Annotated in this window: 123 protein-coding genes, 1 tRNA gene and 1 pseudogene; 113 read left to right on the top strand and 12 right to left on the bottom strand. The window is 54.9% G+C overall.

The window, feature by feature from the left end; genetic code table 11:
• Nucleotides 1-52: 52 nt before the first annotated feature.
• Nucleotides 53-586 (bottom strand): transposase, encoded by a 534-nt coding sequence (locus EKM86_RS01825; protein ID WP_125754802.1) that lies wholly within the window; start codon nt 584-586, stop codon nt 53-55.
• A gap of 2,148 nt (nt 587-2,734) precedes the next feature.
• On the opposite strand from EKM86_RS01825, the gene EKM86_RS01820 reads away from it, so the two are divergent.
• Both EKM86_RS01820 and EKM86_RS01815 read left to right on the top strand, forming a co-directional pair.
• Nucleotides 2,735-3,592 carry a sortase domain-containing protein gene (locus tag EKM86_RS01820; RefSeq protein ID WP_125754801.1) on the top strand — a complete coding sequence of 286 codons (858 nt, stop codon included), beginning with the start codon at nt 2,735-2,737 and terminating at the stop codon, nt 3,590-3,592.
• A gap of 402 nt (nt 3,593-3,994) precedes the next feature.
• Entirely contained in the window at nt 3,995-4,288 is a 294-nt protein-coding gene (locus tag EKM86_RS01815) for a hypothetical protein (RefSeq protein WP_125754800.1), read from the top strand.
• A 192-nt stretch (nt 4,289-4,480) separates the two neighbouring features.
• On the opposite strand, the gene EKM86_RS01810 is transcribed toward EKM86_RS01815, so the two are convergent.
• On the bottom strand, nt 4,481-5,713 hold the full coding sequence (locus tag EKM86_RS01810) for an RNA-guided endonuclease InsQ/TnpB family protein (RefSeq protein WP_125754811.1): 1,233 nt from the start codon (nt 5,711-5,713) through the stop codon (nt 4,481-4,483).
• A gap of 104 nt (nt 5,714-5,817) precedes the next feature.
• Between EKM86_RS01810 and tnpA the strand changes: the two genes are divergently transcribed.
• The 4 genes from tnpA to EKM86_RS01790 all read left to right on the top strand — a co-directional run bounded on the left by tnpA (nt 5,818) and on the right by EKM86_RS01790 (nt 9,369).
• A complete protein-coding gene (tnpA, locus tag EKM86_RS01805; protein ID WP_125754799.1) occupies nt 5,818-6,264 on the top strand; it encodes an IS200/IS605 family transposase in 447 nt (148 codons plus the stop codon).
• A 63-nt stretch (nt 6,265-6,327) separates the two neighbouring features.
• Nucleotides 6,328-6,519 carry a hypothetical protein gene (locus EKM86_RS01800; RefSeq protein WP_125754798.1) on the top strand — a complete coding sequence of 64 codons (192 nt, stop codon included), beginning with the start codon at nt 6,328-6,330 and terminating at the stop codon, nt 6,517-6,519.
• A 405-nt stretch (nt 6,520-6,924) separates the two neighbouring features.
• Nucleotides 6,925-8,499, top strand: a complete 1,575-nt coding sequence (locus EKM86_RS01795) for an LPXTG cell wall anchor domain-containing protein (protein ID WP_164506126.1) — start codon at nt 6,925-6,927, stop codon at nt 8,497-8,499.
• Nucleotides 8,500-9,099: 600 nt separating this feature from the next.
• A complete protein-coding gene (locus tag EKM86_RS01790; RefSeq protein ID WP_125754796.1) occupies nt 9,100-9,369 on the top strand; it encodes a hypothetical protein in 270 nt (89 codons plus the stop codon).
• Between the two features lie 215 nt (nt 9,370-9,584).
• Here EKM86_RS01790 and rpmB read toward each other — a convergent pair whose 3' ends face one another.
• Nucleotides 9,585-9,770 carry a 50S ribosomal protein L28 gene (gene rpmB, locus EKM86_RS01785; protein WP_054665539.1) on the bottom strand — a complete coding sequence of 62 codons (186 nt, stop codon included), beginning with the start codon at nt 9,768-9,770 and terminating at the stop codon, nt 9,585-9,587.
• Nucleotides 9,771-9,953: 183 nt separating this feature from the next.
• Here rpmB and EKM86_RS01780 point away from each other — a divergent pair, with 183 nt between their 5' ends.
• The 10 genes from EKM86_RS01780 to ftsY all read left to right on the top strand — a co-directional run bounded on the left by EKM86_RS01780 (nt 9,954) and on the right by ftsY (nt 24,583).
• On the top strand, nt 9,954-10,319 hold the full coding sequence (locus EKM86_RS01780) for an Asp23/Gls24 family envelope stress response protein (protein ID WP_054665536.1): 366 nt from the start codon (nt 9,954-9,956) through the stop codon (nt 10,317-10,319).
• Between the two features lie 25 nt (nt 10,320-10,344).
• The gene (locus EKM86_RS01775; RefSeq protein WP_125754795.1) at nt 10,345-12,018 is read left to right on the top strand and encodes a DAK2 domain-containing protein; all 1,674 of its coding nucleotides are present in this window, start codon (nt 10,345-10,347) and stop codon (nt 12,016-12,018) included.
• A 216-nt stretch (nt 12,019-12,234) separates the two neighbouring features.
• Nucleotides 12,235-14,274: an ATP-dependent DNA helicase RecG gene (gene recG, locus EKM86_RS01770; RefSeq protein ID WP_125754794.1), complete on the top strand. Its 2,040-nt coding sequence runs from the start codon at nt 12,235-12,237 to the stop codon at nt 14,272-14,274.
• A gap of 27 nt (nt 14,275-14,301) precedes the next feature.
• A complete protein-coding gene (plsX, locus tag EKM86_RS01765) occupies nt 14,302-15,306 on the top strand; it encodes a phosphate acyltransferase PlsX (RefSeq protein ID WP_125754793.1) in 1,005 nt (334 codons plus the stop codon).
• 54 nt (nt 15,307-15,360) lie between these two features.
• The gene (gene acpP, locus EKM86_RS01760; RefSeq protein ID WP_125754792.1) at nt 15,361-15,606 is read left to right on the top strand and encodes an acyl carrier protein; all 246 of its coding nucleotides are present in this window, start codon (nt 15,361-15,363) and stop codon (nt 15,604-15,606) included.
• Between the two features lie 424 nt (nt 15,607-16,030).
• Nucleotides 16,031-18,319 (top strand): 5-methyltetrahydropteroyltriglutamate--homocysteine S-methyltransferase, encoded by a 2,289-nt coding sequence (metE, locus tag EKM86_RS01755; RefSeq protein WP_125754791.1) that lies wholly within the window; start codon nt 16,031-16,033, stop codon nt 18,317-18,319.
• Nucleotides 18,297-19,169, top strand: coding sequence for a methylenetetrahydrofolate reductase [NAD(P)H] (metF, locus tag EKM86_RS01750; RefSeq protein ID WP_125754790.1), 873 nt, complete (start codon nt 18,297-18,299; stop codon nt 19,167-19,169). The genes metE and metF overlap by 23 nt, the downstream gene beginning before the upstream one ends.
• A 136-nt stretch (nt 19,170-19,305) precedes the next feature.
• Nucleotides 19,306-20,004 carry a ribonuclease III gene (gene rnc, locus EKM86_RS01745; RefSeq protein ID WP_125754789.1) on the top strand — a complete coding sequence of 233 codons (699 nt, stop codon included), beginning with the start codon at nt 19,306-19,308 and terminating at the stop codon, nt 20,002-20,004.
• A gap of 10 nt (nt 20,005-20,014) precedes the next feature.
• The gene (gene smc, locus EKM86_RS01740) at nt 20,015-23,578 is read left to right on the top strand and encodes a chromosome segregation protein SMC (protein ID WP_125754788.1); all 3,564 of its coding nucleotides are present in this window, start codon (nt 20,015-20,017) and stop codon (nt 23,576-23,578) included.
• A 9-nt stretch (nt 23,579-23,587) separates the two neighbouring features.
• Nucleotides 23,588-24,583 (top strand): signal recognition particle-docking protein FtsY, encoded by a 996-nt coding sequence (ftsY, locus tag EKM86_RS01735; protein ID WP_125754787.1) that lies wholly within the window; start codon nt 23,588-23,590, stop codon nt 24,581-24,583.
• A 47-nt stretch (nt 24,584-24,630) separates the two neighbouring features.
• Here the strand turns inward: ftsY and EKM86_RS01730 are convergent, their stop codons facing one another.
• On the bottom strand, nt 24,631-24,948 hold the full coding sequence (locus EKM86_RS01730) for a hypothetical protein (protein WP_125754786.1): 318 nt from the start codon (nt 24,946-24,948) through the stop codon (nt 24,631-24,633).
• Between the two features lie 152 nt (nt 24,949-25,100).
• On the opposite strand from EKM86_RS01730, the gene EKM86_RS01725 reads away from it, so the two are divergent.
• Nucleotides 25,101-25,442: a putative DNA-binding protein gene (locus EKM86_RS01725; RefSeq protein WP_125754785.1), complete on the top strand. Its 342-nt coding sequence runs from the start codon at nt 25,101-25,103 to the stop codon at nt 25,440-25,442.
• An 11-nt stretch (nt 25,443-25,453) separates the two neighbouring features.
• Nucleotides 25,454-26,887 (top strand): signal recognition particle protein, encoded by a 1,434-nt coding sequence (ffh, locus tag EKM86_RS01720; protein ID WP_125754784.1) that lies wholly within the window; start codon nt 25,454-25,456, stop codon nt 26,885-26,887.
• Nucleotides 26,888-26,936: 49 nt separating this feature from the next.
• Here the strand turns inward: ffh and EKM86_RS01715 are convergent, their stop codons facing one another.
• Complete coding sequence (locus tag EKM86_RS01715; RefSeq protein WP_125754783.1) at nt 26,937-27,272, bottom strand: hypothetical protein; 336 nt, start codon at nt 27,270-27,272, stop codon at nt 26,937-26,939.
• A gap of 209 nt (nt 27,273-27,481) precedes the next feature.
• Here EKM86_RS01715 and rpsP point away from each other — a divergent pair, with 209 nt between their 5' ends.
• The 13 genes from rpsP (at nt 27,482) to EKM86_RS01655 (ending at nt 37,565) form a co-directional block, all read left to right on the top strand.
• A complete protein-coding gene (gene rpsP / locus EKM86_RS01710) occupies nt 27,482-27,757 on the top strand; it encodes a 30S ribosomal protein S16 (protein ID WP_125754782.1) in 276 nt (91 codons plus the stop codon).
• A 10-nt stretch (nt 27,758-27,767) separates the two neighbouring features.
• Complete coding sequence (locus EKM86_RS01705) at nt 27,768-28,022, top strand: KH domain-containing protein (RefSeq protein WP_125754781.1); 255 nt, start codon at nt 27,768-27,770, stop codon at nt 28,020-28,022.
• A 41-nt stretch (nt 28,023-28,063) separates the two neighbouring features.
• Nucleotides 28,064-28,582 carry a ribosome maturation factor RimM gene (gene rimM, locus EKM86_RS01700; protein WP_125754780.1) on the top strand — a complete coding sequence of 173 codons (519 nt, stop codon included), beginning with the start codon at nt 28,064-28,066 and terminating at the stop codon, nt 28,580-28,582.
• On the top strand, nt 28,572-29,327 hold the full coding sequence (trmD, locus tag EKM86_RS01695) for a tRNA (guanosine(37)-N1)-methyltransferase TrmD (protein WP_125754779.1): 756 nt from the start codon (nt 28,572-28,574) through the stop codon (nt 29,325-29,327). The genes rimM and trmD overlap by 11 nt, the downstream gene beginning before the upstream one ends.
• 322 nt (nt 29,328-29,649) lie before the next feature.
• The gene (gene rplS, locus EKM86_RS01690; protein WP_125754778.1) at nt 29,650-29,997 is read left to right on the top strand and encodes a 50S ribosomal protein L19; all 348 of its coding nucleotides are present in this window, start codon (nt 29,650-29,652) and stop codon (nt 29,995-29,997) included.
• 47 nt (nt 29,998-30,044) lie between these two features.
• A complete protein-coding gene (locus EKM86_RS12295; RefSeq protein WP_164506125.1) occupies nt 30,045-30,215 on the top strand; it encodes a hypothetical protein in 171 nt (56 codons plus the stop codon).
• A 12-nt stretch (nt 30,216-30,227) separates the two neighbouring features.
• Nucleotides 30,228-30,473 carry a DUF896 domain-containing protein gene (locus tag EKM86_RS01685; protein WP_125754777.1) on the top strand — a complete coding sequence of 82 codons (246 nt, stop codon included), beginning with the start codon at nt 30,228-30,230 and terminating at the stop codon, nt 30,471-30,473.
• Nucleotides 30,474-30,541: 68 nt separating this feature from the next.
• Nucleotides 30,542-30,766: a YneF family protein gene (locus EKM86_RS01680; RefSeq protein ID WP_125754776.1), complete on the top strand. Its 225-nt coding sequence runs from the start codon at nt 30,542-30,544 to the stop codon at nt 30,764-30,766.
• Nucleotides 30,767-30,921: 155 nt separating this feature from the next.
• Nucleotides 30,922-32,688, top strand: coding sequence for an ABC transporter ATP-binding protein (locus EKM86_RS01675; protein ID WP_125754775.1), 1,767 nt, complete (start codon nt 30,922-30,924; stop codon nt 32,686-32,688).
• Complete coding sequence (locus EKM86_RS01670) at nt 32,681-34,468, top strand: ABC transporter ATP-binding protein (RefSeq protein WP_225419333.1); 1,788 nt, start codon at nt 32,681-32,683, stop codon at nt 34,466-34,468. Before EKM86_RS01675 ends, EKM86_RS01670 begins: the two co-directional genes overlap by 8 nt.
• Nucleotides 34,469-34,644: 176 nt before the next feature.
• Nucleotides 34,645-36,309, top strand: coding sequence for an acetolactate synthase AlsS (gene alsS, locus EKM86_RS01665; RefSeq protein ID WP_125754774.1), 1,665 nt, complete (start codon nt 34,645-34,647; stop codon nt 36,307-36,309).
• 14 nt (nt 36,310-36,323) lie between these two features.
• Nucleotides 36,324-37,028, top strand: coding sequence for an acetolactate decarboxylase (budA, locus tag EKM86_RS01660; protein WP_125754773.1), 705 nt, complete (start codon nt 36,324-36,326; stop codon nt 37,026-37,028).
• A gap of 90 nt (nt 37,029-37,118) precedes the next feature.
• Nucleotides 37,119-37,565 carry a GNAT family N-acetyltransferase gene (locus EKM86_RS01655; protein WP_125754772.1) on the top strand — a complete coding sequence of 149 codons (447 nt, stop codon included), beginning with the start codon at nt 37,119-37,121 and terminating at the stop codon, nt 37,563-37,565.
• Between the two features lie 54 nt (nt 37,566-37,619).
• On the opposite strand, the gene EKM86_RS01650 is transcribed toward EKM86_RS01655, so the two are convergent.
• Both EKM86_RS01650 and EKM86_RS01645 read right to left on the bottom strand, forming a co-directional pair.
• Nucleotides 37,620-39,002 carry an APC family permease gene (locus EKM86_RS01650; protein ID WP_125754771.1) on the bottom strand — a complete coding sequence of 461 codons (1,383 nt, stop codon included), beginning with the start codon at nt 39,000-39,002 and terminating at the stop codon, nt 37,620-37,622.
• Nucleotides 38,999-39,652 (bottom strand): lysophospholipid acyltransferase family protein, encoded by a 654-nt coding sequence (locus EKM86_RS01645; RefSeq protein ID WP_125754770.1) that lies wholly within the window; start codon nt 39,650-39,652, stop codon nt 38,999-39,001. The genes EKM86_RS01650 and EKM86_RS01645 overlap by 4 nt, the downstream gene beginning before the upstream one ends.
• A 96-nt stretch (nt 39,653-39,748) precedes the next feature.
• Here EKM86_RS01645 and EKM86_RS01640 point away from each other — a divergent pair, with 96 nt between their 5' ends.
• The 27 genes and pseudogenes from EKM86_RS01640 to lepA all read left to right on the top strand — a co-directional run bounded on the left by EKM86_RS01640 (nt 39,749) and on the right by lepA (nt 70,769).
• Entirely contained in the window at nt 39,749-40,489 is a 741-nt protein-coding gene (locus EKM86_RS01640; RefSeq protein WP_125754769.1) for a tRNA1(Val) (adenine(37)-N6)-methyltransferase, read from the top strand.
• Entirely contained in the window at nt 40,482-40,766 is a 285-nt protein-coding gene (locus tag EKM86_RS01635) for a GIY-YIG nuclease family protein (RefSeq protein ID WP_125754768.1), read from the top strand. Before EKM86_RS01640 ends, EKM86_RS01635 begins: the two co-directional genes overlap by 8 nt.
• Complete coding sequence (locus EKM86_RS01630) at nt 40,753-41,211, top strand: GNAT family N-acetyltransferase (protein WP_164506124.1); 459 nt, start codon at nt 40,753-40,755, stop codon at nt 41,209-41,211. Before EKM86_RS01635 ends, EKM86_RS01630 begins: the two co-directional genes overlap by 14 nt.
• 184 nt (nt 41,212-41,395) lie before the next feature.
• Nucleotides 41,396-42,199 carry a 30S ribosomal protein S2 gene (gene rpsB / locus EKM86_RS01625; RefSeq protein ID WP_125754766.1) on the top strand — a complete coding sequence of 268 codons (804 nt, stop codon included), beginning with the start codon at nt 41,396-41,398 and terminating at the stop codon, nt 42,197-42,199.
• Nucleotides 42,200-42,292: 93 nt separating this feature from the next.
• Complete coding sequence (gene tsf, locus EKM86_RS01620; RefSeq protein WP_125754765.1) at nt 42,293-43,168, top strand: translation elongation factor Ts; 876 nt, start codon at nt 42,293-42,295, stop codon at nt 43,166-43,168.
• Between the two features lie 120 nt (nt 43,169-43,288).
• Nucleotides 43,289-44,008 carry a UMP kinase gene (gene pyrH / locus EKM86_RS01615; protein ID WP_125754764.1) on the top strand — a complete coding sequence of 240 codons (720 nt, stop codon included), beginning with the start codon at nt 43,289-43,291 and terminating at the stop codon, nt 44,006-44,008.
• A 2-nt stretch (nt 44,009-44,010) separates the two neighbouring features.
• Complete coding sequence (frr, locus tag EKM86_RS01610) at nt 44,011-44,568, top strand: ribosome recycling factor (protein WP_125754763.1); 558 nt, start codon at nt 44,011-44,013, stop codon at nt 44,566-44,568.
• A 162-nt stretch (nt 44,569-44,730) separates the two neighbouring features.
• Nucleotides 44,731-45,468, top strand: coding sequence for an isoprenyl transferase (locus EKM86_RS01605; protein ID WP_225419332.1), 738 nt, complete (start codon nt 44,731-44,733; stop codon nt 45,466-45,468).
• Between the two features lie 11 nt (nt 45,469-45,479).
• Complete coding sequence (locus EKM86_RS01600) at nt 45,480-46,274, top strand: phosphatidate cytidylyltransferase (RefSeq protein ID WP_125754762.1); 795 nt, start codon at nt 45,480-45,482, stop codon at nt 46,272-46,274.
• A 26-nt stretch (nt 46,275-46,300) separates the two neighbouring features.
• The gene (rseP, locus tag EKM86_RS01595; protein WP_125754761.1) at nt 46,301-47,542 is read left to right on the top strand and encodes an RIP metalloprotease RseP; all 1,242 of its coding nucleotides are present in this window, start codon (nt 46,301-46,303) and stop codon (nt 47,540-47,542) included.
• 18 nt (nt 47,543-47,560) lie between these two features.
• Nucleotides 47,561-49,270, top strand: coding sequence for a proline--tRNA ligase (locus tag EKM86_RS01590; RefSeq protein WP_125754760.1), 1,710 nt, complete (start codon nt 47,561-47,563; stop codon nt 49,268-49,270).
• A 142-nt stretch (nt 49,271-49,412) separates the two neighbouring features.
• Entirely contained in the window at nt 49,413-53,720 is a 4,308-nt protein-coding gene (locus EKM86_RS01585; RefSeq protein WP_379909024.1) for a PolC-type DNA polymerase III, read from the top strand.
• Nucleotides 53,721-53,894: 174 nt separating this feature from the next.
• Entirely contained in the window at nt 53,895-54,368 is a 474-nt protein-coding gene (rimP, locus tag EKM86_RS01580) for a ribosome maturation factor RimP (protein ID WP_164506123.1), read from the top strand.
• A 32-nt stretch (nt 54,369-54,400) separates the two neighbouring features.
• Nucleotides 54,401-55,466: pseudogene (nusA, locus tag EKM86_RS01575) on the top strand (transcription termination factor NusA); the annotation flags it as partial.
• A gap of 143 nt (nt 55,467-55,609) precedes the next feature.
• Nucleotides 55,610-55,909: an RNase P modulator RnpM gene (gene rnpM / locus EKM86_RS01570; protein ID WP_125754756.1), complete on the top strand. Its 300-nt coding sequence runs from the start codon at nt 55,610-55,612 to the stop codon at nt 55,907-55,909.
• The gene (locus EKM86_RS01565; protein ID WP_125754755.1) at nt 55,906-56,205 is read left to right on the top strand and encodes a L7Ae/L30e/S12e/Gadd45 family ribosomal protein; all 300 of its coding nucleotides are present in this window, start codon (nt 55,906-55,908) and stop codon (nt 56,203-56,205) included. Before rnpM ends, EKM86_RS01565 begins: the two co-directional genes overlap by 4 nt.
• Before the next feature lie 24 nt (nt 56,206-56,229).
• On the top strand, nt 56,230-59,097 hold the full coding sequence (gene infB, locus EKM86_RS01560; RefSeq protein ID WP_125754754.1) for a translation initiation factor IF-2: 2,868 nt from the start codon (nt 56,230-56,232) through the stop codon (nt 59,095-59,097).
• A 25-nt stretch (nt 59,098-59,122) separates the two neighbouring features.
• Complete coding sequence (gene rbfA, locus EKM86_RS01555) at nt 59,123-59,476, top strand: 30S ribosome-binding factor RbfA (RefSeq protein WP_125754753.1); 354 nt, start codon at nt 59,123-59,125, stop codon at nt 59,474-59,476.
• 468 nt (nt 59,477-59,944) lie between these two features.
• Nucleotides 59,945-60,700 carry a TerC family protein gene (locus EKM86_RS01550; RefSeq protein ID WP_225419331.1) on the top strand — a complete coding sequence of 252 codons (756 nt, stop codon included), beginning with the start codon at nt 59,945-59,947 and terminating at the stop codon, nt 60,698-60,700.
• Between the two features lies 1 nt (nt 60,701).
• Entirely contained in the window at nt 60,702-61,616 is a 915-nt protein-coding gene (gene truB, locus EKM86_RS01545) for a tRNA pseudouridine(55) synthase TruB (RefSeq protein ID WP_125754752.1), read from the top strand.
• Nucleotides 61,617-61,629: 13 nt separating this feature from the next.
• Complete coding sequence (gene ribF, locus EKM86_RS01540) at nt 61,630-62,577, top strand: riboflavin biosynthesis protein RibF (protein ID WP_125754751.1); 948 nt, start codon at nt 61,630-61,632, stop codon at nt 62,575-62,577.
• The gene (hemW, locus tag EKM86_RS01535) at nt 62,577-63,722 is read left to right on the top strand and encodes a radical SAM family heme chaperone HemW (RefSeq protein WP_125754750.1); all 1,146 of its coding nucleotides are present in this window, start codon (nt 62,577-62,579) and stop codon (nt 63,720-63,722) included. Before ribF ends, hemW begins: the two co-directional genes overlap by 1 nt.
• Nucleotides 63,723-63,898: 176 nt before the next feature.
• Complete coding sequence (gene hrcA, locus EKM86_RS01530; protein WP_125754749.1) at nt 63,899-64,954, top strand: heat-inducible transcriptional repressor HrcA; 1,056 nt, start codon at nt 63,899-63,901, stop codon at nt 64,952-64,954.
• A gap of 14 nt (nt 64,955-64,968) precedes the next feature.
• Nucleotides 64,969-65,583, top strand: a complete 615-nt coding sequence (gene grpE / locus EKM86_RS01525; protein WP_225419330.1) for a nucleotide exchange factor GrpE — start codon at nt 64,969-64,971, stop codon at nt 65,581-65,583.
• A 33-nt stretch (nt 65,584-65,616) separates the two neighbouring features.
• Nucleotides 65,617-67,485, top strand: a complete 1,869-nt coding sequence (gene dnaK / locus EKM86_RS01520; protein ID WP_125754747.1) for a molecular chaperone DnaK — start codon at nt 65,617-65,619, stop codon at nt 67,483-67,485.
• Between the two features lie 137 nt (nt 67,486-67,622).
• Complete coding sequence (gene dnaJ / locus EKM86_RS01515) at nt 67,623-68,801, top strand: molecular chaperone DnaJ (protein WP_125754746.1); 1,179 nt, start codon at nt 67,623-67,625, stop codon at nt 68,799-68,801.
• 120 nt (nt 68,802-68,921) lie between these two features.
• A complete protein-coding gene (gene lepA, locus EKM86_RS01510) occupies nt 68,922-70,769 on the top strand; it encodes a translation elongation factor 4 (RefSeq protein ID WP_379909021.1) in 1,848 nt (615 codons plus the stop codon).
• A gap of 88 nt (nt 70,770-70,857) precedes the next feature.
• Here the strand turns inward: lepA and EKM86_RS01505 are convergent, their stop codons facing one another.
• The 5 genes from EKM86_RS01505 to EKM86_RS01485 form a co-directional block, all read right to left on the bottom strand.
• On the bottom strand, nt 70,858-72,084 hold the full coding sequence (locus EKM86_RS01505; protein ID WP_125754745.1) for a tyrosine-type recombinase/integrase: 1,227 nt from the start codon (nt 72,082-72,084) through the stop codon (nt 70,858-70,860).
• A 142-nt stretch (nt 72,085-72,226) separates the two neighbouring features.
• Nucleotides 72,227-72,466, bottom strand: coding sequence for a cytochrome b5 domain-containing protein (locus EKM86_RS01500; RefSeq protein ID WP_125754744.1), 240 nt, complete (start codon nt 72,464-72,466; stop codon nt 72,227-72,229).
• Between the two features lie 192 nt (nt 72,467-72,658).
• Nucleotides 72,659-73,366, bottom strand: a complete 708-nt coding sequence (locus EKM86_RS01495) for a DUF3862 domain-containing protein (RefSeq protein ID WP_125754743.1) — start codon at nt 73,364-73,366, stop codon at nt 72,659-72,661.
• Nucleotides 73,367-73,419: 53 nt separating this feature from the next.
• On the bottom strand, nt 73,420-73,866 hold the full coding sequence (locus tag EKM86_RS01490) for an ImmA/IrrE family metallo-endopeptidase (protein ID WP_125754742.1): 447 nt from the start codon (nt 73,864-73,866) through the stop codon (nt 73,420-73,422).
• A gap of 9 nt (nt 73,867-73,875) precedes the next feature.
• Complete coding sequence (locus EKM86_RS01485) at nt 73,876-74,301, bottom strand: helix-turn-helix domain-containing protein (protein WP_125754741.1); 426 nt, start codon at nt 74,299-74,301, stop codon at nt 73,876-73,878.
• Between the two features lie 149 nt (nt 74,302-74,450).
• Here EKM86_RS01485 and EKM86_RS01480 point away from each other — a divergent pair, with 149 nt between their 5' ends.
• The 55 genes from EKM86_RS01480 to EKM86_RS01235 all read left to right on the top strand — a co-directional run bounded on the left by EKM86_RS01480 (nt 74,451) and on the right by EKM86_RS01235 (nt 107,857).
• Complete coding sequence (locus tag EKM86_RS01480) at nt 74,451-74,717, top strand: helix-turn-helix transcriptional regulator (RefSeq protein WP_125754740.1); 267 nt, start codon at nt 74,451-74,453, stop codon at nt 74,715-74,717.
• On the top strand, nt 74,714-74,974 hold the full coding sequence (locus EKM86_RS01475) for a hypothetical protein (RefSeq protein ID WP_125754739.1): 261 nt from the start codon (nt 74,714-74,716) through the stop codon (nt 74,972-74,974). The genes EKM86_RS01480 and EKM86_RS01475 overlap by 4 nt, the downstream gene beginning before the upstream one ends.
• Nucleotides 74,971-75,297 carry a hypothetical protein gene (locus tag EKM86_RS12290; RefSeq protein ID WP_164506122.1) on the top strand — a complete coding sequence of 109 codons (327 nt, stop codon included), beginning with the start codon at nt 74,971-74,973 and terminating at the stop codon, nt 75,295-75,297. Before EKM86_RS01475 ends, EKM86_RS12290 begins: the two co-directional genes overlap by 4 nt.
• A 176-nt stretch (nt 75,298-75,473) precedes the next feature.
• Nucleotides 75,474-75,644, top strand: coding sequence for a hypothetical protein (locus EKM86_RS12285; protein ID WP_164506121.1), 171 nt, complete (start codon nt 75,474-75,476; stop codon nt 75,642-75,644).
• A 185-nt stretch (nt 75,645-75,829) separates the two neighbouring features.
• Complete coding sequence (locus tag EKM86_RS01465) at nt 75,830-76,249, top strand: hypothetical protein (protein WP_125754738.1); 420 nt, start codon at nt 75,830-75,832, stop codon at nt 76,247-76,249.
• A gap of 1 nt (nt 76,250) precedes the next feature.
• On the top strand, nt 76,251-76,523 hold the full coding sequence (locus EKM86_RS01460) for a helix-turn-helix domain-containing protein (RefSeq protein ID WP_125754737.1): 273 nt from the start codon (nt 76,251-76,253) through the stop codon (nt 76,521-76,523).
• Nucleotides 76,520-76,780: a hypothetical protein gene (locus EKM86_RS01455; protein WP_125754736.1), complete on the top strand. Its 261-nt coding sequence runs from the start codon at nt 76,520-76,522 to the stop codon at nt 76,778-76,780. Before EKM86_RS01460 ends, EKM86_RS01455 begins: the two co-directional genes overlap by 4 nt.
• A complete protein-coding gene (locus EKM86_RS01450) occupies nt 76,764-77,711 on the top strand; it encodes a DUF1351 domain-containing protein (RefSeq protein WP_125754735.1) in 948 nt (315 codons plus the stop codon). Before EKM86_RS01455 ends, EKM86_RS01450 begins: the two co-directional genes overlap by 17 nt.
• A gap of 2 nt (nt 77,712-77,713) precedes the next feature.
• Complete coding sequence (locus EKM86_RS01445) at nt 77,714-78,472, top strand: ERF family protein (protein WP_125754734.1); 759 nt, start codon at nt 77,714-77,716, stop codon at nt 78,470-78,472.
• 48 nt (nt 78,473-78,520) lie between these two features.
• A complete protein-coding gene (locus EKM86_RS01440) occupies nt 78,521-79,435 on the top strand; it encodes a helix-turn-helix domain-containing protein (RefSeq protein ID WP_125754733.1) in 915 nt (304 codons plus the stop codon).
• On the top strand, nt 79,413-79,688 hold the full coding sequence (locus tag EKM86_RS01435; protein WP_125754732.1) for a LexA family protein: 276 nt from the start codon (nt 79,413-79,415) through the stop codon (nt 79,686-79,688). The genes EKM86_RS01440 and EKM86_RS01435 overlap by 23 nt, the downstream gene beginning before the upstream one ends.
• Nucleotides 79,685-80,335, top strand: a complete 651-nt coding sequence (locus EKM86_RS01430) for a hypothetical protein (protein ID WP_125754731.1) — start codon at nt 79,685-79,687, stop codon at nt 80,333-80,335. Before EKM86_RS01435 ends, EKM86_RS01430 begins: the two co-directional genes overlap by 4 nt.
• Nucleotides 80,328-80,495, top strand: a complete 168-nt coding sequence (locus EKM86_RS12280; protein ID WP_164506120.1) for a hypothetical protein — start codon at nt 80,328-80,330, stop codon at nt 80,493-80,495. Before EKM86_RS01430 ends, EKM86_RS12280 begins: the two co-directional genes overlap by 8 nt.
• Nucleotides 80,496-80,512: 17 nt before the next feature.
• The gene (locus tag EKM86_RS01425; protein ID WP_191988008.1) at nt 80,513-80,866 is read left to right on the top strand and encodes a RusA family crossover junction endodeoxyribonuclease; all 354 of its coding nucleotides are present in this window, start codon (nt 80,513-80,515) and stop codon (nt 80,864-80,866) included.
• The gene (locus EKM86_RS01420) at nt 80,859-81,071 is read left to right on the top strand and encodes a hypothetical protein (RefSeq protein WP_125754730.1); all 213 of its coding nucleotides are present in this window, start codon (nt 80,859-80,861) and stop codon (nt 81,069-81,071) included. The genes EKM86_RS01425 and EKM86_RS01420 overlap by 8 nt, the downstream gene beginning before the upstream one ends.
• 11 nt (nt 81,072-81,082) lie before the next feature.
• Entirely contained in the window at nt 81,083-81,574 is a 492-nt protein-coding gene (gene ssb / locus EKM86_RS01415; RefSeq protein WP_125754729.1) for a single-stranded DNA-binding protein, read from the top strand.
• A 13-nt stretch (nt 81,575-81,587) separates the two neighbouring features.
• A complete protein-coding gene (locus tag EKM86_RS01410; protein WP_164506118.1) occupies nt 81,588-81,806 on the top strand; it encodes a helix-turn-helix domain-containing protein in 219 nt (72 codons plus the stop codon).
• 91 nt (nt 81,807-81,897) lie between these two features.
• Nucleotides 81,898-82,473 (top strand): DUF1642 domain-containing protein, encoded by a 576-nt coding sequence (locus EKM86_RS01405; RefSeq protein WP_125754727.1) that lies wholly within the window; start codon nt 81,898-81,900, stop codon nt 82,471-82,473.
• On the top strand, nt 82,460-82,900 hold the full coding sequence (locus EKM86_RS01400; protein ID WP_225419329.1) for a DUF7448 domain-containing protein: 441 nt from the start codon (nt 82,460-82,462) through the stop codon (nt 82,898-82,900). The genes EKM86_RS01405 and EKM86_RS01400 overlap by 14 nt, the downstream gene beginning before the upstream one ends.
• Entirely contained in the window at nt 82,890-83,273 is a 384-nt protein-coding gene (locus EKM86_RS01395; RefSeq protein ID WP_125754726.1) for a DUF1642 domain-containing protein, read from the top strand. Before EKM86_RS01400 ends, EKM86_RS01395 begins: the two co-directional genes overlap by 11 nt.
• Complete coding sequence (locus tag EKM86_RS01390; protein WP_125754725.1) at nt 83,266-83,817, top strand: hypothetical protein; 552 nt, start codon at nt 83,266-83,268, stop codon at nt 83,815-83,817. Before EKM86_RS01395 ends, EKM86_RS01390 begins: the two co-directional genes overlap by 8 nt.
• Nucleotides 83,804-84,025, top strand: coding sequence for a hypothetical protein (locus tag EKM86_RS01385; protein WP_125754724.1), 222 nt, complete (start codon nt 83,804-83,806; stop codon nt 84,023-84,025). Before EKM86_RS01390 ends, EKM86_RS01385 begins: the two co-directional genes overlap by 14 nt.
• On the top strand, nt 84,012-84,404 hold the full coding sequence (locus tag EKM86_RS01380) for a hypothetical protein (RefSeq protein ID WP_125754723.1): 393 nt from the start codon (nt 84,012-84,014) through the stop codon (nt 84,402-84,404). Before EKM86_RS01385 ends, EKM86_RS01380 begins: the two co-directional genes overlap by 14 nt.
• Nucleotides 84,401-84,856, top strand: coding sequence for a hypothetical protein (locus EKM86_RS12480; RefSeq protein ID WP_225419328.1), 456 nt, complete (start codon nt 84,401-84,403; stop codon nt 84,854-84,856). Before EKM86_RS01380 ends, EKM86_RS12480 begins: the two co-directional genes overlap by 4 nt.
• Complete coding sequence (locus tag EKM86_RS12275; protein ID WP_164506117.1) at nt 84,853-85,026, top strand: hypothetical protein; 174 nt, start codon at nt 84,853-84,855, stop codon at nt 85,024-85,026. The genes EKM86_RS12480 and EKM86_RS12275 overlap by 4 nt, the downstream gene beginning before the upstream one ends.
• Before the next feature lie 72 nt (nt 85,027-85,098).
• Nucleotides 85,099-85,551 carry an ArpU family phage packaging/lysis transcriptional regulator gene (locus EKM86_RS01370; RefSeq protein ID WP_125754722.1) on the top strand — a complete coding sequence of 151 codons (453 nt, stop codon included), beginning with the start codon at nt 85,099-85,101 and terminating at the stop codon, nt 85,549-85,551.
• A gap of 94 nt (nt 85,552-85,645) precedes the next feature.
• A tRNA-OTHER gene (locus EKM86_RS12270) sits at nt 85,646-85,703 on the top strand.
• A 276-nt stretch (nt 85,704-85,979) separates the two neighbouring features.
• Entirely contained in the window at nt 85,980-86,528 is a 549-nt protein-coding gene (locus EKM86_RS01365) for a hypothetical protein (protein ID WP_164506116.1), read from the top strand.
• Nucleotides 86,529-86,588: 60 nt separating this feature from the next.
• Complete coding sequence (locus EKM86_RS01360) at nt 86,589-87,080, top strand: terminase small subunit (RefSeq protein WP_125754720.1); 492 nt, start codon at nt 86,589-86,591, stop codon at nt 87,078-87,080.
• Nucleotides 87,061-88,392: a PBSX family phage terminase large subunit gene (locus EKM86_RS01355; RefSeq protein WP_125754803.1), complete on the top strand. Its 1,332-nt coding sequence runs from the start codon at nt 87,061-87,063 to the stop codon at nt 88,390-88,392. Before EKM86_RS01360 ends, EKM86_RS01355 begins: the two co-directional genes overlap by 20 nt.
• Nucleotides 88,393-88,455: 63 nt before the next feature.
• Complete coding sequence (locus tag EKM86_RS01350) at nt 88,456-90,024, top strand: phage portal protein (protein WP_263853470.1); 1,569 nt, start codon at nt 88,456-88,458, stop codon at nt 90,022-90,024.
• The gene (locus EKM86_RS01345; protein ID WP_125754718.1) at nt 90,024-91,178 is read left to right on the top strand and encodes a phage minor capsid protein; all 1,155 of its coding nucleotides are present in this window, start codon (nt 90,024-90,026) and stop codon (nt 91,176-91,178) included. The genes EKM86_RS01350 and EKM86_RS01345 overlap by 1 nt, the downstream gene beginning before the upstream one ends.
• Before the next feature lie 93 nt (nt 91,179-91,271).
• Nucleotides 91,272-91,856, top strand: coding sequence for a phage scaffolding protein (locus tag EKM86_RS01340; RefSeq protein ID WP_125754717.1), 585 nt, complete (start codon nt 91,272-91,274; stop codon nt 91,854-91,856).
• An 18-nt stretch (nt 91,857-91,874) separates the two neighbouring features.
• Complete coding sequence (locus EKM86_RS01335; RefSeq protein WP_125754716.1) at nt 91,875-92,735, top strand: capsid protein; 861 nt, start codon at nt 91,875-91,877, stop codon at nt 92,733-92,735.
• A gap of 26 nt (nt 92,736-92,761) precedes the next feature.
• Nucleotides 92,762-93,010, top strand: a complete 249-nt coding sequence (locus tag EKM86_RS01330; RefSeq protein ID WP_125754715.1) for an Ig-like domain-containing protein — start codon at nt 92,762-92,764, stop codon at nt 93,008-93,010.
• 11 nt (nt 93,011-93,021) lie between these two features.
• On the top strand, nt 93,022-93,435 hold the full coding sequence (locus tag EKM86_RS01325; RefSeq protein ID WP_125754714.1) for a head-tail connector protein: 414 nt from the start codon (nt 93,022-93,024) through the stop codon (nt 93,433-93,435).
• Nucleotides 93,432-93,785 carry a putative minor capsid protein gene (locus EKM86_RS01320; RefSeq protein WP_125582611.1) on the top strand — a complete coding sequence of 118 codons (354 nt, stop codon included), beginning with the start codon at nt 93,432-93,434 and terminating at the stop codon, nt 93,783-93,785. The genes EKM86_RS01325 and EKM86_RS01320 overlap by 4 nt, the downstream gene beginning before the upstream one ends.
• Nucleotides 93,785-94,117, top strand: coding sequence for a minor capsid protein (locus EKM86_RS01315; protein ID WP_125754713.1), 333 nt, complete (start codon nt 93,785-93,787; stop codon nt 94,115-94,117). Before EKM86_RS01320 ends, EKM86_RS01315 begins: the two co-directional genes overlap by 1 nt.
• On the top strand, nt 94,117-94,503 hold the full coding sequence (locus tag EKM86_RS01310; protein ID WP_164506115.1) for a phage tail terminator protein: 387 nt from the start codon (nt 94,117-94,119) through the stop codon (nt 94,501-94,503). Before EKM86_RS01315 ends, EKM86_RS01310 begins: the two co-directional genes overlap by 1 nt.
• 11 nt (nt 94,504-94,514) lie before the next feature.
• Nucleotides 94,515-94,970 carry a phage tail tube protein gene (locus EKM86_RS01305; protein ID WP_125754712.1) on the top strand — a complete coding sequence of 152 codons (456 nt, stop codon included), beginning with the start codon at nt 94,515-94,517 and terminating at the stop codon, nt 94,968-94,970.
• 11 nt (nt 94,971-94,981) lie between these two features.
• Nucleotides 94,982-95,233 (top strand): Ig-like domain-containing protein, encoded by a 252-nt coding sequence (locus EKM86_RS01300; RefSeq protein WP_263853469.1) that lies wholly within the window; start codon nt 94,982-94,984, stop codon nt 95,231-95,233.
• Nucleotides 95,234-95,353: 120 nt separating this feature from the next.
• Nucleotides 95,354-95,812, top strand: a complete 459-nt coding sequence (locus tag EKM86_RS01295; protein WP_125754710.1) for a hypothetical protein — start codon at nt 95,354-95,356, stop codon at nt 95,810-95,812.
• Between the two features lie 14 nt (nt 95,813-95,826).
• Nucleotides 95,827-96,420, top strand: a complete 594-nt coding sequence (locus EKM86_RS01290; protein WP_125754709.1) for a Gp15 family bacteriophage protein — start codon at nt 95,827-95,829, stop codon at nt 96,418-96,420.
• On the top strand, nt 96,410-98,830 hold the full coding sequence (locus EKM86_RS01285; protein ID WP_225419326.1) for a tape measure protein: 2,421 nt from the start codon (nt 96,410-96,412) through the stop codon (nt 98,828-98,830). Before EKM86_RS01290 ends, EKM86_RS01285 begins: the two co-directional genes overlap by 11 nt.
• Nucleotides 98,831-100,342 carry a distal tail protein Dit gene (locus EKM86_RS01280; RefSeq protein ID WP_263853468.1) on the top strand — a complete coding sequence of 504 codons (1,512 nt, stop codon included), beginning with the start codon at nt 98,831-98,833 and terminating at the stop codon, nt 100,340-100,342.
• Entirely contained in the window at nt 100,339-101,829 is a 1,491-nt protein-coding gene (locus EKM86_RS01275) for a phage tail spike protein (protein ID WP_125754706.1), read from the top strand. Before EKM86_RS01280 ends, EKM86_RS01275 begins: the two co-directional genes overlap by 4 nt.
• 14 nt (nt 101,830-101,843) lie before the next feature.
• Nucleotides 101,844-102,887: a hypothetical protein gene (locus EKM86_RS01270; protein ID WP_125754705.1), complete on the top strand. Its 1,044-nt coding sequence runs from the start codon at nt 101,844-101,846 to the stop codon at nt 102,885-102,887.
• Nucleotides 102,888-102,889: 2 nt separating this feature from the next.
• Complete coding sequence (locus EKM86_RS01265) at nt 102,890-104,035, top strand: hypothetical protein (RefSeq protein ID WP_125754704.1); 1,146 nt, start codon at nt 102,890-102,892, stop codon at nt 104,033-104,035.
• 9 nt (nt 104,036-104,044) lie between these two features.
• Nucleotides 104,045-104,419 carry a hypothetical protein gene (locus EKM86_RS01260; protein ID WP_125754703.1) on the top strand — a complete coding sequence of 125 codons (375 nt, stop codon included), beginning with the start codon at nt 104,045-104,047 and terminating at the stop codon, nt 104,417-104,419.
• A 14-nt stretch (nt 104,420-104,433) separates the two neighbouring features.
• Nucleotides 104,434-104,628 (top strand): hypothetical protein, encoded by a 195-nt coding sequence (locus EKM86_RS01255; RefSeq protein WP_125754702.1) that lies wholly within the window; start codon nt 104,434-104,436, stop codon nt 104,626-104,628.
• Nucleotides 104,629-104,681: 53 nt separating this feature from the next.
• Entirely contained in the window at nt 104,682-105,074 is a 393-nt protein-coding gene (locus tag EKM86_RS01250) for a hypothetical protein (protein ID WP_125754701.1), read from the top strand.
• Nucleotides 105,061-105,216, top strand: coding sequence for a hypothetical protein (locus tag EKM86_RS12265; RefSeq protein ID WP_164506114.1), 156 nt, complete (start codon nt 105,061-105,063; stop codon nt 105,214-105,216). Before EKM86_RS01250 ends, EKM86_RS12265 begins: the two co-directional genes overlap by 14 nt.
• Nucleotides 105,206-105,475, top strand: coding sequence for a holin (locus EKM86_RS01245; RefSeq protein WP_125754700.1), 270 nt, complete (start codon nt 105,206-105,208; stop codon nt 105,473-105,475). The genes EKM86_RS12265 and EKM86_RS01245 overlap by 11 nt, the downstream gene beginning before the upstream one ends.
• Nucleotides 105,475-106,356 carry a CHAP domain-containing protein gene (locus tag EKM86_RS01240; RefSeq protein WP_125754699.1) on the top strand — a complete coding sequence of 294 codons (882 nt, stop codon included), beginning with the start codon at nt 105,475-105,477 and terminating at the stop codon, nt 106,354-106,356. The genes EKM86_RS01245 and EKM86_RS01240 overlap by 1 nt, the downstream gene beginning before the upstream one ends.
• Nucleotides 106,357-106,912: 556 nt before the next feature.
• On the top strand, nt 106,913-107,857 hold the full coding sequence (locus EKM86_RS01235) for a helix-turn-helix transcriptional regulator (protein WP_125754698.1): 945 nt from the start codon (nt 106,913-106,915) through the stop codon (nt 107,855-107,857).
• The last annotated feature ends 115 nt before the right edge of the window (nt 107,858-107,972 follow it).

Raw genomic sequence — 107,972 nt, 5'->3', positions numbered from 1 at the left:
TTCATGATATCAAAAAATGCAGGAAAACCGACAATTTCAAATCGCCATTTTCCTACATTTTATAGCCGCCATGCACAATTGTCTTTACCGCGTTCCGCTCTTTGAGGCTGTAGTGTGAAATGAAGAAGTCCTGGATGGTCTTATTCAAGCGATCACCCAACAGTGAAACCAGCGAATGGCTATCGCCATCGATGCAGATAAAGGACATCATGTTTTCAGTCGAACGAAACTCATCAAAGCAAAGATGCTCTGGAAGTTTTTTTGCAGGGCAATATTTGACGTTGGTATTCAGAATGCGTTGAACGGACGAGGCAGAGATCCCACTGATGGCGGCAATCGTCTTCAGAGGTAGGCTCTTCATTGAAAGCTTTAACACGGAGTCCTGGATTTCTCTGGCAATCGAGCGATTGAGCTGGACCAAGGGGGTCGTCGCAATCGTTGAGTGATGACAGTTAGTGCCCCACCAACGTTGCTTATTTAAATCCAGAATGGTTGGAATCTCAGTGGCCCCTTTGACATGAATGTGGGTCAGTTTGTGACCGTTAGGCCGCAAAGCTTCAAAACCACAGAGTGGACAGCGTTTCAACGTATAGGAAAGCGTCGCAAAGATTGTATGGTATTTGCGGCGTCGCGCATCCGTTCAACGATATTCATCGCGATCGTTTGAGACATGGATATTTGCATCTGGTATTCCTAAATTCGACAGTGTAGGATTGAACTGGGACATCGACAAATCGCCTCGCTAGCTTTTGGTTTGGACGCTTAGAGCATAGCATGGGGGACCTTATAGGTGCCCTTTTAATTTTGTCATTAAAAGAAGGACCTACACTCTCGGCGTTGGATTTCTCCAACACTAGAAAGTGTAGACCCGTTTTTGTGTTCAATGGTAATTGTGTTTCAGACGATGGTGGGCCACATCATCTTGTTGAGTCAGTGCGCGAATGGTTTTGGCTGCTGGTGATCATCAACAGGGAGTCACCAAATTTTTCGTGCTGAGTCGTATTTCTTGCGAGTGTGATTAACACCACTTAGAATTGGCAACTGGGTGGGGGAAGGGTTGTTAGTCCCTTCCCGCCGCTCCGCTCAAAGGGGGTGATGATCACCGAAAATACAGCGTCGGCTGCATCATCCAAGTGGCCGGCAATGAAACAAGCCAGTTGGCGTCCAGCTTGACTACTGTTGGATTTCACTCGTGGGTCTCACGGATCCGAGACCCACATCAAAATCTGTGTGCAGCCCATGAATGAGCAGTTCCCCCAAGAATCGCTATTCATGCAAGAAGGACGCCCACGGCTTGTTTCACCATTCTGATCGGAGATACGAAGACCTTGACCGGCATCGGTACAATGCCCGTCAGGGTCTTTTTGTTTGGGAAGGATGTCTGGCTTGTCTGATGGTCTGAAGGGGTTTTAAGCCGAAGCTCAGGAGTCAGAGCTTTCGGGGCTGCGCGGCTGGCACAGCAGGTGGTTGGCCGACCGAACACGTGGTGATTGCAATTAATTCCCCAAGCGATGGTGCCATGATCAACATCGATTGAAAGCTGATAACAGTCACAGTAGCGGGGGCGTCTGCAAAATTATTTAGTACCATTTTTGCGTTGACGGCGGAATCTCTTAGCGGCCGAGTTGATGAGGGCTAGGTGCCGGTTGAAGCCTGACTTCGGACAACAAGGGGGTGATTGTCAGTCGAATTAGCGGCCGAAAGCAGAATATTTGAGAAATGCGACGAAAAGATTGAAAAAGCCTATTGTTGGACAAAAATAACGATTTTGTCCAACTCACTCATGTGAGCGTAATCCGTTCATGGTCCCATGCTGAGCCGGATACTGATAGAGCCTGAAGCCACGCTGAGGGTGTGAAAACTAGCGGATTGTCCCTGATTCGCCCCCCAGAAGTGATTAAAGGGTGGTCCATTGTGGCACAGGATTAGACGCTGGTTGACTTGGACCTAAGCGAGGGATGGCGATTGTTTAGACACAGGGAGTGGATACCGGCTGTCGGTTGTGAAAGTAGCGCACCTGAATGTTTGGCTCGGCCCGGGTTCCCAATCCTGATAGATTCCCACGGCGTGTGATCGCGCAATTTTGCGTCCGCTGAAGCCGGCCGACTGAGCGGCAAGAACAGGCAACTATCCTTGACGTTCTTTGTTCGCCGGAATTGATTTGCGCCTTGGTGAGATCTGCCCAGACGGGGGTAAAAATAACAGCTGAGGGAAACGTTATTTACTGAAAACGGTCTCGCCTGTTTTAGCTTGCTGGTATTATTTTACCCTGAATGGTGTACCATCGCTTTCCTCCATTGTCTTTTAACCAGAAAAACGGTAATCTCCCCTTGATTAGGGCAATCCTTTATTTATCAGCGACTTAGCGCTTTCACACTGGCCTTTAAGAACGGTTTTGTGCGATGCTTATACCCCAATTTTTTCGCCCCAATCTTCGTCAATTCTGATATTTGCCGACGAAATATTTTCTGAAAATGCTCTTGCGCTTTTCTGCAAATCCCTGTATATTGGTCAGGTTGTCAAAAACACGGAAACAAATGGTTATCGGTTTTTCGAGTGAGTAGACAGGTTAATTGTTTCACGTGACCATTCGGGTCATATCGGAGTTGTAAGTCAGTAATAGCGGTGGGACGATCTCTGCTGGGAAAAGAAGAGAACGTCAGCATTTGGCCGCGCATTATGTAGGAGACCGGGGGGCTTCCTGCAGGTTAGGGGAATCTTTTTGAAAATCAATATGAAATTCTTGTCTCTTGGTGCCGCTGTCGTGATTGCGGGGGGCTTTGGTGCGGTGAACATCGTGACCAATGCAAGCAATGGCGATGTGGTTGACGCGTTAGAGCTGTCGACTACTGGCCACGGCAAAAGTGCCGCAGCGAGTACCAGTGCTCACCGGGCAATGCCTGCTTCCAGCAAGCAGGTCTCGGTCGCTGCAGCCAAGGACAAGAAGACGGCGCACCAGGCTGCGGCTAAGGCCGCCAGTGCTAAGGGTGCCAGTGCGAAGCCAGCGGCCGTAAAGCCGACCACGCCTAGCACCACTGCCGCTGCCAAGCCAGTTGCGGCTGCGCAGTCGCATCCGGCTGCACCAGTGCGTCACGTCGCAGCGCCCGTCCAGCACACTGCGGCACCAACTGCCGCTCAAAGCGCTGCGGCCAAGGCGGCCAGTATTCGTGCCACCACTGGGGAAACCTATGTGGGGACGATTTCTGGTTTGGGCCATTCGACGGTCGTCGTTCAAGGCAGCCGCAGCCGCACGAAGGCGCCTGCGCAGGCCGGCATGGCCATGACCTGGGGTGGGGCCACTCACATGACCACCACGGATGGCCTGACCTCTGAGATCGCGGGCCACGCGAAGAGCAACACCTTTTCCTGGATCATGGGCCTCGGCATTGGCAGCCGCGTCTCTGTGACTGATGCTAATGGTCAGTCGCGGACCTACACGGTGTACATGACTGATGACGTCAACGATGAGAGCTATTCCGTCAAGAACGGCGCAGACCGCTTGAACGCGATCCTCAGCCCCAACCAGGGCGAAGCGGTCGTCTTGCAGACCTGCATCTCGCAGACGGTCAACCGGCTAGTCTGGGCCCACTAAGGATTTGGTCGAGGCTGTCTCAAAACTCAAAATAGGATATGTGATCAGCCAACTTAAATCCCGTTAATGCTTACTCGCAAAAACTCTTCGAGAATAATTTCTCGAGGAGTTTTTTTGCTTTTATTAGATGTATGCGCCCGTGGAAAGGCGCTGGGCGGGCATCTGCAGATCGAGGCTGAGTTTGTGAAGAGCCTGAATTTGAAATATATTTGAGTCAGATATGCACATTACCTGACTTTTTCGGTGTTTGATTGTACAGTATACGTTGAGTGTATGACAATTAGCGTCAACGACGAACAGTTGAACTAGGTGTGAGCGGCAGATGTGGTAATTGTGGTCGCTGTGGGGGGACCGCTTGATGGAATCATCCTAGTCGGGATTTTAGATAAGAGGGGGAATGCGATGGGCAGAGCGATTGACATCACCGGTCAGGGGTTTGGCCGGCTGGTCGCCTTGCTAATGACGGGGCATTCGCAAAGCGGTAATGCGTTGTGGTTGTGTCAGTGTGACTGTGGCAATCAGATTGTGACGGATTCGAACCATCTGCGGCACGGGCTGGTGAGAAGCTGTGGGTGTCTGCGGCGAGAGCGGTCCCGGGAGAATATCTTGACCAATCCGAAGACCTTGGCGCGGATGAAGTGTGGCTCACCGACGCCCTACGACCCGGAGAAACCGATCCGCGTCAACCACCTCTGACTAAAGTCAGAGGCTTGTAAGCGCGTCGCCTAACGGCGGTGCGACCACAATTTGCTTAGATACAGCGATTGCCCGCAAGCGGGTCTTACGTGCTAATTACCAAAGCCTTTAGAGTCCGCAGGTTGCTAGACGGACTTGGCGCTTTAGCGCCTTAGTTCCGTCGGACACCGAAGGGCCAGACGGACTGTTTGGCTATTTGACGGCTAATCCTTTAGCCAAAATGTTTTTCGCGGCGTTATGGTCGCGAATGTGGAAGGCCCCACAATGCGGGCACGTCCATTTTCGGTCGGCCAACGTGAGCTTCTGGTCGCCAGTCATTACGAAACCGCAGGCGCTACACGTTTGCGTGGTGTTTCGCGGGTTGACCGTCACAAACGAGCGACCGTACAAGCCAGCTTTATATGCCAGCATACCCAAGAACGTTCGCCAGCCAGCATCGGCAATGCTCATTGCCAGTGCGTGATTGCGCAACATATTCTTGCTTCCCAACTCTTCCGCTACGACTAAATCGTGGTTCTTGATCAGTGCCGTAGACACAAGGTGGAGAAAAGCATTGCGGCGGTTAGCTACCTCACGTTGGAGATTGGCGACAAGCACCCGCTGCTTCTGGTAATTTTTGGCACTTCGCAGTGAACGATGTTCTTTCTTGGCCCGCAGTTGGCGGCGTGCTAACTTGCGTTGGGCTTTCGCCAACTGGCCTTGGATTGATCGATAGTAACGAGGATTAGCAACGACGTGGCCAGCCGAGTCAGTCAGGAAGTTGTCGGTATTCAAATCAATGCCTACCGCCGATTGAGCGGGCTTAGTGGCTTGCACGAACGGTGTGTCGGAGCCTAGCTGCATGGACAAGAAATACCGCCCAGTGGCGTCACGACGGATGGTGATGGTGCCAACACGGATAGCGTCAGCGTGATCGAACAGCCGCTTTTGCGAACCAGAGACACGAATTTTACCGAGGCCGCTGAGGGCAACATGTTTCTTGTCGAGAAAGCGGTTGGAGCCACCCGCAAGTCCTACTCCGTTTTTAGTGTAGCGGGTCGGCAGTTGGTAACTGCCATCATCACGCTTGCGGTGAAAGACTGGCACGCCTGAACGGTGCACCTGCCGAAACAGCCGCCATGCGCTCTGATAAGCTCGGCGGGCTTGGTCAACCACGTCGGTCCCGACGCCAGTGCCAGCTAACCAAGGGTGGATGGCAAACAGCATTTGAGTATTATTCTTGCGTCGTTGTAAGTAGGCAATCCGGTCTTGAACGATGGCGATTGGAATTTTGATCTGATGGAGCGAGTACAGTTCCTTGTCGATGGCGACCATTTCGTTGTAAGCAAAGCGGCTGGCATTAATGTTGTTGTCGATTACGCGCTTTTGTTCAGACGATGGGAAAAGACGCATTTTAAGCCCATAGTGATAATTCAAATCTGCCATTTTCTTAGCCACTTATTTTCACCTCCTCGCATCCATATTATACTACGCATGGTATAATACTGGCAACGAATCTTGAGCCAATAAAGGAGGTTACAATAATACTTATGGTAGAGAATCATGCAATTCATGAATGCGGCTATGTCTACAATTTTCACTATCATTTGGTTTGGGTAACTAAATATCGCTGTGCGGTCTTTACTACACCACAGCTTGTCGCAGAAATGCTTGAGATTTTGACCTCGGCCGCCAGCGACAACGACATTAACGTTGAGCAGGCAGAAGTGATGGCAGACCATGTGCACCTACTTTTAAGCTTTAAGCCAAGGTACGCCCCGGCTAATGTGGTCAAAATTCTGAAAGGTGCATCGGCACGTACTTGGTTTGTTGCTCACCCGGAAACTAAGAAGCTCCTCTGGGACGGGCACTTATGGTCGCCCAGCTACTACATGGGCACGCTAGGAGATATGTCAAAAGAAACCGTCGCTAACTATATTCAAAATCAGAGAACAGAAAGGGGAAAGGCGGGACGCCCAAGCAAAAAGGCTAACTAATTTTAGCCAGTGCGGGCTTACCTCCCCTGACTAAAGTCAGGGGTTTCTCGCCCAAAACATGTAATGAATTCTCGCAATGTCTCCGGGGTAACCGGCGTCAGTTGGGATGCGATCGCTAACCGCTGGTCCGCCCGGTTGACGGTGGGCGGAAAGCTGGTTTTGAACAAGGCCTTTGCGACCTTCAGCGACGCGGTTGCCGCGCGGCGGGCCGCGGAAGCCAGCTATCACGTTGCGCCGCGGAAGCCACGGCATTAGGCCGATTGGCTCAAAATTAGATTTGCGTGATTAGCTGATAAGAGAAAAATAATTTACTCTCCGAAACTCAAGCAGACGAAATAAACCTTGGGGGCTGGGGAGTTTTTGTTGGTATCAGTGAATTTATAGGCTGAGCGGGGAGTGCATGATTGATGGGGCGTGAGGACAACGTTATTCGCATAATTTATTGATTACCGTCCGTAATTTCTCATTCAGATGGAGAATTGATTATCCCAAGTGACCGGACACATTTTTATACTTACTTTTTCATGGTTTCAATCATTGTTTTCACCCGATATACTCATTGAGACAGGCGATACAAAATAAAGACTGTCGTATATGCCTGCCAACAGAAGTATGACGCAACTTGTACCGACGAGTTATCACTTTATAGGGGGAATTTTGATGAAGAATCGTTCCAACACGCTGAAAGCCGCTCGCTCCAATAAGGCCTGGTTCACTGCTGGGGTCGTTGCAGCTGGCTTGTTCAGCGTTTCTGCGATTGGGAGCACGACTGTTTCGGCTGCGACACTTGCGCAAGCCTCTGCGGCAAATACGCTTGCGGCGCCGAACCAGACAGGGAAGGTCCAGGCAGACCTTGACGCTTACGCCAAGGGTATGCAGATTGGGAGGACTGGTGCGATCTCGCTCCCGGCCCACTTTACCGATGGTCAGCGCGCCGACTACATTGAGGCGATCATGGCCGGGTTCAAGGCCGGCCAGCTAATGCACCAAAGCAAGCTGAACCACATCGACACCATCGCCGAGACCCCAAACAAGTCGACGCAGGCTTCTGATGACGCCGCAGCCAAGGCCAACAATGATGTCAATAATCAGAACCCAACCGATCCAACAGGCAAGGTCAGTGAAGATCTTGATGCTTACGCCAAGGGTATGCAGATCGGCAAGACTGGCGCGGCTTCGTTGCCGGCCCACTTTACCGATGGTCAGCGTGCCGACTACATTGAGGCGATCACTGCCGGGTTCAAGGCCGGTCAACTGATGCACCAAAGCAAGCTGAATCACATTGACACGATTGCCGAGACCCCGAACAAGTCGACTCAGACCTCAGATGACGCCGCAGCCAAGGCCAACAATGATGTCAATAACCAGAACCCAACCGATCCAACAGGCAAGGTCAGTGAAGATCTTGATGCTTACGCCAAGGGGCTGCAGATTGGCAAGACTGGCGCGGTTTCGCTGCCGGCCCACTTTACCGATGGTCAGCGTGCCGACTACATTGAGGCGATCACTGCCGGGTTCAAAGCCGGCCAGCTGATGCACCAAAGCAAGCTGAATCACATTGACACGATTGCCGAGACACCAAACATGTCGACTCAGGCGTCAAATGACGCCGCAGCCGAGGCCAACAATGATGTCAACAACCAGAACCCAACCAACCCGACCGGCAAAAGCGAGGAAGATCTTGATGCCTACAACAAGGGCCTGCAGATCGGCAAGACCGGCGCGGCTTCTCTGCCAGCTCATTTCACGGATGGGGAAAGCGCAGATTACATCGAAGCAATTAAAGCTGGGTTCAAAGCCGGCCAGCTGATGCACCAAAGTCAGCTGAATCACATTGACACCATTGCCGAGACGCCGAACATGTCGACGGAAGCCTCTAACGCGATGGAACAGGCGGTCAACAACAATCTGAACAAGATGGAAAACCTGCCGAACCTGTCGACCTTGGCCTCTGAGAAGGCCCGTGCAGAAGCCGAAAAGAACGGCGAGGACGGGGCAGAGGAGCCAGATTTTCCGGCCGCACTGATCATGCCAGCTGCGGACGTCACCACGCCGCGGCCAACTCCTGCACCCAACCCTGGTCATCCGGTCCATCAACTTGGCAAGAAGGCCGCAAACAAGCGTGTCTTGCCGCACACCGGCGAGAAGCCCAATGTGGCCGCTGCTGGGCTGGGCGTCTTTGCGACACTAGGGGCACTGTTTGGCCCGAGCGGGATTGGCCGCAAGCGCGCCTAACTGACAAGAATTTCATGGCCCTCAAGTGCTTTCAACTCTCTGACATGTCTGCTTCGGTGGGCATGGTTTTTGCTGTGAGACGGGCTCAAAAATATTTTTAAATACACCGAGAAAAATAGTTGACAGCGGTTTCATTGTGTGCAATACTAATTATGGATGACGAGTGGGTAGGGAAGGAACAACCCCATCAGCACTACTCGCCGACTACCGGGCGATCCGACCGTACCAGGGTTGACCCGGCATGCTGAGCCGCCAGCTGGTTGGCTATGAAGACCCTATTCGAATATAGGGGGTCCTTTCAGGACGCATGGCAGGATGCTGCTATCACTTTCCTAACTTAATAAAGAGACTCGAAGCGGCAACGCAACGGGGATAGCAGGCAGGGGCAACCCTGCAATAAAAAGCCACCGGGGCAACCACGGTGGCAGGGGACACCATTTCGAATGGAATGGTGTTCTTTGCGTGCCTTTTTTCGTCTGCGCCGCATTTGACCGCCAATCATTGGTCAATTAATTAGGTCAGTTATGCCCCTTTTGAACTATATTCGGCGTTTTAACTGTAAACTGATGATGATTAATGATCCAAGGCAGGGGTCCCACGATGAGTGCGCCATTAGACATTACTGGACAACGCTATGGCCGGCTAGTCGTGCTTGAGCGGGCCGGGCACAGTTCAAATGGTAATCTGCTCTGGCTGTGCCAGTGTGACTGCGGCAACCAGACGGTCGTCGATTCATATCGGCTACGGCACGGCGGCGTGCGGAGTTGTGGATGCTTGCGCCGCGAACAGTCGCGGAAGAACATTCTGGCCAATCCCAAAACGGCGGCCAAGATGCGCCGCGGTGACGCCCATAAGAAGCACATGGGCTAATGGCGGCCGTGCCTGACCCTCAGGCCCGTTAGCTAGACGCCTGAGTGGAGAAAGCAATTTAGCTCACTTCGAATCATGAGTTGAGCCGTTATTTTAGCATGTCCATTCACTTGGGCATGCCTTTTTATTTGGCGACGCAAAAGCCCCACTCGCGTGACACGAGTGGGGCTGAGCAGACAAAAAAAGCGCCACATGGACGCGATTTTTAATCGGGATTAAACCCGGGTCACTTTACCTGACTTGAGGGCACGAGCTGAAACCCATACGCGCTTCGGCTTGCCATCGATCAAGATGCGGACCTTCTGAAGATTGGCCTTCCAGGCACGACGGCTTGAGTTCAAAGCGTGTGAACGCTTGTTGCCAAAAGTCGTGTGACGGCCGGTAATGACGTCTTTTGCCATAACGAGGGACCTCCTTTGCAATCGCATGTTGCGATTTTTTTCACTCAACTAATTTATCATACGGCCGCGGGGAATACAAGGGCTAGCAAGGAAAATTACTTGACAGCTGCCGCCTTCCTTTCAAATAATGGGTTGCTATGCTAAACTATTTGGGAAATACCTAGTCAAATAGGAGGTTATCGCATGGCGGTAAAAATCAAGACCAAGTATGGCACCATCGATATTTCGAACAATGTCATCGCAACGGTCGTCGGCGGTGCAGCCACAGATATTTATGGCATCGTCGGCATGGCTTCGCGCAACCAGATCCGCGATAATTTGAATGATATTTTAAATCGGGAAAATTACGCTCGCGGGGTCGTCGTTCGCCAGGCGGACAACGGCGTCACGATTGAAGTCAACATCATCGTCGGTTACGGCACCAAGATCTCGGAGGTCTGCCGCAACGTCCAGGAGAAGGTCAAGTATAACCTGGAAACCATGCTCGGGGTCACCACTAATGAAGTGACGGTCATCGTGCAGGGCGTACGGGTGTTGGCTAACGACTAGCGGCGGCGCGAGGAGGACTGAACAGGTGGAAGTCACAGAAATTACAGCAGCGAAGTTCCAGGACATGATCCGCGTCGCTGCACATCGCATTAAACAAAACGCAGAATTCGTCAACTCACTGAACGTGTTCCCGGTGCCGGATGGCGATACAGGGACCAACATGACGCTGACCTTCCAAAGCGGTGCGAAGGCCGTGCTGGAAAGCGATAGTCAAAGCGTTGGCGAATTGGCCCAGCATCTGGGCAAAGGGCTGCTCATGGGGGCACGGGGCAACTCAGGCGTCATTTCTTCGCAACTGTTCCGCGGGTTTGCCAAGAACGTCGAGAAGAAGTCAACGCTGTCAGCGCAGGACCTGGCGGATGCTTTTGCCGCCGGGGTCGAAACGGCCTATAAAGCGGTCATGAAGCCGGTCGAAGGGACGATTCTGACCGTCGCGCGTGAGGCGGCCAAGGCCGGACTTAAGTCTGCGGCTTCATCCGATGATGCAGTCGTCGTGATGGCGGCTGTCACCAAGGCGGCCAAGCGCGCGCTGGCGAAAACGCCGGAGCTGCTGGCAGTGCTGAAGGAAGTCGGCGTCGTTGATTCCGGTGGCCAAGGGCTGGTCTTCTTATATGAAGGCTTCAGCGAAGGGCTCTCCGGCGAAGCGGCCGACGACGCCTATGTGCCGGACGAAGAAGAGATGGACGAAATGGTCAACGCCACGCATCACCAAGGCGCCCAAGCCCAGCTCAATCCGGACGACATCGTCTATGGCTACTGCACGGAGATGATGGTCGAACTTGGCAAGGGGGATAACCCGAAGTCATTTGACTATGAAGCCTTCCGCAATTACTTGAACACGCTGGGGGACTCCACCCTGGTCGTGACCGATGACGAAGTGGTCAAGGTGCACGTGCACACGGAGCACCCGGGGACCGTTTTCCGTTACGGCCAGCAGTACGGGACGTTGGCGAAGATCAAGGTCGACAACATGCGGCTTCAGCACGAGTCGATCATTGAGCGCGAAGAAGCGATTCAGCAGGACGACAAGCCGCAGCCGCTGGCAGAAATCGGCGTCGTGGCCATCGCGGCCGGTTCTGGGCTCGGCGAGTTGTTCAAGAGCCTGGGCGTCACCACCGTGCTCAGCGGCGGGCAGACGATGAATCCAAGCACCAACGACATTTTGGATGCCATCACCAAGGCCCACGCCAAGAACGTGATCGTGCTGCCGGATAACTCCAACATCTTCATGGCGGCTGACGAGGCGGCCAAGGCGGCTGAGGTCAACGTGGCAATCGTCAAATCCAAGACGATCAACCAGGGGATGACCGCGATGCTCGGGTTCAACCCGGACGCGCCGCTGGCAGAAAACCAGGAGCAGATGACCGAAGAGCTCGCCAATGTGGTTTCCGGATCGGTGACCCGGTCGATTCGCGACACCGTCATCGACGGCCTCGAAATTAAAAAGGACGACTGGATGGGCATCATTGATAACAAGATCAAGGTGTCCGAGACGAATCGCCAGCAGGCTGCCATCGACATGATCGAAGCCATGCTGGACGATGATTCTGAAATCATCACGCTGATTATCGGCGAGGATGGCAGCCGGGAAGAGGCCGACGCCATTTCCAAGACCATCACAGATGCGCACGAGGACCTGGAAGTTGAGATCCACGAAGGCGACCAACCCGTTTATCCATATTTGGTTTCAGTTGAGTAGTTTGATGCAGACCGGAGACCACGTCCGGTCTGTTTTTGTTCAAGGTGCAAAGGGTTCGCGCACTTAGGGGGACAGCTAGCCTAGCTCAAGGCATTGCCAGCGTCTTTTGCTGGCGAGGCCTTGAGCGTAGCTAGATGCTCCCCCGTTGCGAACCCGTGCCCGATTCCGCCAAGCCGTAGCCCGATTCCGTTGCCCGTTCAGAAAGGAGGGAACCCCATGTCACTTACCGATCCAGTCACCGTCCTACCCGGCGTTGGCCCCAAGCGTCAAGCCGCACTGGCTAGCTTAGGCCTGGAAACCGTCGGCGATGTGCTGTTTTATTTTCCCTTCCGGTATGACGACTTGCAGGTCAAGGACCTGGCCGAGGCGGCGGACCAAGAAAAGCTGACCATCAAGGGCGTCGTCGTGGCGCCGGCAGTGGTGGCCCGGTTTGGGGCGCACAAGAATCGGGTGAACGTGCGCCTACAGGTCGACCGCAGCGTGGTGATGGTCACCTTCTTCAACCAGCCGTGGCTCAAGGACAAGTTTGAGCAGGGCAGCGAGGCGGCCATTTACGGCAAGTGGGACGCCAAGCGCCACACGATGACCGGAATGAAGGTCCTGGCCACGCAGACGCAGGATGCGCCGTCTCTGGCTGGCATCTATCCGGTCAACAAGAACATTCGTCAAAGCACGCTGGTCCAGCTGGTCAAAGACGCCTGGGCGCGCGACGCCGACAACATTCAAGACGTCGTGCCCAGCGCGGTGCGGGCGAAGTTCAAGCTGATGTCGGACCGCGAAATCGTCCACGGCATGCATTTTCCCGATACGCCGCTTGAGGCCAAGGCCGCCAGGCGCAGTGCCGTGTTCCGCGAATTTTTCCTGTTCGAGACGCAGATTCAGGCGCTGCGCGAGGACAATCAAGGTGAGGCCAACGGGCTGGCGATTCCTTACGACAACCAGGCACTGCGGGGGCTGATCAAGACGCTGCCGTTCGAGCTCACCACTACCCAGAAGCGGGTGGTCAACGAGATCTGCGCAGACATGCGCTCGCCGCACCACATGAACCGTCTGCTGCAAGGCGACGTTGGGTCAGGGAAAACCATTGTCGCTGCCATCGTGATGTACGCTGCGGTCACAGCGCGGTATCAGGCGGCACTAATGGTGCCGACCGAAGTGCTGGCCGAGCAGCATTACGCCAAGCTGACGAAGCTGTTCGCCGATTTTCCCGTCAAAATCTCGCTGCTGACCGGCGCGACAACCGCGGCGGCGCGCAAAACCATCAAGGCCGACCTGGCCAGTGGGGAGTCCGACATTGTCATTGGCACGCACGCGCTGATTCAAAAGGATGTCGACTTCGCCAACCTCGGGCTGGTCATCATTGACGAGCAGCACCGCTTTGGGGTCAATCAGCGCAAGATTCTGCAGGAAAAAGGGCTGAAGCCGGATCTGCTGGCCATGACGGCCACGCCGATTCCCCGGACGCTGGCCATCACCGCTTACGGTGAAATGGACGTGTCCACGATCGACGAGCTGCCGGCGGGCCGCCAGCCGATCACGACCACCTGGGTCCGCAAGAATCAGCTGCGCGAGGCGCTTTCGCGCATCAGCACGGAACTTGCCGCCGGCCACCAAGTCTTTGCCATCACGCCGCTGATTGCCGAATCGGAGAAAATCGACCTGCAAAACGCCGAGCAGCTGTACGAGGATCTGAACAAGGCCTTTGGGGCCAAGTACCAGGTCGCCCTGCTGCATGGGCAGATGAAAAACGACGAAAAAGATGACATTATGCGCCGGTTCAGTCAAAATGAGATTCAGGTGCTGGTGTCGACCACGGTCGTTGAAGTCGGGGTCGATGTGCCGAACGCGACCGTGATGATGATTTTTGATGCGGACCGGTTCGGGCTGGCCCAGCTGCATCAGCTGCGGGGCCGTGTCGGGCGAGGCAAATCTGCGGCCTACTGCATTTTGGTGGCGGACCCGAAAAATGACGCAGGCGTTGAACGCATGACCGTCATGACGGAAACCACAGACGGCTTTAAGATTGCTGAAAAGGACTTGGAACTGCGCGGCTCAGGTGATATTTTCGGTGAAGCGCAAAGCGGGCTGCCGGAGTTCAAAATTGCCGACCCGGTGGCGGATTACGCGACTTTGAACGCGGCACAGCAAACGGCGGTGGGTCTGTTCAAGGCCGATCCGACACTTTCGGCGCCTGAGTTTGCGCCGCTGCGTGCGTACCTGGCGCGGCGCCAGCAGGCAATCGGCAGCTTGGATTGAGAACAGTGTGAAGAGGAGAATAAAACGATGAAAATTGCTATCGATGCGATGGGCGGCGATCACGCCCCTGAGGTTGTGATTCAAGGGGTTGAACAGGCCCGCGACGAGCTTCAAGACGTCGACTTTCTGCTTTACGGGGACGAGAACAAGATTCGGCCCCTGCTGAAAAACGATTCTCACGTGACGATTATTCACACGACTGAGAAGGTCAACTCCGACGACGAGCCAGTGCGCGCGATTCGCAGCAAGAAGCAGGCCTCCATGGTCCTGGCCGCCCAGGCCGTCAAAAGCGGTGAGGCCGACGCGATGATCTCGCTGGGCTCAACTGGGGCGCTGCTTGCGGCCGGCCTGTTCATTGTGGGCCGCATCAAGGGCATCGACCGGCCTGGCCTGATGCCGACTTTGCCGACCACGGACGGCGCGGGTTTTGTGATGCTTGACGTCGGCGCCAACGCCGAGAACCGGGCGTCGCAACTGGTTCAGTACGCGATTATGGGCGACTTTTATGCCCGTGATCTGCGCGGGCTGAAAAATCCCAAGGTGGGGCTGCTGAATAACGGCACCGAAGCCAATAAAGGCAACGAGCTGCATCAGGAGACTTACAAGCTGCTCAGTGCGCTGGATGGGATCAATTTTGTCGGCAACGTCGAATCTGACTCGATCCTCAAGCACACGGCAGACGTGGTGGTGACTGACGGCTTCACCGGCAACGCGGTGCTCAAGACCATCGAGGGCTCGGCCCGCACCATTTTGGGGCTGGTCAAGCACGCCATCATGGACAACGGCGTGAAGGCAAAGCTCGGCGGGCTGCTGCTGAAGGATGGCATTCAGTCCGTGGCCAGCACGTTTGACGTGTCCAGTTATGGCGGGGCCGTCTTGCTGGGGCTCAAGGCCCCGGTCGTCAAGGCGCACGGCGGCGCGGATGCCAAAGCCGTTTACTACACGGTCAAACAGGTCAAGCAAATGGTGGAAACCGGCACCGTCCAGAAAGTGGTCGATTACTTCCAGGCCCATCCAGCGACCAAGGCGTGACAAAGCACCCCAAATCAGGTATGCTAAATTGCGTGAAAATCAAGGAGGCGCACTATGTCAGAGCAGGAAGTATTTGATAAAATCGCCGGGCTGATCGAGGACCACTTCCAGGTCCCGGCGGCCAAGGTCACCAAAGAGTTGAACTTTAAGACCGACCTCGATGCCGACTCAATTGATTCCGTTGAGTTTGTGCTTGAGCTCGAGGATACCTTTGGGGCCGAGATCCCAGACGAGGATGCCGAAAACATCCAAACCGTCGGGGATGCGGTGCAGTACGTACTCGATCACCAAAATAAGTAAGCAATCGATGACCACCTGGCAGGCCCGCGCTCACCAGGTGGTTTTTTAGTGCGGAAGTTCATGGGTTTTTAATTTTCGCTGGGTTTATTGTTGACAGGGCCTTGCATTCAGGGTTAGAATTTTCACAACATTAAAACGCGATTAAAAGATGAGTAACCGACGAGTCTGGAACAGAAAGCCGCAGGGGATGAGAAGCGGTGCAGGCAACTCGGCGAAGATGGTCTTTGCTGCCGCGGCCGGCTGAGCATTTGCAAAGTTGGTCTGGGTGCGCCCATTACAGCGCCGAGTCTCACCGCAAGGTCGGACTGATCGAGGCGGCTGGCGTGAGTCAGTCGTGTATACAAGGTGGTAACGCAGCCAAGCTGCCCTTGCACTCTCTAGGAGTGTGGGGGCGGCTTTTTTTATCGCAAAAAGGAGCAAAATCATGACAACAACAATTATTGGTTATCCGCGCATCGGGGCCCACCGTGAGCTCAAGTTTGCGACCCAGCACTATTTCAAGCAGCGCATCTCCGCCGAGGAGCTGCAGGACACGGCGAAAAAGCTGCGTCAGGCCAACTGGGCAACCATCAAGCAGGCGGGGATCGACCAGGTGCCGACCGGTGACTTTTCATTCTTCGACACCACCTTGGACACGGCCTTTCTGCTCAACATTGTGCCGCAGCGCTACCAGGACCTGAAGCTGGCGCCTCTAGACGAGTACTTTGCGCTGGCCCGCGGCTACCAAGGCGCAGCGGGCGACGTCAAGGCGCTGTCCATGAAGAAGTGGTTCAACACGAACTACCATTACCTGGTGCCTGAATTTGACCGAGATACCCAGATCAAGGTGCGCGACTGGCAGCTGTTTGCCCAATTCAAGGAAGCCAAGGAGCAAGGCATCAACGCGCGGCCAACGCTCGTGGGGCCGTACACGCTGCTGCACCTGAGCCGCTTCCTGGATGGCAAACAGCCAGCGGACTTTGTGGACGCGCTGGTGGCGGCGTACGCCGAAATCATCAGCCGCCTGGTCGGCGAAGGCGCCGAGTGGATCCAGCTGGATGAGCCGGCGCTGGTGTTTGACCAAACGGATGCGGACAGGGCGCTCTTCAAGCAGCTTTACACGGCAGTTCTGGCTCAAAAAGGGCCCGCGAAGATCCTGCTGCAGACGTACTTTGGCGACGTCACCGATTCCTACCAGAATCTGACCAGCCTGGCGTTTGACGGGTTTGGCCTGGACTTCATCGAAGGCAAGGTCAACTTGGACTTGCTGACGACGCAAGGCTTCCCGAAGGACAAGGTGCTGTATGCCGGGGTGATCAACGGCAAAAACATCTGGCGCACCAACTACGATAAAACGCTGACGTTGCTGTCTCAGCTGGACGAGGTGGCGGACCAGATCGTGCTTTCGACCTCGACGTCGCTGCTGCACGTGCCATACACCACCAAGAACGAGACGAAAATCGACCCCGCAGAGTTGCGCTACCTGGCGTTTGCTGAAGAAAAGCTGACTGAGCTGCGCGAGCTGGATGAGGCGCGGAAGGCCAAGCGCGACACGCCGGCGGTGCTGACGAACCGGCACCTGTTTGCCACGCCGCGCTACGATGAGGACCCGGCCATCAACGCCAAAATTGCGGCGTTGAAGCCGGAAGATTACAAGCGGCTGCCGGCACGCAAGGAGCGCCTGGCGATTCAGGCCAAGGAGTTCAACCTGCCAATTTTGCCGACCACGACAATCGGGTCATTCCCGCAGACGGCGGCGGTGCGTAAGAATCGCGCCGAGTTCCGCAAGGGCAACATCACGGAAGAAGAATACACTGCGTTCAATCACAAGGAAGAGCGGCGCTGGCTGAAGATCCAAGAGGACCTCGGACTGGATGTGCTGGTCCACGGCGAATTTGAACGCAACGACATGGTCGAGTACTTTGGCGATAACCTCAAGGGCTTCCGCTTCACCGAAAACGGGTGGGTGCAGTCCTATGGGACCCGCGGGGTCAAGCCGCCGATCATTTGGGGTGACGTGGTGCGCACGCATCCGATCACCGTGGCGGAGTCGGTGTACGCCCAGAGCCAGACGGACAAGCCGGTAAAGGGGATGCTGACCGGGCCGGTGACGATTCTCAACTGGTCGTTCCCGCGCGAGGATGTTTCGCCTAAGGTTTCCACGGAGCAAATCGCACTGGCGCTTCAAGGCGAAGTGCTGGATCTGGAAAAGCACGGCATCAAGATCATCCAGATCGATGAGCCGGCCTTGCGGGAAAACCTGCCGCTGCGCAAAAAGGACTGGAACAGTAAGTACCTGGACTGGGCCGTGCCGGCATTCCGGCTGGTCGGCGCGAAGGTGCAGCCAGGGACTCAGATTCACACCCACATGTGCTACTCCGAATTTGGCGACATCATCGAGGCCATTGACGCGCTGGACGCGGATGTGATTAGTTTTGAAGCCGCCCGCGCCGACATGACGCTGCTGGATGTGCTGCACGACGTTCACTTTGAGACCCACGTCGGCCCTGGCGTATACGACATTCACTCGCCGCGCGTGCCGTCCAAGGACGAAATCGTCAAGATCATTCACGAGATTCTCCGGCGCATTCCTAAGGAGAACGTCTGGATCAATCCTGACTGTGGTTTGAAGACCCGCGAGGAGCCTGAAACGGTCGCGAGCCTGCGCAACATGGTCGAAGCGACCAAACAGGTACGAGAGGAGCTCGCGCATGAAAGTCAACCGACTGTTTAATGATCATCAGGTCCTGTCCTTCGAGTTGTTTCCGCCGCGCCGCCGGAACACTGATGATGACTACCGCCGCATTGATGACACCATCAGTGCCGTTTCCGAGCTGAATCCGGATTTTGTTTCGGTGACGCTTCACACCGGGGCCAAAGATCAGCGCCGCGTGACGCTGGACCTAGCTGACCGGATCCAGCAACAGTACGGTCTGCCGGCGGTTGCGCATCTGCCTGCGGTGCAGCTGACGACGGCCGAGGTCGACAGCCTGCTGGATGACTTCAAGGCGGCCGGCATTGAAAATATTTTGGCCTTGCGCGGTGATATTCCTGATGGCGGCCGGGTTGCCAACGATTTTCCGCATGCCAGTGACCTGATCACGCACATTCACGAGTACGGCGACTTTAACGTCGTCGCGGCCTGTTACCCCGAGACACATCCCGAGGCGACCAGCCCCGAGGCTGATTTGCGCCACTTGAAGGAAAAAGTCGACGCTGGGGCCTCTCAGCTGATCTCGCAGCTGTTCTTCGATAATCACGTCTTTTACGACTTTGTGGCGCGGGCGCGGGCAGCTGGCATCCAAGTGCCTATCGAGGCCGGGATTATGCCAGTGCTCAGCCAGCACCAGATCGACACGATGGCCTTGACCTGCGGGGTCAGCTTGCCGGAAAAATTTCTCAGCATGATGAAACACTACGAGGGGCGCCCCGAAGCCATGCGTGACGCTGGCATTGCCTACGCCATCGATCAAATCGTTGACCTGATGGTGCACGGGGTCGATGGCATCCACCTTTACACCATGGACAACCCGACGGTCGCCAAGCGCATTGTTGAGGCGACGCGGTCCCTGGTGCGTCAGTAATTTAGCTTAGACGGCACGCCTGCAAGCAGCAGGCGTGTCTTTTAAGCTCATCCGCGTCATTGGGCGGCTGGTGTTAGACCCAGTCGTTCTGTATAATGGATTAGAGTATGTTTAGCCAAATTACAGGAGGTCAACAATGGTCGCATCTGAGTTCGTCAGTGAGTTACGCCAGCGGTACGAAATCGAGTTCAAAGACTTGAGCCTGCTCGACGAAGCGTTTACGCATTCGTCCTACGTCAACGAGCATAAGGAGCTCGGCCTCAAGGACAACGAGCGGCTCGAATTTCTCGGGGATGCCGTGCTTGAGCTGACGGTCTCAGATTACTTGTACCGGAAGTTTCCAGACCTGCCGGAAGGCGACCTGACGCGGATGCGTTCGGCGGCAGTCCGCACGCGCGCGTTTTCAGGCTTTTCCAAAGAAGCGCACTTTGACCGCTACATCAAGCTGGGCAAGGGCGAGGAACGCGCCGGGGCCCGCAAGCGGTTGACCTTGCTGGAAGACCTGTTTGAAGCCTTTAACGGTGCCTTGTACCTGGACCAGGGCCGCGAAGCCAACATTAAGTTTGCCAAGCAGATCATTTTTCCTAAAATTGACGCCGGCGAGTTCTCAGCCGATATGGATCACAAAACCGCGCTGCAGGAGTACGTCCAGCAGGATGGGGAAGTCGACATTGAGTACCACTTGCTGGCGGAATCTGGCCCGGCGCACGCCCGGCAGTTCCAAGTGGACGTTGCGGTTGACGGCACCGTGCTCGGCTCTGGTGTAGGCAAGAATAAAAAAGCGGCGGAGCAGGCCGCGGCCGACGATGCGTTGACCAAGCTTCGCGCAAAGTGAGTGAAAGTGCATGCAGTTAAGACATCTGACAATCAACGGCTTCAAATCGTTCGCGGATAAAACCGAGATTGATTTTGTGTCCGGCTTGACCGGCATCGTCGGGCCTAACGGGTCAGGCAAAAGCAACATCACCGAGGCCATTCGCTGGGCACTCGGCGAACAAAGCGCGAAGTCTTTGCGCGGCGAGAAAATGGGCGACGTGATCTTTGCCGGCACCGCCACCCGGCCGCCGCTCAACCGCGCCGAAGTGACGATGACGTTTGATAATTCAGACGGCTATTTGCCGAAGCAGCCGGCCGCGGTCACGGTGACCCGGCGGCTTTTTCGTGATGGCGAATCGGATTTTCTGATCAACAATCAAAATGTCCGGCTTAAGGACATCGTCGACCTGTTCATGGATTCGGGGCTGGGCAAGGAGAGTTTCTCGTTCATTTCTCAGGGCCGCGTCGAGGCGATTTTTAATTCGAAACCAGAGGACCGGCGCGGCATTCTTGAAGAAGCCGCCGGTGTTTTGAAGTACAAACAGCAGAAAACCAAGGCCCAGGCGGAGCTCAAAGAAACGCAGGACAATCTGGATCGCATCAACGACATCGTGTCCGAGCTGCACAAGCAAGTCACGCCGCTAGCCGAGCAGGCCTCACTGGCTCGCGACTACGAACGCCAGACGAAAGACTACCAGCGCATTCATAAAGAAATTCTGGCCCTGGAGATCCAGCAGTTGGCTGACGAGCAGACCAAGACGCAAGGGGAAGCCACGGTCACCAAGGAGACCGTGGCCGCGCTGACTGCCAAGGCCAAGCACCTGGAGGGCCAGTCGGAAACCCTGACGGCGACCGACCAGGAGCTGGACGCCAAGCTGACCAAGCTGAACGATTCGCTGCTATCTCAATCGATGAAGCTGGAAAGTCTCACCGGTGAGGTCAACGTGTCGTCCGAGCGCGCCAATAACGCGCAGGAGACCTTGAAGGATCTGCAGGCGCAGTTGGCGCAGGCGCAAACCGACCTGGCCGATGCGAAACAGCGCGTGGCAAATCTGACGCGCACTCAGACCGAACAAGCGGCGCAGCGCAAGCAGTTAGCCGAAAAGTTGACGGCTGCACGCGCCGGCGCGCAGTCGCCGGAAGCACTGGCCAAGCAGCTCGATGCAGCCCAGGCCAAATATATTGACCTGCTGCGGCAGCAGGCGGACACCAAGAATGCCCTGGCCGCTGCGCAAAAGGATCAGCAGGTGGCGCAGAACCAAAGCGCCGCCGACCGGGCGCGGCTTTCCGAGCTGAACAAGCGCCAGCAGGCTCAGCAGGAGACAGTCGATCAGCTGATCGGGCAGGTGGCCAAACTGACCGCCGCCAGCGAAGATGCGCGCACCAAAGCGGCGGCGGCGCATGAACAAGCGGAAACCGTTCAGCAGGCGTTTGCGGACGCCCAAGACCGCCTCAACCAGGCGACCACGCTGTACCAGCGCGCCAACTCGCGCTATGAGACCCTGCAGGAGCTGAAAGATGATTACGCCGGATTCTATTCCGGCGTGCGCGCCGTGCTGAAAAATAAGGCGCAGCTCGAAGGCGTCATCGGCGCCGTCGCCGAGCTGCTGGCTGTGCCAAGCAAGTACCAGCAGGCCTTTGATGTGGCCTTGGGTGGCAGTTTGCAGGCGATCGTGACGACTTCTGAGCAGGCCGCCAAGCAGGCCATCACGTACCTCAAGCAGACGCGGGCCGGGCGGGCGACCTTTTTGCCGACCGCTGTGATCCGGCCGCGGAACCTGCCGGCGAGTGTTGCCGCCGAACTGGCTGGCCAGCCTGGGTTCATCGGCGTCGGCGTCGAATTGGTGCGCTTCCGGCCCGAAGTGGCGCCGGTCATGGAAAACCTGCTCGGCAGCCTGATCGTCGCCGAGACCTTGGACGCCGGGATCAAACTGGCCAATTTGACACACCATCGCTACCGCATTGTGACGCTTGACGGTGATATTTTGACTCCCGGTGGCGCCTTGACCGGTGGCCAGACGCGCAAGCAAGGCGTGTCGCCGCTGGCGCGCACCCAGGAGGTCACGCAGCTGCACGCGCAGCTGCGGCAGATGAAAGATGCTTTGGCCAAGCAAACCGACTTAGTGCATGGCCTGCAAGCCAAGCTGACTACCGCCCAGACTGCAGCCACGGAAGCCGACCGCGCGGTCAATCAGGCGCTGGCGGATCTTTCCGCCCAAAAAGCCCAGCTGGATGCCCAGCAGGCTAGTTTGACCCAGCTTGACCGGCAGCGACAAGCCGCAAAGCTGGCAACCGGGACCGCCGACGATTATGATCAAAAGATCGAGACGTTGACCGGTCAGGCGGAAGCAGTGGCCAAGGCGTTGACCGAGACTCAAGACCAAATCGACCGCACCAAGGCGCAGCAAAGCCAGGCCGAGGCCAGTGCGGCTGAGGTCCAAGCAAAAGTCAACGACTTGCAGACGCAACTGGCGGTGCTTAAAAGCACGGCCGAAACCACCAAGACCCAACTGGCGCAGTGGCAAGATCAAGTGCAAACCAGTACCCAATCCTTGGCTCAGCTGAAGGAACGGATCGCCAAAATTCAGCAGGCGGCTGAGGAAAGTGCGACTGACAAGCAGACCCGGACGCAGACCATCGCCCAGTTAAAAGTCAGCACCAAGGCATTGCGTGAGGAGCAAGACAAACTGACCAAGGAGAAAGCCACCAATCGCGGCAAACTCAGCAGCGTGTCGGCCGAAATCACGACGACCTACACCCAGCAGCACACGGCGATGGCACAGGCCGAGCAGCAAAGCGCCTCGCTTTCGCGGATCAAGGTTAACCTGGATAATCGACTGGCCACATTGTCGGAAGATTACCAGCTCACTTATGAAGCGGCCCTGAAGGCCACGACCAGCAAGCCGGCAGAACTGCCGCAGCTAAAATCGCAGCTCAAGCTGTTAAAGCGCGGGCTGGACGAGTTGGGCCCGGTCAATCCGAACGCGATCACTGAATACGAGAATGTCAAGGAACGGTTTGATTTCTTGACCAAGCAGCAGGACGACTTGATCGCCGCGAAAACCCAGCTGGAAGCCACGATGGGTGAGCTGGACGAAGAGGTCAAAAGTCGCTTCAAGGACATGTACGAGGCCACCAACGCCGCCTTTGAAGCCATTTTTCCGCAGATGTTTGGCGGCGGAGAGGCGCACCTGACCCTGACCGCTCCGGACGATCTGCTCAATACCGGGATCGAGATCTCAGCGCAGCCGCCTGGCAAGAAGCTGACGCGGCTGTCCCTGCTGTCTGGGGGGGAGCGCGCGCTGACGGCCATTGTGCTGTTGTTCGCGATTCTGAAGGTGCGGCCGGTGCCATTTTCCATTTTGGATGAAGTTGAGGCCAGCCTGGACGACGTTAACGTCGATCGCTTCGGCCACTTCCTGCGCGATTACAGTTCGGACACGCAGTTCATTGTCATCACGCACCGGCGCGGCACCATGCTCGCCGCCAACATGCTGTATGGCGTGACGATGCAAGAATCCGGTGTGTCCAAGATGGTCGCCGTGTCCTTGGATCAGGTTCAAGATGAAAATACCGAGCCAGTTTCAAAATAGGAGGCAGTCATGGGATTATTCGATTCGCTGAAGAAAGCATTCGGCGGCGGCCAGCAGGAAACCGCTGAGGAAGAAAAGTACGACGCTGGGCTGGAGAAAAGCCGCAGCTCGTTCGGCGAAAAGCTGAACGCGCTGTTTGCCAATTTTCGCTCGGTCGATGAGGACTTCTTCGATGACCTTGAGGAAATGCTGATCGGCGCCGATGTCGGCTTCGAAACCGCCGAGCAACTGACCGATGAACTGCGCGATGAGGTCAAGCTCAAGAACGCCAAGAGCAAGGATGAGGTCTCCCAAGTCATCGTGCAAAAGCTGGTCGACATTTACGGCGAGGCAGGCGAAGGTGAAGACAACTCGCTGCACTACGCCGAAGCCGGGCCGACCGTCTTCCTGTTTGTTGGCGTCAACGGTGCCGGCAAAACGACGACCATCGGCAAACTCGCCCACCAGCTGCAGCAGGATGGCAAGAAGGTTCTGCTGGCGGCCGGTGACACGTTTCGGGCCGGCGCCATCCAGCAGCTGCAGGAATGGGGCAAGCGCGACGAGGTGCCGGTCGTGGCGACAGAACCCGGTGGTGATCCCGCCGCGGTCGTGTTCGATGCGGTGAAGCGCGCCAAGGACGACAACTTCGACGTTCTGTTGGTCGATACCGCCGGCCGCCTGCAGAATAAGGTTAACCTGATGAAGGAGCTCGACAAGATCAAGCGCGTCATCGTGCGCGAGCTGCCGGATGCGCCGCAGGAGGTGCTGCTGGTACTCGATGCCACCACCGGTCAGAACGCGCTGAGCCAGGCCAAGGAGTTCAACCAGACCACGAAGATCTCCGGCATTGTTTTGACCAAACTCGATGGCTCCGGCAAGGGCGGCATCGTGCTGGCTATTCGCAACTCGCTCCACGTGCCGGTCAAGCTGGTTGGCCTGGGCGAAAAAATGGACGACTTGCAGGTGTTTGATCCAAACAAATTTGTCTACGGGTTGTTCAAGGGCCTGATCAAGGAAGAAAATTAGCACAATAAAACCGCTGTGAATTTCACAGCGGTTTTGTGTTCAGCAGACTATGCGGTAGCCGCTTCTTTCTTCTCGCGGCCCAAGATGAGCTGCAGGACGATCAGGACGACATAGGCGATCAGGATGTAGCCAAGCCACGGCCCAATCTTAACGGAGCTGTCGAACCAGTACTTCTGCCAGGCGGTGTTGCTCATCACCCACAGGAAGATGGCACCGAGCAGTGCGCCGATCGCGTTGAGAATCGCGAAGAACCACAGATTTCCATTTTCATGGTTGTGCAGATAAATGCCGGAAAAGACAATGTTCCAGAGGAACCAGCCGCAGAACGCGAGCACGATGCCCCAATATAGAATGGTTGCAACCATAATTATTCCCTCCAATTCATTACCTCTCTAGTTTACCACGATGGAAGCGGAATTTTGACCTTTTGTTCCGAATCGCCAAGTGCGGCTGCCTGCATTGACGCGGCCGCGGCTGACCGGTATTCTGTTATAAGGAAGAAAAGGCGGGACAACTAATGGAAATTGAGAAGAATAACCGCATGAATTCGCTGTTTGAATTTTACGGGGCGCTGTTGACCGACAAGCAGCATTCGTACCTGGAGCTGTACTACGGCGACGATTACTCGCTGGGCGAGATTGCCACCGAGTTCGACGTGTCGCGCCAAGCCGTGTACGACAACATTCGCCGCACCGAGGCGAGCCTGGAGGAATACGAAAGCAAGCTTCACCTGCTGGCAAATTTTCAGGCGCAAAACGAGGCCGTTGGCGACTTGGTGCGCTATGTGAAAAGTAAGTATTCCGGCGATCCGAAACTGAATGAGTTATTGGCCCGTGTCGCTGACCAAGCTGCGCGGTAGGAGGCAAATTTATGGCATTTGAAGGATTATCAGAGCGTCTGCAAAAGGCCCTTTCTGGCCTGCGGCGCAAAGGTAAGGTATCGGAACAAGACGTGCGCGACACCATGCGCGAGATTCGTTTGGCGCTGCTTGAAGCCGACGTCAATTTTGGCGTCGTCAAGGACTTCGTCAAGAACGTCCGCGAAAAGGCCCTGGGTGCCGAAGTGCTCGACAGCCTGACGCCGGCCCAGCAAATCATCAAGATCGTCAACGATGAACTAACCGCGACAATGGGCGAGGCGGCGGTGCCGCTGAACAAGTCCGCGCACATTCCGACGGTCATCATGATGGTCGGGTTGCAAGGGGCCGGGAAAACCACGACGGTTGGGAAGCTGTCCAAGTACCTGATGGATAACGAAAAGGCGCGGCCGCTGCTGATTGCGGCTGACGTCTACCGCCCGGCTGCGATCGACCAGTTGAAGGTGATCGGCGAGCAGCTCAGCGTGCCAGTCTTTGACATGGGCACCGGCACCGATCCGGTCGAAATCGTCCGCCAGGGGCTCGCACAAGCCGCGCTGCAAAAGAATGATTACGTCCTGATCGATACTGCCGGCCGTTTGCAGATCGACGAGCAGCTGATGACCGAGCTGGCCAACATCAAGGATCTGGCGCATCCTGACGAGATCCTTTTGGTCGTCGATTCCATGACTGGGCAGGCCGCCACCGACGTTGCCAAGGGCTTCAACGAGCGGCTCGACATCACGGGCGTTGTCCTGACCAAGCTCGATGGCGACACCCGTGGTGGGGCGGCGCTGTCGATCCGCGCCGTCACCGGCAAGCCGATCAAGTTCGTTGGTCAAGGCGAAAAGATGGACGCCCTCGATGTCTTCTATCCGGACCGCATGGCGAACCGGATCCTGGGCATGGGCGACATGATGACCCTGATCGACAAGGCGCAGAAGAACTACGACGAGAAGCAGGCCCAAGAAGTCGCCGAGAAGATCAAGGAAAACACCTTTGACTTCAACGACTTCATCGACCAGATGGATCAGGTGTCCAACATGGGCTCCATGGATGAGATCATGAAAATGATCCCGGGGCTGGCGAATAACCCGGCCATGAAGAACTTCCATGTGGACCCAAAGGACATCGCGCACCAAAAGGCCATTGTGTACTCCATGACGCCACAGGAACGCGAAGACCCTGATCTGTTGAACCCGTCGCGGCGCCGGCGCATTGCCGCCGGTTCCGGCGTGCCGATCGTCAAGGTCAACCAGATGATCAAGCAGTTCAACCAGGCCAAAAAGATGATGAATCAGATGTACAAAGGCAACTTCTCCGGCATGGAAGGCATGATGGGCAATGGCATTCAGGGCCGTCTAGGCAAGATGGCCATGAACAAGATGGTGCGCAAGCAAAAGAAAAACAAAAAAAAGCGCCTGAAGACCAAGCACTTCCACTCTTAATTAGACCAAAATCGCGCCGTGGACTAATATCCATGGCGCGATTTGATTTTTATTGCATCAGGTAAAGGGCGAGTATAGTCGCATTGGCCAGCCCGGCGATCAGGGGCCCGTATGTTTTGAACTTGCTGACATGCTGGCCAATCATGGCATCGAATAGTTGCACGCAGGTCATCGCCACTGCGATGGCCGCCAGGTATTCTGGACTGCGGAAGATGAGCAGGCCCAGCGTGGCAATGGCCAAGGCGCCGCTTCGTGCCAGTGCGTAACGCGCGTTGAGTCCGTCAGCGGCGTAACTCGCTTTGCTTTGCCGATAAGCGGCGATCGCAAAGCCGAGGCTCACTGCCGCACTAATGGCGGTGATGATGGCGCATAGTTGATATAACATGGAAGGACTCCTATCCGGTGCGTTTTGCCACAGCTTAACATAGCCCCGGGATTTAGAACAGCAGTTGGGAACTACCCCTTAGTCGACTCAAGAATGACCCGGCAGTCTTTTCCCAAGGCCATTTTGAGGATGTAAAGAAAAAACTCTTTACACGTCAAGTATTCTTTGCTATGATTTTGAAGTTGAGAAATTTACAGGAGGTGTACTTAATGGCAGTAAAAATTCGTTTGAAGCGGATGGGTTCCAAGCTTAAGCCTTTCTATCGCGTTGTCATCGCGGACTCACGGTCCCCACGTGATGGTCGGTTTATCGAATCCGTTGGCTACTACAACCCACTCTCAGACCCAGTTGATTTGAAGCTGGACGACGACGAGATCTTGGCATGGTTGCAGAAAGGCGCTCAGCCTTCCGACACAGTGCGCACCTTGCTTGCTAAGCACGGCATCATGCAGAAGTATCACGAAGCTCGTTTCACCAAGAAGTAGGCGTTAATCAGTGGACATCACAGCGCTGATCAAAGCAATCGTGACGCCATTAGTCACACATCCAGACGCCATTGAGATCACACGGCACGAAACTGCCGAGTACATGGCGTTCGATTTGAGCGTTGACCCGGACGATGTTGGTCGGGTCATCGGCAAAGGCGGCCGGGTCGCGCAGGCGATCCGCACCATTGTCTATGCGGTCAAATCCCCGTACGACAAGCGCGTGCGGCTGAACATTTTGGATGCCTCGCATTCAGAAGCGTAAAAAGATCGGCGGATGCCGGTCTTTTTTGATAAGGAGGAATTATGGCAGAGTTATACACGGTCGGTAAGATCGTTAACACGCATGGCATCAAGGGTGAGCTCAAGGTCATGCCCGTCACCGATTTTCCGGAGCAGCGCTTCGCCCCTGGCAGCCAGCTGGTTATCGAAGGCAAAACGCCGCTCACAGTCACGGTGGCCGGCGCACGCAAGCAAAAGGCGATGTACCTGCTGAAGCTCAAGGAATTCGACGACATCAATGACGTTGAGCGCTTTAAGGGGCTGGCACTCGGCGTGGCCGATGCGGACGTGCAAGATCTTTCTGAAGGCGAATACTACTACCACGACATTATCGGGCTGACCGTGATCGACCAAACAGGCGCCTCGCTCGGTCAGGTCAGCGAGATCCTTAGCCCTGGCGCGAATGACGTTTGGGTGATTCCGCGGCCGGGCAAGCCAGACGTCCTGTTGCCGTTTCTGAAGAGCGTGGTGCTGCGCATCGATCTGGATGCCAAAGTGGCCCACGTAGACGTGCCAGAGGGGTTGATCGACGATGCGGATTGATGTGCTGAGTATTTTTCCAGACATGTTTGCGCCGCTGACACAAAGCATGATTGGCAAGGCCTTGGAAAAGGACTTGCTGCAGTTTAACGTGACCGATTTTCGAAAGTACTCGCATGACAAGCACCACCATGTTGACGATACCCCGTACGGCGGTGGGGCGGGGATGCTGCTGAAGCCGGAGCCGATCTTTGAGGCGATGGATGACATCAATGCGGCTCACCCGGGCAAAAAGCGGGTCATCCTGCTCGATCCGGCAGGCAAGACCTTCAACCAAGGCGAGGCTAAAAAGCTCGCCAAGGAGGATCACCTGGTCTTCATCTGTGGCCACTACGAGGGTTACGACGAACGCATCCGCAGCCTGGTGACCGACGAGTACAGCCTGGGTGACTTCATCCTGACTGGCGGCGAACTGCCGGCGATGGTGATGATCGACGCGGTCGCGCGTCTTTTGCCAGGGGTGCTGGGCAACGCGGAAAGCGCCCCGACCGACAGTTTTGAGAACAACCTCTTGGAGTACCCAGAATACACGCGTCCGCCAAGCTTCCGCGGCATGGACGTCCCGTTCGTCCTGCAAAACGGCGACCACGGCAAAATCGATGACTGGCGCTTGAAGGAGTCCCTCCGCCGCACCTTGCAGCGCCGGCCGGACCTGCTCGAGCACGCTGACCTCGACAAAAAGGCGCAGAAGCTCTTGCGTGAGGTGAAGCGCGAGCAGCGAACCAAGTATACAGATGAGCCAGACTAGTTAAGCTTGTGACTCTGTCTATTTGGGCGCAGAAGGGTGAATTGGCCGGAGCGGGCATGGGCTCAGCAGTGAAATTGGTGTTAGCGGCTCTGCCGCTTACACCAAGCCCCGACTGAGAGACTCGCTTGCGAGGCTCGAAGCGGTGGCCACTGCGTTCCAGCCCATGCCAGCGGAGGCCAATTCACCCGGACCATCGGCTCGTCAACATTTTTTCTTTACACCGTTATGCCACTATGCTAGAATTACAACTTGTGATAACTCACATAACAACGATGTTCCGCTGGGCGGGATGCTTAAGAATGTCGACAAAGGAGCAGTTCTGATGAACCCATTAATTGAAGAAATCACCAAGTCCCAGCTGCGCACCGATATCCCAGACTTTCGGCCTGGCGACACGGTTCGCGTTCACGCGAAGATCGTCGAAGGCGACCGCGAACGTGTTCAGCTGTTTGAAGGCGTTGTAATCAAGCGCCGCGGCGTTGGCGTTAGTGCAACGTACACCGTTCGTAAGATTTCGAACGGCGTCGGCGTTGAGCGGACGTTCCCACTTCACACCCCGCGTGTGGAGAAGATCGACGTTGTCCGTCACGGCCAAGTCCGTCGGGCAAAGCTTTACTACCTGCGGGCACTCCGTGGGAAGGCTGCGCGGATCAAAGAGAAGCGCCGTTAATCCGAGAAGGCCGCAGTTGCGGCCTTTTTTGATGCCGCGGAGGAACTATGGAAAAAATCATCACTGTCATTTACTATCAACAAGCCACGACTTTTCGGCTGATCAAGGCCTTCTCCTCGCCATCGCGCGCGGCGGATTACCTGCACATGATCCAGCAGGCCCCGTTCCCCGGTGAGGAGCCGAGTGGCTATCAGCAGCAGATCCTGCATCTGAATTAAGGGGTGAGCAGCATGGCACAACAACCACAAGAACGCATTGACCGGATCAACGAGCTGGCCCACAAGGCGAAGGCCGAAGGGTTGACCGACGAGGAAAAAGCGGAGCGCAAACAGCTGCGTGAAGCCTACCTGCGTGATTTTCGCGCCGGGTTTGCCGACCAACTTGAGACGACCCAGTTTTTCGATAAGCAGGGGCATGAAATCACGCCCAAGAAGGTCCGCGACCTGCAAAGAAAACGCGGTCTGCGCAAAGATTAGGCTTTCAATCAATCCGAGCGTTTTGTACAATGAGAGAGTTGAATCTCACATGAAGGGGGGAATTTGAGATGATGTTCGCAATTGGGCTCGTCGTTGGTCTGCTGGCCGGCGCCGTAGCCGGGTTCTTCGGGGCCCGCGCATATATGAAGAAATATTTCCAAGACAATCCTCCTGTCAATGAGGAAATGCTGCAGAGCATGATGATGTCGATGGGGCAAAAGCCATCCCAGAAGAAACTCAACCAGATGATGGCGCAGATGAAGCAGCAACAGAAGAAAGCCAACAAGAAGTAGGCTTTGGCGTCAGACTTGGAAACGGTCCGGTCAATTTTTGACTGGCCGTTTTTCTTTTGGCGCGCGGCCGCGATTTCTCACGGATTCACTTGCAAATTCTTATCATTTAATCATATAATTTTCAGACAGTGCGTTTTTGAGGAGGGCTGCTTGTAATGGGTATTTTTAAGAAATTGGGTTGGTATTTTAAAGAGGAATGGCGAAGGTATTTATTCGGGGTGGTCTTCCTTCTGCTGGTTGCCTTGGTCAACTTGATCCCGCCGCGCGTGATCGGCAGCCTGATCGATTTGATGGATGGGCACCAATTGACGTCCGCGAAGCTGTTCTTCATGCTGGGGCTGCTGGTGTTTGCCGGCGTCGGCCAGTATGTGTTCCGCTACGGCTGGCGCACGGCGATTTGGGGCGGTGCAGCCAAGCTCGAAAAAACCTTGCGCTCTCGTTTGTTCTGGCACTTCATGAAAATGGATGCGACGTTCTACCAGCGCCACCGCACCGGGGACCTGATGGCCCACGCGACCAACGACTTGAACGCGATTCAAAACGTGGCCGGGGCTGGGATCCTGACCTTATTTGATTCGATCATTACTGGCTCGACCACCATCGTCGCCATGATCATGTTTGTCGACTGGCGCCTGACGCTGCTCGCGATTTTGCCGATGCCGCTTCTGGCCATCATGGCCCGCAAGCTGGGCATGCGCCTGCACCGCGAGTTCTCGCGGTCCCAGGCCGCCTTTTCGCGCCTGAACGACAAGACCCAGGAGTCCATTTCTGGGATCAAGGTGATCAAAACCTTTGGCCAGGATAAGGAAGACACCGCGGATTTTGACAAGATCGTCGACAAAACCATCAGCATCAACAAGCGGGTCAACTTCATCGATTCGTTGTTCGACCCCACCACCAGCTTGATCATGGGCATCACGTACATCATCACCATTATTTATGGTGGCAATTTGGTCATGAGCTCAGCCATCACCATTGGCCAGCTGGTTTCGTTTGTGTCGTATGTCTCTGCGCTGGTGTGGCCGATGTTTGCCATTGGCCGGCTGTTCAACGTGCTGGAGCGCGGGAACGCCTCCTATGACCGCGTGGCGAGTCTGCTGCGCGAAAAGAGTGCCATCATCGAGGCCCCGGACGCGATTTCGACGCCGGCGCACGGCGACCTGCGGTTCAAGGTCAACAAGTTCAGCTACCCGGATGACGATCACGCAACCCTGGTCAACGTCCACTTTACGCTGCCGGAAGGGGAGACCCTGGGGATTGTCGGCCGCGTCGGCGCCGGCAAGAGCACGATTTTCAAGCTGCTGCTCCGTGAGTTTGACAACTACGACGGCGAAATCGATTTTGGCGGCCACAACATCAAGGAGTACACGCTTGATGCGCTGCTGGACTCGATTGGCTACGTGCCACAGGATAACTTCCTGTTCTCCACGACCGTTGCCGACAACATTCGCTTCTCTTCGTTCGATAAGCAGCAGGAGGAAGTGGAAGAAGCTGCCCGCGAAAGTGCCGTGCACAACGACATCCTCGACTTCACCGAAGGGTATGGCACCCTGGTCGGCGAACGCGGGGTCAGCCTGTCAGGTGGGCAAAAGCAGCGTCTGGCGATTGCCCGGGCGGTCATCACCACGCCGGAGCTCTTGATCCTCGATGATTCACTGTCTGCGGTCGACGCGAAGACGGAAGCCGAGATCCTGCACAACCTGAAGCAGGAGCGGCAAAACAAGACGACCATCATTGCGGCCCAGCGGCTGAGCTCGGTCATGCACGCCAACCAGATTCTGGTTCTGGCAGACGGCCACGTCATCGAGCGCGGCACGCATGAGGAGCTGTTGAAGAACGACGGCTGGTACGCCGAGATGTGGGCCAAGCAGGAGCTGCAAGGCGAAATCGAAACCAAGATTGAAGGTGAGACCCTTGGCTAAATATCAAAGTGCATGGTCCAAGAGCATTCCGGTGCGCGAGCAGGTCCACATTTTTGGCCGCTTGATGAGCTACACCAAGAAGTACTGGAAGCAGTTCACCGGCGCGCTGGTCGGCGCGGCCTTGCTGGCGGGTATGAACATCGCCTTGCCGTACGTGCTGCAGGTCTTCATGGATAAGTACCTGACCAACAAGAGTGCCACGGTCCAGATCATCCTGATTTTTGCGGTCGTTTACGCGTTTGGGACGGTCATGAAAGGGCTGTTTCAGTTCCTGCAGAACTTCGCCTTTCAAATGGGCGCCGAGCGCGGCCTGGAGGACGTTCGCCGGGCCTTGTTCAAAAAGCTGCACACGCTGGGCATGCGGTACTTCGACCAGGTCCCAGCCGGGTCAATTGTCAGCCGTGTCACCAATGACACGATGACGCTGGCCGATTTTTGGAACGTCATCTTGTCGGTGATTGTCGGCATGTTCTCGGTGATTTCCAGCTTTATCGCGATGTGGACGCTCAGCCCCCGCATCGCGCTGTACGTGCTGGCCTTCATGCCGCTGCTGATTTTTGCCATTTGGTATTACAGTCAGTACAGCTCTAAGGTCTACCGGCACATGCGTGAAAAGCTGTCTGAACTGAACACCAAGCTGAACGAGTCGATCGAAGGCATTGGCATCATTCAGCAGTTCCGGCAGGAGAACCGGATCACCAAGGAATTTGAAACCACCAACAACGACTACCTGCAGACGCGCAACGCGATGATCAAAACCAACTCGCTGCTGCTGTCGCCGATCATCAATTTGCTGTACAGTTTAGGGCTGGTCGTTGTGCTGTGGGCGTTTGGTGCGATGTCAATGGACGTCGTGGTCAAAGCCGGGGTCGTTTACGCCTTCACGCAGTATGTCGCGAACTTCTTCAACCCGATGACCAACATGATGGATTCCCTGTCCTCGCTGCAGGATGGGATCGTGGCAGGCAGCCGGATCTTCCACATTCTGGACGAAACAGAGTACGCGCCGGCGCAGAATCCTGGTGCCAGCGCCACCATCACGCAGGGCAAAATCGAGTTTCGGCACGTGTCGTTTGCCTATGATGGCAAGCACGACATTCTTCACGACATCAGCTTCGTCGCCAATCCCGGCGAAACCGTCGCGCTGGTCGGGCACACCGGTTCCGGGAAGAGCTCGATCATTAACGTGATGATGCGCTTCTACGAGTTCGGCACTGGCGAGATCCTGATCGATGATAAGGACATTCGCGACTACCCAATGGCGGAGCTGCGTCAAAAGCTCGGCCTGGTCTTGCAGGATTCGTTCATGTTCTACGGGGACATTTCGTCAAACATTCGTTTGTTTAACGAAAATATCACTGACGAGCAGGTCGAGGCGGCGGCCAAGTTTGTGCAGGCCGACTCTTTCATCGAGAAGCTGCCGAACAAGTACCACGCCCGCGTGATTGAAGGTGGGGCGCAGTTCTCCAGTGGGGAGAGGCAGCTGCTGTCGTTTGCCCGCACCATTGTGACTGATCCAAAGATTCTGGTGCTGGATGAAGCCACCGCGAATATCGATACGGAAACCGAAGCGCTGATTCAGGAAGGGCTGCGGCGGCTGCGCAAAGGCCGCACGTCGATCGCCATCGCGCACCGGCTGTCGACCATTCAAGATGCCAACTTGATTCTGGTGCTTGATGCTGGGCGCATCATTGAACGGGGCACGCATGAGGAACTGCTGGCCAAGCACGGCCGGTACTATGATATGTATGAGCTGCAAAACGGCTCGAAGACGGAATAGAATAAGGGTGCTGCGATTAGTCGCAGCACCCTTTTCTTTTTGCCAAGTCGTACAGATACAAAATAAAAATGTCACACTTCGTAGCTGGTATTACAGCATTAAGGAAAAATATGCTTTTCATTATGAAACAGATGTGCTATTCTTTGAAACAGACATTTTGAAAGGAAGTCTTCGCCATGTCCAAACGTTTTGGGGCCGACCTTGTCGTCGAAAGCCTGATCAATCATCATGTTCCCTTTGTTTTCGGGATTCCCGGTGCGAAAATCGACCGCGTGTTTGAGCGGTTGGAACACCCAGTCGCACAGGACACCCCCAAGCTGATCGTGACGCGCCACGAACAAAACGCGGCGTTCATGGCTGCGGCTGTCGGCCGGATGACCGGCGAGCCTGGCGTGGTGTTGACCACTTCCGGGCCAGGCGCGGCGAACCTGGCGACCGGCCTGGTCACCGCAACGGCCGAAGGCGATCCCGTATTGGCGCTGTCCGGTCAGGTTCAGCGCAAGGATCTGCTGCGCTCCGCCCACCAAAGCATGCGCAACGCGGAGATGTTTGCGCCAATCACCAAGTACTCGGCGGAAGTCCAGGACGTCGACAATATTTCCGAACTGATGGCCAACGCCTGGCGCACGGCGGCATCCGGTAAGCAAGGGGCCAGTTTCATCTCGATTCCGCAGGACGTGACGGATGCGGAAACGGAGAAGTCGGCACTGGCCGTTAGTGAAAAACCGAAGCTTGGTCCGGCGTCGCTCAACGATATGGTCGATTTGGCGCGGCGCATCAAAGAGGCGGAGCTGCCAGTTCTGCTGCTGGGCATGCGCGCGTCTGCCCAGGACGTCACTGATTCGGTGCGCGACTTGCTGAAGACCGCGGCCATTCCGGTTGTCGAGACCTTCCAAGGCGCGGGCATTGTGTCACACGACCAGGAGGCCAACTTCTTCGGCCGCGTGGGCTTGTTCCGCAACCAACCGGGCGACCAGCTGCTTCAACGCAGCGACTTGGTGGTCGCCATCGGGTATGACCCGGTCGAGTACGAACCGCGTAACTGGAACGCCGATGGCAAGGCTTCAATCGTGGTGATCGACTCACAGGAAAGCGAACTTGATCAGCATTTTCAGCCGATCGAGGAGCTGGTCGGCGACATCTCCCAGACCCTTGAGCTGCTGATCCCGCAGGTGCGCGGCTATCATGTCGCGCCAGGCTCCCAGCGCTACTTGGCGAACCTTCAGGGGCAGCTGAAGGCCAGTGATGTGCCGCCGGTCGAAACCGGCACCCGCGTGCACCCGCTGAGCATTGTTGCCGCCCTGCAGGCTCGCGTCACGGATCACATGACAGTGACCGTCGATGTTGGCTCGCATTACATCTGGATGGCGCGGCACTTCCGCAGCTACGAACCGCGCCGTCTGCTTTTCTCTAACGGGATGCAGACCCTGGGGGTCGCACTGCCATGGGCCATCGCTGCGACGCTGGTGCGGCCCGGCGAAAAGGCCGTCTCAGTGTCCGGTGACGGCGGTTTTCTCTTCTCGGCTATGGAGCTGGAAACAGCCGTGCGCCTGCACGCCAACCTGGTTCACGTGATCTGGAACGACGGCCACTACGACATGGTCAAGTTCCAGGAGGAAATGAAGTACGGCCAGGCAGCAGGGGTCGACTTTGGCCCGGTGGACTTTGTGAAGTACGCTGAAAGTTTCGGGGCCAAGGGGCTGCGCGTCGAGCGGCCGGATCAGCTCGGCGCCGTCTTGGATGAGGCATTTGCGACAGATGGCCCAGTGATCGTCGATATCCCTGTCGACTACGCGGACAACCCCAAGCTGGGTGAAGCCATGCTGGCCGATCAATTCTAAGGAGTGCATCGCCAATGAAAACAGATATTTTGTATCAACACGGCACCCTCGGCGCGCTGGTGCCCGGATTATTAAACGGGACCCAGAAGCTCAGCGAACTCTTGACTCACGGTGACTTTGGCATCGGCACACTGACCGGTTTGAATGGGGAACTGATCATTTTAGCCGGGACTGTATACCAGGTGCAGGCTTCGGGGCAGGTCGTTGTCATCACTGATGGGGATGTCCCGTTCGCCAATGTCCATTTTGCGGCGTTCGGCGCCTCAAGCCCGGTGGCGGTGCAAACCGCCGAAGCGGCCGAGGCGACCATGCTGAGTCAAATCGGCACGCGCAACCTTTTTGCCGCGGTATCGATTCACGGGCAGTTTGACGACATGACGACTCGCGCGGTCAAAGCCCAGCACCGCCCATTCCCAGGTCTGGCCGCCACTGCGGCAGATCAGGCCGTGTTCAGCCGCGACCAGGTGACCGGCACCTTGATGGGGTACTGGTCACCGCAGCTGTACGCGGGGATGGCCTCACCCGGGTTCCACCTGCATTTTCTCAGCGACGCCCACGACTTCGGCGGGCATGTGCTCGATTTTGCCGGTGCCGCCGGCGATCTGGCCACGCAGGTCTTCAGTGATGTGCAGCTGCATCTGCCAACTGCCGATCAAGAGTTTCTGCAGGCCGATCTCGACGGGGATTTGCTTGCGGACATCACTAAAGCTGAACACTAATTGATCAAAACCATCAACTCGTCAGTTGGTGGTTTTTGCTTTTGACGCCGGGTTCAGGTATAAGGGAGTTAGACAAAGGAGGGCATGCCGATGATTCGAGCTGCGACTGTCGCCGATCTGCCAAAGGTGGTCAGCCTGTTTCATGATTATTATCAGACCAGCACGGTGCCCCATGAATTTGACGACGACCGGATGCTTGGGTTTCTCAAGGAGCGCCTGGCCAACCAGCAAGCCGGGCTGCTGGTGGCCGAACAAGGCGGTCAGGTGGTGGGCTTTGCGCTGCTGTACGTGACCCAGAATACGCGGGATCTCGCGCCACAAGTGATCATTAACGATGTGTTCGTGGCCGCGCAGGCTCGTCGGCAGGGGCTTGCGCGTCAGCTGATGACGGCCAGCTTTGGTTGGGGCCGCCAGCACGGGGCGAAGCACGTGAGCTGGCAGACGCGTACCACAAACGCTGCGGCCCAGCCGCTGTATGATCAGCTGGGTCAGCGGGAAAACGGCTGGATTCATTACGACCGCGATTTGACCGACTAAAAACGCCCGCCAACGAATTGGCGGACGCATGCGGCGCAGTGAAAGCTGCGCTATTTATTTGCCATGGCGGTAGCCGTAGCCGAAGTAGATCAGAAGACCAACGCTGAACCAGGCCAGGCTCATCAGCCAGGTTTCTTTTGATAGCTGGCTCATCAAAAGGAGGCAGAACAGAAACGAGACGATCGGGATGACCGGGTACCCGGGGACCTTGAACCCCGGGTTGTGGATCTGCTCGTGCTTGCGCAGCGGCAGGATGCCCAGGCTGACAATGGCAAAGGCAATCAGGGTGCCGATGTTGACCAGGTTGACGAGCTGGGTCAGCGGCACTAACCCGCCGAGCACCGCGATGATCAGGGTGACAGTCGTCAGGGCGTGGCGCGGCAGCTGCTGCTGGACCTCGCCGAACCACTTGGGCAGCAGGCCATCACGGCCAATCGCGTACACCAGCCGCGAGCTGGAGTAGATCATGGTGACCATCATCGTGAACATGCCGGCCAGCGCGCCGATGGCAATGATCCCGGCCAGCTGCGGCTGATGAATGAAGTTCAGGGCAAACGAGACGGGGTCGGCCACGTTGAGGTGGGTGTACTTGACCATGCCAGTCAGCACAATGGCGACCAGCACGTACAGCACCGTGGCGATGATCAGCGTGCCAATGATGCCGCGCGGCAGCGTTTTTTGCGGCTTTTTCACCTCCGGGGCACTGGCTGAGACAGCATCAAAGCCCAGATAGGCGAAAAACACGAGCGAAGCGCCGGCCAAGATTCCCTTGACCCCAAACGGCATGAACGGGTGCCAGTTGACCGCCTTGATGTAAAAGGCCCCGACGATGACGAAAATGCCGATGATGAGTAGTTTGACCAGGACCATCGCGCGGTTGACGGCCATTGAGGTATTCATCCCGCGTGACAGCATGCCGCCGATCAGCAGAATGACCAGCACCGCAATGAGGTTAATGTAGGTGCCATGAGCCGGGTCAAAGGCGCCGCTGAGCGCCTGGGGCAGGTGCCAGCCAAAACCGCTGATCAGGCTGGCAAAGTAGGCGGAGAAGCTGGTCGACACCGCGGCCACCGCCAGCATGTACTCGAGGATCAGCGCCCAGCCGATCACCCAGCCCACCAGCTGGCCGAACACGATGCTGCCGTAAGCGTAGGCGGAGCCGGCCACGGGCAAAGCCGAGGCAAACTCGGCGTAGCACATCGCCGCCAGCGAGCAGACCACCGCGGCCAAAACAAAGGCCAGCGTGATGGCTGGCCCACTAGTCGTCGCGGCGACCGTGCCTGGTAAAATGAAGATCCCGGTGCCAATCACGGCCCCGATGCCCAAGGCGATCAGGTCCCGGGTGGTCAGCGTGCGCGCCAGCTGGTGGTCAGCATTCAGGGTACTTTCCACATCCGGCTTGTGCGTGATGCGCTGCCAAAAACTCGGTTTATTCATTTGACCTTGCCAGCCTCCTTTTCGGCTAAGTACTTCTTTTGATCCGGCACGTATCTGAAGGTCGGGTCGATGGCCTTGTCAATGGCGTCAAAGGATTGCTGCATCTGCTCGCCGACTTGCGCGGTCAATTCATCCGTCACGCGGCCACTAGGGACCGTGATGGGGTCCCCAAACCGCACCGTGATCCGCTTGCGCAGAAAAATGTGCGAGAACTTGACCGGGCCTTGGTAGACGGCCGGCACGATTGGCACCTTCGCCAGCTTGGCGATCAGCACCGCGCCGCCTTTGAGCTGCTGCGAGTAGCGGGAGCCTGATGGGAAAATCATCACCGCGAGCTTGCCTTCTTTTAGTGTCCGCACCGGGACCTTGATGGTACTTGGCCCGGGATTAGCGCGGTTGACCGGAAAAGCGTTGGCATGGTTCATGATCCAGCGTAAAATAGGATTCTTGAAGAGTTCTTCTTTGGCCATGAACGAGAACTTGCACGGGCTGCCGGCCAAGGCGAAGAAGATCGGGTCCCACCAGGTCCGGTGGGGGCCGACGAGCACGTAAGGCCCATCTGGCAGCACCTGTTTATTTTCATAATGCGTGTTGCCGTTGATCAGCAGGACAAGGACCCGCACGACCCAGCGGATGAATGAATAAAACATGAAGTTCATTCCTTCCATAAAATGCCGCTTGCGGCTAGGATATTGTTCGATAAATTATACCACAAACACTTAAGGGCGTTAGCAGGAGGCGCAGGCATGAGTGAAGTCACATTGGAACCAGACGAACGGATCGACGTGCTGCAAGGCGTGGGCATTCGCATCATCCAAAGCCCGCGCGTGTTTGCCTTTTCACTGGACGCGGTGCTGCTGGCAGGGTTTGCGCAGGTCAAACGCCGCAGCCGCGTGGTCGATTTGGCGGCTGGCAACGGCGCGGTGGGGCTGTTCGTTGCGCGCCAGACAACCAATCAGGTGACGCTGATCGAGCTGCAGCCTAGGCTCGCCGACATGGCGCAGCGCAGTGTGCAGCTCAACGACCTGAGAAACGTCGACGTGCACCAGCGCGACCTCAAAGACGCCGCGCAAATCGTGCCCAAAGATTCGGTCGACGTGGTGACCTGCAACCCGCCATACTTCAAGGTGACCGATCAGTCCCTCACCAACCCGAACGACCATCTGGCGCTGGCCCGCCACGAGCTGACCACCAATTTTCAAACCGTCTGTGAAACTGCGGCGGGACTGCTGAAGTATCAGGGCAAGGCGTTTTTCGTGCACCGACCGGAGCGGCTTGAAGAATTGCTCTCAACCATGGCGGCGGCGGACCTTGCCCCTAAGCGCGTGCGGTTCATTCACCCTAAGGCGGACCGCGAGGCCAACATGGTGCTGCTGGAGGGGATTCGTTCTGGCAAGCCGGCGGGGATGCGAATTTTGCCGCCGCTGGTGGTCTACGGGCAAGACGGGCAATATGGGGAAGAGGTGCAGCACTTACTTTATGGCTAAATACTTTTTCTACGTCCTGCTGTGTGCCGACGGGACGTTTTACGGCGGCTACTCGACGGATGTGACTGCGCGGGTGGCGACGCATAATGCGGGTAAGGGGGCCAAGTACACCAAAGCGCGCCGACCCGTCCGTCTGCTTTATTCGGAGGGGTTTGCGGATGAACATGATGCGCTTTCCGCCGAGTGGCACTTTAAGCACCAGAGCCGCGCGGCGAAAGAGGCGTTTTTAAGCGCGCATGATGTTCATTGGGAGGAGTCTGACGATGGCCACGCTTAAAATTGTGCCAGTGACCCCGAAGAATGCGCCGCTTGCAATCGCGCTGACCGTCGATCCCAGCCAGCGCCAAATGATTGAAACCAATGCGCAGTCGCTTTCAGAAGTCCAGCAGGACCGGCGCTTTGACTGGCATCCATTTCTATTGGTCGCTGACGACACCCCAGTGGGGTTTGCAATGATTGGCGCCTACAATCGGGAAGAACGTTACATCTGGCTGGACCGGTTCATGATTGCCGCGCCGTATCAAAGGCAAGGGCTGGGCAGCCGCTTCTTGGAGCTGCTCAAAAGATTGATCAGCCGGCAGTGGGATGTGGTGGACATCGTGCTCAGCTATGATCAGGCCAATCTTGTCGCAGCTCGCTTGTATCAAGCACATGGGTTTGTGCCGGTAGAAATGAAAGACGGCAATGATCCGATGGCGGTTTACCATGTCGCACAACCATGAGCGCCGCGCACAAAGAGACTTTTGCCGAATTAAGTTGCACCGCGCCGGCTTTCTCTGTATAATATTTTAAGTGTGAAAAACACACAACCCACATCAGGGGAAGATCGTGGTGCCGGTGCTTCGGGAGAAGTGGCACAGCGAGTTGACGCCTCTGAGAGGAATAAAACCATATGGAGGACTACACATGTCTGTATTAAGCATGAAGCAACTGCTTGAAGCTGGTGTCCACTTCGGTCACCAGACCCGTCGCTGGAACCCAAAGATGAAGCCATTCATCTTCACGGAACGCAACGGGATTTACATTATCGACCTGCAGAAGACGGTCAAGATGATCGACGATGCCTACAACTTCGTCAAGGAAGAGGCCGCTGACAACGGTGTGTTCCTGTTCGTCGGCACCAAGAAGCAGGCACAGGATGCCATCCAAGAAGAGGCCACTCGCGCCGGCCAGTACTACGTCAACCACCGTTGGCTTGGCGGCACGCTGACCAACTGGAACACCATCCAGACGCGGATCAAGCGCCTCAAGGACATCAAGAAGATGGCCACCGATGGCACCTTCGACAAGCTGCCGAAGAAGGAAGTTTCCCTGCTCAAGAAGTCTCAGGCCAAACTTGAGAAGTTCCTCGGCGGGATCGAAGACATGCCTCGCATCCCAGACGTGATCTTCATCGTTGACCCACGCAAGGAAAAGATCGCCGTTCAGGAAGCACAAAAGCTGAACATCCCGATCGTTGCGATGGTAGATACGAACTCTGATCCGGACGACATCGATGTCATCATTCCTTCTAACGATGACGCGATCCGTGCCGTTCGCCTGATCACCGCGACGATGGCAGATGCCATCATCGAAGGCAAGCAGGGCGAAGATCAGGCTGAAGACGCCGATGCTGACCAACAGCCAGCAGACGACGCCCCGAAGGCCGATTCGATCGAAGACATCGTGAACGCCGTTGAAGGCGACAACACGAAGCCTGACGCCGAATAATTAAATCGTCAGTTAGACTCAGCCGTCTGTGCTTTGCAGCAATTGCAGGCGCAGGCGGCTTTTTTAAAACAAATTTTAGGAGGAATTCAAGAAATGGCTATTACCGCAAAGCAAGTCAAGGAACTGCGTGACCGCACTCAGGTCGGCATGATGGATGCGAAAAAGGCGCTGGTTGCTGCCGATGGCGACATGGACAAGGCCATCGACGTCCTGCGCGAAAAGGGCCTGGCCAAGGCTGCGAAAAAGGCAGGCAACATCGCCGCCGAAGGGCTGACTGCCATTACCGTTGACGGCAACGCCGCAGCCATCATCGAAGTGAACTCAGAAACCGACTTTGTGGCGTCCAACGACAAGTTCCAGAACCTGGTGAACGGTGTTGCCAAGGCCATTGCTGCCGGCAAGCCGGCCGACATGGATGCCGCTCTTAAGCTGGACGTTGACGGCCAGACCGTTGACGAAGCAGCCAAGGCGCTGACCGCAGTCATCGGCGAAAAGATCGACCTGCGCCGCTTCACGGTGGTTGAAAAGAACGACGGCGACCACTTCGGCGCTTACCTGCACAACGGCGGCCAAGTCGCAGCGCTGGTCACCATCGAAGGCGGCGACGACGAAACGGCCCACGACATTGCGATGCACGTGGCGGCCATCAACCCGCAGTACCTGGATCGCACTCAGGTGCCAGCCGATGAGCTGAAGAAGCAAACCGACCTCTTCACCAAGGAAACAATGGACGAAGGCAAGCCGGAAAAAATCGTGCCGCGGATCGTTGAAGGCCGCGTGAACAAGTGGCTGTCCGAGATCTCACTGGTCGACCAGGAATTCGTCAAGGACTCCGACAAGACCGTTGCCGAATACGCGAAGAGCAAGGGCGCAACCGTCAAGGGCTTTGTCCGCTACGAAGTCGGCGAAGGCATCGAGAAGAAGCAGGATAACTTCGTTGATGAAGTCATGGGTCAAATCAAGGACTAGTTTCTTTTATGGGTCACGCCTAGTGCGTGGCCTTTTTTCGACTGCAGGTCGTGCTCGTTAGGGCAAGGCCCGGCCTGGTATGGTAAACTAGTAACAGCAATTCAAGAAGGGACAACACTCATGATCAAATACAAACGCATTGTACTGAAAGTTTCCGGCGAGGCGCTTGGCGGCGAAACCGGTGCGGGAATTCAGCCCCCGGTCATTAAGCTGATCGCCGAGCAGATCAAGCAGGTTCACGACATGGGCGTGCAGATCGCCATCGTTTGCGGCGGTGGCAACATCTGGCGCGGCGAGACTGGTGCGGCCATGGGTATGGAACGAGCGCAGGCGGACTACATGGGGATGCTGGCCACGGTGATGAACGGCCTGGCCCTCCAAGACAGTTTGGAGAACCTCGGGGTGCCAACGCGCGTACAGACCAGCATCGAGATGCGCCAAATTGCTGAGCCTTACATTCGGCGGAAGGCGGTTCGGCACCTGGAAAAAGGCCGCGTCGTCATTTTTGCCGGGGGCACTGGGAACCCATACTTCAGCACCGACACGACGGCCGCACTGCGCGCCGCCGAAATCGGCGCTGACGCCATCCTGATGGCGAAAAACGGGGTCGACGGGGTCTACTCCGCGGATCCGAACAAGGATGCCAGCGCGAAGAAGTTTGATCACCTCAGCCACATGGACATCATCACCAAGGGCCTGAACGTGATGGATTCCACCGCCAGCACGTTGTCGATGGACAATGACATCCCGCTGGTCGTGTTTAATTTGAATGATCCAGACAACATCAAGAAGGTCGTTGAAGGCGCGCACATTGGCACAACGATCCAAGGAAAGGACTAATCATGGCGAACCAAATTATTGATGACGCCAAGGCGTCAATGAAGAAGTCTGAAGAAGCACTGTCTCGCCAGCTCGGTACCATTCGGGCAGGCCGCGCCAATGCCAGTTTGCTCAACCGCATCGAGGTCGAGTACTACGGCACCAAGACGCCGCTCAACCAGATCGCCGCGATCACGGTGCCAGAAGCCCGGGTCTTGCTGGTGACACCTTACGATAAATCCAGTTTGAAGGATATCGAGGCCGCGCTGAACGCGTCTGACCTGGGCATCAACCCGGCCAACGACGGAAATGCGATTCGCCTGGTCGTGCCGCAGCTCACCGGTGAGCGCCGCGCGGAGATCGCCAAGGAAGTCGGCAAGTTCCAGGAAGAAGCCAAAATTGCGATCCGCAACATTCGGCGCGACGCCTTGGACAAGCTGAAGAAGCAGGAAAAGGCCGGCGACATCACCGAAGATGACCTGCACCGCGGTGAAAAGGACGTACAAAAGGTGACCGACGATTCCGCCAAGCGGATCGAAGCCATCGCCGCCGAAAAAGAAGAAGAAATCAAGGAAGGCTAATCACCGGCCTTTGCCCGCGGGTTTGCCGCGGGTTTTTCAATGTCGACTAAGCGCATCACTGCCGGTGCAGGTGGCGGGTTGCAACCTGGCCGGCTTTTTTGACCGAGGGATTTCTGCTACAATACGTGAGATGTGACTAGTTTCACGATGGAGGACTTTTTGTTGGCAAATCAACCACTTGATCCCACGCGGATCCCGGCGCACGTCGCCATCATCATGGATGGCAACGGGCGCTGGGCCAAGGCCAGACACCTGCCGCGCGTGGCGGGTCATAAGCAAGGCATGGAGGTCGTCAAAACGATCACCAAGGCGGCAAGTCGCCTCGGGGTCAAAGTATTGACGCTTTATGCTTTTTCAACGGAAAACTGGAAACGCCCCACCAGCGAGGTGTCCTACTTAATGCGCCTGCCGGTGGATTTCTTCGGCACGTTTATGCCGGAGCTGATCGCCGAAAACGTGCGCGTGCAGGTGATGGGTGAGCTGGATGCGTTGCCCGCAAAGACGCTTAAGGCGGCGGAAGACGCGATGACTGACACGGCGCAAAACACTGGGATGATCCTGAACTTTGCGCTTAACTACGGCGCCCGCGACGAGCTGGTGCAAGCCGCTCGCACCATGGCTCATGAAGCTAAAAGTGGTCAGCTTGACCCGGATCAGATTGACGCGCAGGTGGTTGCCGATCATCTGATGACGCGCCACCTGGGGGCCTTGGCCGATCCCGATCTGCTGATTCGAAGCAGCGGCGAAGAGCGGTTGTCCAACTTTTTGCTGTGGCAGTTGGCCTATTCCGAGCTGGTGTTCACCGATACGTACTGGCCTGACTTCACCGGGGCTGTGCTCGAACGATGCATCGCGGAATACCAGGCACGTGACCGCCGCTTTGGCGGGTTGACAAGTTAACGGAGGGTGTTATGAAACAACGAATCATTACCGCAGTCGTCGCGCTGATCATCTTTATTCCGATTCTCATCCTTGGCGGCTGGTGGATCGAACTAGCTGGGTGTGCGCTAGCGGTCATCGCACTGTCAGAAGTGTTCATCATGCGCAAGAAAATCATTGTCTCGTTTGATTTTCTCATTTCGGCGCTGGGCGTGTTGGCGGTGGCTGTGCCGGACAGCATGCTCAAGTGGCTGCCGGCGTACATCTCTCGCCTCGACGTCATCTACCTGTTTGTGGTCCTGCTGCTGTTAAACACGGTAGCCAGCAAGAACAAAACCAGCTATGACGACGTCGCCGTGTCTGCCTTGTCGATTTTTTACATTGGGACAGGCTTTCACTACTTCATCATGCTGCGCAACGATCCGAACGGCGGGCTTGATACCTTGTTGTTCGCGATGCTGATCGTGTGGCTGACGGACTCCGGGGCGTATTTCTGCGGCCGGGCGTTCGGCAAGCACAAGCTCTGGCCGGCCATCAGCCCCAATAAAACCTGGGAAGGCAGCATCGGCGGCAACGTGACGGCGCTGATCTTCGCGGCGATTTACCTGAACTTTTTCCCGCAGGCGTACAGCTTCTGGCCGATGATGGGCATCGCGCTGGCACTGTCGATTATCGGCAGTCTTGGCGATTTGATCGAGTCTGCGCTGAAACGCTACTACGGCGTCAAGGACTCTGGCAAGATTCTGCCTGGTCATGGCGGGATTCTCGATCGGTTCGACAGCATGCTGCTCGTGATGCCGATGATTCACTTCTTTGGCATTCTCTAACCGCAGTCGCACAGTAAGGAGCGTCTATGACAACAATTATTGAGTTCTTGGTCGTCTTTGTGATTCTTGTGCTTGTGCACGAATTTGGGCACTTCATTTTTGCCAAGTGGTCCGGCATTTTAGTGCGGGAATTTTCTATTGGCATGGGCCCCAAGCTGGTCGCTTGGCACAAGAATCACACGACGTACACGCTCCGCCTGCTGCCTTTGGGCGGTTATGTCCGCATGGCGGGCTGGCAGGACGAAGACGACGAGATCAAGCCGGGCACCATGCTCGCCATTGAGGTCAACGACCAAAACGTCGTTGAGCGGATCAACCTGTCGAGCAAAACCACGCTCCAAGGCGGCATCCCGGTCCAAGTCGACAAGGTAGATCTGCAGCATGACCTGACCGTTGTCGGTTACGAAAACGGCGATGAGTCCGAGCTGAAAACCTGGTCCGTCGATCACGACGCGACCATCATCGAGGAAGACGGCACCGAGGTCATTATCGCCCCGGATGACGTGCAGTTCCAAAATGCCAAGCTCTGGAAACGCATGCTGGTCAATTTTGCGGGGCCAATGAATAATTTTCTGCTGGCGATCGTGGTGTTCATTGGCGTCGCGTTGGTCAACGGCGTCGCGGTGACCAACACCAACCAAATCGGCAAAATCGAACCGAATTCACCGGCAGCGGCGGCAGGGCTAAAAGCTGATTCGCGCATCGTGTCGATCGGCGGCGATAAAATCGCGGCGTTTGACGATATTCAAGGTGCCGTGGCCCAGTACCGCGGACGCACCACCACGCTGGTGGCGACTAAGGCGGGGAAGACGCAGAAGCTGATGATTCGGCCCACCAGCGACGGGACCATCGGGGTTTACGCCAAAACAACCAAGGCCCCGATGGCGGCGATCAAGTCCGGCTTCACCACGACCTGGGCTTATGTCACCGGGATTTTCCATGTTCTGGCCCAAATGGTGACGGGGCACTTCTCCCTGAATCAGCTCGCGGGCCCGGTCGGCATCTACACGATGACGGCCACCGCGGCCAAGGGCGGGCCGATGAACCTGATCCTATTTTTAGGCGGCCTGTCGGTCAACCTCGGGATCATGAACCTGATTCCGATCCCCGTGCTCGACGGCGGCAAACTTTTACTCAACCTGCTTGAAGCCATACGGCGCAAGCCACTCAAGCAGGAGCACGAAGGCGTGATCACGTTGATCGGCGCCGGGCTGATGTTTGCGTTGATCATTGCGGTGACCATCAACGACATCATGCGCAGTTTTTAAACCCTTTGGAGGAAAGTCATGAAACAATCTCGAATGTTTATTCCCACTGAAAAAGAAGTCCCCAGTACTGCTGAGGCCAAATCGCACCAGATGATGCTGCGCTCCGGCTTCATCCGCCAGGTGGCGGCCGGGGCCTATGCCTACCTGCCACTGGCAGAGCGGGTCCTGCAAAAAATTGAGGCCGTGATCGATGACGAAATGAGCAAAATTTCCGCCGTCAAGATGCAGATGCCAAGTTTGCTGCCGGCTGAGCTCTGGCAAGAATCCGGCCGCTACGAAACTTACGGGCCGAACCTGTTCAAGTTGAAGGATCGCCACGATCGCGACTTCATCCTCGGCCCGACGCACGAGGAAACTTTCACGGATCTCGTGCGCAACGACCTGAACTCGTACAAGAAGATGCCGCTGGTGCTGTACCAAATCCAGACCAAGTACCGCGATGAGGATCGCCCACGCTACGGCCTGCTGCGTTCGCGTGAGTTCATCATGGAGGACGTTTATTCCTTCACCGCGAACACCGAGGATCTGGACACCATTTATACCCAGATGGAAAAGGCCTACACCAACGTGTTCAACCGGTTGGGGTTAAACTTCCGCGCGATTGTCGGCGACGGCGGCGCGATGGGCGGCAAAGATTCCAAAGAGTTTTCGGCCATCGCGGATATCGGTGAGGACACGATTGTTTATTCAGATTCCTCCGATTATGCGGCTAACCTGGAAATGGCGACCAGCATGAACGTGCCGGCCACCACGCACGAAGACGCCGCGCCGCTGGCCCCGGTTGACACGAAGGACGCCAAAACCATCACCGAGGTCGCCGAGTTTCTGAAGGTGCCGGCCAGCAAGCTGATCAAGGCGGTCTTGTTCATTGCCGACGAAAAGCCGGTCCTGGCACTGGTTCGCGGTGACTACGAGGTCAACGACGTCAAGCTTAAGAACCTGTTGAACGCGGATTACCTCGACATGGCCACCCCAGAGCAGGTGCAACAGTACATGCACGCCGAAATCGGCAACATCGGGCCGGTCAACGCGCCGGAGGATGTTCAGGTCATTGCCGATAACAGTTTGACGGGGCTCGTCAACTTGGTCGCCGGGGCGAACAAGGCCAACACACACTTGACCAACGTCAACCTTGAGCGCGACTTCACCGCTGACCAAACGGCGGACATTCGCTTTGTTAAGGAAGGCGAAGTGTCGCCTGATGGCCAAGGCGTGCTGAAGTTCACCAAAGGTATCGAAATCGGTCATATCTTCAAGCTTGGGACCCGGTATACTGAGGCGATGGGGGCCAACTTCCTCGATGAGAACGGCCGCGCTAAGCCGATCATCATGGGCTCCTACGGCATCGGGGTGTCTCGGCTGCTGTCGGCCATCGCTGAGCAGACGCTGGATGAGCACGGCCTGGTTTGGCCGCGGGCCGTTGCGCCATTTGACGTGCATGTCGTGCCCGTTAACTTGAAGAAGCAGGCGCAGGCCGATCTGACGGATAAGATCACGAAGCAGCTGGAAGACGAAGGCTTCGCGGTACTGGTCGATGACCGCAACGAGCGGCCAGGGGTCAAGTTTGCGGATTCCGACCTCATTGGGATTCCTGTGCGCGTCACGGTCGGTAAGAAAGCCGAGGATGGCATTGTTGAGCTGAAGCTGCGCAAGTCCGGTGAGACCCTTGAGGTCAAATCTGAAGAGCTGATTTCTTCACTAAAGATCCTGCTTGATCACGCAGAATAATTAAATCTCCAGTAAGCGGCGCCGAGTCCGACTCGGCGCCGCTTTTGCGTCCTGTGCCGCCTTGTTTGCACCGCGCATTCGGGGTAACATTGTTTCATCATCAAAAAGGGAGTGGCTTTTTTTGGCGCTATCAAAAGCAGAAATGTTTCAAAAGCTGATCGAGCAGGCACACTTGCCTGACCCGGTCAGACAAGACCCGGCCCTGGCCAGCGCGACGGTCGAGGCCGTGACCATTCACAGCCGCTCTAAACGTTACGAGTTTGTGCTCGGCACGGCGGCGCTGTTGCCTTATGCCGTGTTTATTCAGCTGGATTCGCACATCAAGTCCGCGTTCAAGGGCATTGCCGAGGCCAGCATTCGCGTGCAGCCGCAAACGGTCGACCTGCAGGCCAAATTTTTGTCCGCCTACTGGTCCTACGTGGTGGCCAACGCGCAAATCGAGTCGGCCATCGTCGCAGAGACCTGCATGAACCAAACCCCGCAGTTCGAGGACGGCAAAGTCACGCTGCTGGCGGAAAACGAGCCGGTGCGCCAGTTTTTGATTCAGCAGGGCCTCGGCAAACTGGCCGAAGCCTACGCGCAAGTCGGGCTGCCTGGCGTGACCGTGGACGCGGCCGTTGATGCCAGCGAATCGGAGGCGAACCTGGCGGCCTTTAAGGCGCAAAAGGCCGAGGAAGCCGCCGCAATGGCCAAGCGGGCGCAAGCAGTCGTCGCCCAGCGTGAGCAAAATCCTGGGCCAAGCGGGCCAGTTCAGCTGGGCCGCGGTTTGAAGAATAACGAGACGCCAACGCAGATGGTCGCGATCACCCAGGAGGAGAACTCCGTTTTGATCGAGGGCTACGTGTTTGACGTTGAGGTGCGCCAGCTGCGCTCCAAGCGGTCGCTTTTGATCGCGAAAGTGACGGACTACACCTCGAGTTTTATCGTGAAGAAATTCAGCAACGGTGCCGATGATGAAGCGGCGTTCGGCCAGATCAAGGTCGGCATGTGGCTGAAGATTCGCGGCAGCGTGCAGGAGGACACCTATTCCCGTGAGCTGACCGTCATGGCCCGCGACATGGTGGAAGTGCACCATGATCTGCCGCAGGAGACGGCGGAAGGCGAAAAGCGCGTTGAGCTGCATTTGCACACCAACATGAGTCAGATGGACGCCCTGCCAAGCATCAGCGCTTATGTTGCGCGCGCCAAGGCCTGGGGGCAGACCGCCATTGCCGTGACCGATCACGCCGGGCTGCAGGCCTATCCGGAGGCCCACACTGCGGCGACTCAGGCCAAGCTCAAAATGCTTTACGGCGTCGAGATCAACCTGGTCGACGACGGGGCACCAGTGGCGTACAACGCCGATGCACCGCGAAGCCTCGCGGATGCGACGTACGTGGTGTTCGATATTGAAACCACCGGGCTGTCTGCGGTGTACGACAAAGTGATCGAAGTCGCCGCCGTCAAGATGAAAGACGGAAAGGTTATCGACTCGTTTGAAGAGTTGATCGACCCGGGGTTTGCGCTGTCTGAATTCACCATCAACCTGACCCACATCACCGACGAGATGGTGCGCGGGTCCAAGACTGAAGCCGAGGTGCTGAAGCTGTTCCGGCAGTTTTGCGCCGGCACCATCATGAGCGGCCACAATGTGACGTTCGATGTCGGCTTTTTGAATAAAGGCTATGAGCGCTTGGGCGAGGAACCGATTCAAAACCCCGTGATCGATACATTGGAGCTGTCGCGGATGCTCCATCCTGAGCGCAAGAACCACAAGCTCGACACGCTGACTAAGGCGTACAAGATCCCACTGAATCATCACCACCGGGCCAATGCGGATGCCGAGGCGACCGGGTACCTGCTGTACGCGCTGGAAAAAGAGGCGCTCAAGCAGTACGACATTGAGCAGCTCAATCAGCTGAACTCGCGCATCGGTGAGGACGAGGCCTACAAGCAAAGCCGGCCGACCCATGCGATCGTGTTTGCGAAGACTCAGGCCGGGCTCAAGAACCTCTTTAAGCTGGTCAGCCAGTCCAACATTGATTACTACTACCGGCTGCCGCGGGTGCCGCGGTCCGCCTTGCAAAAGCTTCGCGAGGGTCTTTTGGTCGGGTCGGCCTGCGACTCCGGTGAAGTCTTTATCGCGGCCATGCAAAAAGGTGCCGCTGAAGCCGCCAACAAGGCGAAGTTCTATGATTACCTGGAAGTGCAGCCGCTCGCCAACTACCAGCCGCTGATCGATGGCGGCCTGGTTCAAGGCCAGGCGCACCTGCAGGAAATTTTGAAGACCATCATCAAAATTGGGCAAGATCAAGGGAAGCTGGTGGTTGCCACCGGCGATGCCCACTACCTAGACAAGAACGATGCCATTTACCGCAAGATTTTGATTCACAGCCAAGGCGGGGCCAACCCGCTGAACCGTCACGAATTGCCGGATGTGCACTTCCGCTCAACGCAGGAGATGCTGGACGCCTTCGCCTGGCTCAAAGATGACCAGTTGGCTCACCAGCTGGTCGTGGAGAACACCCACAAGGTGGCGGACCTGATCGATGGGGACATCACCCCGGTCAAGGACAAGCTTTACACGCCGAAGATCCCAGGGGTGGAAGAGCACCTGCGCGCCGATGTGATGAACACCGCGCATCAGATGTACGGGAATCCCTTGCCTGAAATTGTGCAGTCACGGCTGGATAAGGAGCTCAAAAGTATTATCGGAAACGGGTTCTCAGTGATTTACAACATTGCCCAGCAGCTCGTGCTTAAGTCCAACAAGGACGGCTACCTGGTTGGGTCCCGTGGGTCCGTCGGCTCCAGTCTGGCGGCCACGATGTCTGGCATCACGGAGATCAACCCGCTGCCGCCGCATTACCGCTGCCCCAAGTGTCAGTATTCCGAGTTCTTCACCAAAGGCGAGTACGGCTCTGGCTTTGACCTGCCAGACAAGGCCTGCCCCAAGTGCGGGACCAACATGATCAAAGACGGGCAGGATATTCCGTTTGAAACATTCTTAGGCTTCAAAGGGGACAAGGTGCCTGATATCGATCTGAACTTCTCCGGGGACTATCAGCCGATCGCCCACAACTACATTAAGGTGCGGTTTGGCGAGGACCACGCGTTTCGCGCTGGGACCATCGGCACGGTGGCGGATAAAACGGCTTACGGTTATGTCAAAGCCTATGAGCGCGACACCGGTCAGATGCTCCGCGGGGCGGAAATCGACCGCTTGGCCAAAGGCGCCACTGGCGTCAAGCGGACAACTGGCCAGCACCCGGCGGGGATCTTGATCGTACCGGAAGACATGGATATTTACGACTTTTCGCCGATTCAGTACCCGGCGGACGATCAAAACGCCGCATGGAAGACCACCCACTTTGATTTTCACTCGATTCATGACAACATTCTCAAAATGGATGTGCTGGGGCACGATGACCCGACCATGATTCGCATGCTGCAGGACCTGTCCGGGGTCGACCCGAAAAGCATTCCGATGGACGACCCTGGCGTCATGTCGCTGTTTTCCAGCCCCGATATCTTAGGGGTGACCCCAGAGCAGATCAATTCGAAAACCGGGACGCTGGGCGTGCCGGAATTCGGGACGCGCTTTGTGCGGGGGATGCTCGAGGAGACGCACCCTAAAAAATTCTCTGAGCTGCTTCAGATTTCCGGCTTGTCTCACGGCACCGATGTGTGGCTGGGAAACGCCGAAGAGCTGATTCAAAACGGCACTGTGACCATCAAAGAAGTGATCGGCTGTCGTGACAACATCATGATGGATTTGATTCACTGGGGAATGGACGACTCTTTGGCGTTCAACATTATGGAGCATGTCAGAAAGGGCCGCGGGATTCCAGATGACTGGCAAAAGGCCATGCGCGACAACCCGAAGGTGCCAGACTGGTACATCGATTCCTGTCTGAAGATCAAGTACATGTTTCCGAAGGCCCACGCGGCCGCGTACGATTTGATGGGGCTGCGCATCGCCTGGTTCAAGGTTTACTTCCCGCTGGTTTACTACGCGTCTTACTTCTCGGTGCGCGCCGAAGACTTCGACCTGGTGGCGATGAGCCACGGCAAGGAGGCCACCAAGGCGGCCATTAAGGCCATCACGGACCAGGGCAACGACGCCTCGGCCAAGGACAAGACCCTGCTGACAGTATTGGAGCTGGCCAATGAGTGCCTGGAGCGCGGCTTTACCATTAAGATGGTCGACATTAACCAATCCGACGCGCATGATTTCCTGATCGTGGATGATCACACGCTGCTGGCGCCGTTCCGCGCCGTTCCAGGGTTAGGCGACAACGTGGCCAAGCAGATCGTTGCGGCCCGCGAGGAGAAGCCGTTCCTATCCAAGGAAGATTTGGCCAACCGCGGCAAGGTGTCAAAGACCCTGATCGATTACATGACTGAAAAGCATGTCCTCGACACGCTGCCTGATGAAAATCAGCTGTCACTGTTCGACTCGATGTTCTAGTCCCATAGGGTTCACCGCGATTCACTGTTGCATTGGAAAGGGTTTTATGCTAGATTATCCATAGTAGTTAAATCCTTTGAGGAGGAGTGAGCAGAGATGCTCACTCCTTTTCTTAGGAGAGGTAACGGGGGCCAAATTGGCCGCCAGCACAACAACCTAAAAGGGGGGAAAGACTTGAGCACGGTTGTCGAGACAGTGAAACAAATCGTTGATCCGATCCTTGAAGCCAACCATTTCGACCTGAGCGATATCGAGTTTGTTAAGGAAGGCGGCAGCTGGTACTTGCGGGTCTACATTGATAAGCCGGGTGGCATCACGCTTAACGAGTGTGTGATGGTCTCAGAGGCCTTGTCTGAGAAATTGGACGCCATGGACCCTGATCCCATTCCGCAGGCCTACTTCTTGGAGGTTTCCTCACCAGGTGCCGAGCGGCCACTGAAAACTGACCAGGACTTTAAAAACGCGGTTGGTGAATACATTCATATTTCCTTGTTCACGAAGCTCAACGGTAAGAAAGTGTTCGAAGGCACCTTGAAGGCGCTGGATGACGACACCCTGACCTTGGAGCTGAAGGATAAGGCGCGCAGGTTCGAGCAGGCATTTGATCGCCAGACGATCGCAAACGCTCGCCTGGCCATCGAATTTTAAGCGGCAATCCCGCTGGCAAAGGAAGGAACAACATGTCAAAGGAAATGATTGAAGCCCTTGACGCCCTCGAGACCGAAAAAGGCGTCAAAAAAGAAGTTGTGATTGAGGCGCTTGAAGACGCGCTGGCCTCGGCGTACAAGCGTAATTACGATCAGGCACAAAACGTCGACGTCGAGTTCGACAAGGACCAAGGCGATATCCACGTGTACGCGGTCAAGGAAGTCACTGAAGAAGTGTTCGACTCCCGGCTGGAAGTCAGTCTGAAGGACGCGTTGGCCATCAACAAGGCTTACGAGGTCGGTGACAAGATCAAATTTGAGGTCACCCCGAAAGACTTTGGCCGCATTGCGGCGCAAACCGCTAAGCAGGTCATTATGCAGCGGGTGCGTGAGGCCGAGCGCGGCATTATCTACGATGAGTACTCTCAGTACGAAAACGAGATCATGACCGGCGAAGTTGAGCGGCGCGATAACAAGTTCATTTACGTGAACTTGGGCAAGATTGAGGCTGTGCTGGGCCGCGGCGATCAGATGCCGAACGAGCAGTACGAGCCCCACGATCGCATCAAAGTGTTCGTGTCTAAGGTTGAAAACTCAAGCAAGGGCCCGCAGGTCTTTGTTTCCCGCACCAATCCTGGGCTGGTCAAGCGCCTGTTTGAACAGGAAGTGCCAGAAATTTTCGACGGCACGGTGGAAATCGCCGGGATCGCGCGTGAGGCTGGCGATCGCACCAAGATCGCGGTGCGCTCGACGAACCCGTCTGTCGATCCGGTCGGCACCACGGTTGGTCCTCGCGGCGCCCGCGTCCAGGCCGTGGTCAATGAGTTGTCCGGTGAGAACATGGACGTTGTGCAGTACGAGGAAGACCCGGTGGATTACATCGCCAACGCGTTGAACCCGGCGCAAGTCATCGCCGTTCAATTCAACGACGAAGACAACGACCGGTCCTGCACGGTCATCGTGCCCGACTACCAGCTGTCTTTGGCCATCGGCAAGAAAGGGCAAAACGCCCGGCTTGCCGCCAAGCTCACCGGTTACAAGATCGACATCAAGGCCGAATCAGACGTTGAATTTGTCGATGATGACGAGCTTGAAGAAAACGACGAGCAAATCGAAGAGACCCAGGCGGATCAGTCTGGTGCTGACGCGCCGGCTGAAGACGAGGCGGCCGCTGCGCCGGCAACTGAGGACTCAGATGCAAAAGCCGCAGACGACGCGGCCGAAACCAAGTAGGAGGCAGCCATGAAAAAGCGCAAGATCCCGATGCGCAAGGACCTGCTGTCGGGAGAAATGTTTCCGAAAAAGTCCCTGGTGCGCATCGTGCGGCAAGCGGATCAAACCGTTGCCATCGATCCCACCGGTAAAGCTCAGGGCCGCGGCGCGTACGTGGCGCTGGATCCTGCGGCCGTCAAGAAGGCCCAGAGCAAGCACATCATCGAAAAAGCGTTTGACGTCAAAGTGGCCGATAGTTTTTACGATGAGTTGTACGCCTACGTCGACCACCAGAAGGCTCGCCAAGAGCTGTTCGGCGACCAGGCATGAAAAAGCAGCAAGCGCTAAACTTGCTGGGGCTGGCGCAACGGGCCAACCGGCTAACGGCCGGTGAAGGCTTTGTGCTGGCGGCGATTCGGGACCAGAGTGCCAAGCTGGTCCTCGTCGCCGCTGACGCCTCAGCGAACACCAGAAAAAAGTTTTCCGATAAAGGCAGCTTCTACCAGGTCCCAGTCAACTTAAACTTGACGAGCCTGGAGCTGAGTTCTGCGATCGGCCGTAAGCGGTCCGTGATCGCGGTGCAAGATCGCGGCTTTGCAGAGAAGCTGGTCAAGCTGCTCACCTAATGAATAGACAGGGAGCGTGAAGAAATGGGCAAACAACGAGTTTATGAATTTGCCAAAACGCTCGGCATCCCGAGTAAAACCGTGATCGACGCGGCCAAAGCTCAGGGCATCGAGCTCAAGAACCACATGTCAACGTTGGACGATCAGCAGGAAGCTGCTTTGAAGTCCGCGCTGAAGGGTCAGTCCGCCAAGGCGGCAAAACCTGCCGCAAAGGCGAAAGCCGAGGCGAAGCCGGCAGCCAAGGCCGCTGCTGAAACACCTGCGACCAAGCCAGCCGAAAAGCCTGCAGCTAAAGCTGAGGCCAAGTCTGAAGCCAGCGCTGAATCTAAGCCAACTGCCAAGCCAGCAGCGAGCGCTAAGCCAGCCGTTGATCAGTCAGCAGACGCAAAGAAGGTGCCAGGGACTCACCACATGCCGCAAAAGACGGCAGATGGCAAGACCCTGATCTCCAAGTCCGCGATTCGCCGGCCGCACAACACCCAGGCTAATGCCCGCGGTGGCCGCTTTAACCGCAACGACAACCGGGGCGGCCAAGGTCAACCCGCCGGGCAGCAGCCGGCAGGCAATCGCGGCAGCAACCGGCCAAATGACAATCGCGGCGGTTACAACAACCGCTCGACTGATAACCGCAACGATAACCGGCGCAGCGGCAACAACCGCAACGACAACCGGCGCGGCGGGGATCGCTTCTTGAACCAGACCAGCGCTAGCCCAATGCCGCGTGCCGGTCGCCGGACTCAGGCCAATGGGAATCCGCGGCCAGTGGCTGGCAACGACGAGAAGTTTATCAAGCAGCTGGAAGAAAAGCGCCAGCAGGACAAGGCGAAGGCTGCAGCCAAGCGCGAAACCGAAAAGGCGCTCGAAAAAGTCGCCGAGGAAAAGCCAATCGCGGCCGCCTATACGGCCCCAGTGCCGCCTGCCGCTGAAAAGCCGGCAAAGCCAAATGACAATCGGCGCACTGCGGATCACAGCAGCAACGACAATCGCGGCCGCAACAACTTCCGCAACAGCCGCGGCGGTTACAACAATAACCGCGGCGGATTTGGTAACTCGAATCGGCGCAACAAGAAGAACAAGCGCAGACAGCAGACGCAACCCAAGAAAGAAATGCCACAGCGCAAGGAGCGGCCATTGCCAGAAAAACTCATCTACACTGTTGGAATGAACGCCCAGGATCTGGGCAAGATCCTGCACCGCGAGCCAGCCGAGATCATCAAGAAGCTGTTCATGTTGGGTGTGATGGTTAACCAAAACCAGAGCCTCGACAAGGACACCATTGAACTGGTCGCCACCGATTACGGCATTGACGCCGAACAAAAGGTTGAGGAAGATATTACCGACCTCGACAAGATGTACAACGCTGAAGTCACCAACAAGGATACCCAGACGCCGCGGCCACCAGTGGTCACCATCATGGGCCACGTTGACCATGGTAAAACCACCTTGCTTGACCGCCTGCGTCACACGCATGTGACCGAAGGCGAAGCAGGCGGGATTACACAGCACATCGGGGCTTACCAAGTGAAGCTCAAGGATCGTCTGATTACGTTCCTGGACACCCCAGGGCACGCGGCCTTCACCAACATGCGGGCGCGTGGCGCGGATATCACCGATATCATTGTGCTGGTGGTTGCGGCCGATGACGGGGTCATGCCTCAGACTATTGAGGCCATTAATCACGCCAAGGCGGCGAACGCGCCGATGATCGTTGCCATCAACAAGATTGATAAGCCGGGTGCAAATCCACAGCGCGTCACCGAAGAGCTGATGAAGTACGATCTGGTTCCTGAAGACTACGGTGGTGACACCATCTTCGTCAACATCTCCGCCAAGTTCGGCAAGAACATCGACGAGCTGCTGGAAATGATTTTGCTGGAAGCGGACGTACTGGAGCTCAAGGCTAACCCTGACCAAAAGGCCATCGGGACCGTCATTGAAGCCCGTCTGGACAAAGGCCGTGGCCCTGTTGCTACGGTGCTGGTCCAGGAAGGCACCCTGCACGTCGGCGACCCGATCGTCGTCGGCCACACCTTTGGCCGCGTGCGGACCATGACCAACGATCATGGCCGCCACGTCAAGGATGCTGTGCCAGCGATGCCAGTTGAGATTACCGGTTTGAACGACGTGCCGCAGTCGGCGGACAAGTTTGTCGTCTTTGACGATGAAAAAACCGCCCGCGCGGCCGGCGAAAAGCGGGCCCAACAGGCACAAGAACAGGAACGTCAACAGACGCATCACGTCACCCTCGACAACCTGTTTGAAACCATGAAGGAAGGCCAACTCAAAGAAGTTGACATCATCATCAAGGCGGATGTGCAGGGTTCGGTCGAAGCGCTGGCCGGCAGCTTGAAGAAGATCGAGGTCAAGGGCGTACGAGTGAACATCATTCACCAAGCCGTTGGGGCGATCAACGAAAGTGATGTCACCTTGGCTTCTGCTTCCAACGCGGTCATCATTGGCTTCAACGTGCGGCCAACGCCGCAAGCGAAGGCTCAGGCCGATGCCGATGATGTGGATATCCGCTTGCACCGCGTCATCTACAAGGCCATCGAGGAAGTCGAGTCTGCGATGAAGGGGATGCTGGAACCGACTTACGAAGAGAAGGTCACCGGCAACATCACTGTGCGCGAGACCATTCCGGTGTCCAAGATTGGGACGGTGGTCGGCGGCTACGTCGACAGCGGCTTCATTCGCCGCGACTCCAAGGTCCGCCTGATCCGCGACGGCATCGTGAAGTACGAAGGCGAACTGGGCTCCTTGCGCCGGTTCAAGGATGACGTGAAGGAAGTCCGTCAGGGCTTTGAACTCGGTTTGACCATCGATGGTTACAACGACATCAAGGTCGATGATCAGATCGAGGCGTACACGATGGAAGAGGTTCCGGTCAAGTAACCTCAGGCCATCTGAAGAGGCACACATGAAACATCGCATAGGCCGCGTGGAGACCCAGATCCAGCGTGAAATCGATGACATTTTGTTGAAAGATGTCAACGACCCGCGGGTTCGGGCAGTCACGATCACCGGCGTGAAGTTGACTGGCGACCTCCAAGAGGCCACTGTCTACTTCAGCATTCTCTCTGACGATCCCAAGGCCCTCACCGACGCCCAAACTGGGCTGGATAAGGCCAAAGGGCTCATCCGCAGTGAGGTCGGCCAACGTATCAAGCTCTTCAAGGTGCCAACCTTGACGTTCAAGCAGGATACCTCGGTTCAATACGGCGCTCACATCGACGAGCTGCTCAACGAAGTGAAACACGAAGGCCTTGAGTAAAGGCTGTGCGGCCCACCAGCGATGGTGGGCCGTTTTTTGTAAGGTGTGTCGGGGTCGCGGTTTTAGCCCGATGATTAGCCGCTACGCATGTCAGACTGTACGCCGTACACGGCAACAGTCTGATCATAGCCCGAGGCATTGCCGCCGTTCTTTGGCGGCGAGGCCTCGGGCGTAGCTAATCATTCGGGCGTTGCGACCCTGGAGCCCAATTATGCAAGGTGTGTCGGGGTCGCGGTTTTAGCCCGATGATTAGCCGCTAGGTATGTCAGATTGTACGCCGTAAACGGCAACAGTCTGATCATAGCCGAGGTTTTGCCGCCGTTGTTTGGCGGCGAGGCCTCGGGCGTAGCTAATCATTCGGGAGTTGCGACCCCGGAACCCAACTCCGGTTGAACCCAAGCTGGCTTACGCTGCGGGTGCAACGGTGCCAGAGGAAATGTATAATAGTAAAAATAAGGCGGTGGCGACGTGAGTCTGATCGAGAAATTGTACTTACCCTTTTTTGAAGCGAGTGACTGGCACCAGGCGGTGATGACTACCCAGGGCTGGGTCACAATTCTGACGCTGGCGCTGCTGGAATGCCTGCTGTCGGTGGATAATGCGGTCGTGCTGGCCGCGCAGACCAAGTCGTTGCCAGACAAAAAAGACCAGCATCACGCGCTGATTTACGGCATGTGGGGGGCGTATCTGTTCCGGTTCATCGCGATCGGCCTGGGCACGTACCTCATGAACTTCTGGGGCGTCAAGGCGCTAGGGGCGGCATACCTGGTGTGGATGTCGCTGCATTTCTTCTACGAGCAGCGCCACCCCAAGGACGGGCCGCAGCCAAAGACCTTAGCCAAGCCGAAGCAGACCCATTTTTGGCGCACCGTGGCCTCAATTGAGGCGCTCGATATTGTGTTTTCCGTCGATTCGATCCTGGCCGCGCTGGCCATCGACAATAATCCGGTGATTGTGCTGATTGGCGGGTGCCTAGGTATTTTGGCGATGCGGTTTGTCGCCCAGATCATCACCGACTTCATCACTAAGGTGCCCGAGCTGGAAGTGATGGCTTACGCGCTGATTTTCATCATCGCGGTGAAGCTGGCGCTCAGTCTGCCGCAAATTGGCATCGAGGTGCCGAACTGGGCCTTTTCACTGATCGTGGCGTTGGCCTTCCTGATCACCTGGCTGGTTCACCAGCGGCGCGCGGCCCACGGCCAACAGCAGAAGCGAGGATTTTGACATGGATGGGATTTTACCAGTATACAAGCCGACGGGTATGACTTCGGCCGATGTGGTCAGCAAACTCCGCTACTTGTTGCAAATGAAAAAGGTGGGGCATTCGGGCACGCTTGACCCCAGCGTCGATGGCGTTTTGCCAATCGCGCTGGGGGCGGCGACGAAGGCCGTGCCGGCGCTGATGGCGCTGGGCAAAACCTACACGGGCAAAGCGACGCTCGGCTTTGCGACGGAAACTGAGGACCTCGAAGGGGCTGAGGTGTCCCGCGTGACCTTAACGGCCCCGTTTACTGATGCACAGATCGACGCCGCGCTGTTAACGTTGACCGGCGAGATCACGCAGACGCCGCCGATGTACTCGGCGGTTAAGGTCAACGGGCGCAAGCTCTACCAGTACGCCAGAAACGGCGAAACCGTCGAGCGGCCGACTCGCCAAGTTCACGTTTACGAATTTAAGCGGACTGCGCCCAGCACGTTTGATGCGGCAAGGGGGACGCAGGACTTCACGTTTGAAGCCAAGGTCTCAAAGGGGACGTACATTCGCACCCTTGCGGTGGATGCCGGCCGGGCGCTGAAGGTGCCGGCCGTGATGGCGCAGCTGACGCGGATTCAAAGCGGCGGGTTCAGACTCAGCGACACGCTTGATTTACGGCAGTTGACGCGCGACACCGCCCCGGCAGCTGCGGCCGCTCATTTGCGGCCCATCGAATTCGCTTTTCCGGACCTGCCGCTGATGGCGCTTTCGGCCAGCCAGTGGGACGCGGTCAAAAATGGGCGCGGCTTGCCGCTAAGCACTGCCGCGACTGATGAAATCGGCCTGACGTATCAAGGCGTCTTTAAGGCGCTGTACCGCAAAGAGGCGGCCGAGTTTCGGCCTGCCATGATGTTCTTGGCTAATGCCGGCATTGGCCAAGGTTGATGAGGAGATAATTATGCAAGTGATCGATATTCACCCGCCGCTTGCGGCGGCAGCAGTTCCCAGCCAGCCCATCGTGCTGGCGTTGGGGTTTTTCGACGGCGTTCACCTGGGCCATCAGGCGGTGATTGGCCGCGCGCGGGCAGAGGCTGATAAACGCGGCCTGAAGCTTGCGGTCATGACGTTTGATGTGCACCCGGCGGTGATTTACCGCGGCGTGCCGGCCAGTTCAGTCAAATACCTGTCCCCGCGGCCGCGGAAGAGTGAACTGATGGCGCATTTTGGCGTTGATCTGCTGTACTTCATCCACTTTACCCCGGCGTTTTCAAAACTTTCGCCCCAGGCCTTTGTCGACCAGTACCTCGTTGGCCTGAATGCCGCGGTCGTGGTCGCTGGCTTCGACTACACGTACGGCAAACGCGATATCGCCAACATGAAGACACTGCCGCAGTACGCTCAGGAGCGGTTTGAAATCATTACGGTGCCCAAGACGGTTGATGCCGGCGAAAAGGTTTCCTCGACGCGGATTCGCGAGGCGCTAGACCTTGGCGATGTGGATCTGGCAAACCACTTGCTGGGTTATCGCTATCAAACCAGCGGCACGGTGGTGCACGGCGAGGCGCGCGGTCGCACGATTGGCTACCCGACCGCAAACGTCCAGGCGCCGGCCGAAGAGCGCATCCCCGGCATTGCCGTGTACACGGTGCGCCTGCAGGTCAACGGCCAGTGGTACCCGGGGATGGCGTCGGTCGGCCGCAACATCACCTTTGGCCCGGGGCGCCCGGTGACGGTGGAGGTCAACCTGTTTGATTTCCACCAGGATATTTATGATGCGCCGGTGCGCGTCGAGTGGGTGCACCGCCTGCGCGGGGACATGATGTTTGATTCGGCGGCGGGGCTGGTTGCCCAGCTTGCCCAGGACGAAAAGGACGCCAAGGCGTTTTTGAAAGGGCTGACGGATTGATGGCTGGGGCTTATGTGCATATTCCCTTCTGCTCTCACATTTGTTACTACTGCAATTTCAACAAGGTCTTCATCGAAGGTCAGCCGGTGGACGATTACGTCGACATGCTGATTCGCGAGATGCACCTGGTGATGGCCAGTCATCCCGATGAAAAAATCGAAACCGTGTACGTTGGCGGCGGCACGCCGACCACGCTGACGCCGGTGCAGCTGGAGCGCTTGATCTCCGGCATTCGCCGCGAGCTGCATTTCGACCACGGCGAGTTCACCTTCGAAGCGAACCCCAACGATTTGCTCGAAAAGGATAAGCTGCGCGCGCTGCATGAAAATGGGGTCAACCGCCTATCAATTGGGGTGCAGTCGTTTAACGACGCCATTTTAAAGGCGATTGGGCGCACGCACCGGGTCGCCGATGTCTACCAGGCAATTGCCAATGCGCGGGCAGTGGGGTTTGACAATATTTCCATCGACCTGATTTTTCGGCTGCCCAAGCAGACGCGCGAGGACTTTTTGGCGAGCCTGCACAAAGCCTTGGCACTTGATCTGCCGCATTATTCGACGTATTCCCTGATTTTGGAAAAAAAGACGATTTTCTATAACCTGATGCGCTCCGGGCGGCTGCAGCTGCCGAATCAGGACGCGGAAGCCGACATGTACCAGGACGCGATCGACCTGATGGAAAGTACCGGGCGCCACCAGTACGAGATTTCTAATTTTGCCAAACCCGGTTACCAGTGCCAGCACAACTTGCTGTACTGGCGCAACGAGCATTACTTCGGGTTTGGCGCCGGGGCCTTTGGTTACGTCGGCCGCGATCGGTACCACAATTTCGGGCCGATCAAGCAGTACCTTGACCCGCTCCACGACCACAAGGTGCCGGTGATCGAGCATCACCTGGTGCCGCTGGAAGAGCAAATCGAAGAGGAGATGTTCCTCGGGCTGCGGACGCGTGAAGGGGTGTCTCAGAAACGGTTTGCAAAGCGCTACCACATGACCATCAATGAGGTGTACGGCCAGCTGTTGAAGGACCTGAGCGACCAGCAGCTGCTCACTGTCGATGGGGATGCTGTGCGCCTGACGAACCAGGGGCAGTTTCTCGGCAACGAAGTCTTTCAGCAGTTTTTGCTGGATGATCCGCTGGTTTAACGCCTTGCGGCAGCCCCGGTTTTCAGAAAAACGTTTATCGGTCTCAGTCCTGGGGCCGATTTTTTCGTGAAAACGGCGAAATTAGCAGACGTAGGTTGACATTGCTAACGGCCATTGGTATATTAAGTATTGTACTTAGCACTCAAATGGTTTTAGTGCTAAAAGAAGGTGGGATTATGTTGACGAAACGCCAACTACTCGTCTTGAAGCAGATCATTCGCTCCTACACCGAAACCGGCCAGCCGGTCGGTTCCAAAGCGTTGATGGCGCAGTTGCCGGTGCATGTCAGTTCGGCAACGATCCGCAACGACATGGCGGCGCTGGAAGACGAGGGTCTGATCAGAAAGACGCATAGCAGTTCTGGCCGCGTCCCATCGACTAAGGGTTACCGTTTCTACTTGGACAACCTCGTCGAGCCAGCCGCGGTCACGCCCAACGAGATTGCTGCGATTCAGCAGGGCTTCGGGGGGCATTTTTACAAGATCGATGAAATTGTCGCCCAAAGTGCGCGCATTTTGTCGAACCTCACAAACTACACCGCAATCACCTTGGGGCCTGAGGTCACCAACTTAAAACTCACGGGGTTTCGGTTGGTGCCACTGGGCAATCATCAGGTGATGGCGATTTTGGTCACGAGCAATGGCAACGTTGAAAGTCAGCTGTTCACGCTGCCTCCGGAAGTCGGCTCTGACGAAGTGGAGAAGGCGATTCGCATCATCAACGATGAGCTGGTCGGCTTATCGCTCGGCGAAGTCGCCCAAAAGCTTCAATCAGAAGTGCCGGGTCTGCTGTTCAAGTACATGACCAGCCCGGACGGGTTCCTGGACCTCTTCGGCAATGTGCTTCGCAAGGCGGCTGAGGAACGCTTTTATGTGGGCGGGCGTCTGAATCTCATGGATTACCTGGGCGACTCGGATGTGGATCAGCTCAAGCGGCTGTTAGCCATGATGGATAATGATCAAGGCAGCCAGCGCCAGGCGTTCAATACGTTGCTTGGCCCGCTTCACGATTCCCATATCAAGGTCAAGCTGGGCTCGGAGCTGACGCCGGATGTGCTTGAGAATCTGAGCCTATTGACCGCGAACTACTCAGTCGGCGAGCACGGGACTGGGATGATCGCCCTGATCGGGCCGACCCAGATGCCGTACTCGAAGATGATCGGTTTGCTCGATGCCTTCCGCGAAGAACTCGCAAAACGGCTGACCGATTACTACAATCATTTTGATCAGTGACAGGAGGCATGAATTTGACAGAAAAGCAAACCAAGAAAGCGCAACCCGCAAAGCAAGCTGCAGCCAAGGCTGAACCAAAACCTGAGGCCAAACCAAAAGCGGCCAAGCAGCAGCCAAGTCTGCGCGATGAAATCGAGGCAGAGATGAAGGACGACCTCGAGGAAGAAGTCAGCGACTCTGGCGTGGATGTTGAAGCCCTGAAAAAGGACCGCGACGAGCTCGAGGATAAGTACCTGCGCGCCGCTGCCGAGATCAACAACATGAACAAACGTTTCAACAAGGAGCGCGAGGACATGGCCAAGTATGACGGGCAAAAGTTGGCCACTGCGGTGCTCCCAGTGCTGGATAACCTGGAGCGCGCGCTGGCCACCGAGGTCACGGACGATGCCGCGCAGTCTTTGAAGAAGGGGGTCGAGATGGTGTACAGCCACCTCGACAACGCTCTCAAAGAGAACGGCGTGACGGAGATCACGGTGACCGGGAAGTTTGATCCGAACCTGCAGCAGGCGGTGCAAACCGTGCCGGCGGATAAGGACCACGCGAAGGATACCGTGGTTCAGGTCCTGCAAAAGGGTTACAAGCTCAAGGACCGGGTCCTGCGGCCAGCGATGGTCGTCGTTGCAAATTAGTTAATCAAAACTGTTAAAAGAAGGGATTTTACTATGAGTAAAGTTATTGGGATCGACTTAGGGACTACCAACTCCGCGGTCGCCGTGCTCGAAGGCGGCCAGCCAAAGATCATCACCAACCCGGAAGGCAACCGCACCACACCATCTGTCGTCGCGTTTAAAGACGGCGAGATTCAAGTCGGCGAAGTCGCCAAGCGGCAAGCCATCACCAACCCAGACACCATCACCTCAATCAAGCGTCACATGGGCGAGGCCGGCTACAAGGTCAAGGTCGGCGACAAGGAATACACGCCGCAGGAAATTTCTGCGATGATCCTGCAGTACATCAAGAAGTTCTCTGAAGATTACTTGGGCGAAGAAGTGACCGACGCGGTCATCACCGTACCGGCTTACTTCAACGACTCGCAGCGTCAGGCCACCAAGGATGCCGGCAAGATCGCGGGTCTGAACGTTTCCCGGATCGTCAACGAACCAACTGCGTCCGCTCTGGCCTATGGCCTGGACAAAGGCGACAAGGACGAAAAGGTCCTGGTTTACGACCTTGGCGGTGGGACGTTTGATGTTTCCATCCTGCAACTCGGCGACGGCGTGTTTGAAGTGCTGTCAACGAACGGGGATACGCATCTTGGCGGTGATGATTTTGATAACAAGATCATCGACTGGCTGGTTAGTGAGTTTAAGAAAGACAACAACATCGACTTGTCCAAGGATAAGATGGCGATGCAGCGCCTGAAGGATGCCGCTGAAAAGGCGAAGAAGGATCTGTCTGGCGTTTCCCAGACGCAGATTTCCCTGCCCTTCATTTCTGCCGGTGCCAATGGCCCGCTGCACTTGGAGCGGACACTGACGCGTGCCCAGTTTGACCAAATGACGGCCGACCTGGTTGCCAAGACCAAGGTTCCAGTGGATAACGCGATGAAGGATGCCGGCTTGTCTAACTCAGACATCGACAAGGTCATCCTCAATGGTGGGTCGACCCGGATTCCGGCCGTTCAAGACGCGGTCAAAGAGTGGACCGGCAAGGAACCAGACCACAGCATCAACCCTGATGAAGCCGTTGCCCTTGGCGCTGCCATTCAGGGCGGTGTCATTTCCGGTGACGTCAAAGACGTTGTCCTGCTCGATGTCACCCCATTGTCTCTGGGGATCGAAACGATGGGCGGCGTGTTCACCAAGCTGATCGACCGCAACACCACGATTCCAACCTCCAAGAGCCAGGTCTTCTCGACTGCGGCTGACAACCAGCCGGCCGTTGACATTCATGTCCTGCAAGGCGAGCGGCCGATGGCTGCGGACAACAAGACGCTTGGCCGCTTCCAGCTGACTGACATTCCGGCGGCCCCACGGGGCGTTCCTCAGATCGAAGTCAAATTCGACATCGACAAGAACGGCATCGTGCAGGTTTCCGCGAAGGATCTTGGAACTGGCAAGTCTCAGAACATCACGATCAAGAGTTCGTCAGGCCTGTCCGACGAAGAAATCGATCGCATGATGAAGGAAGCCAAGGAAAACGAGGAAGCCGACAAGAAGCGCAAGGAAGAAGTCGACCTCAAGAACGATGTTGACCAGCTGATCTTCCAGACCGACAAGACCCTGAAGGATCTTAAGGGCAAAGTCTCCGACGATGAGATCAAGAAGGCGCAGGATGCAGAAGACGCCCTCAAGAAGGCCCAGCAAGAAAACAACATCGAAGACATGAAGACCAAGCGCGACGACTTGAACAAGATCGTGCAGGATCTGACCGTCAAGCTGTACGAGCAGGCGCAAAAAGAGCAGCAGGCTAAGGGCGGCGCTGATGCCCAGGGCAGCGGCGCAGCCGGCAGCACCGGCACTGCTGACAAGGGCGACGACGGCAAGACCTTCGATGGCGAGTACAAGGACGTCAACGACGACAAGAAGTAACCGTCTGTCCGTGAGAAAAGCCAAGGCCAACTGGCTTTGGCTTTTTGTTTGGTGAGGCAGTTTTGCGCGCCTTGCCCAAAATATGGTATCCTGAATAAGCTTTTTTGGGCGCGAGCACCCAATTCAAGGAGGCAACAATGGCAGACAAGGATTATTACGAAACACTCGGTGTCGCCCGGGATGCCAGCGATGACGAAATCAGGAAGGCCTTTCGACAGCTTTCCAAAAAGTACCATCCCGACATCAACCACGCGCCGGGTGCTGAGCAAAAATTCAAGGAAATCAATGAAGCGTACCAGGTCCTGTCCGACCCGCAAAAGCGTGCGGCGTATGACCAGTACGGCTCAGCCGATGGGGCCCAGGGCGGTTTCGGCGGTCAGGGCTTTGGTGGTCAAGGCTTCTCCAATTTTGGTGGTGGCAGTGCGCAAGGCTTTGGCGGGTTTGACGACATCTTCAGCCAGTTCTTTGGCGGCGGCCAAGGCGGCGGCCAAGGCGGCGGCCAAAGTGCCAATGCCCCGCGCCAAGGCGCCGATTTGCAGTACCGCATGGACTTGACATTTGAAGAGGCGGTGTTTGGCAAGGACACCAAGATCTCTTACGATCGCGAAGCCGTGTGTCACACCTGCAACGGCTCTGGCGCCAAACCTGGGACCAGTCCCGTGACCTGCTCGAAGTGTCACGGCTCTGGCTACATTCAGGTTCAGCGCAACACCCCGCTCGGGGCCATGATGACGCGCGAAGTCTGCGACGTCTGCCACGGCACCGGCAAGGAAATCAAGGAAAAGTGCCCAACTTGCGGCGGCACGGGTCACGAGAAGCAGCGTCACACCATCGACGTCAAGATCCCTGGCGGCGTTGAGGACGGCCAGCAGATCCGCGAGCGCGGCGCCGGCGAGGCGGGGACGAACAACGGCCCTTACGGGGACTTGTTTATCGTGTTCCGAGTCGCCCCAAGCGATAAGTTCCAGCGCGACGGCACGACGATTTACTACAAGCTGCCGATCAGCTTTGCGCAGGCCGCCCTTGGCGATACGATCAAGGTCGACACCGTGCATGGGCCGGTGGAGCTGAAGATCCCAGCCGGCACGCAAACCGAAAGCAAGTTCCGGCTGCGCGGCAAGGGCGCCCCGAACCCGAACCGGCCAAACGCCGGCTTTGGCGATCAGATGGTCACGGTGACGGTCAAGACGCCAAAGGGCTTGAACCAGAAGCAAAAGGACGCCTTGATGGCCTTTGCCGCTGCCAGCGGCGAGGACGTCACCCCGCATGAAGGGTCGCTGTTTGACCGGGTCAAGGACGCCTTCAAAAATAAGTAACAAGGCTGAAACCGCTCGTGATGGGCGGTTTCTTTTTGCCTTGCCGCAGCGGGTGGTTTGAGTCAAGCTAGGCCGCTTGCTATAATGGGTTAACGAGCAATTGACAGAAAGTGGGCACTTATGGCTGACATTGATAAACAGGCGTTGCGCGAACGCCAGAAGCACATTCGAAATTTTTCCATCGTGGCACACATCGACCACGGCAAGTCGACCCTGGCGGATCGCATTTTGGAGCTGACGGATACCATCGCCAAGCGCGACATGCAGGCGCAGGTCCTGGACGATATGCCGCTGGAGCGCGAGCGCGGGATTACCATCAAGCTCAATGCCGTGGAGCTGCATTACACGGCCAAAAACGGGGAGACTTACATTTTTCACCTGATCGATACGCCGGGGCACGTGGACTTTTCTTACGAAGTCAGCCGCAGCCTGGCGGCCTGTGAAGGCGCACTGCTGCTGGTGGATGCCGCTCAAGGCGTTGAGGCCCAGACGCTGGCAAACGTCTACCTGGCGCTTGACGATGACCTGGAGATCGTGCCGATCATCAACAAAGTCGACCTGCCCAGTGCCCAGCCGGAAGTGGTCAAGGAAGAAATCGAGGAAATGATCGGCCTGGATGCCTCGGACGCGATTTTGACTTCGGCCAAAACCGGTCTGGGTGTGCCGGAAGTGCTTGAACGCATTGTTTCCGACATTCCGGCGCCGAGCGGCGACCTCGACGCGCCGCTTAAGGCCCTGATTTTTGACTCGGTTTACGATGCCTACCGCGGGGTCGTGCTAGCGGTACGCATTGAAGACGGCATCGTGCAGGTCGGTGACACCATCGAGCTGATGAGCAATCAGAAGCGCTACGAGGTCACAGAGGTTGGGGTGATGTCGCCTAAGGCCGTGCAGAAAGATTACCTGATGGTCGGCGACGTGGGTTACATCACGGCGGCCATCAAGACCATTCAGGACACGCGCGTCGGCGACACCGTCACGTTGGCCGACAATCCGGCGGATAAGCCGCTGGATGGGTTTCGCCAGATCACGCCAATGGTGTATTCCGGCCTGTTCCCGGTCGATAACGCGAAGTTCAACGACCTGCGCGAGGCTTTGGAAAAGCTGCAGCTGAACGATGCGGCGCTGGAATTTGAGCCCGAAACTTCGCAGGCGCTGGGCTTCGGCTTCCGGGTCGGGTTCCTGGGGCTGCTGCACATGGACGTGGTGCAGGAGCGACTGGAGCGCGACTTTGACCTTGATCTGATTATGACGGCGCCGAGTGTGGATTATCAGGTCGACAAAACCGATGGCACCACCATCACCATCGACAATCCGGCCGAGCTGCCGGACTCCAGCGAAGTCAAGGAGATCCGTGAGCCGTACGTCAAGGCCAGCATCATGGTGCCAAACGATTACGTCGGTCCGGTCATGGAAATCGCCCAGCGCAAGCGCGGCGAGTTCGTCACCATGGATTACCTCGACAAGTACCGCGTCAACGTCATTTACAACCTGCCGCTGTCGGAAATTATTTACGACTTTTTCGACCAGCTGAAGTCCTCGACCAAGGGCTACGCGAGTTTGGACTACGAGGTCACCGGCTACCGAGCGTCCGATTTGGTCAAAATGGATATCCTGCTGAACGGCGACCCGGTCGACGCGCTGTCCACCATCGTGCACAAGGACTTTGCCTACGACCGCGGTCACAATATTGTGGCCAAGCTCAAGGAGACCATTCCCCGGCAGCAATTTGAGGTGCCGATTCAGGCGGCGATCGGGACTAAGATCATCGCCCGCAGCACCGTGAAAGCATACCGGAAGAATGTCTTGGCGAAGTGCTACGGCGGTGACATCACCCGCAAGCGCAAGCTGCTGGAAAAGCAGAAGGCCGGCAAGAAGCGCATGAAGGCGGTCGGCTCCGTCGAAGTGCCGCAGGAAGCGTTCATGAGCATTCTGAAGATGAATGAGGACGACAGCCGCGGTAAATAGGTATCCGTGAAGTTCGTAACTCGCTGAAATCACTGTTTTGCCTACCATTTGCCTACGCGAGGTTAATTTGGTAGGCAAAAACAAAGAATTATTGATGGGCTGGATTCGGTTTGTTTGGCTGCTTGCCAACGGAGGGGTCCAGCCCCTTTTTGCGTTTGGCTAGGTAGTCCTCAAATCTGATTGCGGTATCGTTTCGCATCTCTTCGGTGACGTGCATATACGTGTCGGCAGTGGTGGACAGCTTGGCGTGCCCAAGGCGTTCCTGCACCACCTTGAGCTTCTCTCCTGCCTCTAGCAGCATCGTGGCATGCGTGTGCCGGAGGGAGTGGAACGAGTAGGGGAACCCAAGGTCATCTGACAGCTTACGTGAACGATACTTGATATAGCCTGGCACTACCGGGTTGCCGTTGTCCCATGTGCAGACAAAGTTGCTGTCGTTGTATAGCTTCCCGTATCTCATGCGCATTTCGCTCTGGGATTGGCGCTTAGCCTTTAGTTCGTCGATGAGTTCTTGGCCAATGCTGATGGTACGATAGCCCGCCGCACTCTTTGGCGAGTCCAGATCATAGACACCGTCGCCTTTTTGAATCATGTTGCGCTCGACGCGGATTGTTCCAGTTTCTAGGTTCACCATGTCCCACTGGAGACCCAAAACTTCACCGCGACGCATGCCGGTATTAAACGCGATTACCAGCGGCATGTGATAAGGGTCGGCAGGTGGGCAGGCTGCGAGCAGCTCATCGTATTGATCCAGTGAGATGATTTTCAAGTCTTGCCGAGTGCGTTGCGGTACGGGTGCATACTTTGGCATGTCGACATAGCCTGCTGGATTCTCGTGTAGCACTTGATAAGGGTACACAGCGCGCTTGAGTGCCTCTTTGAGCACTGTGAGGATAATCTCCACCGTATGCTTAGAAGGCTTCTTTTTGGTGCGCTCTAGAGGCGTATCGGCGACCTGGTTGATGAAGTCCTGAATTACAGCAGGGGAGATCGTCTTGAGCTTGTACTTGCCGATCATCGGCTTGATGTAGTTATCTGCAACGTTCTTGTAGTTTTTCCGTGTGTTGTACTTGAGATTCTTCTCGACGTAGTTCTTGAGCCAATAATCTATGTAGTCGGATACGGACATGTCAGAAAGCTTCACGGATAAACCACCACGCTCATATTCATCGAGCGCTTTTCGCAGAGCTCGCTCGGCATCTTTCTGGGTGTAGCCGCCGACCCGCTCGATACGCTGCCGGTGACCGCCAATCTTGGCTCCCTCGAATGAGTAGTACCACTTTTCTCCGCGTTTTCTTACGTGTCCTTCAGTCAATGAAATCTGCCTCCTTGAATAATCAATATATTGACAATGCACAAACTTACGTTCGGCTATGCTGTGAAATAAAAGCCCCGAAATGGGGCCTTAAAGCTGTAAAGACGACAATCACAGTTCGAACAAAGCGATAATATATTGGCTATCCAATATATTTGCCAACAACGTTCAGCTTGCTGAGAACCTTTTTTCCATGAGGGGAAACGTTGGTAATTATATCAGTGAGATCCTGTCCGGCAACATTACCATGATGGTTTTCGCCTGCCCAGGCTTTAACGGTGGTCAGATCGTAAACAACACCGTCTACTGCCACATATTTGTGAGGATCGTCTTTACCGTTGTACTTTGACAACTCTTCTTTAGTAAAAGTTCTTTCTGTCATTATATGTTCCTCCATTGATTATTTGATTATTTTGCCAGCATTGAGCCGGCAACGTGGCCGGCGGGATTCGAACCCGGTTACAGCCAAATGACACCAGTACTGATTATCGCCTTTCATGTGTCACTTCCCAAGCCTCGCAACCGGGGCTATTTTTCTGCCAATAAAAGCCCCATACTGGGGCACGCAAAAGGGCTACTTCATATTGGATTGAGTTTTACCGGACAAAGCATCGTTCGTGAATGTGACGTTGAAAGTTGCACCAAAGTCGCCTTTAACGCCTGATGTATACCCCGCTGTAACCGTCTTGCTACCGCCAATCAAGGATTCATCGTAGTAATCGGGTTGACCGTATTTGGCTGTGAAATCTGCATATTTCATGCCGTTCTGCCAGCTATTAAAAGTGGCCAAGTCGATTTTCTGCTTGCGCGAAAGCTTGAACCCAGTCAAGTTCTTCCCGAAAGCTTTGCCGTTTGTAAATGAAACAATTATGTTGGCACCGAAACCGCCCTGAACGTTGTCCCAAGTTAGGAGATCGGTTTTGACATCGTTTGTCGTGTCGGAAGATGATGAGCTTGGCTCGCCGAATTCTTGCTTGAGTTGATCTAGTGTTGCGCCGCCTTCGGCACCTTGCATTAAATCTCCAAGCTTGATTGCATCAAACTGAGCACGGGTGATTTTACCATCATCCTTTTTCGATGATACAGATGAGGACGCCGACTTCCTCGAAGTCTGTGATGACTTTGCGGTACTGCCATCCTTCTTATCGTCTTTTCCGCCGCCCATTGCGCCGCCAATTGCAGCGATAATAATAATTGCAAGTACCCAGAACCAGATACGCTTATAGAATGGCTTTTTTACCTTGTATTGCTTCCCATCTGCGCCAATAACTTTCTTTGCCATTTTTATTCCCCCTAAGGTGTCAGCTTTTACCGTCATCAGTATTTGGACGTAAGTTACTTTATGAGATCGAAGTACCGAGACATCCACTCCGGTAGTTGGTGCTGGTACAGGAGTCGGTGCCGGTTGAGTGGGTTCACGCCACCCCTGTCCCCAAACATGACTTGAAACATGAAGCAGTTAGCGATGTACTCAGCAGAACCCACAGCCGCCACTCCAGCGTTCCTATAGAAGTAGTTTGCTCCGGAGTCTCTGGTGAGTAGGGCGTGACCAAGTTCATGGGTCAAGATGCTTTCTGCCGCCGTCGTTTCAAGCCTGCTGTTAAGGTTTATGATTGAAAATTTCCGGTCGGTGATTGTATACCCCAGTACATTCTTCCCGAGGTCAAAAGACTGAACTGCTACATTGGGGAGCCTATCGGATAAAGTCCAAGGGTCTCGGGAGTTGTATTTGCGAACTGTAGTGCGTGCCTTCTCAATGGCGCAATCTGCATTGTATCCCATTTTGGTGCCTCACTCTTCGGACCCACGGTACTTCTTCGGTGTGTACTTCTTTTTAGCAAGCTCCTGGGCGAGGGCATAGGACTGGCGTAATGATACTGCGAGCAAACGCTTATCCTCATCGCTCAATTCGGCATCATTTTTGAAGAAGTCCGGACCATCAGGATCAAGTCCATCAATGATATCCTTTATTTTCTGATCAATGGCACGTGTGTCCTTTTTGGTCAGAGAATAATAGTGAGGCTTGTCTGACTTACCAAGTAGGTAATCTATAGAAACATCATAATACTGCGCAAGCTTCTTGAGCGTATCGTTATCTGGCTCATTCCTATTGTTTTCAAAATGAGAATAGGCCGCTCTTGAGACGCCAATTGCTTTGGCAACGTCCTCTTGTGTACGGCCGTCACCTCTTAGCTTTTTTAATCTATCGCCGAGCATAGCAACGCCTCCTTAAAGTGATTTTAGCACCCATGTGATACAAAAAGTATCTAGGATACAAAAAGTTTCAAAAATGGGTTGACGATACAAAATGTATCGTGGTATATTATCTATGTTGATACGAAATGTATCAGAAAAGAGGTGATCAAATGGTTCGAGATGAAGTAATCAATCTTCGGGAAAACGCAGGGTTCACGCAAACTCAACTTGGAGATAAGCTCGGCATATCAGCTGTTCATGTTAGAAAAATCGAAAAAGGCACTCGTAATCCAAGCAAAGATTTGACGGAACGCTACGTTGCACTCTTCGGATTGCCAGCCGATAAGATTTTTCCGGATATTTATGAGAAATTAATTGATACAAAACGGATCATGTCTAAACACATTCCCGCCCAGCGAGAGGAGGCATCACGATGAATGAAGAGCTGAAGCAGCACGCCACGCGAATTGCTGAAATATTGCAGGAACAAGGCAACCCATACAAACGAGTTGAGATTGATCATGGTGGCATAAAAATAGTCTCCACCGATGCGTTCGAGCCAATTAAGCGTTCCCAGCATCACAAGTGTTTCATTTGTGGCGAGCCCGCAGATTTGCAACTGGACGACGGGCAATGGGAATGCGGTAACTGCGCCCAGATTGCCGCTGAGCTTTCAGAGGAGGACGAACGATGATCAATCAGAAACTGGTCGGAAGTCTAGTTGAAGTGGCTGGCGAAACGGTTGGTATCGTAGTATCAGCTGACACAAAAACACTGCTGATCCGCAAAGGTTCTGTCTATTGCTTGGACGGCGAGACTGATACCTTTGTAGCCGGATCAAATGCAGTGTTCATAGACAAATCGGTTGTGGAAGACTGCTACTGGATCAAGCTAAAGCCAGCCACGCTTATTACGAAATCCATCAACATTAATGACGGCAGACAACTGGTTAGCAAATTTCTGAACGTGGATGTTGGGGCCGTCAAAACCGCTAACGAACTCGATACGATGTACTAGATATACGGGTAATTTGGGATTGACGTTTGAAATCAAATCACCGCGCCTTGGAACTTCAGGGAGTTCTAATTGGGTTTCACGCCGTCCTTCGACGATCAAGTTGCATGTAATCATCATAATCACCTCCTTTCAGAGGCGATTATCTCACATGTCAAAGAACGAAAGGGGGTGACGCCATGAACCGCAAAGAGAAAATCACCGTGATCTACGAGTACTTCCAGCGCGCAGGACGCGACTACACCATCAAGCAACTCGAGCGGAAGTCAGACCACTTCATCGACAGTGCGCTTCTACTAATCGAAAACGATGAAGAAAACGAGCTGGACGAACAGGTCGCCAGCATCTAAGCAAATCATACAAGCGTATGAAGGTATTTGTGAGAGGGGTGTTATTCATGAAGACAATGCCACTACAAGGCCGCTACACAATACGGCGGTCAATCAGAAGCCCGCGCACCTTGCGCCACGAGATGCAGCGGGTAGGCATGACCGGAGTCAACACGGCAAGGATGATTGGGGTTTCTCAACCGTCAATGTCACGCATGATGAATGGCAAGCAAGACATTCAACTTGAAGACGCGGCCAAGATTGTTGAGCAGGCGCAGGACGCGTTCCTGGCGCTCGACATGGCGCATCAGTTCGTGCACGTCACAGCGCCGGTTATCAATGGCGATGGGATTGTGAAGGAACCACTGGCAATGGCAATCAGGCTGGTGCCAGAAATGCAGCAAGCCATCGAGGCGGTGCAGAACTCATTTGATGAGCTGACCACACCAACCGACAAGGTGAAGGACACCAGCGACCCGCTGAACGCGGTCAATCAGCTACTTGATGCTCTGCTGTACGGGAGCAACGCCGTGGCCTTCATCTGTGAGGAGTTCGACTGGTCAATGCAGGCAATGATGAGCACGCGGGTAAAGGAATGGCAGAGATTAGGAATCGTAGGTGAATGAAATGAACACAAACACAAAACGTATCGCCTTCAAGCGGAAAGTTGACCGGCTGACGTACAGCGAAGTTGACGCAGCAAAAGCACTCGGCGTTGATGTGAACAAGCTTCGCGTATTGGTCGAGATGGGCGAGATCAAACAGCTCAAGCTAGGTGCGAAGAAGATTCCGAAGGACGAGATTAGGCGGTTCATTCATGAGGGTGCTGAATCTGGCACGGACTACAACAAGCTGATTCAAGACTATCTGAACAGCAAGAAGGAGATGCAAGAAGCATGATCGGATTGGCAATCGGAACCATAGGAGTACTTGGCGGTGTCGGTGCGCTGGCATACATCAGCCAAGGCGCAGCAGACAAGTTCATGACGAAGCACCCACGGGTCGCAGAGTACTTTGACTACTTTGCAGAAGACGAACCAGAAGACGACAAAAAAGCCCCAGCGGCGGCGACCGCGGGGACTAAAAACTTTGTCAATAATATTTATACGGTAAGTGTAACACGAAAGGTGGACAAATTGAATGCCAGAACAAAATGAAGTGTTAGCACCGCAAGACCTCACTTATACCGTCAATTTCAAGAAAAGCTCTATCAGCATTGAGAATTACGATCTGCTAAAAACCAAGGTCAGCGAATACGCGGCCAAGTATCAAAATATGATTGTCAATGACAACACGGTAACGGACGCCAAAGATGTACGGGCAAATCTCCGCAAGCTTAAAACGGCGATCGACGATAAGCGCAAGGAAGTAAAGCGCGAATATGACCAGCCGCTCAAAGAGTTTGAGGGCAAGGTTAAGGCTTTGACCGGCCAGATTGATGCGGCCATTGCGCCGATTGATAAGGCAGTGAAGTCTCTCGAAGTGGCGGAACGCGAAAAGCGGCACGCCGATTTAATTGCTCAAATTGCAGAGATCGCGCCAGCTTACAACATTGAGCCAGAAGCCGTTGAGCCTGATCCGTCATGGGAGAACGCGACCATGTGGACGAAAGCCGGTAAACCGACCGTTGGCTTGACCCGCGCCATTGGTGAACGCCTCAAGGGTATGCAACTGCAACAGGAACGCATGAAAGCCGATAAGGCGGCCACAGAGGCATACGCCAAGGCCAACAGCCTAGACCCGTACTCATGGTTGCAACAGATCGAAACCGGCGCCACGTTCGCCGACTTACGTGTACAAATGGACGCCGCACTGATGCAACGCAAACAGGCCGAGGAACGCGCTCAGCACGAAAAAGAAGCGGCCGAGGCCATTGCCAAGGCTAAGCAAGAACAAATCGGCGGCAAGACAATCGACGGCGAAACTGGCGAAGTGATCACCAGCTCTGAACAAACCACGCTTAACACTGCCGCGCCAAAGACATACACCCGGGCTTTCCGGGTGACTTGCACAGAGAAACAGATGTGGAGCCTAGCCGATTTTATGAAGTCTAACGGTATTCAATACGAATCAATTAAGGGGGCCTAGACATGGAACGATCAGAAAAGGTCATCGACTTGATCAAAGACCTTCGCAAGTTTCGCGAGCAGGTCAAACAGCCAGAAAAAAATGCGTTCAATCCATTCACCAAAGGAAAGTACTCCGACCTGTCGGCGGTCATTAAGTCGATCGACGCGGCCACTGCTAACACCGGCCTCTCCTGGACGCAAGATGTCCGTAACGATCCCAACGGCGTCACGGTTCAAACAATCATCTTCCACGATTCGGGCGAGTTTATCGAATTTTCGCCCCTGACAATGCCAACCGGCAAGGGCACGGCGCAAGACGTAGGAAGCGCCGAAACATACGCCCGCCGCTATACGCTACAAACCGCTTTCGGGTTAGTGGGGGACGCCGACGACGACGCGAACAGTGCTTCCAGCCGCGCGCCAGAGCAACGCCAGCAACGGCCACAGACCCGCCAGCAAGCGGCGCCACGGCCAGCGCCTCGCCAAGCACCACAGGCCAAGCGGCAAGCACCAGCCGATCCACCGGCAACGGCCGACGAAAAAAACAAGTTACTTGATTCGTTGAAAGAATTTGCACGGGTACGGAACCTAGACGGCAACGCTGTATTTACCTCGGTTGTCCGTGATTCGGGACTAGGCCAGGTCAAGTGGGGGCAGATGACCCAGTCACAATACAAGGCAGTTTCGGACGCTTTCCACCGCATGTCAGCGGTCGCGCCTGATCCAACGCCAGACACCAGCGCCGCCCCGGAACCGGCAGAGCCGCCGCTTCCATTCTAGGGGGCAGCCGATGAACAAACAAAATAAAGCGAGTTAGGGGGTGACGGCATGGACTATTGGAAGCAACGACGGGCTTACCGCTCATTGAAAATGATTCAACTGAACATCTCTGCTGGTCAGAACAACTTATACCGCGAGCTTTTGGATTACGCGAACGATTCTTACCAGCTAGACGATTGGTTCACCATGAAAAATGAGGCGCTTGCTAGTCTAACTGGTTTATCCGACCGAGGCATGAAAGACGCGCGGAACGCGCTTGTTCAAAGTGGCTTGGTCGAGTATAAACCGGGCAAGAGATCAACCGTCAACCCTAGCTATAAAATTATCTGTTTGTACTCTGGGGCACAATCTGGCGAAGATAATGCCCCACAGAGTGCCTCACGGAGTGCCTCAACAGTGCCTCACGGAGTGCCCCAGGTAGTGCCTCACGGAGTGCCTCCAAGTACTTTACTTAAACCAACTAAAACTTTAGATACTAAACCCTCTCGTGCGAAGTCCGAAAAACGGACTTACACGCCAGAGAGTGACGAAATGAAATCGGCCTCTCGTCTGTGGTCGAAGATCCAAACCAACAACCCGGAGACCAAAGCGCCGAACTTGCAACACTGGGCCGATGATTTGCGCCTAATGCACGAACGGGACGGGCGAAGCTGGGAGAAAATCAATCGCATGATTGACTGGTCGCAAGCGGACGCCTTCTGGTCTGGGGTGATCCTGTCAGCAAAGAAGTTGAGGGAGAAGTACGACCAGATGGCAGCCAAGGCAAATGCAGAGGCTAGAGAAGCGGCTCAGCCTAAGACATACGTCAAACCAGCACGGGTCGAGGCCAAGCCCGACTGGCTAGATAAAGATTACCATCCGAGCGAGCAGCCTGAAGACCAGACCAAGGCGGAGGAAATCGCGGCTAAGCTGGCGAAACTGAAAGAAATGAGGAGAGACAATGCTGACACCAAAACAACGTGACGAGCGGGCGATGAGGATCTTGAGCGTGATTGAGTTGTCGCTTGATGCCACAGGAGAAGTGCCGACGGCGCTGCAGATGAGCCGGCAGCTCAGCATGGCGAAGTCATCGCTGCATGAGGCGCTAGTGCGCATGCAGCGTGACGGCCTGGTTGAGTGGGACAAGCACGCTATCAAGACGCTGTACGTGACCGACTACGGAGATCTCACGTACGAGCGTGCTAAGCGTGGAAAAGAACTGGGGGAACTAGTATGACGAGCAAAACATTGGAGCCGGGGCAGGTGGTGACCGTGAAGGAGTATGGCCCGAATGATCTAACGGGTCGGATGCCTTGGCGTCACCTCACGGGCCGCGTCTTCCGGGTATACGAGCACTCGGCAGTGATTGACGTGACTGATTGCAAAGGGCTATCAGCCCGGCAGAAGACCATCGTCAACAACCGCATCAACGTGAGCTTTAAAAACATTGCACAGGCAAGCGCCTACACCAAGGGAGTCGCACACGAGAGTTCGTTCAACGGCAGAAAAGGCCACGTACGGTATCAGGCGTCGAAAGAGCTTCAGCAACAACGAGCCAACCGTGTGCGGCACTTTCTCGACCTGGGCTATCTACAGGCCGATGCCGCGAAACTTGCCAAAATCAATCTATACACGCTGCATACGATAGCTCAGCAGTTTGACCTCACACCGCAGCCGCGGCTTTCCGTGAGGTGGACGCACCCGAACGGAATCACAGAGTACGTTGATACGCTGCACGGGGCCGAAGACAGAGGGCTCATGCGGCCCGGTCAGCGCGGTCACATCGTCAACGAAAACGGCACGATCGACACCGGCAAGTGGGTACGGCTGAAAGACGGCAGCTTCATTCCTGCGCCACGGGTAGAAGGTGTCGCTGTTGGCTAAGAAACCTTGGACGTTTTGGGCGCTGTTGGTGATCGGATGGGTGTTCGTGATCATCGGCCTATACAGCTTTTTCTATGGGTCAATGTTCGTCGCGATGGGCGCGCTGTGCTTCTCGGCGCTGTCGCTCACTTGGGCAGCGTTTGAAGGCTGGGCAGACTGATGGCGGAGAAGATGGTCATGATTCCGATGCCGCTTCTCACGCTGAATCAATACATCGAAATCGAGCGTGGAAATCGTTTTGGAGGTGCCGCTGAAAAGAAGCGGACTACGACAATCGCAACGGAATACACCTTGCTGGCGATGCGAAAGGGAGTCCGGTTCGACTGGGGCAAACCGCTACGGTTCGACTGGTTCTGGTATGACCGCAGAACAGACCCTGACAATATCGCGTTTCAGCACAAGTTTGTGTTTGATGGAATGATGGCGGCCGGGTTTCTGACCAACGACAACTGGGACAACATCGTAGAATTGCGGGACAGGTTCTTCATCGACAAGGTCAACCCACGAGTGGAGGTATATGAGATTGATTAGTGACGTATTGAACGACAACCAAAAGCGATTGGCACGGTACTTGGCGAGCCAGCACGACAGCAACCCAGAAATGTCGATATTCGAGATCTATGGGCGGCTGTGGGTCGGTGACGCACGGGTGCCATCAGATGTGATGACGGCATTCACGCTGTTATCCGCAGAGGAACAGAACACGGTCGGGGCATACATGGCACTGCCATTTTAGGAGGACTAAGCATGATCAATAACGTGAGCTTGACCGGGCGTTTGACCCGGGACATTGACCTGCGATATACGCAAAGCGGCACGGCAGTCGGCACGTTCACGCTGGCAGTTGACCGGCAGTACAAGCGGGACGGCGAGCCAACAGCAGACTTCATCAACTGTGTGATCTGGCGCAAGAGCGCAGAGAACCTCGCGAAATTCACCAAGAAGGGGTCGCTGATTGGGGTGGAGGGACGCATTCAAACGCGCAACTACGAAAACCAGCAAGGAAAAACGGTATTTGTGACGGAGGTAGTGGTCGAGAACTTCGCGCTTCTGGAGCCGAAGAGATCACAGCAGGCCGCACCGGCCCCACAGCAGCCACAGGCGGCGCCTCAGCTGGCTGGTGGGGCAACATACCAGAGCCAGCCTAAACCGGCGCAAACGGCACCACAGGTGGTAAATGACCCGTTCGCAAGCAATGGCAAGCAGCTAGACATCTCAGATGATGACCTGCCGTTCTGATAGGAGGCCCCGAATGATTAAGACGATGCAAACGGTAAGTTATAACGTCATGACACTACTAGGCCGACAGGGGCTAAGCAAGACTACGTTCTGCCAGCGACACGGACTGAGTGAGAGTACGCTTGAACGTATCCTAGACGGCAAAAACGTGAGTGTCGGAATCATTGAAGACTACGCTCGCGTGTTCCACGTAGAGCCGTGGCAACTACTAAAAGAGGGCGGCATGGAATGAACAAAGGAGTAATCCGTGCACTGGTATGGCTGGCGGCAGTCTTAGCACTGTGGGGGTCGATCGTGGTGGACGATATGAATGAGGCGAGAAAATGAGTATGTACGCAGTGAAGAATGACGTTGGCAGTTGGTTGGCCGTTGACGGAATGGACGACTTCTGGTGCGACTTCCCAGACACGTTTTCGAAAAACGAAGCCAAGCGCCAAGTCCAAATACACGATGCTCACGTGGTCGAGCTAGTCGAGGCCCCGGCGAAGGTCGTGGTGAGCGAAGAAGAAGCGAAGATGCTGAAAAAGGCTAAGGACACAACCGTATGGCGCCCCGCAGCAGTCATTAGTAAGTATGCGTACAATGCCGCGAAAGATTCCGACCAAGAGGTATTACTCGAAGACCGCCTCATGCGCGCCTACGTGATCGGCTGGACGGTCGAGAAACCTAAGCGGTACGTGCTGCCAATGCCCGGCACTTACTACCACAACTATCGGATGCACGGAAACGCTCAATATTACGCAGTCAAAGGAACTGGAAACTGGCGGCCTGACGCAATTGCTTTAGACACTGACGATGCCGTCAAACACGGATACACCGTCACCCAGTCGGACATCGACGCGACGCCTGACTGGGTTAAGGCGATCACACCTATGGAGGTGACTGATGATGAGCAATGAGCAAAAGTTCGACGGGGACGGTTTCGATTGGTTAATTGGACGACGTATCGTGAAGGTTGAAGATGCAGTTTCGCCAGCGGACACGTATATGGAGACCGGCGGGTATTTGCTGACGTGCGATGACGGCACCCAACTGTTGACCTACACGAATGAGGGCTGTGGCGGTTGCGGTAATGGCTGGAGTAGCCTGCCCGACCTGGAGCGCTTGGCAGACCACGACAACGCAATTACCAATGTTGAAGCGGTGTATGACGATAATCGTGACGATTTTGATGACGAAGATTGTACATTCCGTTTGTTCATCTACTACGCCGATGAGCGCTTTGATGTCGGCGAGGGTGATGACGGGTATGGCAACGGCTATTATGGCGGCGGTTTCTACTTGCGAGTCATCGAACCAACGGAGGTGAATGACGATGAGCAATGAGACGAAGCGGGACGTGTTCGAGGATTTGCTAGACGCATATGGTGACGCGATTTCTGGCGGAGGTCAGGGCGATAATGGCCACCCAGCAGAGTATCGGTTACGTTATTCCTCCGCCTTGCCAGATGATCTGCCGGTGATTCCGAAATCGGTGGGAGAGTATCTAAAGAGATACAAACTGATGTTCACGTTATTCGGTTTCCTTAGAGATGCCGTCAGTCACATTGATACGCCGCTCGATGCCCTAAACCAGACGAAGTATCACTGGATTGCTAACAATCAGAACACATTTGCTCGTGCATGGTTGCTAGGTATCTGGCGCGTTGAGGAAACCGGTGAAATCGTGAAATTGGAGGAAGAGGTGCGCGATGAGTGACAGGCAGAGCACCACGGAATATTTAAGCAACCTAGTCGTCAAACGGATGCGGGCGCAGTCCTCCTACTGGGCACCAGAGGTCAACTTCGACAAAAACACTCCGGCCGAGCGGCGAGTGGACTTTGTGAGTTTTAAGCCCTACACACCGGAGTACATCACCGAGCCAACCTCGGTAGATCTGGGCAAGTTTGTCTTCTACGAGGTCAAGTCTAGCATGAGCGACTTTCTCAGCGGTCACGGACTGACCTTCTACGGTGATGAAAACTGGCTGGTGTGCACGCAAGAGTTCGCGCTGGTATTGCTACAAAGCATTGGTAAGCCAGGGATTTCAAAGCCAAAAAACATAACTGGCATACTAACTCCTGACAGTTCCGGCAAGCGGCTGTACCAGCGTCACCTGTTTGCTGGGCCGGGATATGCGCCACACCGCAAGCGCCCCGCGTCAGAAATCTTGTGGAACATCGTTCAGGCGCATGAGAATGCACACGGGCTGAGCGCAGCAAGCAACTTAGACGAGGAGGTGACAGAGCATGACGAAACCTGATATTGCCATTTTTGCGGTGAAGAAATACAACGCGCCGGTTAATCGCCTTGTGACATACAATGGCAAGCCAGTAGCGCTTGCAAGGTCGGCAAAACGGGCAGGCTTAATCGCAGCATATCTTGATGGAGCAAAAGTTGAGCTGAACGACAAGCGGCTTGTGAAGATACTGGACCGAGCAATGGAGGTGGCCGAGCATGACGAAGACTGAAACGGTGCTGGACGTTATCGAGAGCATGCAGCATGAAGTCGAGCAACTGCTCAAGAGCGGCGAGAGCTTTGGCTTCAAGCGCCAGATTCAGGCTGGCAACGAGCTGATGTACTGGGCGGACCGGCTGGGGACAGCTTGGCGTGCAGAACACAGTGTTGCCCTTGCGGACGCCGCCATTCACACCGACCCGGACGGCAATCAGTACCAGCTCATGACTGGCCGTGAGCTAATCGCTGGACTGGCCGATGACGCGATGCAGGACGAACCGCTGGGAGAGTCGTATGGGGCCGTTGATACCATCGTGCCAGGCAAACGCTATCGAGCCTATCTGGACGCTGGCGGTAGCGCGCTGAGCGGCGAGTGGGAGGTAGAAGAATGACAGTACACAAGTACTACAAGCGCGGCCTTGTGACCGCAGAGCAGTTTGACGGTACTAATGTAATGGCAGATAAATATGGGCTTGGCTCAAATTGGAAACATCCACAAAGCTCAATGTGGTGGGCAATCAACACGCTAGAGGGCCAACTGACGGTGCAACCCGGTGACTGGATTGCCACCGGCGTCAACGGTGAGCACTGGCCGATTGCAGACGACATCTTCAAGAAGACGTACGCTGAGTTGCCGGTCATTCCGCAGGCGGTGGCGTATGTGATTGAGTGGTTCCAGCAGAACGACGAGACCATCGGCGAAATCTGGCGGAACCTGTACGAAGACGTTGATGATGACTGGAAAGAGGTTCCGAACCTTCGTGAGCCGGAGGAATGGATGCTAGATCACCAAGATACATTTACCATGGCTTGGTCGCTTGGAGAGTGGGAGGTGGCGGAATGACTGAAACCAAGCAAGACGTATTCAACGCCGCGGTAGAGAAGGCTATTGGCATGACACTGGTGACCGGATATACCGCCTATGGAGACAAGTACCGCGAAGACATGCAGAAACGTTACGCCGCAGCCTCAGACGGCGACCGGGAGTGCCCGTACTGCCACGAAACGAAATAAAAAAATAGCGCACCACCGGCACGCTGATTGGATCTCGTCAATTCAATTCTACCACAAAGGGAGTGCGGAACGATGGGGCGTCTGGTACAGACATACTTTCGACGGCTGGATCACGAAGAAACCGCCAAGAATGCAGAGCGGTTGCTGAGTGACTTCAGGCACCGCGAAGCGAAATCAAAACGGGCAGAAGTAATGGGGCTGAAGTCACCGCTCATGGACGGCATGCCCCGCAATGATTCGGTTGAAAACGGAACAGAAACGAAATTAATTGCCGAGCTTTCTGATCAGGAGTTTGTTCAACGCGTGCGTCGGGCGATTGAATGCATCGAGAGCGAGGAATCGAGAGTGATTCTGCGCTGCCTATACATTGACCGACCGGTGACGGCAGAGAACATCATGATCAGACTCAGCATGAGCAACACGGCCTACTATCATGCCAAAGAGGAAGCACTGGTGGCTTTTGCTGAGGTGTGGCCACCAGAGCCAAGTGAACTGTTGGCATATAGAACAGTAAACAATGGCTAAAAAACGTTGCAAGAGCGACGCAACAACGATGCAAGGGCGACGCTGGGGCGATGGTTCCGTAAGTATCATGATAGTGTGCAGTAAATGTATGAAGGCAGCTGAAGCTCAACAGGCGGAGCATAAAGGTGTGGGTTCGAGTCCCACCGGCTGTTTTACCGGACCCCTACCCGGTAAGCTCCTTTAGGATGTTCTTTCACTTTTACCAACCTCCAAAGTAGCCGTCTAGCCTTCAAAAGCTAGGCGGTCATACCGGCCCTGAGCCGGACAAAAGGAAAGAGGTGAAACCACCTCGTTTCTTCTTCTGATCGAACATCATACTGGCCTGTCGACGAGACGGGTCTTTTAGTTATCCACAAATGCCACAGTAGCCATACTGTATCTGGCAATAATCTCCATACCGCGTATCATTGCCCATGGAGGTGAATGCTTTGCAACTTGGATCATGGACCGAGCTGGTGTCTGGAGTGATAACTGGGCTTGCGTTGGTTTACACGCTTTTATCTGACAGGCGACACCAAACAATAAAGTTTAAAGTTACTTTTATACCGGGCGCGGGTATAAATAGAAGTACTGGCAAGGGTCGCGGCTTTTGGATTAATGTCAAAAATACTTCTAGATACCAAAAAGTGCAGATCTCTTTGCTTGCAATCTGCGTTAAGACTAGCAACAGACGAAGGCACATATTACCAGATTCAATTCCAGTTGTTGGATCTGAGCCGAACCTGTACCGAAGCGATGAAGACGCAACGTTGATTCCAGGGCAAACATACTTTGGATTTGTGGACGGATCTAACTTTGCCGAGAGTGTTAACCGTGTGGTGAATTTTGACGATTCTTTAAACAAATCTGAGCTTCAATATATAGCGATTGCTCAAGATCGTTCTGGGCAACTTCGTTATACCGAAATAAAGGATTTGGGATATGACTGGTTCATGAGCGGCGCTCAAGACCGCAACAGAGAGATAACTAAGTCATAGATACAGCAATGACGCTTCGGCGTCTTTTTTAATACCCTCAGGGAGGTGTGGTGGTATGTAATGCGAAAGTTGACACCAAAACAGCGGAAGTTCGTCGATGAATACGTGAAGACCGGAAATGCCACCAAGGCGGCCCTGGGTGCAGGTTACAGCAAGAATTATGCAATGGCCCAGTCATCCAAAATGTTGGTAAATGTTGGTATCAAAACCGCCATCGACGAGCAGATGAAAAAACTTGAGTCGAGCAAGATAGCCAAGGCCGATGAAGTGTTGCAGTTCCTGACATCGGTGATTCGTGGCGAGGCCAAAGAGACCATTGTCGTCGGTGGTATGGGTGGTGCTGATACCGTTGAGCGAGAGGCCGATATCAAGACCAAAATCACGGCAGGTAAAGAGCTGCTTAAGCGTTATCCCGCCGACGATGCGGTGCTTCAAGCACAGCTCAAGAAGCTGCAAGCCGAGGCTGATATTGCTCAGGCTAAAGCTGATATCCTGACCAGTGCCAACGGTCAAGAGGGGACGGTGATCATTGATGATATCCCCGACGACTAAGCAGCGGCCAAAGATTAAGCTCACCCGGCTAATTCAGCCACACTTCTATGACTTTTGGCGCAGTAAGGCAACATATTTCATCCTGAACGGTGGCCGCGGCAGCTTTAAGTCGTCAACCGTCAGCATCAAGCTAACTACGATGATGAAGCGCGAGACGCAGCAGGGCCACAAGGCCAACATCATCATCGTCCGCGAGAATGCCAACAACCTGCGTGATTCGGTGTACAGCCAAATCACCTGGGCACTGGATAAGCTTGACATGACTAGCGAGTTTGTCTTCTCAGTTTCACCGATGAAGATAACCCATAAGCGCACCGGCTCGGCTTTCTATTTCTACGGCGCCGATAAGCCCGAGAAACTCAAGTCCAACACGGTTGGCGATGTGATCGCGTTGTGGTATGAAGAAGCTGCTAACTTCAAGAGGCAGGACGTCTTCGACCAGAGCAACCCGACGTTCATTCGTCAGAAGTCTCCATGGGTCTCAAAGGTGCCGGTCTTCTACACTTACAACCCGCCCAAGAATCCGTATGACTGGATAAATGAGTGGGTCGACAGTTTCAAAGGCGACCCCGACTACTTCGTCGATAGCAGCACGTACCTAGACGACAAGCTTGGATTCACCACTGAACAGCAGTTGAAGCTCATTGAGAAATACAAGGCCAACGATTACGACTATTACCGCTGGCTGTATCTCGGCGAGGTCGTTGGGCTGGGCACAAACGTCTACAATATGGACTTGTTCCACAAGCTGGACGCGGTGCCTGCTGATGACCCAATCATCTATGAGCTGGCTGCTGCCGATACTGGGCACATGGAATCTGCTACGACTATCCCAATGGTCGGCTTGACGGCCCAAGGCAAAGTTATCGTAGAGGACACCTATTACTACTCACCGGCTCACCAGAGCGTCAAGAAGGCGCCTAGCGAGCTCGTGGTTGAGATGCACGACTTCATCGCTAAGATGCTCAATCAATACAGAGAAGCCGCGCTCAAGAACCGCACGATTGATTCTGCCGAGGGTGCGATTCGCAACGAGTACTATCACCGCTATCAAATAGCCTGGCATCCGGTGGTCAAACGCAAAGAAGCCGACATGATCGACTACGTTCAAGACCTGCTCGCACAAGGGCGGGTCTTTTACTTGGATACGCCAGGCAACAAGATATTCATTGACCAGCATCGGAAGTACCAGTGGGACGAGAAGACGATGCAGAGCGATGACCCCAAAGTCATCAAGGAAGATGATCACACGGTCGATGCCTTTAAGTATCTCGTTATGGATAATGCCCGCCTACTCGGGCTCAAACGCTAAGGAGGTGAGCACATGGGTCTCATCGACACAATCAAGAATCTGTTCCGGAAAGGGGGCGCGGCCATGGGAGTTGTACAATCGCTTAACTCGATTACTGATCATCCAAAAATCAACGTTGACCCGGCAGAATATAACCGGATTGATCGCGACATGCATTACTTCAAAGGCGACTTCAAAGCGCTTAAGTATCGCAACACATATGGAGACACAAAAGAACGGCCTTATGTCACGCTCAACATGATGCAGGTGATTGCTCGTCGCATGGCCTCGCTGCTATTCAACGAACAGTCGAAGATTAGCGTTGAGACGCGCCCACCGAAGACAGATGAGAATGGAGATAGCATCGACTATCAGGAGCCGGATGTTGCTAACACGTTTGTCCAAAGCGTCCTTGATGCTAACGACTTCAACAAGAACTTTGAGCGTTACCTGGAGTCTGGCCTAGCGATGGGTGGCCTGGCTATCCGACCATATGTTGACGATGCCACTGGTGAGATTAAGCTGGCCTGGATTCAGGCGCCTAACTTCTTCCCGCTGCGCTCAAACACGTCCGATGTTTCTAGTGCCGCGATTGCGACGCCAACCAGGCGCACTGAGAGCGGCAAGACGGTGTATTACACGCTGCTTGAGTTTCACGAGTGGACGCCTGGCGGTTACACGATTACCAATGAGCTGTACCGGTCTGAGGAGAAGAACATCGTTGGCATTCAGGTGCCGCTCAACACGCTCTATCCTGACCTGCAACCGACCACAACACTCCAAAGCTTCAGCCGCCCGCTGTTCGTCTATCTCAAGCCGGCTGGATTCAACAACAAGAGTCTGACCTCACCGCTTGGTGTGGGCATCTGCGATAACGCACTTAGTACGTTGGCTCAAATCAACGACACTTATGATCAGTTCCATTGGGAGATTAAGATGGGGCAGCGCCGTGTTGCTGTGCCTGAGTCGATGATTCAGCTGGCAGCACCAGAGAATGGACAGCTTCAGCCACGGCAGTACTTCGACCCTGATCAGAACGTCTTCTTCCCAGTCGCTGGTAGCATGGATAATGACAAAGTCACCGACCTATCGACACCTATCCGCACAACCGAGTACATTGCCGCGATGCAGAACTTCCTCAAGACGCTGGAGATGCAGGTTGGACTATCGGCTGGCACCTTTAGCTTCGACAGCACAGGTCTCAAGACCGCGACCGAAGTTGTCAGTGAGAACAGCATGACCTATCAGACCCGCAACTCGCACCTGTCAATGGTCGAGCAAGCGGTCAAGGACTTGGTCGTGTCCATTTGCGAACTGGCTCAAGCCACCATGATTAATGGCAAGACGCTATACACTGGTCCAATTCCAACTCGTGACCAGGTCAGCGTCGACTTTGACGATGGTATCTTTACGGACAAGTCCGCGACTGCCGACTATTGGATCAAGCTGCAGGCTGCTGGTCTCTGCACGGACTGGCAGGCCATCATGCACGTCCAAGGAGTCACGGAAACGGACGCTAAGCGGCTTGCGGATGAGATTGCCGGAACTACTGCCAACCAGGCGGTAAACCCGCAGGATGCGCTGTTTGGCGGCAATGGCGACCAGTCTGACACGGATGATTCAGGAGACGAGGCAGGCGGCGGTGATGCTTAATGCCAAAGGTTACGCAGCATCAACTCGATACCAAGACCGCCTCAATCATCGACGTGTATCAGCACCTGGAAAGCCAGATTTTTGCCGATTTTGTGAAGCGGCTCAAGACGCACGGTATAGAAGACTATGACCAGACCACTGTGCTGCAGTGGCAGATGGAAGTCATGAACGACTTGCACCTGGTCAATGATTCAGTGATTGATGATGTGGCCAAGGCAACCGGCATTGCGCGGCAGCAACTAATAGATCTATTTCAGACTGCTGGCTATCAGGTGGTTGACCAGGAGTATGGCCGAGCATCTAAGGCGACCAAGAAGCGAGCAAAACCCGAGCAAATCAACATGACTCATCAGGTGCTCGATGGTTACTTGGCTCAAACCTTTCAGCAGCTCGACAACAACGTGAATCAAACGCTGCTGACGACAAACTATAACGAGAGTCCGGCCATGCGCACCTATCAGCAGATCGTCAAAGAAACGACTGCTGATGTACTAGCCGGGCTCAAGACACCTGACAAGGCGCTCAAGGACACCATCTACAAATGGCGGGATAAGGGTATCAACCTCAACCTCATCGACAAAGGTGGCCATGCCTGGAGCCTTGAAACATATGCCCGCATGGTGATCAATACGACCACCAACCGGGCATTTCAGGCCGTCCGTGACCAGGCTGCCAGTGACAATGGCATTGATACCTTTGTCATGAGTAGTCACGAAGCCAGTCGACCGGCATGTGCACCGATTCAAGGCCACCTGGTCACCACTCGCCGCCAAAGCTTCACTGCTCCAGAGTCCGGCGAGTTTTTCGAGAGTCTGTACAATCACGGCTACGGTGAACCAGGCGGTACCTTTGGTATCAACTGCCACCATATGAAGTGGCTGTATGTGCCAGGTGTGAATACCAACAACCAGCCGCAGTATGACCCCAAAGAAGCAGTGGCCAAGGGCGATGTTGTCCAGAAACAACGCGAACTTGAGCGCCGCATTCGAGGCTACAAGAACCGCCTGGCCGTGGCTCAGCAAATGGGTGATGACGAGGGCGCTCAGAGCAATCAACTGCTGATACGCAAGAATCAAGCGGCTATGCGGAAGCTGGTCAAAGACCACGACTTCCTGCACCGCGATTATGAACGAGAACAAGTATTTACTAACTGAAACCTCGACCTGAGCAAGTCGATAAACTGCTCATTTATTATGCCTAAATCCATGCGGGAGCCGACCCGCTCACCAACGGCTTAGGAGAACGGTATGAACACAGAAGAATTGAAGTCACTGGGATTAACCGAGGAACAAATCAAAGGTGTTATGGCTGCGCATGGCAAAGTTGTGAACCCGCTCAAAGAGCAGGTCAACACACTGACGTCTGAGCGTGACAGTGCCAAGGAACAGCTCACTACGGTCAGTGGTCAACTGGACACGCTCCAGAAGAATCACAAGAGCGACAAGGACCTCCAGGCCGAGCTTGAGAAAGCCAAGCAGGAGAATGCTGAAGCTCAAAAGAAGGCTGCGGAACAGCTGAACCAGGTACGCCTAGACAGTGCAACCAAGCTCGCACTGACTCAGGCGGGAGCGCTGAACGTAAAGGCGGTTGAAGCCTTGCTCGATAAGGATTCGTTGAAGCTTGACGACAAGGGCAAGCTCAACGGCCTCGACGAACAGTTGAAGACACTGCAGTCAGCTGACGACAGCAAGATGCTGTTCAAGGCTGCTGCGCCAACAGAGCCGACCAAGCCAAACACGCCAAAGATTACGACTCCGGGTAATCCCGATCCAAACCCAACCGGAGACACGACAATCGTCGATAAGATTGCCGCTCGTCTCTCCGACAAATAATAAAGGAGGGCATACACTATGCCATTAGTTCTAGATAGTAAAGACCTTGCCACGATTGACAAGGGGTTCAAAGCTGACTCCCAAGTATGGGACGTGCTGTCTCAAGGTGCTAAGTCCATCACTGCTGCGGACTTTGTTGGCGCGAATGAAGTCCGTGTCAACAAGATGTCTGGCTTCATGGACGCTGCACAGTACAAGCGCAACGGCGACAACACCCGCAGCCAAATCAACATCGACAAGGAAACCGTTAAGCTGACCCACGAAGACTGGTTCGGCTATGACGTTGACCAGCTCGATGAGTCTGAGAGTGCTGCACTGACCATCAACAACATTGTCACCGAGCACCGTCGTCTGATCACCGTGCCTCATCGTGACCAGGTTGCCATTCAGGCTCTGTACGACAATGCCGGCAAGAAGGACGCTACTGTTGCGACAGCTGACAACGTCCTGGACCTGTATGACGCTGCCGAAGAGTACATGACAGACAACGAAGTGCCTGGCGGTTATGTGATGTTTGTTTCTGCTGCCTTCTACCGCCTGCTCAAGAACGCCACTGGCGTTACCAAGTCCTTCACGGTCAACCAGCAGTCCATCAACGGCATCAACCGCACGGTTGCCCAGATTGATGGCGGCGTTCCAATCATCAAGGTTGCCAAGAACCGGATTCAGGGCATCGACATTGATGACACGATTCAGTTCATCATCACACCGCTGACTGCTGTAGCGCCTATCGTTAAGTTTGGCTCCGTTGACACAGTTCCGGCTGCACAGGATCGTTCTGGCTACCGCGACACCATCAAGGGCCTCGACTACTACGATGCCATCGTCTTTGACAACGCCAAGAAGGCCATCTACGTGAGTGCGGTCCCAAAAGCGTAGTGCCGACGCCGGCCACGGGGCTCAAGATGAGCCAGCAGACGGCCAGCATGAAGGTCGGCGACACTAAGCAGGTGACCGCTGCGGCTGAACCAGCTAACGCAAGTGATGCGGCTACCATCAACGGCGCCATCACGTACGCTTCTGATAACGAAGCCATTGCGACGGTAGCGGCTGACGGCACCATTACGGCTGTAGCTGCGGGAACGGCCAATGTTACCGCCACTAGTGGCAGCTTCACGGCTTCCGTCAAGGTGACCGTGGCTGCTGCTGCCTAGGCGGTGATTAGATGACCAATACACTCTACGTTGGAGCGGAAGACTACATTCAGGCGATGCACGTCACGGAGGTACCCGATGACTTTGACGGATTGTCGGCGCTCGCCGGAATGTACTTGGACGAAATCACCAACAACTACTATCAGACACACACCATTGATGATGATCCGTTTGATTTGCGTGTAACGCGGTTCAAGCGAGCTGTCATGCTGCAGATTAAGTACATGGCCGACACTGGTATAAAGTCGAGCGCCCAGTACAAGGCGGCACAGGCCCAGACGGTTAGCCAGTCCATTGGTGCCACTACAGTCTCCAAGACGCTCGGTGATGCGGCTGCTAATGTGTCTGGCACAATTGTCTGCGACGATGCGTTGCGGTCGCTGTCTGGAACCGGTCTGCTTTACAGGGGAGTGATGCACCTATGAGCGCAATCCAACCGGACCGTGCGTGGCTCAATGACACAGTGACGGTCGAGCGGTTCCTCGGTGAAGGCGACTACAACAAGCCGACCTACGACAAGGCAATCACGCTGGCACCTGTGCGCGTTGACCTTACCAAGGACTTCTCTGGCGTGGGCGCAAATCGAACGATCGTGGCGAATGCTACGGTCTTTTTATTTGCTGCATACACTGCCGGATATCCGGACGCCATCGACGACAGTTGGCTGCAAGCACGGCTCACGTTCAATGGTCACCCGTACAAAGTGGTCGACTGGTCGAGTCATGAGGAGCCTGACAGCAGCACCCCGTTCAGCATCGAATTGAAGGTGATTTGATGGGCTTTTCAGTACAGGTCAATGACCGCGGCCTAAAGCGTAAACTCAGCCGTCAAGGCTTTCAGCGTGGCATGGTCGTTATGGCCAACCAAGCGGCTGCGGACATGAACCAGTTCGTTCCGAAACGTAACAATCACCTGCGAGAAAGCTCTGTCGTGGCCAGTGATGGGTCTAACATCCGTTACGTTGAGCCATACGCTCATCGTCAATGGGTCGGCGGCGTTGGTTGGCACTACACCACACCAGGCACCGGTCCGAAGTGGGATGAACGAGCCAAGAGCTTGTACATGAGCAAATGGCAGCACGCATTCGTGAAGGGGGCACAGCTCTAATGGATTTCAACGACCGTCTCAAGGAGGCCATCAACAGCCAGAAGATGCCGCTCCCGACAAGTATCGGGTTGCCAGGCACAGCCGAGTCGGCGTCATTCTATGCGATGCCAGGCGGGCAGGTCACAAGGGAGTATATGGACGGGGAGAAGGATGTCGCACTCGCCTATGAGTACGTCATTCACTCTCAAGACCAAGAGGCGGCTAATGACCAACTCTGGCAGGTTCAGAACTACCTTGAGACCTTGTCTGACCTAGACAGCCAGGATGGTAGCTACCAATTCGGCGGCATCAGCATCACAAGTAAGCCTGCGTTCTCTCAAGCTGAGGAGCCGGGCTTTTTCTATTGGGTCGTGGACTTTACCGCGAACCTGACAACATTTAAGTGAGGAGGAACATTATGCGTAAAAAGAACGCAAAACGCCTGCACTACATCGCCCCATACACGAGCGATGATGCACAACCAGCTGAGGATGGCTGGCTGCCTTTGGCGCACTTCATCCAGACCATTGAGGATGACACCAAAGAGGACACAGACGATCAGGGATTCTATGACGGCGACGGCAATACCGAAACCGTGCTTAATGGTCGGTCTGAGGTCTGGAACTTCTCGGGCTTCTACGATCCAGAAGACCCCGCTCAAGAATTGCTGGCCGGGCTTCGTCGCAAGACTAACGACGACGAGCGAAAGATTTGGCACAAGATTGTGGAGACCAATGGTGACACCGTTATTGGTGTTGCGAAGGCCATGGAAATCAAGGCAGGTGGCGGTGACGCTACGGACTACGAAGACTTCGAGGGCCATCTTGACTTCGTTCAAGCTCCGAAAGTGACACCTGCTGTCCCAAAATCGTAGCGGTGTCAGGGGTGGCTTTGGCACCGACCTCGGCAAGCGTTGAAGTCGGTAAGACCGTTCAGCTGACCGCTACAGTTGCACCTGATGATGCGACTGAAACCGGGACGACATTCGCGTCCAGCGATGATGGTATTGCAAAAGTAGACGATCATGGCCTGGTAACGGGCGTGGCCGCCGGCAGTGCTGACATCACTGTTACCACCAAAGACGGCGGTAAGACTGCGAAGTCAACGGTTGAAGTAACGGCTGCAGCAGAAGGCTAATTGAGCAAATCGTCGCCTAATAAAGTCACAGTACGGGCAACCGGGCGGCGAATCACTAGTAGCTGAATGGCGGAGGGAGCGGCAGTAGCTTGCTTCCTCCGCCTTTTTTAGGAGGCATTCATGGAAAAAATAGTTCTTGAGTCTTCAGTGGTTAAATTCGCCATTGAAATCGAAAACAAGAATGATGGCAAGACCACCGAGGTCGTTCTCGGAGTTGACTTCTCAGATGAGGCATTGATTGCCGAAAAAGCCAAGGCTGATCTGCGAAAAAAGAAGATTGCGCAACTGGAAGATGAATACAGCGATGTTGTCGGTAGCGAGCTGACTGATGACAATATCAAACGCGCGCTCGAAGCATTTAGCAAGACGTTGCAGCTTGCCTTCGATACCGATTTTGGTGCAGGCACTTATGACAAGCTCGCAAAAGCAAGCGGCGGCAATAGCTTTATCAATCTGCTTATTCTCTACCAACGCATTGACCAAATCGTGTCGAGCAAGATTGAAGCCAAACTCGCCAACATTCAGCGCAAGTCTGATAACCGCAAAGCCCACTACCTCAAGAACCGCAAACGGCACTAAGGCGGTGATGAGGCATGAATCTATATGATCCATGGCCAAACGAGGTGACTGTCAACCATCACACTTACCGGCTAGACCTTAGTTTTGACAATGTGCTCTATGCGCTCGAAGCGCGTGGTGATGAAGGCATGACCATGATTGACCGCTGCGAGACTTTCCTGCAGTTGGTCATCAAGCAGGACATGCCGCCGGTGGCCGATTGGGTAGACGTGCACAACGCCATCATCGACCTGATCACCACAGCTAAGCAGAGACCAATGCGATACGACATCAACGGCGACCCCATCGAGCCAAAAGGCGATGGCGAACACATCAAGGCCGACTATGACTTTGACTTCGACGCATCTTACATCTATGCGGCATTCCGCCAGACGTATGGCATCGACCTGGTCAAAGAGCAGGGACAGCTTCACTGGCTGAGCTTTGTGGCGCTATTCGATGCGCTGCCGGACGACACGGCGTTCGTGCGGATCAGGCATATCCGGTCAACCAGACTTGGCGACATCAAAGATAAGAAACAGAGAGACGCCGTCAGAAGGCAGCAGCGCGCACTAGCGTTGCCTGATGACGAAAACGAAGAAGAAGGAGGTGACAGCTATGGCAGCTGACGGCACGGTTGTAATTGACATTAGAGCCGATGGCGGCAACGAAGCGGTCGGCACGATGGACAAGCTCAAGAGCGCGATGAAGGGCCTGATTGCGCCTGGTGAAAGCGCAGGGAAGGTCTTCGGCGGGCTCAAAGATAAGCTTTCGCTGGGCGCTGTCATGGGGCTGGCACAGAAAGGAATTGAATCACTAGTCGGGGGCCTAGGAGATCTAGGCAGCCAGATTATTGACGCAAGCGATGCCATCGACAAATTTAAATCAACGATGGACTTCGCCGGCTTCACGAAGAAGCAAACCGCAGAGGCAACCAAGTCCGCAAAGGTGTACGCCGATAAGACCGTCTATGATCTCAACACCGTGCTCAACACCACCGCTCAGCTGGCGGCCAACGAGATCAAGAACTACACCGGCCTGACCCAGGCCGCCGGTAACCTGAACGCAGTCGCCGGCGGGAACGCTGACACCTTCAAGTCTGTGGCCATGGTCCTGACGCAAACAGCCGGGGCTGGCAAGCTGACCACTGAAAACTGGAATCAGCTGACTGACGCCATTCCCGGTGCCTCTGGCAAGCTGCAGGAGGCCATGAAGAAGAACGGTGCCTACACCGGGAACTTCCGTGACGCGATGGAGAAGGGGCAGATCAGCGCCGGCGAGTTCAACAAGGCAATCGAACAGCTGGGCATGACCAAGGCCGCCAAAGATGCCGCAACCAGCACCCAGACCTTTGAGGGGGCTATTGGTAACCTTCAGGCGGCCTTTGTCACCGCTGGCACTGAATTTTTGAACAAGTTCAAGGCGCCCATTACGCAAGGTATTACCGACGTGGCCAACGCCGTCCCAAAGATTACGGCAGGCATTGGCAATGCGCTGGGGTCAATCGGTAACTTGGCCAGCAAGGCTAATCTCGGGCCGATTATCAGCTCGCAGTTTGACAACATTTCATGGGATTCCATTTTGCGGCCGTTTCAGTCCACCTGGTCGACCATTCAGCAGACTGCCTCGCATCTTGACTTCAGCGGGGCCAAAACGGCGCTATCTTCCCTTGGCTCGCAGTTCTCCTCGTATGCGGCCAATTGGGCACGCATATGGGCTCCAATCACTGACGGTCTTGTAACTGCCTTAGGTAATGCAAACAACGCTCTGCAGCCGTTCTTCGCGTCATTCGCGAACATCGACTTCACTGCAATGTTTGCCCCGTTTCAGGGCATCGCCAACACGATCAAGACGACCCTATCTGGACTCGATTTCAGCGGCATTCAAGCGCTTGGCTCTCAGATTATCCCAGCATTACAGGCGGGCTTCCAGTCGTTCATGACGGTGGCCGGCCCAGCTATCAACGGCGTGGTCACCGCGTTCGGCAATTTATGGAATGCGGCGCAGCCGGTGGTCTCGACAATCGCCTCGGTACTGGTGCCAATCTTTCAGGTGCTCGGTGCTTATCTGGGCGGCGTGTTCTCGAGTGTTCTAAGTGGTATCTCGACTGCATTCAACTTCTTTGCTGGAGTGCTGAGGTTCATTCAGTCGCTGCTTAATCTGCTGGCTGCAGGGTTCCGCGCGTTGTCACCTGCAATAACAGTAATCGCAGGCTGGGTTGGCAAGCTCTCCGGCGTGTTCACTAACCTTGGAGGCGTTACAAAGAGTTTGAAAGCCGCCGTTTCAAACGCATGGAACGGTATCAAATCAGCAGTTCAAACCGCTGGCGCTGGTGTAAAGGCAGTCGTGTCCATTGTATCCGGTGTCTTCAAGTCGCTGGGTTCGGCCGGCTCTGGTCTGAAATCAGCTTTGTCTGCTGCTTGGTCTGGAATTGTTGGCGCGGTACGAACCGCAAAAGCGACTATCTCTGGTGTCATCGGCGCCATTAAGAGTATCTTTACTGGACTTGGTCACATTGACCTAGGCAAGGCCGGCCGGGCTATCATGGATGGCTTCGTTGGCGGTTTGAAAGCCGTGTGGGAAAAAGGCAAGAAGTTCGTTGGCGGCATTGCTGACTGGATTAAGAAGCATAAGGGGCCTATCCAATATGATGCCCGTCTGCTTGTACCAGCTGGGCACGCAATCATGGAAGGCTTGAACAACGGACTGCAGAAGTCCTTCGTGGCAGTCAAGAATACGGTTGGCTCGATGGCGGGCCAGTTGTCGGATGCTGCGATGGTTACTGCCACCGTGGGCCTATCAAGTGCTGTCCAGCCTGAGGTGCTCGCCGGCAGTCGCTATACAGCAATTCCTAGTGACCAGGTCATTAACAACTACAGTACAACGACAAATGTGGGCGAGATGCAGCCTCGAGTCATCGAGGTTCACGTCAGTGCAAACATCGACAAGCGAGAATTGTCTCGCGAGATAGCTGAGCCGGTCAAGATTGAGATTGACCGCATGCAGCGTACAAGTAATCGCATAAAGGGTGTGAGATAGGTGACTTTTCAATGGTGGTTTAACGGCCAAGATATGAGTAAGTATCTCGAGACAAATAATGTCGAGCGCAATATCGGCCAGAATCGTAAGGCGATCCTCCAGAAGCTCGGCGTATCATCGGGCAAGAGATTTCAATACACCTCTGCAGATGAAGGCAAGGTGACTGTGTCCTTCCTGGTTCGGAGAGATATGGTGGCCAAGCGCCGGGAGATTGCGGGGCTGTTGTCCTCAAATGAGCCGCAACAGCTAATCTTCGGTGACGAACCCGACAAGTATTATCTAGCAATCGCAGACGGCCAGATCAGCCTCTCGGAGAAGTTTCGACATGGTAATGGTGAGGTAACGTTCATCATCCCCGATGGTGTGGCACATTCACTGACAACGAAGACGGCTGATAACATCGCCACTGACGGCACGCTGGGCGATGAATTGGTCGTCCAAAACGACGGCACTTATCCAGTATATCCAGTCATTGAGGCGACGATGCACAGCGACAACGGTGTGCTGACGCTGATAAACGAATCTAATGGTGGCGTTATTCAGCTCGGTAATCCTGGAGAAATCGATGGGGTCCAAGCTCCAAATTCGGAAACTGTGTTTCATTACAATCTGCTATCAGCTCCGAGCGGCATAGCGGTTAATACCGGGACAATCAATTATCCCACCTATCCATATGGCTCTAATCCAGGGCCAAACACGATTGCGGGTAGCTGGGACTATGCTAAGGCTCCAGATGCAGCAACACCAGTCTTGAATCGTACTCCAGCTATGCACTGGGCGGGGCCCACTTATCATGGCCCAATAAAAGCCAATGCGGCTGGCGTGAATACTGGTAACCTGATCTGGTCAAATCGCTTTAACGTTAGCACCAATGTAGGTGCACTGGGCAGGGTTGAATTTAACTTGCAATCTAATGATGACATAGCTGTCTGTTTTGTGATGCGTGACAGTACCCAAGCTGCGGACGCGTTGACCGTTGAAGGGTGGGTCAATGGCCAGAATGTATTTAGTCAGGACCTCAACCGAAAGCTGTTCACCAATGGTATGTATGGAATTGTTGAGTCAAAATTGGGCAATACAGTTTCATTCACACTGACCAAGATTAAGCAGCTGTCTCCGAACGGCATCATATCATCGGCGCAAACCATGTTCCCACCAGTCACTATTGACGGGGTGGCAGATACACCGATTGATTCATTCACGGTTTGGATGGCAGGATTTAGCAACAAGACGGGGTGGACGATTAATTGGTCCGATAGTCAATTTCAGTGGGTTAATGTTGACTACTGGAAAGACTTGCCTAATCGATTCACGGACGGCGATACCTTGCTAATCGATCCGTCGCAGATCAAAGTCTTTGTCAACGATGTGGAAGATCGCACCATTCACGCCATCGACAATGATTGGGAGAAGTTTCAGCTTGATCCGGGGGAAACGAAGATCAAGATCATTGCTTCTGATTTCGCAACCACACCAACGGTAGTTGCCACATATAGGGAGGCGTTCCTGTGATTCTTTATTTTGCAAAGCACCCGACATTTGACCTCATCGGTACTGCATCAACCAGCCAAACGGATTCCATCTATTTTTCAGATAATGGTGGCCAAGAGGGCGAGTATCAATCAGTTGCTGGTGGCTATCGCTCATATGGTGCTACCGTTTACTTCAGGCCAGATCAGTCTGCGCATGTGAAGGAAATGACCGCCCCTGGCAATTATATTCTCTACAAAGATCGTAATGGAGATTCGGCATGGCTGACCATTCTGACGTGTGAACACGACCCACTGTCCGGCTATGACACCATCACGGCGGAAGATGCCAGCATGGATTTAATTAACGAGACGGTTGATGCCTACTCAGCGCCAAAGGCCATGACAATTGCCGACTATATCAACTTATTTGTTACCGATTCCGGCTTTGAGATTGGCGTGAATGAAATCCCTGATCTGGCCAGAACGCTAAGTTGGGAATCCGAGGAAACGACTGCACTTGCCAGAATTCTGTCAGTTGCCACACAGTTCTATGCTGAGCTCAATTTTCGTTTTGAAGTCAGCGGTATTGCTGTCATCAAAAAGTACATTGATATTCGTAAATCGCTTGGCAGGGACCGCAGAGAAGAACTGACTGTTGATGCACAGATCAATAGCATTGTCACGAATACAGATGTTAGCGATTTATACACGTCCGTATATGCTATTGGAGCAACGCCAGAAGGTAGTGATTCAGCCATTACCCTCAAAGGATACAATTGGACAGACCCTGATGGACGTTACGTCCTACTTGCTGACGGGTCACTTCGTGATCCAGTAGCCAATCAAACGTGGTCTCGCTTGGTTGATAGAACAGCTCTCACCAGCGGCTTTATTAACCGAATAAAGACGTATGAGGCGAAGACACAAGCCACGCTGCTTAACTCTGCGCTCGATGGATTGAAGAAAAGCAACCATCCGGCTGTTACTTACACAGTCGATATTGCTATCTTGCCTAATGATATTCAGGTTGGCGATACGGTTCATCTACGTGATGAGAAAGAGGGACTTTTCCTGTCGGCACGTGTACTAGAGCTGACGTACTCGTATTCGACCGAGACGGGAACAGCCACGCTGGGCGACTATCTAATTGAATCCAGCGAAATCGACCCTCAATACCGTGCACTAGCACAAGAACTGGCCAAGCAGAACAAAGGCAAGGACGGCACGGACGCCGTTGTGTTGAGCGTTAGCAGCGTGAATGGCAACATGTTCAAGAATACGGGGATCTCGACCATCCTAACGGTGTCTATTTCGGTTGGCGGGTCGATCCTTGATACCGCCGAAAAGATGCACGCGGTGTTTGGTGCCAAGGCTTATCTGCAATGGCAGGTGAAAAACGTCGGTGAACTGGAGTTTACAGACGTATCCTTGACCGACACACGGCTGTCAGACGAAGGGTTCTTGTTTACCGTTGGTGTGGCAGACGTTAACAACAAGTCGACTTTCAAATGTGAACTTTACTACTAGGAGGAAATTTATCAATGGCAACAATCAAAGCATCAAGTCAAACCGACCTTATCGATCTTACCGATGGTTACAGCGTAATCTTGTCTAATGAGTCACACGTCTTTAATGGTGATACTGATAGCGTGGACAGCACACAATCAACCACTACGACTGTCATGGCACTATGTGGTAGCGAACAAGTTCCGGCTACTGTCGGTACAATCACAGGTGCAACCGGCATCACAGGAGTATCTGATGGTAAAACACCAGCGCCAGTGATTACGATTACCGCGACATCGGCACTCAAGACTGCAGGCACGCTCACGATTCCGGTACAGATTGGTGACATTACAATCAATAAACAATTTAGTTATTCGATTGCATTCAAAGGTGCTGCTGGCAGTGACGGGAAGAACGGTACCAGTGTTACTGTATCAAGCACATCGACCACCTATCAAGCCGCGGCTGATGGTACGAACACACCTACGGGAACGTGGGCAACTTCAATGCCAAATGTGCCCGTTGGAAACTATCTCTGGTCAAAGACTGTCGTAACCTACTCAGACGGTAAGAGTACCACGACATATGGTGTTACCTACTATCCTAAAAATGGTACGAACGGATCAAGCGTGACCGTATCATCAAATGTCACGGAGTACGTAGTCGGTTCTGATGGCACGAACACACCCACAACTGGCTGGACGACCACGATTCCAACCGTTGCCGCGGGTAAGTATTTGTGGACACGTGTAACGGTCAAGTATTCGGATGGCAAGTCAACGGTATCATATAGTGTTGCGCGTCAGGCCACTGATGGTGCTGATGGTGCGGACGCAATCACGATGGTAGTGTTGTCAAGTGCGGGAACTATCTTTAAAAACACAGCTGTTGCGACTACACTGACTGCTCACGTGTACAAGGGTGGGGCAGAAGTCACTGGCAATGCCCTGGCAGCACTTGGCACGATTAACTGGTACAAAGATGATGCGACTACCGCTGTTGGAACCGGCGCCTCGCTCACAGTCAATGCCGGTGACGTCGCTAACAAAGCAACTTACACGGCAGAACTAGAGGATTAGCCATGGTAGTTAAAGCACTCGAAACAATCACTCTAGCACGAGTAGATGATGGCAAAGTTGGGGTGCCGGGTAAAGCAGGTGCAGATGGTAAAACACCGTACTTCCATATTGCTTATGCAACAAGCGCTAACGGAAGTAGTGGCTTTAGTACAACCGATAGTGTAAGCAAGACTTACATTGGTCAGTACACCGACTTTGTTCAGGCAGACTCAACTGACCCTACTAGATACGCTTGGACACTTATTAAAGGTGAAAAAGGTGATACAGGACCATCTGGAAAGGACATCACCAGTTACGACAGCGGCATGGTGCTTCCAGACACTGTAGCACCTAAGAACTCGCAGTTTTGGGTGGTTGATAAGGACGGCATCGTCACGGCTTTTTACAAGTCGGACGGAACAAAGTGGGTATCACAAGAGATCTCTGCCAGCACTATTAACGCCGCAACTTTCAACGGACTTGAGTTCAACGGGGTTAACTTCAACGGGTCAAATTTTGTCAGCAGGTTTACTAGCAAACCGCTTGAAGACAGTCGTTTGACTGCTGACGATGGTCATACAGAATATATTGACAAGGGCACCGGTACCGCGAAACTTGCCAATGGCTATTTGACCATCGAAGGAACTGTAGACGGTTCAAGCACGCAGACTTTTCATGTTGAAATTGGTCCATCTGGGATAAGCAGCGAAATCAGGGACACCAATACACTTGTGGCCGGGTCTTTAAGCAAAGGCGTATTAACCTTGGCATACAAAGATGGCGCGACATTATATCAAGGCACGATTGATGCTCAGATTGCTTCACAGATAGACAACGTTGGCACTCTTGCATGGTCAGGAGCCCTGTATCCAAGTGCATCAGATCGCGCAATCTGTTCAATTCCACTAAATCAGACCCGCACTGGTTGGCTTATTCGTTGGAGTTACTACGCAAAGGGCAACCAAAATAACTACTACAACTATACTTTGCTACCAAACATTGTTAATCAGGGTAAAATAAACAATCTATATGTCACAATCTCGATGCCAGGATTAGGTACCTTCTTCAAACGACTTTGGTGGGATAATACAGGCATAACTGGCAGTGCTGACAACGTAGCCGGCAGCCAAGCACCGCATGCCGTTATGGATGCTATTTTTGCAGTATGAGGTGAAGAGATGGAAACCAAAAACAAAATTTTAGCTTCATTTATGACGAACACAGATGGCTACATCACCGGCTACCAGCAGGAGTTTTTTGATGGCAAAGAATGGCAAACACCATTCGATACCACGAACGCGGTGGAAGTGGCTCCGGGTGACCTCGACACAATCGTCATGGGTGCTACTAAGTGGGTTGATGGCAAGCTGACTGTGGACGCGGATAAGCAGAAAGCACTAGCTGATGTTGATGAACAGGACACGCAGACTGACCCACAGGTAGCAGCATTACAAGCCAAGGTGGACACGCAGAACGAAGCAATCACACAGCTCACCAACCTAGTGGTTGCGGTGGCAGACCCAGACAAACTGAACAAAGCACTCGGACTTTAATAGGAGGGAAACACATGGTAAACGTTTCGGCAATCGTACAAGTATATGGAGCACAGGTTATTGAGGCGTCGAAGGAAGACAAGACGAAGACGTTTGAACAGCTTCTTGACGAACAGGTTCCTGGCATCTTTCAGGACAAAGTGCGCGCTTTTTTCGGCGACAGCGTAGACGGCAAATCAGACGCCGCGTCATCACAGCCACAGGCTTAGTAGTGGCTTTCATCATTGGATTACTAATCTAATCGGAAAAGAGGTGAGGAAAAATGTTAGCACGAATTTGGACGGGGTTAAAAGAGCATCCGCTACACGATATCATCGCGCTTGCCTTGATTGGTATCGGTGTCAATATGGCTCTGGTGCCACAGCCGTTCGTCTGGCCGCCATACGTGCGGGACATCGCGAACGATCATGGTTTCGACTATGCCTTCGTAGTTGTTGGCATTGTGATGTTGTTGTGGGTGGTGAGCAAATCACACCACGAAGAATGGGATGCCGCTACGCTCGCGCTGGCGGCTTTTTTGATGGGCACATTGGCCGTCTATCAGTTTCTGCACGTAACGCATACCGGTGGTTTCATGCCATGGGTGCAGGATGCGGCAATACTCGCACTGATCATCACCCTCGCAGTCAGGAGTGATGCGGATGACGTGGACTGACTATCACCAGCTCATCAAGGACTTAACGGACTTTGTCAAAGCGGTGGCTCCAATTGCGGTGGCCTACATCACTTACCACTGGCGCAAGAAGCCAAGCGCAGCTCAACGCAAAAAGAAAGAGGTATCGAAAAATGGAAAATGAATTGCTTCAGCTAACCACCATTGCAATCGTGCTGGCACCTATCACAGCCGCCCTTGTGCAGGGTATCAAGTCTGCAACAGGGCTAGACGCGAAGAAGAACACGCTGGTGAGCCTGCTTATCGGCATCGTACTGGCTGGTTTATGGGCGCTGACCTTTGGCCACGTAGACCAAATTGGCCCGTATCTCATGGCAGGTCTGCTTTCTGGTCTATCGGCATCAGGCCTGTATGATCTCGCCAAGAAAACGGAGGCAAAGTAATGACATCAGCAAATCAGGTTCTGACTGAGGCCCGCAAGTATCTCGGCATTAGAGTTGGCTCGGCTGGCCATCATAACATTGTGGACGTCTACAACGCCCACAAGCCGCTGGCCCAGAACTACCGCGTCCGGTACACCGACAACTGGTGCGACACCTTCGTCAGCTTCGTGATGATTAAGCTTGGCGCCACGGCGCTGACTGACACCGAGTGCGGAGTGCAGCGTCATGTAGCCTTGTTCTCCAATCATGGCATCTGGATCGAGGACGGTACCATCACACCGAAGCCTGGCGACATCATCGTCTACAACTGGGACGATACCACGCAGCCAAACGATGGCTTCGCTGACCACATTGGCTTCGTTGAGAAGGTCAATGGCGGCATCATCACCACCATCGAAGGTAACAAGGGCGTGCCTGGCACCGTAGCGCGCCGTCAAATCAGCGTGGGTAACGGGGTCATTCGTGGCTATGCGCGTCCTCGCTATGCTGGGGCGTCCGCTTCGGCTACAGTCGAGAATGCGGGCGGCATCAGCGCGTCCGCGGCGAAGCTGACCGTTGACGGCTACTGGGGCCCGCAACTAACCATTGCGCTCCAGCGGTTGTACGGCACCACCGTGGATGGCATCGTGTCCAGTCAGTACAACTGGCACAACGCCGGCTTGACTGGTGGCTGGGAGTTTGTCGGCAAACCGGTGGGCAGTCTGCTCATCGCGGCGATCCAGCGCTCTTTGGGTGTCAAGGCGGATGGCAAGCTCGGACCCGCTACCATCAAGGCGATGCAGCGCAAAGCCGGCACGCCAGTCGATGGCAAGATTAACGCACAATCTCTGCTGGTCATGTACATGCAGAAGTGTGCCAACGCTGGGAAACGGCCATTCTAGCTCATCAACTCTCATAACAGCTCATCAATAACCTCACTCGCTTCGGCGGGTGGGGCTTTTTTTGCGCTCGTAAACAAAAAACAGGGCTGATTATTCAGCCCCGTTTTGGTCTTGCCTACGATTTGCCAACGCAAATATGCTCCGATATAAATGCACATAAATCAAATTAAACCGCCATCAATATTTAAGCACCCATGACGGCAATTTGAAATATGTATATAATAGAAGGAAACACATATAATCGGCATAAAAACCGGGTGAGATAAGAAGCGTTCATGAGCATTCTCAAGATGAATGAGGACGACACCAAGGGCAAGTAACTTGGCAGCCTGACACGCTGAGGCTGCGACAAAAAGTACTGTTAGCCTCAAAAAGACAAGCGCCCCGGCGCCGCGATTTGGTCGTAAAATCGCGGGGCCGGGGCGTTTTGGGCGTGGACTGATAAATCGCGCCTGGGCAAGTTGGCCTTACTTTCGTTTTCGGTTCGCGGCTGCCGCTTGCGTGCAGGCTGAGTCAGCGTAAACTATAGATCAAGCGGAAAAAGGGGGCGGCGAGGATGAACAGTAATGCACGAGTCGCGGATTTGCTGGCGAAGCTGATGGCGGGCCAAACCGTGGGCTTTGACGCGGGGGCCGGGGTCTCACTGCGGACATTTCAACGTGACCTCGCGGCTATCAGAACGGCACTGGCGGCGCAAAACGCCGGCCGTTTGGTGGAAACGAAGTCGCACCAGTTTCAGCTCGTGCAGGGGGATGAGGCCGAAAACCTCGCGCTGATCACTGGCATTTCTTCAGTTTTGCTAGGCAGTCGCGCGTTGTCTGCTTCTGAGATGATCAAGGCGTTGCGATTTTTGCAGGCGCGCCTGACGCCTGAAGACACTGCAACCGTCAACTTCTGGCTCAAGCAGGAAAAAGAAGACTATGTGCCGCTGGTGCACACAAAACCGCTGCTGGCACTGATGACGCGGCTGGAGACTGCCATCGCTGCCAAACTTCAGGTGACCTTCACTTATCGCCACTCAGGTCAGCCGCAGTGCTCAGAAATTAAAGGGCAACCCGTGACCATCTATTTTGACCGCTTCTATTTTTACGTCGTCATGTTTGTCGAAAAAAAGCACCGCTACCAGCTGTTTCGCCTGGATCGGATTCATGAAATCATCCAAACGGCGAAGGGCCAGCCTCTACCGCATGGCGAGCGCTACTTCCTTTCCGAGCACCGCCGTCACAGTTACCTGCTCGATATGGGGGAATTCATGGCGTTTCGATACGAGTGTTATAATTCGCCGGATAACGCCCTTGATATTTTTCCCGACAGTCGCGTGATCCGCAGGACGGCAACCGGCGGGACAATTATTGAGTCATACGCCTTCGTCTTCGGGGCGATGCTGTGGCTGCGCAGTCAAGGCGACTTGGTGAGGGTCATCTCGCCGCCGTCTTTGGTCAACCGCATGCGCGAATCCCTAACGGCGGCACTGAAGCGGTACGATGAAGGGGGCCAATGACGCTGCCCGATGATCACGCCAAAGCGCCAATTTCACCTACAAAAAACTATCTGAGGGCGCCGCTCTGCTTTGCCCTCGTAATCATGATATGAAACAGCCGCCATCGCCGATATAA

Origin of the sequence: Lacticaseibacillus hegangensis (assembly GCF_003946465.1) — a bacterium.
In the GTDB taxonomy this organism is placed as follows: Bacteria; Bacillota; Bacilli; order Lactobacillales; family Lactobacillaceae; genus Lacticaseibacillus; species Lacticaseibacillus hegangensis.
This window is presented reverse-complemented; position numbering and strand designations above follow the sequence as displayed.

Bases quoted from the DNA above. Each gene is read 5' to 3' on its own strand.
- EKM86_RS01820 (WP_125754801.1), top strand. From the start codon at position 2,735: ATGAAATTCTTGTCTCTTGGTGCCGCTGTCGTGATTGCGGGGGGCTTT.
- EKM86_RS01815 (WP_125754800.1), top strand. From the start codon at position 3,995: ATGGGCAGAGCGATTGACATCACCGGTCAGGGGTTTGGCCGGCTGGTC.
- EKM86_RS01810 (WP_125754811.1), bottom strand. From the start codon at position 5,713: ATGGCAGATTTGAATTATCACTATGGGCTTAAAATGCGTCTTTTCCCA.
- tnpA (WP_125754799.1), top strand. From the start codon at position 5,818: ATGGTAGAGAATCATGCAATTCATGAATGCGGCTATGTCTACAATTTT.
- EKM86_RS01800 (WP_125754798.1), top strand. From the start codon at position 6,328: ATGAATTCTCGCAATGTCTCCGGGGTAACCGGCGTCAGTTGGGATGCG.
- EKM86_RS01795 (WP_164506126.1), top strand. From the start codon at position 6,925: ATGAAGAATCGTTCCAACACGCTGAAAGCCGCTCGCTCCAATAAGGCC.
- EKM86_RS01790 (WP_125754796.1), top strand. From the start codon at position 9,100: ATGAGTGCGCCATTAGACATTACTGGACAACGCTATGGCCGGCTAGTC.
- rpmB (WP_054665539.1), bottom strand. From the start codon at position 9,770: ATGGCAAAAGACGTCATTACCGGCCGTCACACGACTTTTGGCAACAAG.
- EKM86_RS01780 (WP_054665536.1), top strand. From the start codon at position 9,954: ATGGCGGTAAAAATCAAGACCAAGTATGGCACCATCGATATTTCGAAC.
- recG (WP_125754794.1), top strand. From the start codon at position 12,235: ATGTCACTTACCGATCCAGTCACCGTCCTACCCGGCGTTGGCCCCAAG.
- plsX (WP_125754793.1), top strand. From the start codon at position 14,302: ATGAAAATTGCTATCGATGCGATGGGCGGCGATCACGCCCCTGAGGTT.
- acpP (WP_125754792.1), top strand. From the start codon at position 15,361: ATGTCAGAGCAGGAAGTATTTGATAAAATCGCCGGGCTGATCGAGGAC.
- metE (WP_125754791.1), top strand. From the start codon at position 16,031: ATGACAACAACAATTATTGGTTATCCGCGCATCGGGGCCCACCGTGAG.
- metF (WP_125754790.1), top strand. From the start codon at position 18,297: ATGAAAGTCAACCGACTGTTTAATGATCATCAGGTCCTGTCCTTCGAG.
- rnc (WP_125754789.1), top strand. From the start codon at position 19,306: ATGGTCGCATCTGAGTTCGTCAGTGAGTTACGCCAGCGGTACGAAATC.
- smc (WP_125754788.1), top strand. From the start codon at position 20,015: ATGCAGTTAAGACATCTGACAATCAACGGCTTCAAATCGTTCGCGGAT.
- ftsY (WP_125754787.1), top strand. From the start codon at position 23,588: ATGGGATTATTCGATTCGCTGAAGAAAGCATTCGGCGGCGGCCAGCAG.
- EKM86_RS01730 (WP_125754786.1), bottom strand. From the start codon at position 24,948: ATGGTTGCAACCATTCTATATTGGGGCATCGTGCTCGCGTTCTGCGGC.
- EKM86_RS01725 (WP_125754785.1), top strand. From the start codon at position 25,101: ATGGAAATTGAGAAGAATAACCGCATGAATTCGCTGTTTGAATTTTAC.
- ffh (WP_125754784.1), top strand. From the start codon at position 25,454: ATGGCATTTGAAGGATTATCAGAGCGTCTGCAAAAGGCCCTTTCTGGC.
- EKM86_RS01715 (WP_125754783.1), bottom strand. From the start codon at position 27,272: ATGTTATATCAACTATGCGCCATCATCACCGCCATTAGTGCGGCAGTG.
- rpsP (WP_125754782.1), top strand. From the start codon at position 27,482: ATGGCAGTAAAAATTCGTTTGAAGCGGATGGGTTCCAAGCTTAAGCCT.
- rimM (WP_125754780.1), top strand. From the start codon at position 28,064: ATGGCAGAGTTATACACGGTCGGTAAGATCGTTAACACGCATGGCATC.
- trmD (WP_125754779.1), top strand. From the start codon at position 28,572: ATGCGGATTGATGTGCTGAGTATTTTTCCAGACATGTTTGCGCCGCTG.
- rplS (WP_125754778.1), top strand. From the start codon at position 29,650: ATGAACCCATTAATTGAAGAAATCACCAAGTCCCAGCTGCGCACCGAT.
- EKM86_RS12295 (WP_164506125.1), top strand. From the start codon at position 30,045: ATGGAAAAAATCATCACTGTCATTTACTATCAACAAGCCACGACTTTT.
- EKM86_RS01685 (WP_125754777.1), top strand. From the start codon at position 30,228: ATGGCACAACAACCACAAGAACGCATTGACCGGATCAACGAGCTGGCC.
- EKM86_RS01680 (WP_125754776.1), top strand. From the start codon at position 30,542: ATGATGTTCGCAATTGGGCTCGTCGTTGGTCTGCTGGCCGGCGCCGTA.
- EKM86_RS01675 (WP_125754775.1), top strand. From the start codon at position 30,922: ATGGGTATTTTTAAGAAATTGGGTTGGTATTTTAAAGAGGAATGGCGA.
- alsS (WP_125754774.1), top strand. From the start codon at position 34,645: ATGTCCAAACGTTTTGGGGCCGACCTTGTCGTCGAAAGCCTGATCAAT.
- budA (WP_125754773.1), top strand. From the start codon at position 36,324: ATGAAAACAGATATTTTGTATCAACACGGCACCCTCGGCGCGCTGGTG.
- EKM86_RS01655 (WP_125754772.1), top strand. From the start codon at position 37,119: ATGATTCGAGCTGCGACTGTCGCCGATCTGCCAAAGGTGGTCAGCCTG.
- EKM86_RS01650 (WP_125754771.1), bottom strand. From the start codon at position 39,002: ATGAATAAACCGAGTTTTTGGCAGCGCATCACGCACAAGCCGGATGTG.
- EKM86_RS01645 (WP_125754770.1), bottom strand. From the start codon at position 39,652: ATGTTTTATTCATTCATCCGCTGGGTCGTGCGGGTCCTTGTCCTGCTG.
- EKM86_RS01640 (WP_125754769.1), top strand. From the start codon at position 39,749: ATGAGTGAAGTCACATTGGAACCAGACGAACGGATCGACGTGCTGCAA.
- EKM86_RS01635 (WP_125754768.1), top strand. From the start codon at position 40,482: ATGGCTAAATACTTTTTCTACGTCCTGCTGTGTGCCGACGGGACGTTT.
- EKM86_RS01630 (WP_164506124.1), top strand. From the start codon at position 40,753: ATGGCCACGCTTAAAATTGTGCCAGTGACCCCGAAGAATGCGCCGCTT.
- rpsB (WP_125754766.1), top strand. From the start codon at position 41,396: ATGTCTGTATTAAGCATGAAGCAACTGCTTGAAGCTGGTGTCCACTTC.
- tsf (WP_125754765.1), top strand. From the start codon at position 42,293: ATGGCTATTACCGCAAAGCAAGTCAAGGAACTGCGTGACCGCACTCAG.
- pyrH (WP_125754764.1), top strand. From the start codon at position 43,289: ATGATCAAATACAAACGCATTGTACTGAAAGTTTCCGGCGAGGCGCTT.
- frr (WP_125754763.1), top strand. From the start codon at position 44,011: ATGGCGAACCAAATTATTGATGACGCCAAGGCGTCAATGAAGAAGTCT.
- EKM86_RS01600 (WP_125754762.1), top strand. From the start codon at position 45,480: ATGAAACAACGAATCATTACCGCAGTCGTCGCGCTGATCATCTTTATT.
- rseP (WP_125754761.1), top strand. From the start codon at position 46,301: ATGACAACAATTATTGAGTTCTTGGTCGTCTTTGTGATTCTTGTGCTT.
- EKM86_RS01590 (WP_125754760.1), top strand. From the start codon at position 47,561: ATGAAACAATCTCGAATGTTTATTCCCACTGAAAAAGAAGTCCCCAGT.
- EKM86_RS01585 (WP_379909024.1), top strand. From the start codon at position 49,413: ATGTTTCAAAAGCTGATCGAGCAGGCACACTTGCCTGACCCGGTCAGA.
- rnpM (WP_125754756.1), top strand. From the start codon at position 55,610: ATGAAAAAGCGCAAGATCCCGATGCGCAAGGACCTGCTGTCGGGAGAA.
- EKM86_RS01565 (WP_125754755.1), top strand. From the start codon at position 55,906: ATGAAAAAGCAGCAAGCGCTAAACTTGCTGGGGCTGGCGCAACGGGCC.
- infB (WP_125754754.1), top strand. From the start codon at position 56,230: ATGGGCAAACAACGAGTTTATGAATTTGCCAAAACGCTCGGCATCCCG.
- rbfA (WP_125754753.1), top strand. From the start codon at position 59,123: ATGAAACATCGCATAGGCCGCGTGGAGACCCAGATCCAGCGTGAAATC.
- truB (WP_125754752.1), top strand. From the start codon at position 60,702: ATGGATGGGATTTTACCAGTATACAAGCCGACGGGTATGACTTCGGCC.
- ribF (WP_125754751.1), top strand. From the start codon at position 61,630: ATGCAAGTGATCGATATTCACCCGCCGCTTGCGGCGGCAGCAGTTCCC.
- hemW (WP_125754750.1), top strand. From the start codon at position 62,577: ATGGCTGGGGCTTATGTGCATATTCCCTTCTGCTCTCACATTTGTTAC.
- hrcA (WP_125754749.1), top strand. From the start codon at position 63,899: ATGTTGACGAAACGCCAACTACTCGTCTTGAAGCAGATCATTCGCTCC.
- dnaK (WP_125754747.1), top strand. From the start codon at position 65,617: ATGAGTAAAGTTATTGGGATCGACTTAGGGACTACCAACTCCGCGGTC.
- dnaJ (WP_125754746.1), top strand. From the start codon at position 67,623: ATGGCAGACAAGGATTATTACGAAACACTCGGTGTCGCCCGGGATGCC.
- lepA (WP_379909021.1), top strand. From the start codon at position 68,922: ATGGCTGACATTGATAAACAGGCGTTGCGCGAACGCCAGAAGCACATT.
- EKM86_RS01500 (WP_125754744.1), bottom strand. From the start codon at position 72,466: ATGACAGAAAGAACTTTTACTAAAGAAGAGTTGTCAAAGTACAACGGT.
- EKM86_RS01495 (WP_125754743.1), bottom strand. From the start codon at position 73,366: ATGGCAAAGAAAGTTATTGGCGCAGATGGGAAGCAATACAAGGTAAAA.
- EKM86_RS01490 (WP_125754742.1), bottom strand. From the start codon at position 73,866: ATGGGATACAATGCAGATTGCGCCATTGAGAAGGCACGCACTACAGTT.
- EKM86_RS01485 (WP_125754741.1), bottom strand. From the start codon at position 74,301: ATGCTCGGCGATAGATTAAAAAAGCTAAGAGGTGACGGCCGTACACAA.
- EKM86_RS01480 (WP_125754740.1), top strand. From the start codon at position 74,451: ATGGTTCGAGATGAAGTAATCAATCTTCGGGAAAACGCAGGGTTCACG.
- EKM86_RS01475 (WP_125754739.1), top strand. From the start codon at position 74,714: ATGAATGAAGAGCTGAAGCAGCACGCCACGCGAATTGCTGAAATATTG.
- EKM86_RS12290 (WP_164506122.1), top strand. From the start codon at position 74,971: ATGATCAATCAGAAACTGGTCGGAAGTCTAGTTGAAGTGGCTGGCGAA.
- EKM86_RS12285 (WP_164506121.1), top strand. From the start codon at position 75,474: ATGAACCGCAAAGAGAAAATCACCGTGATCTACGAGTACTTCCAGCGC.
- EKM86_RS01465 (WP_125754738.1), top strand. From the start codon at position 75,830: ATGTCACGCATGATGAATGGCAAGCAAGACATTCAACTTGAAGACGCG.
- EKM86_RS01460 (WP_125754737.1), top strand. From the start codon at position 76,251: ATGAACACAAACACAAAACGTATCGCCTTCAAGCGGAAAGTTGACCGG.
- EKM86_RS01455 (WP_125754736.1), top strand. From the start codon at position 76,520: ATGATCGGATTGGCAATCGGAACCATAGGAGTACTTGGCGGTGTCGGT.
- EKM86_RS01450 (WP_125754735.1), top strand. From the start codon at position 76,764: ATGCCAGAACAAAATGAAGTGTTAGCACCGCAAGACCTCACTTATACC.
- EKM86_RS01445 (WP_125754734.1), top strand. From the start codon at position 77,714: ATGGAACGATCAGAAAAGGTCATCGACTTGATCAAAGACCTTCGCAAG.
- EKM86_RS01440 (WP_125754733.1), top strand. From the start codon at position 78,521: ATGGACTATTGGAAGCAACGACGGGCTTACCGCTCATTGAAAATGATT.
- EKM86_RS01435 (WP_125754732.1), top strand. From the start codon at position 79,413: ATGCTGACACCAAAACAACGTGACGAGCGGGCGATGAGGATCTTGAGC.
- EKM86_RS01430 (WP_125754731.1), top strand. From the start codon at position 79,685: ATGACGAGCAAAACATTGGAGCCGGGGCAGGTGGTGACCGTGAAGGAG.
- EKM86_RS01425 (WP_191988008.1), top strand. From the start codon at position 80,513: ATGATTCCGATGCCGCTTCTCACGCTGAATCAATACATCGAAATCGAG.
- ssb (WP_125754729.1), top strand. From the start codon at position 81,083: ATGATCAATAACGTGAGCTTGACCGGGCGTTTGACCCGGGACATTGAC.
- EKM86_RS01410 (WP_164506118.1), top strand. From the start codon at position 81,588: ATGATTAAGACGATGCAAACGGTAAGTTATAACGTCATGACACTACTA.
- EKM86_RS01405 (WP_125754727.1), top strand. From the start codon at position 81,898: ATGAGTATGTACGCAGTGAAGAATGACGTTGGCAGTTGGTTGGCCGTT.
- EKM86_RS01400 (WP_225419329.1), top strand. From the start codon at position 82,460: ATGATGAGCAATGAGCAAAAGTTCGACGGGGACGGTTTCGATTGGTTA.
- EKM86_RS01395 (WP_125754726.1), top strand. From the start codon at position 82,890: ATGAGCAATGAGACGAAGCGGGACGTGTTCGAGGATTTGCTAGACGCA.
- EKM86_RS01390 (WP_125754725.1), top strand. From the start codon at position 83,266: ATGAGTGACAGGCAGAGCACCACGGAATATTTAAGCAACCTAGTCGTC.
- EKM86_RS01385 (WP_125754724.1), top strand. From the start codon at position 83,804: ATGACGAAACCTGATATTGCCATTTTTGCGGTGAAGAAATACAACGCG.
- EKM86_RS01380 (WP_125754723.1), top strand. From the start codon at position 84,012: ATGACGAAGACTGAAACGGTGCTGGACGTTATCGAGAGCATGCAGCAT.
- EKM86_RS12480 (WP_225419328.1), top strand. From the start codon at position 84,401: ATGACAGTACACAAGTACTACAAGCGCGGCCTTGTGACCGCAGAGCAG.
- EKM86_RS12275 (WP_164506117.1), top strand. From the start codon at position 84,853: ATGACTGAAACCAAGCAAGACGTATTCAACGCCGCGGTAGAGAAGGCT.
- EKM86_RS01370 (WP_125754722.1), top strand. From the start codon at position 85,099: ATGGGGCGTCTGGTACAGACATACTTTCGACGGCTGGATCACGAAGAA.
- EKM86_RS01360 (WP_125754720.1), top strand. From the start codon at position 86,589: ATGCGAAAGTTGACACCAAAACAGCGGAAGTTCGTCGATGAATACGTG.
- EKM86_RS01355 (WP_125754803.1), top strand. From the start codon at position 87,061: ATGATATCCCCGACGACTAAGCAGCGGCCAAAGATTAAGCTCACCCGG.
- EKM86_RS01350 (WP_263853470.1), top strand. From the start codon at position 88,456: ATGGGAGTTGTACAATCGCTTAACTCGATTACTGATCATCCAAAAATC.
- EKM86_RS01345 (WP_125754718.1), top strand. From the start codon at position 90,024: ATGCCAAAGGTTACGCAGCATCAACTCGATACCAAGACCGCCTCAATC.
- EKM86_RS01340 (WP_125754717.1), top strand. From the start codon at position 91,272: ATGAACACAGAAGAATTGAAGTCACTGGGATTAACCGAGGAACAAATC.
- EKM86_RS01335 (WP_125754716.1), top strand. From the start codon at position 91,875: ATGCCATTAGTTCTAGATAGTAAAGACCTTGCCACGATTGACAAGGGG.
- EKM86_RS01330 (WP_125754715.1), top strand. From the start codon at position 92,762: ATGAGCCAGCAGACGGCCAGCATGAAGGTCGGCGACACTAAGCAGGTG.
- EKM86_RS01325 (WP_125754714.1), top strand. From the start codon at position 93,022: ATGACCAATACACTCTACGTTGGAGCGGAAGACTACATTCAGGCGATG.
- EKM86_RS01320 (WP_125582611.1), top strand. From the start codon at position 93,432: ATGAGCGCAATCCAACCGGACCGTGCGTGGCTCAATGACACAGTGACG.
- EKM86_RS01315 (WP_125754713.1), top strand. From the start codon at position 93,785: ATGGGCTTTTCAGTACAGGTCAATGACCGCGGCCTAAAGCGTAAACTC.
- EKM86_RS01310 (WP_164506115.1), top strand. From the start codon at position 94,117: ATGGATTTCAACGACCGTCTCAAGGAGGCCATCAACAGCCAGAAGATG.
- EKM86_RS01305 (WP_125754712.1), top strand. From the start codon at position 94,515: ATGCGTAAAAAGAACGCAAAACGCCTGCACTACATCGCCCCATACACG.
- EKM86_RS01295 (WP_125754710.1), top strand. From the start codon at position 95,354: ATGGAAAAAATAGTTCTTGAGTCTTCAGTGGTTAAATTCGCCATTGAA.
- EKM86_RS01290 (WP_125754709.1), top strand. From the start codon at position 95,827: ATGAATCTATATGATCCATGGCCAAACGAGGTGACTGTCAACCATCAC.
- EKM86_RS01285 (WP_225419326.1), top strand. From the start codon at position 96,410: ATGGCAGCTGACGGCACGGTTGTAATTGACATTAGAGCCGATGGCGGC.
- EKM86_RS01270 (WP_125754705.1), top strand. From the start codon at position 101,844: ATGGCAACAATCAAAGCATCAAGTCAAACCGACCTTATCGATCTTACC.
- EKM86_RS01265 (WP_125754704.1), top strand. From the start codon at position 102,890: ATGGTAGTTAAAGCACTCGAAACAATCACTCTAGCACGAGTAGATGAT.
- EKM86_RS01260 (WP_125754703.1), top strand. From the start codon at position 104,045: ATGGAAACCAAAAACAAAATTTTAGCTTCATTTATGACGAACACAGAT.
- EKM86_RS01255 (WP_125754702.1), top strand. From the start codon at position 104,434: ATGGTAAACGTTTCGGCAATCGTACAAGTATATGGAGCACAGGTTATT.
- EKM86_RS01250 (WP_125754701.1), top strand. From the start codon at position 104,682: ATGTTAGCACGAATTTGGACGGGGTTAAAAGAGCATCCGCTACACGAT.
- EKM86_RS12265 (WP_164506114.1), top strand. From the start codon at position 105,061: ATGACGTGGACTGACTATCACCAGCTCATCAAGGACTTAACGGACTTT.
- EKM86_RS01245 (WP_125754700.1), top strand. From the start codon at position 105,206: ATGGAAAATGAATTGCTTCAGCTAACCACCATTGCAATCGTGCTGGCA.
- EKM86_RS01240 (WP_125754699.1), top strand. From the start codon at position 105,475: ATGACATCAGCAAATCAGGTTCTGACTGAGGCCCGCAAGTATCTCGGC.
- EKM86_RS01235 (WP_125754698.1), top strand. From the start codon at position 106,913: ATGAACAGTAATGCACGAGTCGCGGATTTGCTGGCGAAGCTGATGGCG.